Consider the following 113,449-nt stretch of genomic DNA (forward strand, 5'->3'; position numbering starts at 1 on the left):
CACTCCGCGAAGACCTCGGTAATCACCGAACCCCCGAAGCCGCCACCCTGCGAACCCCACGACTCCAGCACCCGAACCACTCCCCCACACATAGAAAAAGAATTCAGACGAACGAAAGACCTTCTGCGTACGAATATCGCGCACCGGAAAGGGGAATCAGCCGAGCAGGCCGATTCCCTCCCGAACCTGCAGTCGCCCACCGCTCAGATACATTCCGCCGACCTGTCCCGTACGGGAATCCCGCACGAAGCAGTACAGGTCCTTGGACTCGTCACTGCCGTGTCCGCCTTCGGCGGCGCCGCTCCTCAACCGGAATTCCAGGCCCTGATGGAGTTCCAGTCGGGCCGGCCGCAGCCCGACCCGGTCCATCAGCAATTCCCCGTCGGCGGACCGGCGGACGGTGAGGATGTCCGCGCCGGACCGGTATTCTCCGGACACCTCGGCGGCGGCAGCGTCCAGGGCCTCACCGGAAAGTGGCCGGCCAAGGTCGGGGGCGTGGTTGCGGCCGATGTCGAACCCCTTCGCGGCGAGCGCCTCGAAGAAGGCGTTTCCCATCTGACGGCCGGAGGTGGCGTTCGCCATCAGAGCCACCGCGATCCGCCGCTCGGGGTCGAAACGCAGCGAGCAGCTCGCCCCTCCGGTGTTGCCGTCGTGGCCCAGCCAGCGCCGGCCCGTGCCGTCGTTGTGGACGGCGAGTCCCAGGCCCCAGCCAGCGGCCAGCCCGAAGGCCGCCGAACGTGGCACCGGGTCACGGAGCTCCGCGAGCAGCTCGGGCTCCAGTACGGGGGTGCCGCCCGGGGTGAGGTGAGCCGCGGCGTAACACAGCAGTCCGGTGGCGCTGGACATCAGCGCCCCGGCGGGAACGAGCGCCTTGGACAGGCCGGGCTCGTCGACGACCTGCACCGAACCGGTCGGCAGGTGCACCGCGTGCTGGCCTGCCACCGGGCCGGGGGCAGTGCCGCCGAGGTGGCCGGGCTCGACTCCCAGCGGGGTCAGCACGAAATCACGGACCGCCTCCCACCAGGTCACCCCGGTCACGGATTCGACGATCCGGCCGGCCAGCACATAGCCGAGGTTCGCGTACGAGAAGTGGCGGCCGGGCTCGCACAGGGCGACCGCGTCGGCCGACGCGGCGACACAGTCGCGCAGTGACAGGTCGTTGTCCACCGGCGGCATGTCCGGCAGACCGGCCGTGTGGCTCAGCAGCCCGCGCGGTGTCGCGGAGTGCAGCGGACTGCCGGGGGCTCCGGCCAGTTCGGGCAGCAGCGGCCCGACCGGGGCGTCCAGTTCCAGCTCGCCGTCACTGACGAGCTGGGCCAGGAGCAGTGCGGTCGCGGACTTCGTCACCGAGCCCCATGGAAAGACCGTGTCGGCCGTCACCGGCCGGCCCGATCCGGAGGTCTCTTCTCCGTACGTGAAGGACGAGATCTCGCCGCGCTCGTAGACGGCGAATTGCACACCGGGTACGAGGTATTCGCGGGCGGTCGTCTCGAGCAGGCCGGCCACTTCTCCGTGCGCGGGCAGCCCCATGGGAAAGTCAGCGGATTTCGTCATCAAGTCCACCCAGGTCAAGGAATAAATGCCAGGCTAGCGAGGCCCCCGCACAGGAACCAAAGAGCTAAAGGCAGGAGTTAAACGGGCAGGCGTATAGGTTCCTGCCGCACAGTGGACCGAACGGAATCGGCCATGGTGTAGCTGGCTCCACCTTCATTACGGGATTCAGGGGGTTCGCCGCACATCATCTCGTCCCATAGTCTGATGCGGCTGACAACGGGAGGGCGAGAAAAATGACACCGGTTTGGCGCCGGTCCGCGACGACCACGGACCAGGTATCGGCAGCCGCGATGCGGCTGGAGTCGGTGAGCAAGACATACGGCGAGGGAGCGAACGCGGTCACCGCGCTGAACGACGTCTCGTTCGAGGTGCCGCACGGATCGTTCACCGCGGTCATGGGACCATCCGGCTCGGGGAAGAGCACGTTCCTCCACTGTCTGGCGGGGCTCGACCGGCCGACTGCAGGCCATGTCTACCTCGGGGAAACCGAGTTAGGCGGTCTCAAGGAGTCCGCGCTCACCGCGGTCCGCCGGGAGCGGATCGGCTACGTGTTTCAGGCCTACAACCTGATGTCGGCTCTGACGGTGCGGCAGAACGTGACGCTGGTGCCGCGGCTGTCCAACGCATCGGTGGATGAGGCGTGGCTGACGGAGATCCTGAACCGGGTGGGGATGAGCGAGTACGCCGACCGGCGCCCCAACCAGCTCTCCGGCGGCCAGCAGCAGCGCGTGGCCATCGCTCGCGCGCTGCTGACCCGGCCCGACGCGGTGCTCGCGGACGAGCCGACCGGCGCCCTGGACACCCGGAGCAGCGAGGAAGTCCTGCGGCTGTTCCGGCAGATCGTCGACGAGACAGGTCAGACCGTACTGATGGTCACGCACGATCCGGTGGCGGCGTCCTACGCCGACACGGCGGTTTTCCTGGCGGACGGCCGGCTGGCGGGTCAGCTGCTCCGGCCGACCCCGGACCAGGTGGCCGACCGTATGACGCACCTGGGCAAGCGGTAAGGCGGCCGGATATGTTCGACATCGCGTGGAGTACCGTCAAGAACCGCAAGGGTGGGTTCATCGCGGCGTTCATCGCCGTATTCTGCGGATCCGCCGTCGTGACCGCCTGCGGCGTCCTTCTCATGTCCGGCCTGCTGTCCGGGGTTTCACCGGAGCGCTACGCGGGCGCCTCGGTGATGGTCGGCGGCGATCAGACCAAGGAGATCACGCAGAACTTCGACCTGCATTACCCGGAGCGGGTAAGCCTGCCCGCCGCCCTGACCGCCAAGGTCGGCAAGGTGTCCGGCGTACGCGCGGTCGTCGGCGACCGCACGGTGGGGATGGGTATCGCCGACCCGCGGGGCCGCGCGCTGGACCTCGGCCATCCGCTGTACGGCCACGGCTGGGCCTCGGCGGCGCTCGGCCCCTTCTCCCTCGCCGAGGGACGCGAGCCGAGAAGCGGGAAGGAGGTGGTGCTGGACTCGGCGCTGGCGAGGAAGGCCGGGGCCAAGGTCGGCAGCACCGTACCGCTGTCCGTCGGCACCACTCCCTCGTCGTACCGGGTCGTCGGCTTGGCCGCGCCGCCCAAGGCCGGCCTGGAGCGCCAGTCGGCGGTGTTCCTCACCGACGCACGGGCGGCGGAACTGTCGCGGCGCCCGGACCGGCTCACGGCGATCGGCGTGCTCGCCGAACCGGGCACGGACGCCGACGCGCTGGCCGACCGGATCGAGAAGGCGCTCGCGGACTCGCCCGAAGACGTGGCCGTGTACACCGGCACACAGGTCGGCGACCTGGAGTTCCTGGACATGGGGCAGTCGCGCGGCTTCCTCATCGCGCTCTCCGCCTCCTTCGGTGGCACCGCACTCGCCGTGGTGATCTTCGTGGTCTCCTCCACCCTGGGCCTGGCCGTGCACCAGCGCCGCCGTGAACTGGCCATGCTCCGTGCCATCGCGGCCTCGCCCCGCGAGATCCACTCGCTGATCGGCAGCGAGATTCTGATGGTCGCCTCGGTCGGTGCGTTGCTCGGCGCGGCGCCCGGCTTCCTGATCGCGGGCGCCCTGCGCGACGCGTTCGCCGCAGTGGGGGTGCTGCCGGGCGACTTCGAGATCTCCTACAACCCGGCTCCGGCGGGCGCGTCCGTGGTGCTGTGTGTGCTGGGTGCCCGGCTGGCCGGTTTCATCGCGGCCTACCGGACCGCCAGGATTCAGCCGGTCGAGGCGCTGCGCGAGTCGCAGACCGAGCCGCCTCGGCTGGGCCGGGTGCGGCTGAACGTCGGCCGGGGGCTGATCGTGCTCGGCCTCGCCGCGGCGATCGTGCTGCCGCTCATGATCCCGGGGCAGATGGCCATCGCGGGCGCCGCCGGCTCACTGCTCATCCTGATGTTCGGCTGCGCGCTGATCGGCCCCCAGCTCGTGAGGATCACCACCGGGCTGATGGCACCGCTGCTGCGCCGGTTCCGGGTCAGCGGCTATCTGGCAGCCGCCAACACGGGGGCCAACGCGCATCGGCTCAGCAGTGCCGTCGTCCCGCTGGCGCTCGGTGCCGCCATGGCCCTGATGCAGCTTTCCACCCTCTCCACGGTCGAGGCGACCGCCAAGCAGCAGGCCGCAACGGGCGTGCTCGCGGACTACGTGCTGACGAGCGAAGCCACTGGGCTCTCGCCCGACCTGGCCGAAACCGTGCGCTCCGTGCCCGGCGTCGGCACCGCCACCCCCGTGGCCCGTTCCCAGGTGATGCTCAACTACCTGGAGGTGGACAAGATGACGGCCCGTCTCTTCAGCGCCCAGGGCCTGGACCCGCGGGGCCTCGACCGTACTCTCGACCTGGATGTGCAAGAGGGCAGTCTGAATGCGCTGTCGGGCGACACCGTGGCGCTCAGCTGGATGGCCGCGGACACCGCGGGACTCGGCGTGGGCGACGCCGCCGAGGTGAATCTCGGCGACGGTGTCGAGAAGAAGCTCAAGGTAGTGGCCGTCTACGGCAACGGGCTCGGCTTCGGCGACGTCACGCTCCCGCACGGCGCGCTGACGGCGCACACCACCGACCAGCTCTCGACTGCTCTGCTCGTGAAGGCGTCGTCCGCCGGCGACCGTGACCGGGTGGGGAAGGCCCTGACCGGGCTCGCCCAGCGCACTCCGGCACTGAAGGTGCAGCGGCCGGACGAATTCACGGCGGCTCAGCAGGGCCAGTTCGCCCAGCAATCGTGGACGAACCTGATCGCGAACTCGCTGCTCCTGCTCTATGTGCTGATCGCCGTGGTCAACACCCTGGTGATGGCGACCGCGGCGCGCAGCCGCGAGTTCGCGATGCTCCGCCTCATCGGCACCAGTCGGCGCCAGACCCTGCGGATGATGTTCCTGGAGTCCTGGGTCGTGGTGGTCACCGCGATCGCCGTCGGTGTCTTCATCGCCGTCCCGCCCACGGTCGGCAGCAGTCTGGCCATGACCCGACAGGCCGTTCCGCACGTGGACCCGCTGGTCTGGGCCGGGGTCGCCGGCTTCATCGCCCTGCTCGGCTGGGCCTCCATCGCCCTGTCCACGCGCTCGGCCCTGCGCACCCGGCCGATCGACGCGGTGTACACGGGTGAATAGCCGGCCGCGGTCGGCCGCGGCCGCAGTCGGCCGCGGTTACGGGTACCTGCTGGCGGGGGGTGTCACCGGAATCGCCGCCCTCCTCGCGGGGGCGGGCTGGTTACTGGTGTGGGTCACCTCGGTACCAGGCCCCGGGCGCCGGGCGTGGCGACCGCTGTGCCGGTGGACCGCCTCGCTCGGCAGGTACGAACGGCGGCGCGCCGGAATCCTCCTCAGCCGGTCCATTGCCGGGGCCTTCACGCCGGTCGTCCCGGTCCCCGGCGCGAAGCGGGAGGGCCGGCGCGGCTTGCTGAGGTGCAATGCCGCCGACCGCGGGTTCCGCCGCACCCTGGGGTGGCTGCCGGCGCACGGCCTGCTCGGCCCCGTTGCCCTGATGCTGGCCCTGGGGCAGCCGGTGAGTGCGGTGGTATCCGTCGTCCAGGCGGTGCGCTGGTGGGGCTCCGACTCCCCCGTCCCCTATCCCTCGTCGTTCTTCTTCACCGTCGACTCCACCCTGCTGGCCGCGACGGCGACGGCGCTGACGCTCGGCTTGACCGCGGTGGTGGTGGCCGCCGTACCGGCGCTGGCCAGGGCGCAGGCGCGGCTGGCCGGGCTGCTGCTGGCGCTGCCTGCCGTACGGCGGCTCGCCGAGCGGGTCCAGGAACTCACCGCGAGCCGAGCAGCGGCGCTCGAGGCGCACGGCACCGAATTGCGGCGCATCGAGCGGGACCTGCATGACGGCGCGCAGGCGCGGATGGCGGCGGTGGCGATGCAGCTCGGCATCGCCGAGCGGGCCGTGGGCAGCGATCCCGCGCGGGTCCTGGCGCTGATCCGGCAGGCGCGGGACACGGCGACCGACTCGCTCGCCGAGTTGCGGGAAACCGTACGCACCATCTATCCGCCGGTCCTGGACGACTGCGGCTTGGAGGGCGCCGTCTCCGCGTTGGCGGCGCGCTGCCCCATCCCCTGCACCGTGCGTGCCGAGGATGTCCGGCGGGCACCGGCGGCGGTGGAGGCGGCCGCCTACTTCATGATCGCCGAGTCCCTGGCCAACGCCGCCAAGCACAGCGCGGCCGAACGTGTACACGTGTCCCTGCGGACGACGGGCCGCACTTTGCTGATGGAGATCACCGACGACGGGCGGGGAGGTGCGGACATGAACGCCGGATCGGGCCTGACGGGCATGCGGCGACGCGCGGAGGCGTTCGACGGGCGGGTGCTGTTCTCCAGCCCGGTGGGCGGTCCGACCCGGATCAGGGCGGAGCTGCCGTGCGCGTGGTGATCGCGGAGGACGACGCGCTGCTGCGTCAGGGCCTCGTGCTCCTGCTGGAGACCGAGGGCTTCGACGTGGTGGCCGCGGTCGGCGACGCGGAGGAATTCCTGGCGGTCGTCGCCGAGGACCGCCCGGATGTCGCGGTGCTGGACGTCCGGATGCCGCCCGGCTTCCGGCACGAGGGGCTGCGCGCGGCGGTGGCGGCCCGGCGGCGCCATCCCGGCCTGCCGGTCCTGGTGCTGTCCTCGCATGTCGAGGACAGCTACGCCTCGGAGCTGCTGGCGGACAGAGGTGGCGCGGTGGGGTATCTCCTCAAGGACCGCGTCGGCAATGTCGCGGAGTTCCTGGAGGCACTTCGGCGAGTCGCGCGGGGCGGTACGGCGATGGACCCCGAGGTGGTCGCCCAGCTGATGGTGCGTCGCCGGACCGACGACCCGCTGAACGCCCTTACCGGCCGCGAGCGGGAGGTGCTGGCGCTGATGGCCGAGGGACACGACAATGCCGCCATCGCCCGGCTGTGCGCGATCACCGGACAGGCGGTCAGCAAGCACATCGGGAGCATCTTCACCAAACTCGACCTGACGCCGGCCGCCACCGGGCACCGGCGCGTCCTGGCGGTCCTGGCGCATCTGCGCGGCTGACCCGCTCCGCCCGCCCCGGCGCCTTGCGCACCTGTCCCCGGGGGGACGAAGACGGCAGGGTGGGTGCCCCGGGCGGGTCCGGGGCACCCACCCTGCCGCTGTGGGGGGTTGTGGGCCGAAGAGGTCAGGCGGCTGCCTCTTCCATGGCCCGGATGAGGCTGGCGGGCCGCATATCGGTCCAGTTCTTCTCCACGTAATCGAGGCAGGCCTGGCGGGTGTCCTCGCCGAACACGACGGTCCAGCCATCCGGAACCTCGGCGAAGACAGGCCACAGCGAATGCTGGTTCTCGTCGTTCACCAGAACGTAGAAGGTGCCGTTGTCGTCATCGAACGGATTGTCCATGAGTCTTCCCTTCGGTCGCGCCGATCGTGGTCCGTCCGATCCGGGCGCCGCAACAGTTTCAGTCAGGGCCTAAATCCATGGTCCGAGCGTGACCCGCCCCCTACGTTGCCGGACGGGAGCACCGTTCCGCGGCAGAGGAGACCATAAACGTGCCAGTCAGCACGATCAACGGAATCAGCCTCGGCTATGAGGTCACCGGCCACGGTGAGCCGGTGGTGATGGTCATGGGCACCGGCGCGAGCGGCCGTGCTTGGCATCTGCACCAGGTGCCGGCACTCGTGGCGGCCGGCTACCAGGTCATCACCTTCAACAACCGGGGGATCCCGCCCACCGACGCCTGCGCGGACGGTTTCACCATCGACGACCTGGTCGCGGACACGGTGGGCCTGGTCGAGCATCTGGGCCTGGGCCCCTGCCGGTTCGTCGGCACGTCGCTCGGCGCTCACATCACCCAGGAACTCTGCCTCGCCCGCCCCGACCTCGTGACGGCGGCGGCGCTGCTCGCCACCAGGGGCCGCAAGGACGTGCTGCGGCGGTTCCGTGACCGGGCCGAACGGGAGCTGCACGACAGCGGGATCAGCCTTCCGGCGCGATACGCCGCGACGATCAGGGCGATGGAGTTCCTCTCCCCGGCGACGCTCAACGAGGACAAGGAGATCCAGGACTGGCTGGACGTATTCGAGGTGTCCCCGGCCACCGCGGCGCCGGGTTATCGAGCTCAGCTCGGTGTAGAGATGGCACCGGACCGGCTGACCGCGTACCGGAGTATCCGGACGCGCTGTCTGGTCATCGGATTCGCGGACGACTTGATTCTCCCCCCGCATTTGAGCCGGGAAGTCGCGGAAGCCATCCCGAACGCTCGCTTTGTGGAGATCGAGAACGCCGGGCATTATGGCTACATGGAACGCCCGGACCACGTGAACGCCGAACTGCTGCGTTTCTTCGGGCAGAACTGAAGGCGAACACACATGATTGCCAGAACAGCTCCTGAGGCTCGCGAACTCGGCCTCCACCACCTGCGTGTATGGCGGCTGAGCGCCGACCGGCCTCTCCTGTCCGTGAAGGGGTTGACCTCATCGGAGGCGCTCTCCCTCTACGATCCGAATCGGCCAATTCCCGACGGATATCGAAAGCTTCTGGCCAAATTGGGATACCCCTCGGTAACGCCGGCCGGCGAGCGACTGCGTGAGCTTGTGGCCACACGCGGGTGGAATTCCCATGGCGCGATCGTGGACGCGGTGAGCGTCGCGACGCTGCGCCACGCGGCGGGAGTCGGCCTCCACCAGGCCCCTCCCGAGGGGGACGGCCAGGACCTGCTGCTCACCCGCGCCACGGGAGGGGAGCGGATCGTCCCTGCCTTCACCAGCAAGTCCCGGCCGATTCCCGCCGGGGACCTCATCTATGGCCTGACCAGGGAGGACCAGGCCGTCGAGCCTCTCGCCTGGCTGGGCAAACGGGACTGCGACGCAGCTTCCCACCAGCTCACGGCGGACAGTCGCGAGGCCCTGCTCGTGGTCCTGGGCTGTCCCGGCGAGGGCGCGGAACACAGTGAGGAGATCGGCGCCACGGTCGCCGAGGTTCTCACCGCGGCCCGATTCGAGCTGACTATGGCACCTGTTCCACTCGACGCCCTCTAAGCGGATTCATTGACCCCGCTTGACGCATGGGGGGTTCAGCCCTTCACGACCTCAACAGGTTGGGCCTGTAAGGTCTTGGCGCCGTCCGGCGCTGCTCGCACATCTCTCGAACAATAATTCAGGAGGAATAACCGCCGTGATCAACTCCATTTCCGCGTCCAGCCGATTCGGCGAGCAGACCGGCACCGCTCCGATGCGTTCCACCGGCCGCTCCCTGGTGATCGAGGACCTCGACGCCGCCGGCGACACGGGCTCCGCCCTGCTCTCCATCTGCGTCGTCGCCGCCCCGGTCGGCACCGCCGTAGTGGCCGCTCCCATACGGTTCGAGTAGCGAAACAGGACGGGACGGGGGACCCATGACGATGCGGGACACTGCGAATACGGCATCAGCCGACGAGGACGACGGGACCCGGCTCGGGTTCAAGGGCCATCTGCGCGCCACGCTCGTTCCCGGCGAAGCCGCCTACCTCGTCTCGCACCGCGGGGTTACGGCTCTGCACGGGCCGCCCGCGGACGTGCTGGTCCCGCTTCTGGACGGCAGCCGCGGCCCAGCCGCCGTCATACGTGAGGCGGCCCCGGCGCTGACCCCGGCGGAAGTCCGTGAATCACTGCGGGCCCTCGACGCCTCCGGGCTGCTCCGGCTGCGGTCTTCCGACCCGGCCGGAGAGCCCGGCGGCGCCCGCCCCGACCCGGCGGCCGAGGCCTACTGGGACCTGGCCGGGCTCGACGGGAGCAAGGTCCCGGGCGCGCTGGCGCACCGGACCATGCGCGTGGACGCCCCGGTCGGGGTCGACTTGGACGCGGCCCGCGCCGCCTGCCATGCCTCGGGGCTCGTCCTCGCGGCACCGGGCCAGGACCCCGACCTGACCCTCGTCCTGTGCGAGGACTACCTCTCCCCGCGGCTGGCGGAGATCGACGCCGAGCACCGCGCCGCCGGGCGGCCGTGGCTGCTGGCGGGGCTCGGCTCCACCGCCGCCTGGGTCGGCCCTGTCTTCCAGCCCGAGGACGGTCCGTGCTGGCACTGTCTGGCGACGCGCCTGCGGGGGCACCGGCACTCGGAAGAACCTCTGCGGCGGGCCCTCGGCCTGTCCGGCCCGCCATCCCGCCCGCAGGCCACCCTCCCGGCAGGGCGCTCGCTGACCTTGCAACTGGCCGTGCTCGAAGCCGCCAAGTGGCTGGCGGGCCTGCGCAACGACGCCCAGAACGCCGTGCATGTGCTGGACACCCTGCAACTGGGCGCCACCGCGCACCAGGTCGCGCGACTGCCACAGTGCCGGGCCTGTGGGGACCCCGGCCTGGTCGCGACGCGGGCCGGGCAGCCGTTCGTACCACGCTCGCGCCCCAAGGCCGCACTCGGTCTCAACGGCCACCGGGCACTCACCCCGGCCGAGATGCTGCGCCGGTACGCACCGCTGATCGACCCCGTCACCGGGATCGTCCGGGAGATACGGCGAGCGCCGGGCAGCCCCGACTTCGTCGACGCCTTCGTGGCGGGCGAGAACCTCGCCATGCGCAGCCCCACCCTGACGGGGCTGCGCGCCGGCCTGCGGTCACTCAGCGGCGGCAAGGGCCTGGGCGAGGAGGAGGCCCGGACCAGCGCGCTGGGCGAGGCGGTGGAGCGCTACAGCGGCACTCGCCAGGGCGACGAGCCCGTCGTACGCGACACCTACCGCGCTCTGGGCAAGGACGCGCTGCATCCGAACGCGATGCAGCTCTACGCCGAGCGTCAGTTCGCGGAGCGGGAGCGCATCAACCGGCGAGGCGACCGGTTGCAGCACGTCCCGCCGCCCTTCGACGAGAACACGCCCACCGACTGGACCCCGGTGTGGTCGCTCACCGAAGGCGTCCAGCGGCTGGTGCCCACGGCCCTGCTGTATTTCAGCGAAGAGCCCTCACCCGACGGCCTCTTCGCCGATTCGAACGGCAACGCGGCGGGCTCCAGCCCCGAGGACGCCCTGATCCAGGGCTTTCTGGAGCTGGTCGAGCGGGATGCGGTGGCCCTGTGGTGGTACAACCGGACCCGGCGGCCCGCCATCGACCTCGACGCGTTCGAGCAGCCGTACGTAGTCCGGTTACTCGAAGGCTACCGGTCGGTCCGCCGTCAGGTGTGGGCCCTGGATCTCACGTCCGACTTCGGCATCCCGGTGATAGCGGCGCTGTCCCGGCGTACCGACAAGCCGGCCGAGGACATCGTGTTCGGCTTCGGCGCGCACTTCGACCCGCGCCTCGCGCTGCGCCGCGCACTGACCGAAATGGGCCAGCTGTTGCCTCTGGTCGGCGCGGCGACCACGGAGGGGACCGGCTACCGGGTCGACGACCCCGAGCCGATGAACTGGTGGCTGCGCGCCACGACCGCCAACCAGCCCTACCTCCGGCCCGGCCGTGCACGGCCGCGCCGCCCCTCCGACTGGACGTACGCCCCGACCACTGATCTGCGGGACGACGTCGAGCTGATCATCGAAGCCGTCCGGGCACGCGGGATGGAGCTGCTGGTCCTCGATCAGACCCGGCCGGACCTCGAACTCCCGGTGGTGAAGGTGCTGGTACCGGGGATGAGGCACTTCTGGGCCCGGTTCGCGCCCGGTCGCCTCTTCGATGTACCGGTGACGCTGGGGCACCTGCGGGGTCCGACGCCGTACGAACGTCTGAATCCCATACCACTTTTCGTCTAGCCCTTATAATCTCCATTAAACGCACTCAAGACGTACAACGAGACCGAGAAGGCTACCTACACAGACGACCATGCCACGTGATGACGAGAACGACTCGCGCCACGCAACGGCCATACCGGACAGCCCAGTAGACGGGTCGTCCGATATACCGGACCTGCCGGCACCCCGGCTGGCCCGGATCATTCTCACGGTGGCTCTGATCAGCTACCTGGGTGTCACGGTCATCAACCTGATCGGCACCGACTTGCCCACCACGTCATTGCTGGCCTCGATCGGCTGTCTGCTCGTCATATTCACTCTGCAGCTGCGGCATTCGGGCACCGGCGCGCGCCGTGCCCCCACCTGGCAGCGAAGCATGACACTCGGGGCCCAGGCACTGCTGACGTATCTGCCGATCGTGGTATACCACTCGCAATGGGGCGCCATGGCGGGCTTTCTGGCCGGCTCACTGCTCCTGCTGCTGCCGAAGCGGTGGGCCTGGCCGGCCTTCGGCCTGGTCGGACTCAGCATGCTGATTCCGCCGACCGTGGAGGGGCTGTCCATCCAGGAGACCATCTACCTGGCGCAGTCGACCCTCCTGACCGGCCTGGTGGTCTACGGTCTCTCCCGTCTGGCAGCGCTCGTCCAGGCCCTGCACGACACCCGCAGCACGCTCGCCAGCCTGGCGGTGGCCAAGGAGCGGCTGCGCTTCGCGCGGGACCTCCACGACCTGCTGGGGTACAGCCTCTCGGCCATCACGCTGAAGGGCGAGCTGATTCACCGGCTGATACCCGCGAACCCGCGGCGTGCCATGGAGGAGGTCAGCGAGGTGCTGACCATATCTCGCCAGTCGCTGGCCGATGTGCGCCTGGTCTCCAGCGGCCTGCGCAGCATGTCCCTCGAACAGGAGATGCGCTCGGCCCAGTCCCTGCTGGAGGCCGCTGATGTCCGGGTACACGTGGAGATCCGGCTCGGCACACTCGACCAGCATGTCGACTCCGTGCTGGCCGCCGTACTGCGCGAGGCCGTGACCAATCTCCTGCGGCATTCGCGCGCCAGCACATGCACCATGACCGCAACCCAGTACGACGACCGGGTGCGGCTGTCGGTGTCCAACGACGGTGCGGACCCCTCGTACCGCGACCCGTCACCCCACAGCGGCAGCGGTCTGGGCAATCTGCGAGCACGACTGCTGTCCACCTCCGGCGTCCTCACGATCGCCTACCGGCCCGGTGACACTTTCGAACTGGTCGCGGATGCCCCGGCGCGGCCGCTACGCAGACTCGCCGACCCTGACGACGCCGGCTTCGGCGCCCAGGACCCTGCTGGGAGGACCCTTCATCATGACGATCCGCATCCTGCTGGCCGAAGACATGAACATGGTGCGCGGCGCCCTGGTCGCCCTGCTGAACCTGGAGGACGACCTGGAGGTCGTGTGCGAGGTCGAGCGCGGTGACCAGATCATCGACGCAGCCGTCCGTCATGTGCCGGATGTCGCCATCATCGACATCGACCTCCCCGGTCTCGACGGGCTGACCGCCGCCGAGCGGCTGCGCAAGCAGCTCCCGGAGTGCCACACACTGATCCTCACCAGCCTCGGACGGCCCGGTGCGTTGCGCAAGGCGCTCGCCGCACACGTTTCCGGCTTCCTGGTCAAGGACGCCCCGCCGGAGGAACTGGCCGCCGCTGTACGGAACGTGGCCGCGGGGCAGCGGGTGTTCGACTCCCAACTCGCCCTCTCCGCGTGGAACAGTGCCGACAATCCGCTGACCACCCGTGAGACCGAAGTACTGCGGCTGGCGGCAGACGGCCTGGAGCCCGTCGAAATAGCCAGACATCTCCAACTCTCCCTGGGCACCGTGCGCAATTACCTCACCACTACGGTAACCAAGCTCAACGCCCGGAACCGGGTGGACGCCATCAAGATCGCGCGCGCGGCCGACTGGTTACTGTAACGGGCACAAACTGCCTGTGGACTATGAGTATGGCTCCGGCCTTCGGGCGCCGGTACGGCCTGCTTCATGTCTTTCGCATGAAAGTTTCACGCACCGAACCTCTTGTTGAGGTAGGCGAGGACCGCCAGGACCCGACGGTGGCCGCTGTCGCTCGGCGGCAGGCCGAGCTTGAGGAACACATTGCCGATGTGCTTGCTCACCGCACGCTCCGTGATCACCAGTTGTCCGGCGATCGTGAGATTGTCCCGGCCCTCCGCCATCAGCTGCAGTACCTCGCGCTCACGTGGCGTCAGTGAGTCGATCGGATCGTCCTTGCGCCTCGCCAGGAGTTCCGCCACCACCTCCGGGTCCAGGGCCGTGCCGCCCGAGTGGACCCGGTCCAGGGCGTCGAGGAACTCGTCGACCCGCCCGACCCGGTCCTTGAGCAGATAGCCCACGCCACTCGCGCCGTCACCCAGCAGTTCGGTGGCGTAGGTCTCCTCGACATACTGCGACAGCACGAGCACGGGGAGCCCGGGAATCTCCGCCCGCGCCGCGAGCGCCGCCCGCAGCCCTTCGTCCCGGAAGCCGGGCGGCATCCGGACATCCAGCACCGCGACGTCCGGGCGGTGGGCCAGGAGGGCGGGCAGCACCTCGGGACCACTGGCCGCGACGGCCACCACCTCGTGCCCCGCCGAGGTGAGGAGCAGTACGAGCCCCTCTCGCAGCAGGGCGTTGTCCTCGGCGATCACCACACGCACGGCAGCTCCACTTCGATCGTCGTCGGGCCCCCGACAGGACTCGACACCCGCACGACGCCGTCGAGCGCCGCGATGCGCCGCCGCATGCCGAGCAGCCCGCTGCCGCCGGTCTCGTCGGCGCCACCACAGCCCTCGTCGCGCACCGAGATGCTCAACGACCCAGGGGCGCGGACGAGTTCCACCCGGGCGTGGGAGGATCCGGAGTGCTTGGCGGCGTTGGTCAGCGCCTCGGCGACCGAGAAGTACGCCGCGGCCTCGACCGCGGCAGGTGCGCGCGAGCCGTCGTGCACACCCTGGTCGGTCACCTCGACCTCCAGACCGCTGCCGGCGGCAAGCGCGCGTACCGCACCGACCAGCCCACGATCGGTCAGGATCGGCGGGTGAATGCCTCGCACCACATGCCGTAATTCGGTAAGGGCCCCCTCGACCTGGTCCTGTGCATCGTCGAGGAGCCTGCGGGCAGCATCGGGATTGTTGTCGTACGCCTTTCTGGCCAGCCCGACCCTCATGGACAGAGCCACCAGGCGGGCCTGCGTACCGTCGTGCAAGTCGCGCTCGATCCGCCGCAGTTCGGCACCGTGGGCCGCCACCGCGCCCGCCCGGGTGAGGGTCAGCTCCTCGACGCGCTCGGCGAGTTCGGCCGTGCGCGAGGCGTCCGAGGGCTCCAGCAGGGAGCGGGACCAGGCGGCGTCCAGGTCGGCGAGCCGGCCCACGAGCGGCAGCACCACGGCCCGGTGTCCCAGCACCCAGCACCACACGCCGTCCACGAGAAGGCTGAAGATCCAGAGGATGAGCGAGGCGTAGGCCAGCAGCCAGCCATAAAGGAAATGGGCGGCCAGCCACCGCAGATCACGATAGGTGGCGGGGTCCTTGACAGCCGTCCGGAGGCGTACGGAGAGCACGCCGGTGATCGGCACGTACGCCGCCGGCACCTCCTCCCCCGTCCAGTTCTCGACCTCGCGCCGCTTCGCTCCGGCCAGCCGGCGCAGCAGCAGGACGGTCTCGGGAAGGACACCCGCGCCGATCACCAGCACGGTGGCGACGGCGGTGAACATCAGCACGGGCAGAAACAGGAACGAGGCCAGGGCCAGACCGGCCGATCTCAGCAGATGCCTCGTCGCCCGCCATTCGAGCCACAGCCTCTTTCTCATGCCCATCAGGTTAGGCGACCGAATTGGCCCGCGAAGGTGTGCGCGCTACCGGGACCGTGGTGTAGCGGGCTACACCACGGTCCGGGTAGAGCGCCCCCTCGATCCGCGTCCCGTGAGCGGGCATCGTGGTGTTCACACGGGGCACCGGCCCCACCGCTCGATGGAAGGAACGGCCATGAAGGCCCTGCTCTGGATCCTGCTCGTGGCGGCTGTCGCCGCAAACGTCTCCACCAGCTTCGCCTTCGACGGCGGCAAGCAGGTCGCGATCAGCGTCAGCACCGGTACCGTCGCGATCGCCTCGGCCATCGTCCTCTTCCTGTTGCGCGACAAGCGTGCCAAGGGCGTTTGACCCGACCGGCCGGACGATCCGGAGCGCAGGGGCTCACGAGTCCCTGGCCACCGGCTCCAGCACCGCCACACACTCCACGTGGTGGGTGACCGGAAAGCTTTGGCGATGACGGTCATGCGGTTGGGGCTGACGCTGACGCGGGATCTGCGGAAGATCTGACAGGACTTCAGCCGTGCCATGACGCGCTTGACCGGGTCGCTTGCCTGGGCGAGTGCCCGGTTGGCCCGGCAGCGCCGGCGAGATCCGCAGCAGGTCTCCGTCCGGGTCGGTGACGGACCGGACGTCCACGCCCTGTCGGCGGTGCTTGGCCGAGTAGTCGGCGCGGGGTGTCCGGGCGCTCGGCGACTGGGCCCGACAGCCGCGGACGCTCAGTGGAAGCGGCGCGCCCTGCGGCTAGTCGGCAGCGCGGACGGCAGGGTGGGTGTCCTCGGTGGCCGCCCAGGCGGACAGCAGGCGCAATCCGTCGTGGGCCGCGGTGCCCGGCTCGGCGCTGTACGCGGTGAGGGTCAGCCCGGGTTGTGCGGGCAGGGCCATGGCATCGAAGTCGAGGACGATATCGCCGACCTCGGGGTGGTGGAACGCTTTGCGCCCGGTGTGGTGCAGACGCACGTTGTGCTTGGCCCAGGCGATGCGGAACTCGTCGCTGCGGGTGACCAGCTCCCCGATCAGCCGGGTGAGCTCCGCATCGTGCGGGGCGCGTCCTGCCTCGGTGCGCAGCAGCGAGACGGTGGTGTTGAGCGAGGCCTCCCAGTCGGGGAAGAACCCGCGGCCGGTGGGGGCGAGGAACTGGAAGCGGGCGATGTTGACCGGGCGCGGGGTGCCGGAGGTGAAGAGCGGCGCGTAGAGGGCGCGCCCGAGCCGGTTGATGGCCAGGATGTCCAGGCGCCCGTTGCGGACGAAGGCCGGGCTGTCGGTCATGGAGTCCAGGACGCGCTGGATGCTGGCGGGGAGGGGCCCGCGCGGCTTCTTGCTGCGGCGGGCAGGGCGCGTGCGCTGGGCTGCGGCCAGGTCGTAGAGGTGGGCGCGTTCGGCCTCGTCGAACTGAAGGGCGTTCGCGACGGCGTCGAGGACCTCCTCGGAGGCCCCGGCGAGGTGGCCGCGCTCCAGGCGTACGTAGTAGTCGATGCTGACACCGGCCAGTAGGGCGACCTCCTCGCGGCGCAGGCCCGGGACACGCCGGTTGCCGCCGAAGGCGGGCAGGCCCGCCTGCTGGGGAGTGATCTTCGCGCGGCGGGTGGCGAGGAACTCGCGGATGTCGTGGGCGGTGTCCATACAGCCAGGCTAAGCACGCTTCGCCCGGCCTGGGGGGCCCTCTCAGTACCTGTAACGACAGTGCCTTCCGCACGCGTGTGCCCTGCGGTTTCCTCGACATCGAAGGCAGCCGGTGGACGCCCCGGACCAGACCACGGAGCGCGCTGCGGCTGCCGGGCAGGCCCTCCCCCACAGAGTGGAACTGCCGATTACGTGTTCGCGTCATTGCAAGGAGTCACCGTATGGCGAAGCAGTCCGCCCCTCAGGAGCTGGCACAGATCGCGCCGAAGCTCGTCGAGATCACCGACAACGTGCTCTTCGGCGACGTGTGGGAGCGCCCCGGGCTCTCCCCCCGCGATCGCAGCCTGGTCACGGTGAGCGTGCTGGCCGCCCTGTACCGCAGCGAGCAGCTCCCCTACCACTTGGGCAAGGCCCTGGAGAACGGGCTGAGCGTCGAGGAGCTCTCCGAGGCCATCACCCACCTGGCGTTCTACGCCGGATGGCCCAACGCCATGACCGCGATCACGCTGCTGAAGAAGATCGCCGACGAGCAGTCCGCCTGACCGGCCCCTCCGCCTCACCCCCGCACCGTCCCCCTTCACATCCAGGAAGAGCTGCCATGGAACACATCACCTCCACCCCCACCGCCAAGGCCCCGTCCGAGCGCTTCACCGGCGCCGTCTATCTCAACCCGATCGAGGCGCCCTCCGATCCAGCCCGCCTGGTCGCCGCCCTGGTCCGCTTCACCCCCGGTGCCCGCACCAACTGGCACTCCCATGTCAAGGGCCAGACCCTCTACATCACCGACGGCGTCGGCCTGGTCGGTACCCGCGACGGCGATGTCGCGCTGGCCACAGCCGGTGAGACGGTCAAATGCCCGGCCGGTGAGGAGCACTGGCACGGCGCCACCGACACCACGCTCATGGCCCACATCGCCATGCTCGTCGGCGACGAGAGCGGCGACGGCACCACCTGGCTGGAGCCGGTGACCGACGAGCAGTACGCTGCGGCGCTGAAGTCCGCCGGCCGCTGACCATCCCTTCGAACGCTGTCGGCGGGGGCCGGGCAGCCCCCGTATCCAGCTTGTGAATGGTTTCCTGATGCGCGGAGCAATCCTTCACGCCCCCGGCGATGTGCGTTTCGAGGAGCGCGCCGAGCCGAAGATCATCGATGCGACCGATGCGGTCATCCGTACCGTCGCCACCTGTGTATGCGGCTCGGACTTGTGGGACTACCGCGGCATCAACCCGGTTGAGCAGCCCACGCCCTGTCGGGCCGGGTGAAGTCCCGGCCGCTTACGCGAAAAGGAAGTCTCAGCAGTGAATCCGCAATACCACTTCGAGGGCCAGGTCGCCCTGGTCACCGGGGCGGCCTCCGGTATGGGCCTGGCCACAGCCCATGCCTTCGCCCAGGCCGGCGCCGCCGTCGTCCTCGCCGACATCAACCTGAGCGCCGTCGAGAAGGCCGCCAAGGACTTGACCGAAGCCGGTCACCAGGCCCTCGGTGTCGCCTGCGACGTCACCGAAGAAGACCAGGCAGCGGCGATGGTCGAGCGTGCGGTGAGCGCCTTCGGCCGCCTGGACATGGCCTTCAACAACGCCGGCATCCAGGCCCCGCCGTGCGACGCCGCCGAGGAGAGCGCCGAGGAGTTCGACCGCGTCAACGCCGTCAACCTCCGCGGCGTGTGGGCCGCCCAGAAGCACGAGCTGCGTCAGATGCGCACCCAGGGCTCCGGAGCGATCGTCAACTGCTCCTCCCTGGGCGGACTGGTCGGTCTGCCCGAGCGTGCCGCGTACCACGCGTCCAAGCACGGTGTGATCGGCCTGACGAAGAGCGCCGCTGTCGAGTACGCCGCCCGGGGCGTCCGCATCAACGCCGTGTGCCCCGGCGTCATCGACACCCCGATGGTCGCCGACATGCTCGAAGGCCAGGCCGATGCCATGGCCGAGATCATGAAGCAGCAGCCCATCGGACGGCTCGGCACAGCTGAAGAAGTCGCCGCTGCCGCACTCTGGCTGTGCAGCGACGCCGCCAGCTTCGTCGTCGGCGTCGCGCTGCCCGTCGACGGCGGGTACACGAGCCACTGAACCAGCCGCTCGCGGCTCTCACCACCTACGTGGACCAGCGCTGAACAGGAGGAGATCGAGGATGCACACACGTACGTTGGGCCAGGGACTGCAGGTATCGGCCATCGGCCTGGGCTGCATGGGCATGTCCCAGGGCTACGGCCCCAACCCGGGCAGCCGCACGGACATGATCGGCGTGCTGCAAGCAGCCGTCGACCGCGGCGTCACGTTCTTCGACACCGCGGAGGTCTACGGCCCCTACGTCAACGAGGAGTTGGTGGGCGAAGCTCTCGCGCCGGTGCGGGACCAGGTCGTGCTGGCGACGAAGTTCGGCTGGCGCATCGAGAACGGGAAGTCGACCGGCCTCGACAGCCGCCCCGAGCAGATCCGGCGTGTCGCCGACGCCTCGCTGCGCCGGTTGCGCACGGAGACCATCGACCTCTTCTACCAGCACCGAGTGGATCCCGCCGTGCCGATCGAAGAAGTCGCCGGCGCCGTCGGTGAGCTGGTGCAGGCGGGCAAGGTGCGGCACTTCGGTCTGTCCGAGGCGGCGGCGTCCACGATCCGCCGGGCCCACGCGGTCCACCCGGTGACGGCCGTGCAGAGCGAATACTCACTGTGGACCCGCGACCCCGAGCCCGAGGTCCTGCCGACACTGACCGAACTCGGCATCGGCTTCGTGCCGTTCAGCCCGCTCGGCAAGGGATTCCTCACCGGCACCGTCGACGCCGCCACCCCCTTCTCCGACGGCGACATCCGCACCACGATCCCCCGCTTCAGCGAGACCAACCGCGCCGCCAACCAGGCACTGGTCGACCACGTCGCCGCCCTGGCACAGGCAAAGAACGCCAGCCCAGGACAGGTGGCCCTGGCCTGGCTGCTCGCCCAGCACCCCTCGATCGTGCCGATCCCCGGCACCCGCCGTATCGAGCGGGTCGAGGAGAACACCGCCGCCACACACGTTGCCCTCTCCGCCGACGAGCGGGCGGACCTGGACGCGACAGCAAGCCGCCTCGGTGTACACGGTGACCGCTACAACGAGACCCACATGGGCCTGGTCGGCAAGTGAACCGGCCACCGCCGCCGCCCCGAACTGCTACAGGCGCAGGCCGAGGCGGACGGCGGTAACCGGGCGCGCCCCCCATCTGATTCTGGAGTTTCCACCTCATGTCGTTGCCGGCTCCCTACGCACCGTCCGGCAGTGTTGCTGCCGGGCACCGGGGACATCCCGGTTCGGCCCTGGCGGCAGCACTGCTGGGCTTCTTCGTGATCACCCTGGACGCCCTGGTCGTCAACGTCGCCCTGCCCGCCATCCGGACCGACCTGGGCGGCGGGATAACCGGCCTGCAATGGGTCGTGGACGGCTACACCCTGATCTTCGCCGCCCTGTTGCTGTCGGCCGGGTCCCTGTCGGACCGTATCGGCGCGCGCCGCGCCTTCGGCCTGGGCCTGATCGTGTTCGTCGCCGCGTCCGCCGCGTGCGGGCTGGCCCCCAACCTGCCTTCGCTGATCGGAGCGCGCCTGGTGCAGGGGGCCGGGGCGGCGGCGATGATGCCCACCAGCCTGGCGCTGATCCGCGAGGCGTACACCGATCCGGTCAAACGGGGCCGGGCGGTGGCGCTGTGGGCCGTGGGCGGCGCGGTCGCCTCGGCCTCCGGGCCGGTCGCCGGCGGTGCGGCCAGCCTGATCACCTGGCGGATGATCTTCTTCATCAACCTGCCCGTCGGTGTCGTCGCACTGGTGCTGCTGGCCTTCGCCGCCCGCTCGCCAAGCCGTCGGGTGCCCTTCGACGTCACCGGGCAGACCAGCGCGGTCCTCGCGATGGGTGCGCTGACGTTCGCCGCGATCGAAGCGGGCTCCGCGGGCTTCACAGCACCCCGGGTCTGGGCCGCAGCCCTGCTCACCGTCGGGGCGGCCGTGCTGTTCGTCCGCGCCCAGGCCCGCGGCCGGCATCCGATGGTGCCGCTGGAGCTGCTGCGCCAACGGACCGTGGTGATCTCCTGCGGTGCCGGGTTCGCGTTCATGGCCGCCTTCTACGGCATGGTGTTCGTCTTCAGCATCTACCTCCAGCAGCAGCGCGGACTGTCCGCGCTCGCCACCGGGCTCGCATTCGTGCCGATGACTGTGCTGTCCGCGTTCATCAACCCGCTCTCCGCCCGCGCCGCCGAACGCTACGGGCCCCGGGTACCGATCACGTGCGGCATGTTCCTGATGACAGGCGGCCTGCTCCTGCTGGCCCTGGTCCCGGCCGGGACGCCGACGTGGGCCCTGGCGCTGCTGATGCTCCCGGTCGGTATGGGCGGCCCCCTGGCCATGCCCCCGACCACCGCCCTGCTCGTCGACAGCGTCCCCACACAGCAGACCGGCACCGCCGGCGGCGTCTTCAACACCAGCCGTCAGCTCGGCGGCGCCATGGCCGTCGCCGTGTTCGGCGCGCTCATCGCCGACCAGTCGCATTTCCTGCCCGGCCTGCGCATCAGCCTCGTCCTCGCCGCTTTGGCCACCCTTGCGGCCGGCGCCGCCAGCCTCCACCTCCGCCCCACAGCGGCGGATCCACGAGACGGGGCAGCAATGACCATCCCGCCGCCTGCCTCACCCCTCCCGGAAGCACGATGCGAGAAGGAGACACTGCGATGACGCACTGGACCAGTGACCAGCTCAACACCGTTGATCACACCGGCGAACTGCACATCCAACCGCAGCGCGCTGATGGCCGGCTGCGCACGCCGACCACCATCTGGGTGGTCCGCGACGGCGACGACCTCTACGTCCGCTCCTACAACGGCCCCGACGGCGCGTGGTTCCGCGCCGCGAAGGCCAGCGGCACCGGGCACATCCGCTGCGGCAGCATCGACCAGGACGTCACCTTCACCCCGGCCACCGACCCGGCGCTCAACGACCGTATCGACAGCGCCTACCGGGCCAAGTACGCCGCCGCCAGCGCCTACGTCCCCCCGATGACCGCCGACGGTGCCCGCGCCTCCACCCTCAAACTCACCCCCCGCTGACGCACCCCGCCCACTTCCCGGCAAACCGCTCCGTGCCCTCGGTGAAGACGTGCACATCGTGCGCGCCCCACAGGGTGCGGAACGCGTCGCTGTGGGTGGACAGTTCACCGATCAGGTTGGACAGCTCGCGGTCGTGGGGGTTCTTGGCGACCTCGACCCGCAACGCCCCCACCGCGTCGCGGGTCACACGTTCCCACTCGGGGTAGAGGCGGGTGACCCGCGGGTCGAGGAAGGCGAACCGGCAGGTGTTGGCCGGCTCCTGCTCCAACACCTCCCCGTACAGAGCACGGGCCAGAGGGTTGGCCGCCAGGAGGTCCATGCGGTTGTTGCGCACGTACGCCGACTGGTCGTGCAGGCCCTCGATGATGCGCAGCACACCGGGCCGGACAGCCGCCTTCTTCGGGAGGCGCCGCACCCAGGTCGGACCGCCGGCGCTCGCGCGGGCCAGGGCGTACAGGTGATCGCGCTCGGTGTCGTCCAGGCGCAGGGCCTTGGCCAGGGCGTCCAGGACGCTGTCGGAGACCCCGCCGAGGTTGCCGCGCTCCAGACGCGTGTAGTACTCGACGCTCGCCCCGGCCAGCATCGCGACCTCACCCCGGCGCAGCCCGAGCACCCGGCGCCGCCCGTACACCGGCAGCCCTGCCTGCTCAGGCGTGATCTTGTCGCGGCGGGACTTGAGGAATGCTCTGACGTCGGCCCGGTTGTCCATGAGGTCCAGCGTAGGAAGGCGAGGCGGTCGGCCGTACGAACGGAGCTTGTGGATCAGGCCGAGTGGGATCGAGTGACCGCGCTTCGGGAGCGGCGTGCCAGGAGCGCGGTCGCCGGTGGGCCGGTGTCAGCGTGCCTGGGCTTTGATTCGGTGGCTTCGTTGATCTCCAGGGACAGCGTTCGTTGAGGGTTTCGGAGGCGGTTCGCCACACCTGGTAGCGCGCATGGCCCCCTGTCTCCTGAGACAGGCCATGCGCCTGGCGAAGCGGAGCAACGATGGCCCAGGAAGCCACACCACCAACTCCCAGCAGCACTGCCCTGCCCGGAACAGATCCTGGGCCCGCCCCACGTCCCTCGGCGTACGGAGCTGCACCTCCAGATCACCCGTGCCGTGGTGACCCGGGTCCGACACGTTCCGGGTGAAGCCCGGAACGTTCTGCGCTCGAGGCGGTTCACACCGTCTCCGAGAGAACGAGCGTCATGACCAACAGTGAACGTTTTCAGCGTTGCCTCTCCAGGGTGAGGACGGCTTTGGCGATGACGGTCATGCGATTGAGGCTGATGCGGGATCTGCGGAAGATCTGCCAGCACTTCAGCCATGCCATGGTGCGCTCGACCGGATCGCTTGCCTGGGCGAGTGCCCGGCTGACGGTGCGCTGGGGCGGGGTGAGTTTCCCGCCGGGTGGCCGTTCGCGTCCGGTAGTGCCCCAGGGACCGGCGCCGTGGCGCCGTGTAGGCGCGGTCGGCGAGGACGGGGACCCTGGCGTTCTCAGATCCGATGATGCGGTGGGCGCGGGCTGCGGTCAGGTCGTGGGGCGGCCCCCGGCTACGCTGGCGAGATCCGCAGCCGTCACAGTCGCCGTCTCTGTGCCATTCGGAGTGAAACGTGCGTGGGCGGGATCGCCTCGATCAACGGGCGCCGCACAGGCGCCCGTTGCGGGCTCACGGTCCGGGCTGGGCTGCGCCCACCTCTTGGGCCAGCTCTCGGAACCGAAGCCCGGCCTGGCTCTCGTAGCGGGGGTTCCAGGCGACCGCGAGGCCAAGTGGGGGCTGGGGACCCGTGGTGATCAGGTCCCGGAACTCCACGCCGTCGCGGCCTTTGCGGGCGGCGCTGGAAGGGATGAGGGCGACGCCCATTCCGCTGCCGACCAGGAAGAGGACCGTCTCGACCTGCACGGCCTCCTGTGCCACTTTCGGCGTCACCCCGGCCTGCTGGAACAGCATCGTGGACAGGGCGTGCAGGCCGGGGATGGCGTGCTGGGTGTAGTCGATGAAGGGCTCGTCCGCGAGGTCCTGGAGAGTGATTCGCTTCTGGCGGGTGAAGCGGTGTCCGGTGGGCAGTGCGAGGACGAAGCGGTCGGCCTCGACGGTGACGTACTGCAGGTCGCTGCGCCGGGTGAGGGGGACGCGGACGATGCAGACGTCCAGCGTGTGGCGTTCCAGGGAGTCGATGAGGCCGGTGTTGGTGTCCTCGGTGAACTTCAGCGCCACGCCCGGGTACGTGCGGCGGAAGGCGGGGAGCAGCCGCGGCAGCAGCCGGTTCTTCGCGGAGCCGACGAAGCCCACGCGCAAGTTGCCGGTGGCCCCCGCGGCGGTGGACTCCGCGACCCGTGCCAGTTCCGCCGAGTGGAAGATGACAGCGCGGGCGTGCTCCAGGGCGGCCTCGCCGGCCGCGGTCAGCTCGACGCTGTGGGTGGAGCGCTGGAAGAGCTTGGCGCCGATCTCGTCCTCCAGTTTGCGGATGGAGACCGATAGCGGGGGCTGTGTCATGTGCAAACGCTCGGCCGCCGTACGGAAGTTGAGTGTTTCGGCCACCGCCAGGAAGTGTCTGAGCTGCCGCAGCTCCACGGTGATACCTCACATGTATCAAGTATTGGCGATTCACCCTCGGGGATTGTATGGCCGTGACGGGGTCGGCATGGTGACTCGCACCACACGCACTGACAGAGCACCAAGGGAGCCGCCCCATGTCAGCCGTGCCCTCCACGCCCGTACCAGCGGGCTTCGAGCAGGCATTCCGCCCACGTTCGGTCGCCGTGCTCGGCGCTTCGGACGACCCCAGCAGGATCTCCGGCCGGGCACTGCACTACCTGCTCCGCGCTGGTTACCAGGGCGCCGTCTACCCGGTCAACCACAAGCGGGCGACGGTGCAGGGACTGGACGCCTACCCGTCGCTGGACGCGGTGCCCGAGGTTCCGGACATGGTGCTGATCGGCCTCCCCTCGGGTCTGCTCAAGCAGGCGATGACGGACTGCGTGACGAAGGGCGTGGGTGCCGCGGTCATCTACGCGGCCGGCTTCGCGGAGACCGGCGAGGACGGCCAGGCGCTCCAGGAGGAGCTGGCCGATATCGCGCGGCGCGGGAATCTGCGGCTGTTCGGCCCCAACTGCCTGGGTCTGCTGCACGCGGCCAGCGGTTTCGTCGGCACCTTCAGCAGTGCCTTCGACGAGGAGATCCCCACCGGCGGCGGCGTCGCGGTGGTCAGCCAGAGCGGCGCCTACGGCGGTCACCTGGCTTATCTGTGCCGCCGCCGCAACGTCGACATCGGCTACTGGGTGTCCACCGGCAACGAGGCGGGCACCGACGTCGCCGAGTGCGTCCACTGGCTCGCCCTGCAGGACGACGTCTCGGTGATCCTCGCCTACGCCGAGGGTGTGCGGGACGCTGGGCGGCTGCGCACCGCGCTGGCGGTGGCGCACGAACGGCGCAAGCCGGTGGTCTTCATGAAGGTCGGCGCCTCCGACACCGGTGCCGCCGCCGCGCAGTCGCACACCGCCTCCCTGGTGGGCAGCGACACCGTCTACGACGCGCTCTTCCGCCAGTACGGTGTGCACCGTGCCCGGACCACCCAGGAGCAGGTCGACCTGGCCTACGCGTGCAGCCGGGGCGTATTGCCGGCCGGACGCCGGGTGGGCATCGTCACCGTCTCCGGCGGCTTCGGCGTGCAACTGTGCGACGCGGCCGAGCGCTACGGGCTCGATGTCGCCGGGCTGCCCGAGGAGGCCCGCGCCCGGCTGCGCGCGATCAACCCGATGGGCAGCGACGACAACCCGTGCGACACCACGGCCGGCTGGCTCAACGACATGAGTCTGATCACCGACACCTTCGGGGTCATGTACGCCCAGGGCGACTACGACAGTGTGATCGGCTCGTTCACGATGCTGCCGGACTCCCCCACCTACGGCGAGGGCATCAAGGAGGCCATCCGCAAGGGCACCTCCGACTTCATGGACCGGCCGACCGTCCTGTGCATGGAGGCGCGCCCCGAGGTGGTGCGGTCCTACGAGGATGCCGGCTTCCTCGTCTACGACGACTCCGAGCGGGCCGTCGCCGCGCTCGACGGGCTCGCCCGACTGCGGGAGGGGTTCGAGCGCCCGCTGCCCGCGCCCGGCGGCACGGACGCGCTGCGCCGCGAGCTGCCGGACGGACCGCTGTCCGAGGCCGCCGCGCAGGAGCTGCTGGGCTCGGTGGGCGTGCCGTTCCCCGCGTCCCGGGTGGTGACGTCGGCCGCGGAGGCCGCCGAGGCCGCGGCAGAGACTGGCTTTCCGGCTGTCATGAAGATCGTTTCCCCTGACATCCCGCACAAGACGGAAATCGGCGGCGTGGTGCTCGGCGTCACGGACGCGGAGACCGCCGCGGCGGAGTTCACCGCGCTCACCGCGCGCGCCGCCGCGGCCCGGCCCGACGCCAAAGTGGAGGGGGTGCTCGTCTCGCCGACCGCGCCTCGCGGGGCCGAGATCATCGTGGGCGCGCGGCGCGATCCGGTCTTCGGCCCGGTGGTGATGTTCGGTACCGGCGGGGTGCAGGCCGAGCTGTTCCGCGACGTCGCCACCCGGGTCGGCGCCGTCGACCGGGACGAGGCGCTGCGGATGATCGCCGAAACCCGCGGGCACGCCCTGCTGACCGGCTTCCGCGGTCTGCCCGAGGCCGATGTGGACGCCGTCGCCGACCTGCTGGTCACCGTCTCCGCCTTCGCCGTCGCCAACGCCGACCGGATCGAGACGCTGGAGCTGAACCCGGTGATCGTCCGCGAGGCTGGCCAGGGCGTGCTGGCGCTGGACGCCCTGGTGGTGCCGCGGGAGGGGACGTCATGACGATGGACCCGCACGCCCTGCTGCGGCGGGAGTTCACGCCGGTCCCGCAGCGGTACACCGCCCAGGACTCCCGCCTCTACGCCCTGAGCCTCGGGCTCGGTGCGGATCCGCTGGATGCCCGTCAGCTGGCATACGTCTACGAGGAGGGTCAGCGCGCGTTCCCCACCATGCCGAATGTCCTCGGTTACGCCGGCTTCTGGGCCCGCGAGCCGGACACCGGCATCGACTGGCGGCGGCTGCTGCACGTCGAGCAGTCGCTGACGCTGCACGCACCACTGGCGCCCGAGGGCGAGGTCGTGGGCCACACCCGGGTCACCGGCGTGGTGGACAAGGGCGTGGACAAGGGCGCGCTGCTCTACCAGGAGCGGCAGGTGCTGGACGCCGCCGGCGGGCGGCTCCTGGCCGAGGTGGGCCAGGTCAGCCTGTTGCGCGGGGACGGCGGCTGCGGCAGCACGATGGACACCGCTCCCCCGCCGCACCGGATGCCCGACCGGGCGCCGGACACGGTGCACGACCTGCCGACGCTGCCGCAGGCGGCGCTGCTCTACCGGCTGAACGGCGACACCAACCCGGTGCACGCCGACCCCGCGACCGCGCGGGCGGCCGGGTTCGAGCGGCCGATCCTGCACGGACTGTGCACCTTCGGCGTGGCCGTGCACACGCTGCTGGCCGGTGCCCTGGGCTGGGACGAGTCCAGGCTGCGCCGGCTGCGGGTCCGCTTCACCGCCCCCGTCTTCCCCGGGGAGACGCTGCGGACCGAGTCCTGGGCCGATGGCGACATCGTGTCCTTCCGCACCACCGCGATCGAGCGCGGCGCAGTCGTCCTGGACGCCGGCCGCGCCGACCTGATCTGACCTCACACGCAGGAGCCGCATCATGGATCTGGAACTCAAGGACAAGACCGCGATCGTCACCGGCTCGGCCCGGGGACTGGGCGCCGCGACCGCCCGCCGCCTGGCTCGGGAAGGCGCCCGCGTCGTCGTCACCGACATCGACGGACAGAGCGCGGAGGCGACCGCGAAGGAACTGGCCGGAGACGGCCACCGCGCGATCGCCGTGCGCGCGGACATCACCTCCGGCACGGACGTGGACGGCCTGGTGGCAGCCGCCACCGAGGAGTTCGGCGGGGTGCACATCCTCGTCAACAACGCCGGCTTCCCCCGCGACACGCTGCTCACGAAGATGACGGACACCGACTGGGACTCGGTGATCGAGGTGATCCTCAAGGGATCGTTCCTGGTCACCCGGGCCGTCATGCCACACCTGATCGAGCAGCGCTGGGGACGGGTGGTCAACATCTCCTCACGCAGCTACCTGGGCAACCCGGGCCAGGCGAACTACTCCAGCGCCAAGGCCGGCATCCTCGGCTTCACCCGCGCGCTCGCCGCGGAGCAGGGGCGCTACGGCATCACCGTCAACGCCGTCGCCCCGGGCTTCATGGAGACCGAGGCCGTCCGCTCCCTGGACCACTACGAGAAGATCCGGGAGAAGGCCGTCGCCGCCCAGCCGCTGCGCCGCACCGGGCAGCCCTCGGACATCGCGGACGCGGTGGCGTTCCTCGCCTCGGAGCGCGCCTCGTTCATCACCGGCGAGACGCTGCATGTGACCGGCGGCCGCTTCGGCTGACCGGTCCGGCTCGGCCCGCACCGGCCCGCCGCCCCCGCAGCGGCCCGAATCCGTACTCCGCTCCCCGCTGCACCCGCCGGCCCAACGGCAGACGATCCCGCCCGACGGCCCCCGCGCGGCCCCACCGCTCCGGCCGCCCCGGCGGCCCCGCATCCCCCGGGCCGCCCGCACAGCTCAAGTCCGCCCGCGCACATCCGCAGGTCTCACCGCTTCCACCTGCCCCCGATGCACGCGATGCACGCGATGTGCCGACTCCCCAGGCTTGCCCACAGATGTCAACGGAGATATCCCATGACCGCTTCCCGTGAAGCCGTCGCCGGGGCAGTACGTCCCGCCGGCTCCTCGCCGTCCCCCGGCCGCAGCAGAGTCCGCTTCCTGATCGTCGCCCTGCTGTTCGTGGTCTCCACGCTCAACAACGCCGACCGCGCCATCCTGTCGATCACCGGTACGGAGATCCAGGGCGACATCGGGATCAGCGACGTCACGCTCGGCTACCTGTTCTCCGCCTTCTCCTGGGCCTACATGCTGGCCCAGCTGCCCGGCGGCTGGATCGTGGACAAGTGGGGCGCCCGCAAGGTGTACGCGGGCAGTATCTTCCTGTGGTCGCTGGCCACACTGTTCCAGGGCGTGGTCCCGCTGTTCGGCATCGCCTCGGCGATGATCGCGCTGTTCGTCCTGCGGCTCGCGGTGGGTATGGCCGAGGGACCGGCGTACCCCACCAACGGCCGGGTCGTGGCAACCTGGTTCCCCGCTGCCGAACGCGGCACCGCCTCGGCGATCTTCAACTCCTCGCAGTACGCGGCGCCTGTCATCTTCACCCCCTTCATGGCGTGGCTCACCCACGGCTGGGGCTGGCCCTCGGCGTACTTCGTGATGGGTGGCATCGGCATCGTCCTCAGCGTCTGGTGGTGGATGGCCTACCGCCAGCCCCGTGCGCACCCGCGCGTCAACCAGGCCGAACTGGACCACCTCGTCGAGGGCGGCGCGCTCGTCGACATCGAGGAGGCCGCTTCGGTCGGCACCAAGACCGGGGTCAACACCTGGTCCGTGGTCCGGCAGCTCCTCAGCAGCCGGATGATGATCGGCCTCTACATGGGCCAGTTCTTCATCGCCACGTTGGTCTACTTCTTCCTCACGTGGTTCCCGATCTACCTGATCAAGGAACTCGGCATGCCGCTGCTCGAGGCGGGCTTCACCGCGTCCATCCCGGCGCTGTTCGGCTTCATCGGCGGCATCCTGGGGGGTCTGCTCTCCGACGCGCTGCTGCGCCGGGGCAGGTCGGTGACCGCGGCCCGCAAGATCCCGATCGTCGCCGGTCTGGCCCTGTCCACCTGCATCATCGCGTGCGCCTGGACCTCGAGTAAGACCGTGGTCATCGTCGTGATGGCGATCGCGTTCTTCGGCAAGGGGCTGGGCAGCCTCGGCTGGACCGTCGTCTCGGACACCTCCCCGAAGGAGGCCGCGGGGCTCTCCGGCGGCCTGTTCAACGCCCTGGCCAATCTGGCGGGCATCACCACCCCGATCGTCATCGGCTACGTCGTCGACATCACCGGATCCTTCGACGGCGCGCTGTACTTCGTCGGCGCCTCCGGCCTGGCCGCGGCGCTGTCCTTCCTACTGGTCGTCGGCCGCATCGAGCGCATCCAGCTGAAGGAGGCCACCCCGTGACGGACCTGAGCGATTACGCCTCCTGGACCGGCCGGCGCGAGGAGGCCGAGGACACGCTGAGCGCGGACACCGCCCTCGGGCTGAGCGCCGTCCTGGACCGTGTCCCGGACGGTCCGGACGCCGCGCCGCCCCTCGCCCACTGGCTCTGCTTCCTGCCCCGCACTCCGCACAGCGATCTCGGCCCCGACGGGCACCCCCGGCGCGGCGGCTTCCTGCCACCCGTCCGGCTGCCCCGCCGGATGTGGGCCGGCGGCGACCTGCGTTTCTCCGAGCCGCTGCGCACCGGCGTTCCGGTCCACCGCACCTCGGTGATCGCGGACGTACGGGAGCGCGAGGGGCGCAGCGGGCCACTGGTCTTCGTCACCGTCGACCACGAACTGCGGCAGGAGGGCGTCCTCGTCCTCACCGAGCGGCAGGACATCGTCTACCGCGCCGCCCCCGGCCAGGCCCCGGCGGCGTCCGGCGGCGCACACGAGCAACCCGAGGAGGAGCCGCCGGCGCCCGGTACGTGGCAGCGCGCCCTCGTCCCGGATCCGGTCATGCTGTTCCGCTACTCGGCGCTGACCTTCAACGCACACCGCATCCACTACGACCGCACCTACGCCCAGCAGGAGGAGGGCTACCCCGGACTGGTCGTCCACGGACCGCTGACGGCGACACTGCTGCTCGACCTCTGCGTACGGCAGCGGCCCGGCGCCCGCGTCACCGGTTTCCGGTTCCGCGGCCTGCGCCCGGCCTTCGACGGCCGGAAGCTGACCCTGCACGGCACCCCGACCACCTCCGGCGCGTCCCTGTACGCCACCGACGACCGGGGCCGGACCGTGATGAACGCGGAGGTGGACGTCACATGAGCCACCGTACGAACACCCCCCACGTCGCGGCCCTGCACTCGCTGCTGTTCGTGCCGGCCGATGACGAGCGGCTGCTGTCCAGAGCACATCTGCGCGGTGCCCACGGGCTGATCCTCGATCTGGAGGACGCCGTACCGGAGTCGGACAAGGAGTCGGCACGGTGGGGGCTGCCTGCCCACATCGACCGGCTGGCCGCCGAAGGCCAGTACCTGGTGGTGCGGGCCGGCTCGACGCGCGAGAACTGGGAGACGGATCTGAGGGCCGCGGTCCGTCCCGGCCTGCGGGCAGTGATGCTGCCCAAGACCGAGCGTCCAGGGCAGCTCACGGAGGTGGCCACGTACCTCGACGGCCTGGAGCGGGAACGCGGTCTACCGGCCGGCTCGGTCGGGCTGATCGCGCTGATCGAGTCCCCGGCGGCGCTGTTCGCGCTGACCAACCTGGCGGCGGCACCGCGGGTGTGCGCTCTGGCGCTCGGCAGCGAGGACTTCTCATCGGCACTGGGTGTGGCGCCGACACCGTTCCTGCTGACCGAACCGTGCCGCTGGATCGCGCTCGCCGCCTCGGCGGCCGGAATCGGCTCTTTCGCGCTCCCGATGTCCCTCGCCGTCCTGGACCGTCCCGAGGCACTGGCGGACGCCGCCCGGGAGGCGCGGGAGCTGGGCGTCACCGGCGCCCTGTGCGTCCACCCGGCGCAGGTCGCTGTGGTCAACGCCGTGTACGCGCCCGGTGACGCGGAGATCGCCTGGGCGCGCCGGGTGACCGATGCCTGGGACGCCGCCGACGGCGACGGGAGCGGCCCGGGTGTCATCCGCGTCGACGGCCTGATGGTCGACGCGCCCGTCCTGCGCCGCGCGCGCACCCTGCTGGCCTCGGCGAACGCCGCGGGTCACGCAGTGACCACCGACCATGGAGGTGACCGATGAGCGGCGCACACGTCCGCCTGGAGACAACGGGCCGGGTGGCGACCATCGTCTTCGACAACCCACCGCTGCACGTGTGGAACGCGGTCATGACCCGCGGCCTGACCGAGGCGCTGGACGCCGTGGAGGACGACCCGTCCGTCGGCGTGGTGGTACTCACCGGCGCCGGGGACCGGGCGTTCTGCGCGGGCTCGGACATCCCCGAGTTCGCCGCGATGCGCGCTCCGGGCGAGGCGGTGGCGAAGAAACTGCGCCCGCAGCAGGAGTTGTTCGCACGGCTGGCGTCCTTCCCGAAGCCGACGATCGCCGCGCTGAACGGGCACACGCTCGGCGGCGGCCTGGAGATCGCGGTCTGCTGCGACCTGATCGTCGCCGAGGAGCACATCGGCATCGGCTCCCCGGAGATCAAACTCGGCGTCTTCCCCGGCAGCGGCGGTACGTTCCGGGTCGCCCGCCGCATCGGGGCCGGGCGCGCCAAGGAGATGCAACTGCTGGGCGAGCCGGTGGACGCGGCGACGGCGCTCGCCTGGGGCCTGGTCAACCGGGTCGCGCCACGCGGCGATGCGCACGCCACCGCACTGGAGCTGGCGGACGTCCTGCTGCGCCGTCCGCCCCGGTCGATGGCGCTGTGCAAGTCCGTCATCGACGCCGCGCACGACCTTACCGAGGAGGAGTTGATCGAGGCTTCTCTGACCGCCAGCGACGAGGCGTTCACCTCCGCCGAAAGCGCCGAGGGCGTCCAGGCGTTCCTCGCCAAGCGCGCCCCCGACTTCCTGGCCGCGTCCCGGACGTCCGAGAACACCATCGAGAAGGAGACCCCCGCATGACTCGCGCGGCGATCGTGGCCCCCGTCCGTACCCCCATCGGCGCCTTCGGCGGCAGCCTGCGCCCGGTGCCCGTCGAGAAGCTGGGCGCGACCGTCGCGACGGCGGCCGTGGAGCGCGCCGGTATCGACCCGGCCCTGATCGAGGACGTGGTCTTTGCGCAGTCCTACGCCAGCAGCGAGACGCCGTGCGTCGGCCGCTGGATCGCGCTGGAGGCCGGTTTCCCGGTCGAGGTCGCCGGGATGCAGCTGGACCGGCGCTGCGGCAGCGGCCTCCAGGCCATCGCCACCGCGGCGATGATGGTGCAGTCCGGAGCGGCCGACGTCGTCATGGCAGGCGGCGTCGAGAGCATGAGCAACGTCGAGTACTACACCACCGACATGCGCTGGGGCGGACGCTTCGGCTCCACCACCTTCCACGACCGGCTCGACCGGGGACGGGAACGCGCCCAGCCGGTGGAGCGGTTCGGGGTGATCTCCGGCATGATCGAAACCGCCGAGAACCTGGCCCGCGACTACGGAATCAGCCGCGAGCGGGCCGACGCCTACGCCGTCCGCAGCCAGCGCCGGGCGGCGGCGGCCTGGGAGTCGGGCGCCTTCGCACATGAGGTCGTCCCGGTGACGGTGCCTCAGCGCAAGGGCGACCCGGTCGCCTTCGCCCGCGACGAGGGAATACGTACGGACACCTCGGCGGAGAAGCTGGCCCGGCTGCGCCCGGTCGAGCCCGGCGGGACCGTCACGGCGGGCAACGCCTGCCAGCAGAACGACGCCGCCGCGGCCTGCCTGATCGTTGCCGAGGAGCAGGCGGAGCGGCTGGGCCTGACCCCGATCGCCTACCTGAGCGGCTGGGCAGCGGCCGGATGCGAGCCCTCCCGCATGGGCATCGGCCCCGTACCCGCCACCGCCAGAGTACTGAAGCGCCTCGGACTGACTCTGGCGGACATGGATCTGATCGAGGTGAACGAGGCGTTCGCCTGCCAAGTCCTCGCGGTGCTCGAGGAGTGGGGCATCGACGACGCGGAGCGGGTCAACGTCAACGGTTCCGGGATCTCACTGGGCCACCCCGTCGGCGCGACGGGCGTACGCATCATGACCACGCTGCTGCACGAACTGGAGCGCCGTGACGCCCGGTTCGGACTGGAAACCATGTGCATCGGAGGAGGCCAGGGCATTGCAGCCGTCTTCGAACGCGCCTGAAGAGCGCCGCGGTCCGCTGGCCGGGCTGCGCGTCGTGGAGGTCTCGGCCTTCGTCGCCGCCCCCTTGGCCTCCATGACGCTGGCCCAGCTGGGCGCCGAGGTGATCCGCATCGATCCCGTCGGCGGGAACATCGACTACCACCGCTGGCCGGAAACCGAGCACGGGGAGAGCCTGTACTGGGCCAGCCTCAACAAGGGCAAACGGTCGGTTACCCTGCCGCTGGACACCCCCGAGGGGCAACGCGCGGCGACCGACATCATCTGCGCGGACGGCGACGGCGCCGGCATCCTGATCACCAACTTGCCCGCCCGTGGCTGGCTCGACTACGAACAGCTCTCCGCGCGACGACCCGACCTGATCATGATGCGCCTGCTGGGCAACCCCGACGGCTCCCCTGCCGTGGACTACTCCGTCAACTGCGCCAGCGGCTTCCCGCACGCGACTGGCACCGGCCCGGAACCGGTCAACCACGTACTGCCGGCCTGGGACGTGGCCGCGGGACTTTACCTGACGGTCGGTCTGCTGGCCGCCGAGCGCAGACGCCAGGCGACCGGACACGGCCAGGAAGTCACCCTCGCCCTGTCCGATGTCATGCTCGCCACCGTCGGCAACCTGGGCTACGTCGCCGACGTGCAGATCAACGGCGCGTCCCGGGAGCCGATCGGCAACAGCCTCTACGGCGCCTTTGGACGCGACTTCAGCACCGCCGACGCACGCTCGGTCATGGTCGTGGCCATCACCACCCGGCAGTTCCGCGCCCTGGGCCGGGCCACCGGGCTCACCGAGAAGCTGGAGATGACCGGTCCGCTGATGGACGTGGACCTGACGACGGAGGGCGGCCGGTACGCCGCCCGGCACGCCATCGCGGCGGTGCTCGAACCATGGTTCGCGGCAAGGACGCTGGCCGAGGTGCGCGCGGTGTTTCACGGCTCCGGGGTGCTGTGGGGCCCGTACCAGACATTCCGCCAGCTCGTCGAAGAGGACCCACGCTGCTCGACGCAGAACCCGCTGTTCTCATGGATCGACCAGCCGGGCATCGGCACGCTGCTGGCTCCCGGCTCACCGCTGGTGTTCTCCGGTGACCCGGCACCGGCGGCCGCTCCGGCACCCCGGCTCGGTGCGGACACCGATACCCTCCACAGCCCCGTTCCGCAGCCGGTCAGCGGCTGACGGGCGGGACAGCACCCGATAATGATGGGAGGGCCCACACCGCCCGGACTCCGCGGAGAAAGGGATCGCGGCCCGGCAGTGGCCGCAGCGGGCACAAGCGCATGTACTCGCGCTTCGTGGCCCGCGAATGCACGGAACGGCCACCGACCGCCTCACATGGCTGCCGACGCCGAAACGGGGCGTGCCCTCTTCGTCCGGACGCCACAGGACTGACGGGCAGCCAGAAGAGCGTCAACATGGCCTGCGGCCGTGCGGGCCTCGATCGGCGCCCACTCGCCAGGACAGCCCCCTGGCAGTTCGACTTCGGGCTGACGGAACGACAGCTACTTCTCAAAGTGCCACCGCTCCATCGGGTATGCAAGTTGAGGTCAACCGATCCCGTACAGGCCCGGCAGGTCGACCAGGAGTAGATCGTCGCGGCGGGCTGCGGACTCGATCAGGTCCGGGTAGAAGCCATGCAGGGAGAAGAGAGCCAGGGTGGTGCCCGTGGTGTCGTAGCCCTGGTCGGCGAGCAGGCCACGGATGTGCTCCAGGCGTTGCAGGTCGCCGGTGCCACGGCGGGCGGCGGTGGCCTTGGCCTCGCCGATGAGGGCGATCCTGGCTCGGGGAGCTTGCGGGCGCTCGCCCAGGGTCAGGGCGATGACGTCGACCTCGTGCCTGGTGCGGGCCGCCGGGTCGGCGACCTCAGTGGTACCCACCGGGCCGGGCAGACCGCCCGGGAGCAGGGTGTGGGCGTATCGGCGAGTGAAGGTGCGGGCGAGGTCCTCGAAGTGCGGGCCGAGGATCTTGGAGTTGAAGGTCGGTTCAGCGGCCTGCCATGCCTGTTCGGCGAAGCCCTGCTCGACGGTGGCCGCCTGTGGCAGTGTGATGAGCTGGTTGAAACGGATGACGGGGTCGGCCAGGGTGATGACGGGGTGGCGAGGGCGCAGGATGTCCTGCTCGCGCTGGATGTAGCCGGTGGATTCCAGGACCTCGATCGGGTGGGTAACGGCGTTGCGCTGGCGCTCCAGCGCCGCGCCGATTTTGGTGGGAGTGGAGGCGCCGTGGGCCATCGCGGTGAGGATGTCGTAGTACAGGGTGTGCTGGGTGATCCGCGGATCCTCGCGCAGCAGATACTCCGTCTCCGTGCGCGAGTAGACCGCCCGGCCGGGGTCCAGGAGCGTCCGGGCCAGCCAGGAGACGAAGCCGTCGTTCGGGTGCGGGCGAGCGGCCACCGGCCGGTACCCGGGAGCCCCACCAAGGACGGCGTGGACCTTCAATGCCGTCAGCGGGTCCTCGATCTGCCAGAAGTCACGCGCGGCTCGGTAGTCGAAGGCACCCAGCCGCAGATCGATCACGGCGCGGCCGCGCAACGGCTTCGTCCCCGACAACAGTTCGTGCATGACGCTCATCGCGGAGCCGCACAGGATTACCCGAGGCCCGGGACCTGAACCAGTGCCGCGCTGACGCTCGTCGTAGAGCTGCTGGAGCAGGCCCGGGATCTCGGGAGAGTGCTGGAGGAGATACGGCAACTCGTCGACCACCAGCAGCGGCGTGTTCGAACGAGCCGTCACATCGAGGGCATTGGACAGAACCTCCCGCCAATCGGCCAACTTCAGGGTCCCGGGCCGCAATCCGGCATGGGCCGCGATCGCGTCACTGAACCGCTGGATCGCCGGCAGCCGCCCCTCTTCCCGCACCGCCGTGACGTACAGACCACCGACACGCTCGGACAGCGCCTGCAGGAGATAGGACTTCCCGTGCCGCCTGCGCCCCGACACGATCCCGAGGCGCATCGCAGGATCCGGGTCGGTGACGAACTCGGTGAGCAGATCCCACTCACGATCACGGTCGACCACGTCGTCGGGCTTGGCAAGCATGCTCTCGGCCACGGGTGCCCTCCCTCGCCCTGATCCAATACGTGTTGTCTAACTCTACCTCGACAGGATTTGCCTAGCCCCACTTGCTCAACATCGGGACTACCGAGTTCAACAATTGCCCGGGGGGGATCGCAACAGCGCCGCGTCAGCGGGTTCCAGACAAGGCGATGACAGGCATCGCGAACTCCCCCTCAGCCGGCCTCACCGGAAGAGCGTGAGCGTCATACGAGCGTCAAAAGCGCCGAAAGCCAAGCACCCGTCCTGCCGCCCCACCCGTCACTCCACACAAAAACCGCAGGTGAGCCCGTAGCGAGGAGCTCGACCTGTTGGACACGGTGAAACAGGTCGAGAAACGCCCCTGAACAGGAAACCGCAGGTCAGGAGCCCTTCGCGGCCGGTTCGAGGATCGCCACGCACTCCACGTGGTGCGTCACCGGGAACAGGTCGAACGCGCGCAGGCGGCGCGGGACGTAGCCCGCTTCGCGGAAGTAGGCGAGGTCGCGGGCCAGGGCCGCCGGGTCGCAGGCCACGTAGGCGATGCGGCGGGCGCCCAGGGTCGCGAGGTGGGCGACCGTGTCCTTGCCCGCGCCGGAGCGGGGCGGGTCGAGGACGATCAGGTCGGCCTCGGTGATGCCGGTGCGGGGCAGCACCTGCTCGACCTTGCCGTGCTCGATGCGGACGCGGTCCAGGTCCTGGAGGTTGTGCCGGGCGTCGTCGGCCGCGCGCTTGCTCGACTCGATGCCCAGCACCGCGCCGCGCTCGCCGACCCGCTCGCCGAGGGCGCCCGCGAAGAGGCCGACGCCGCAGTAGAGGTCCAGCGCGGTGTCGCCCTTGCGCGGCATCAGGCCCTGCATGACGGCCTCGACCAGCAGGTCCGCGGCCTTGGGGTGGACCTGCCAGAAGCCGCCCTCGCCGACCCGCCAGGTGCGGTCCGCGGCGCGTTCGCGGACGAAAGGGCGGCCGTGGACGCGGTGGACGAGGCGGTGCCGCTCGCGGCCGCGGGACTCGCCGATGCGCAGGACGGAGACCGGGCGGTCGAGTTCGACGATGGGCAGCCGGCCGCCGGGGCGGGGAGTGAGGACGACCTGACGGTCGGAGGAGCCGGTGGCGGCGATGGCCTCGATGGTTTCGATCTGCGGCCATTCCCGCTTCTCGATGCCGAGTTCGGTGACCCCGGGCGCGGCGATCAGGCAGTGGTCGACGGGCTCGACCTCGTGCGAGCGGTGGCGGCGCAGCCCCGGGCGGCCCTGTGCGTCCACCGCGTACTGCAGCCGGGTGCGCCAGGCCGGGACCTCGCCGCGGGACACCTTGTCGCCGGGGGCGGGTTCGACGGTGCCGTCCCAGCGGGCGTCCTCGGGGGTGAGTCCGGCCAGCCGCTGGAGCTGCTCGGTGATCACCTCGGCCTTGAGCCTGCGCTGGGCGCCGGGGGCAACGTGCTGCCAGTCGCAGCCGCCGCACCGGCCGGGGCCGGAGAACGGGCAGGGCGCCTCGACCCGGTCCTTGGCGGCGTCGAGAATCCGGACCGCGTCGGCGCGCAGGAAGCGCGCGCCCTCCTCGCCCTCGGTGACCCTGGCGACGACCCGCTCGCCGGGCAGGGTGTGGCGTACGAACAGTACCTGGCCCTCGGCGGTCCGGGCGATGCAGTGGCCGCCGTGCGCCACCGGGCCGACCTCGACCTCGTACTCCTCGCCGACCAGCGACGCCTTGGGTTCACTTTGCATGGCGGGTTCGGCTCCGTAAGGGGGTGAGGGTGCGGATGGGACACAGCGGCCCGGGCGGGGCGACAGCAGCCCACCAGTCTACGTCCCCGCACCCCCGGCCCCCACAAAGGGGCGGCGGCTACCGCCCCGGCGTCCGGACGGCCGCCTTCTCGGCCTTGCGCTCGCCCTTCGGCCGCGGCGGCGCCACGGGGCCGCGCCGCACCGCGCCCGGAGCGTTCCACTCGGCGCGCTTGCGGGCGCGCTTGCGGGCCAGCTCCGAGGAGTCCAGCTGCCAGGGGACGGAGGTCACCATCACGCCGGGGGTGAACAGCAGCCGGCCCTTGAGCCGCAGCGCGCTCTGGTTGTGCAGCAGGTGCTCGTACCAGCGGCCGACCACGTACTCGGGGATGTAGACGGAGACCACATCGCGCGGACTCTCCCGGCGCAGACTCTTGACGTAGTCGATGACCGGCCGGGTGATCTCGCGGTACGGCGAGTCGAGGATCTTCAGCGGGACGTCTATGCCGCGCTCGCTCCACTCGGTCTGGAGCGCCTTGGTCTCGGCGGGGTCGACGTTGATGCTCAGCGCCTCCAGCCGGTGGGAGCGCATCAGCTTGGCGTAGGCCAGGGCGCGCAGCGTCGGCTTGTGGATCTTGGAGACGAGGACGATGGAGTGCACCCGGGAGGGGCGGACCTCCTCCTCGTCCTGCTGCTCGTCGGCCGCCGCCAGCTCCTCGGAGACGCCGTCGTAGTGGCGCCGGATCGCGCTCATGGTGATGTAGAAGACGGCCATGCCGAGCAGCGCCACCCAGGCGCCGTGGGTGAACTTGGTGAGCAGCACGACGACCAGGACCAGCCCGGTGAAGAAGGCGCCGAAGGTGTTGATCGCGCGGGCGCGGATCATGCGGCGGCGGGTGGCCGGGTCGCGCTCGGTGGCCAGGTGGCGGTTCCAGTGCCGCACCATGCCGGTCTGGCTGAGGGTGAAGGAAACGAAGACGCCGACGATGTAGAGCTGGATCAGCCGGGTCGAGTCCGCGCCGTAGAGGTAGACGAGGACGGCGGCCGCGGAGGCGAGCAGCACGATGCCGTTGGAGAAGGCGAGCCGGTCGCCGCGGGTGTGCAGCTGGCGCGGCAGGTAGCGGTCCTGGGCGAGGATCGAGCCGAGCAGCGGGAAGCCGTTGTACGCGGTGTTGGCGGCCAGGAACAGGACCAGCGCGGTGGCCGCGGCGAGCACCACGAACAGGAACGAGCCGTCGCCGAAGACGGCGGCCGCGACCTGCGAGATCACCGGGTTCTGGGTGTATCCGGAGCCGAGCGCGACGCCGTTCTTGAACAGGTCGTTGGCCGGGTCCTCGGCCATCTTGACGTTGGTGACCAGGGCGAGGGTGATGATGCCGACGAACATGGCGACGGCGAGCCCGCCCATCAGCGCCAGCGTCGTCGCCGCGTTCCGGCTCTTGGGCTTGCGGAAGGCGGGCACCCCGTTGCTGATGGCCTCGACGCCGGTGAGCGCGGCGCAGCCGTCGGAGAAGGCGCGCAGCAGCAGGAAGACCAGCGCGAAACCGGCCAGCCCGGTCTGCTCGGCGTGGACCTCGAAACCGGCGGTGGGGGCCTTCATGTCGTCGCCGAGGACGAGCGCGCGGTAGGCGCCCCAGAGGATCATCACGAAGACGCCGCCGACGAAGACGTACGTGGGGATCGCGAAGAGCTTGCCCGATTCGCGGACCCCGCGCAGGTTCATCAAGGTCAGCAGCAGGATGATCGCGACCGCGACGAGCGTCTTGTGCTCGACGATGAAGGGGACGGCGGAGCCGAGGTTCTCCACACCGGAGGAGATCGACACGGCCACCGTCAGCACGTAGTCGACCAGCAGGGCGCTGGCGACCGTGAGGCCCGCCTTGGGGCCGAGGTTGGTGGTGGCGACCTCGTAGTCACCGCCTCCGCTGGGATACGCGTGCACGTTCTGGCGGTACGAGGCGACCACCGTGAACATGAGCACGATGATCGCGATCGTGATCCACGGAGAGTAGTGGTAGGCCGACGCACCCGCCACGGAAAGGACGATCATCACCTGCCCGGGCGCGTACGCGACGGAGGACAGGGGGTCGGAGGCGAAGACGGGGAGCGCGATGCGCTTGGGGAGAAGGGTTTCTCCCAACTTGTCGCTGCGCAGCGCCCGCCCGATCAGGATCCGTTTCGGGAGGTCGGTCAGTTTGGACACGCAGAGGATCGTAAAGGGTGGGCGGGGCGCCCGCCCACCCGCCCGCCCCCACGGGGGCGGGCGGGCGGCGGGGCGGCCGCCACGGCGGTCAGGACAACCGGACCGGCAGGGTGCGGTGGCCGTTGGAAATGAACGATTCCACCGGCTCCAGCGCGTCCTGCCCGGACGCGAGTGAGAGTCGAGGGAAGCGCTCGAACAGTGCCGGGAGCGCGATCATGGCCTCCAGCCGGGCCAGCGGCGCGCCGACGCACAGATGGACGCCGTGGCCGAAAGCGAGGTGGTTCTTGAGGTTCCGCGTCACGTCGAAACGGTCCGCGTCCTCGCCGTGCACCTCCGGGTCACGCCCGGCGGCCGCGTAGGCGGCGACGATCGCGTCGCCCTTGCGCAGCACCACTCCGCTGTCCAGCTCGATGTCCTCGACGGCGTAGCGCAGCGGCAGGTTGGCGACCGGGGCGGAGTGCCGCAGCGTCTCCTCGATCACGTCCTCCCAGGTGGCCCGCCCCGCCCGGACGTGTTCGAGCTGCTCGGGCCGGGTGAGCAGCGCGTGGATGGCGTTGTCCAGCAGGTTGACCGTGGTCTCGTGACCGGCCGAGAGGAACAGGGCGAGGGTGTCGGTCAGCTCCTTCTCGCTGAGCTTGGCGTCGTTCCCCTCCCCCCGCACCGCGAGCAGCCCGCTGGTCAGGTCGTCGCCCGGGTTCTCGCGCTTGGTGGCCACCAGTTCGCCGAGGACGGAGTACAGCTCGGTGTAGGTGGCGGTGACCTCCTCCGGGGTGGCGGAGGTGTGGAAGATGCTGTCGACGACCCGGCGCATCCGCGCCACCAGGTGCTCGTCGTCCATCCCGAACAGCTCGGAGATCACCTGGATGGGCACCGGGTACGCGTACGCGTCGCGCAGGTCGACCACCTCGCCCGGCTCGGTGGCGGCCAGCGCGTCCAGGAGGTCGGTGCACATCTCCTCGATGCGCGGCCGCAGGGCGGCGGTGCGCCGCGCGGTGAACGCCTTGGAGATCAGGGTGCGCAGCCGCCGGTGGTCGGTGCCGTAGGAGGTGAACATGTTCTCCACGGCGACCCAGGTGATCAGCGGCCACTCCTGGGAGATCTCACCGTTGATCCACGCCGGCCAGTGCTGGCGGGGGTCCTTGGAGACGCGGGGGTCGGTCAGCAGCCGTTTGAGTGTGCTCTGGGTGCTTATTGCCCACGCCACCACGCCGTGAGGAAGCTCAACAAGCGTCGCTTCACCGCCTGCGGCGACTCGGGCTGCCTCTCCGGCGATGTCTCGGCCGGTGGGATCGAGGACGATGGGACGGGTTTCCATGGGGTGTCTCCAGGGTTCTCGTCGAATCGGGCTGACTCGGGTGCGGACGCTGCGAACGGTTCGGCTTGAGTCGCCAATTGGGCGGGGAAGCGCACCGGCAGGGACGCCAGGGCGCGGTGGAAGGGCCCGGTCCGCCACGTCAGCTGTTCGACGGGGACGGCCAGCTCCATGTCCGGGAGACGGTCGAGGAGTCGCTCGATGGCGACGGTGGCGATCACGCGGGCGGGCCGCTCCGCGGGGCAGCGATGGGCACCGGCGCTCCACGCCAGGTGGGCCCGGTTGCCGGATCGCCGGTCGGAGGCGATGGCCGCCTCGTGGTTGGCGGCGGCGTAGCTGACGAGCACCGGCTCGCCCTTGCGCAGCCGTACGCCCGCGACATCGCAGTCGTAGCGGGGGAATCGGGTGCCGTAGTTGGCCATCGGCGGGTCGTTCCACAGGACCTCGTCGATGGCGTCCTCCACGGGCATGCTGCCGCCGGACAGCTCACCGGCGAAGCGGTCGTCCGACAGCAGCAGGCGCAGCGCGTTGGCGATCAGGTTCTGCTGGGGGTCGGTGCCGGCCGCCATCATCAGGATGATCTGCTGCATCAGCTCGTCGTCGGCCAGCTGCGAGGGGTGCGCGATCAGCCAGGAGGTGACGTCGGCCGAGGGCTGCTGGCGCTTGCTCGCGACCAGGCCCGAGATCCAGCGGAGCAGGTCCTCGTTGGCCTGGGCGGCTTCCTCGCCGCTGTCGAAGAGCTTCATCATGGTCTCGACCAGCTTCGGGCCGTCCGCGGCGAGCGCGCCGAAGAGCTGGTTGAAGACGAGCAGCGGGAGCACCGACGCGTACTCGATGAGCAGATCGGCCTCGCCCCGGGACGCGAAGGCGTCGATCAGGGTCTCCGCGCTGCGCTCGACGTACTCGCTGAGCGCGTGCGGGTCCACCCGGTCCAGGCTGTCGGTGATCGCCCCGCGCAGCCGGGCGTGCGCCTCGCCGTCGCAGAACAGGGCGTTCGGCCGGTACATCATCATGGGGGCGACGGGGCTGTCCTGCTGGACGGTTCCGTCGTGCACCGCCCGCCAGCCGCGCGGGTCCTTGGCGAACCGCTCGGTGTCGCGCAGGACCTCGAGCCCGAGCTGATAGCTGGTGACGAGCGAGCCGTAGACCCCGGGCGACAGCTCCACCGGCGCGATCGGCCCGTGGACGGTGCGCATCCGCTCATAGGCGGCGTGCGGGTCGGCGGCGAAGTCGGGCCCGTACATCGGCACCGTGCCGCGGCTGCCCACGACTCCGGTGGCACCCGTGCGCACGGGGCAGACCGGTGGTGGAACGGGTCCGGCGGCGGCGATACGGTCGGTCACACATTCTCCTGAGCGCTACGGGTGTGGCGGGTCTGCAGATACTGGACGAGGGCGATCAGCGCGTGGGTGGAGGAGATCCGGTCCCTGGCGTCACAGGTGACCAGTGGGGTCTCCGGCAGCAGATCGAGCGCCTCCCGGACCTCCGTCTCGGCGAAGCGGGGCGCCCCCTCGAAGTGGTTGACGGCGACGGCGTACGGCAGCGCCTGCTCCTCCAGGACGGCCATCACCTGGAAGGACTGCTCCAGCCGCCGGGTGTCGGCGAGCACCAGCGCGCCCAGCGCGCCGCGCGTCATGTCCTTCCACATCCGGGTGAAGCGCTGCTGCCCGGGCGCGCCGAAGAGGTACAGGACCAGGGACTCGCTGAGGGTGAGCCGGCCGAAGTCCATGGCGACGGTGGTGGTCGTCTTCTCCTCGATGCCCGCGAGGTCGTCGATGAGCGCGCCGGCCTGAGTCATCGTCTCTTCGGTGCGCAGCGGGCGGATTTCGGACAGTGAGCCCACGAAGGTCGTCTTGCCGACCGCGAAGTGTCCGACGACCAGCAGCTTGGCCGCGGTCCTTACGGTCTGGGGCAGATAGACCGCACCCCGGTCAGAGGCGAGCGCGGAGTCCATCGAGCACCTCCTGGAGCAGCTGGGTCTCGGGGAGTTCGGCGGGCGGGATGGGGGCACGGGTGCTGATGTGGCCGCTGTCGACCAGATCGCCCAGCAGGACCTTGGTGACGCTCACCGGCAGCTCCAGATAGCCGGAGACCTCGGCGACCGACAGCGCGCCGCCGAGGCAGAGTTCCATGACCGCCCGCTTCTCCGGGCTGAGACCGGCGAGCGGCCGGTCGGGGTGGGCCATGACCAGGGTCACCAGGTCGAAGGTGTTGCGGCTCGGGTAGGCACGGCCGTCGGTCACGACATACGGCCGTACCAAACCTCGTTCGCGCCTGCCCGGGCTCATGCGGGGCTGCCGATCCCCTGCCAGGCCGCGCCCTGCCGCGGCGGGCTGGTCAGCTCCTTGCCCAGCCGGTCGACCAGCTTCTGCATCCGGTAGCTGACCGCCTCCATGTCCACGTCCTCGGTGGCCGAGACGGCCAGGTACGCGCCGGGGCCGGCGGCGATCAGGAAGACGTAGCCGCCGACGAACTCGACCAGCGTCTGCTGCCAGGGCGTCTCGTCACGGTCGCAGAACTCGGAGGTGCTGCGGCTGATCGACTGCAGTCCGGAGAGCGCGGCGGCCTGGCGCTCGGCCTCGTCGCGCGCGATGCCCTTGGAGTGCGCCCGCAGCATCCCGTCGGCGGAGAGCAGGATCGCGTGCCGTGCCTCCGGCATCTTGACCACCTCGTCGAGCATCCAGCCCAGCTCGTTGTTCATGTGGTCGTTCATGCCTGGCGATTCCCTTCTTCGGTGTGAGGGGCGGCATCCGGTGTGACGCCACGGCCGGAGCGCGTACCGCGCGCGAACGCGCCCATGCGCTTGGCGGTCTCTTCGGCCGAGCGGACACGGTGCGGACCCGTGTCGGTTTCGGGGGCGCCGGACCCCGGTCCGGGCGCGGTGGGCCAATCGTCCACCGGTGGGGCGGCGGTGGGCCTGCGGCGGCGGCGCTTGGGCAGGCCGCCCTCGGTCTCCCCGTACACGCGCGTCGCCTCGTCGTCCGCGGGCGGCTGTCCGGGCCCCGCGGAGGGCGCCGGGGCGGGAGCCGCTGCCGGGGCCGGGGCGGGCGCCTGGGCCTCGGCGGGGGCCTGGGCCGCGGCCCTGCGGCGGTTCGCGCGGGACGGGAGGGTACGCAGCGGGGCGGCGGCCTCGGCCTCGTACGCGTCCTGGGCCGCGGGTGCGGCGGCGGGCGCTTCCGCGTCGATGTGGGTGAGCAGCGCGCTGGGGAGGAACAGGACGGCGCGCACACCGCCGTACGGGGACCGGGTGTCCACCGAGACGCTGAAGCCGTACCGGGCGGCGAGCAGGCCCACCACGGCGAAGCCGAACTGCGGCGGGTCGCCCAGCCGCGAGACGTCCACGGCGCGCTGGCCGGACAGCAGCCCGGCGGCCCGCTGGACCTCCAGGCCGTCCATGCCGACCCCGGCATCGTCGATCACGATGCAGGCGCCGTTGTGCACCGGCTGCAGGCTGACCTCGACGTTGGTGTTGGGCTGGGAGTGCCGGGCGGCGTTGTCCAGCAGCTCGGCGACCGCGAGCACCACGGGCTCCACCGCGCGGCTCGCCACACCGATGTCGATCAGGGCGTGCACCTGAACCCGCCGGTAGTCGCGGATGCGCGACTTGGCGCCCCGGACCACATCGGTCATCGGGGAGGCGGTGCGCTGACGGCCGGGCCAGGAGCCGCACAGCACGGCGATGGCCTGGGCGCGGCGGCCGAACTGCGCGTTGGCGTGGTCGATCTCCAGCAGGTCGCGCAGCACGTCGGGGTTGTCGTGCCGGTCCTGCATCTCCGAGATCGCCACCTGCTGTTCATTGGCGAGGCCCTGGAGGGCGCGCATCGACGCCTTGAGCGCGGCCTTGGCGGAAGCGTCGGCCCGCGACTGCGCCTTGTCCACCGCGCGCGCGAAGTGCTCCATGACCGCGTGCAGGCTCTGCGCGTAGGCGGTCCCGGCCAGCTTCTCGTCCCGCAGCCCGGGCAGCGGGGCGGGCTGGCTCAGCACGTCCGCGATCGCCGGGAGCCGGACGTCGACCAGATGCCGCACTTCCTCGTCGCGGGAGCGCAGGTTGTCCTCGAGCGTGGCGTTACGCCTGCGCACTCCGGCGGTGATCCGCCGCTGGCGCATCAGAAGCACCAGAACGACAAGGAGGACGCCGACCAGGCACCAGGTCACCGCCTCCGGTATGTGATCTGTCATCAGGAACCTCGTGCAGAGAACGCGGGCGTGGAGGGAACGATTCAGTGCCCTGATGTCCCGTCCGGGAACGGAATACGGCGATCATCTTAGCCGCGCCGTGACCAAGTGTCCGACGGCCGTAACAAAGTTCGAACTCCCCGGACCCTATTGCCAATTCCCGTAAGAGTTCAGTGAAGGTCCTGGATATCGGGCAAAGATGAGGGAGCACTCCCCCTGCCGCGGCCATCGGCGCCCGCCCTCTCACGGTAGCCGCCGGACCGCCCGCGCGCCGCGTTTCCTCCCGGCCGGGTGCACTCGGGCAGGGAATCGCCCCATGGGTATGGATACGGTGGGAACAGACGCCGTGGCGGACGACCTCCGTCGCCGTGCGGCACCGGCATCGGGGCCTCTTGCCCCGCTGTCACCCCGTAGGTCCTGGAAGGAAGATGTGAGCAGGGTGTTTGTGCAGGTCAGCACGGTCATCAGGAGTGCGGGGTAAGACGCATGCATATCGTGATCATGGGCTGTGGCCGGGTGGGCGCGGCGCTCGCCCAGACCCTGGAGCAGCAGGGACACACGGTCGCGGTCGTCGACCAGGACCCCACCGCCTTCCGCCGCCTCGGCGCGGGCTTCGGCGGCCGCCGGGTGACGGGCGTCGGATTCGACCAGGACACGCTCCGTGAGGCGGGCATCGAGGAGGCCGGGGCCTTCGCGGCGGTCAGCAGCGGCGACAACTCCAACATCATCGCTGCCCGGGTGGCCCGCGAGATGTTCGGCGTGGAGAACGTCGCGGCCCGGATCTACGACCCGCGCCGCGCCGAGGTCTACCAGCGCCTGGGCATCCCGACCGTGGCCACCGTGCGGTGGACCGCGGACCAGATGCTGCGGCGGCTGCTGCCGTCCGGCGCCGAGCCGCTGTGGCGGGATCCGAGCGGCGGGGTGCAGCTCGCCGAGGTGCACACCTCCCCCGCGTGGGTGGGGCACAAGGTCAGCAAGCTTCAGGAGGAGACCGGGGTGCGGGTCGCGTTCCTGACCCGGCTCGGCGAGGCGATGCTGCCCACCTCGCAGACGGTGCTCCAGGAAGGCGACCTGGTGCATGTGATGATGCGCACCGATGAGGTCGAGAAGGTCGAGGCGGCCTTCGACGAGGGACCTGAGGAGGGTGCTCGGTGAGCGGCGCACGCACGGCCGCCGGGCCGCACCTTACGGCGAAAGCCGCACTTCTGCGCCGTGCGGGCGGAGAAGCGAACGAGGAGACACGATGAGGGTTGCCATTGCCGGAGCGGGCGCCGTGGGGCGCTCCATCGCGGGCGAGCTGCTGGAGAACGGGCACGAGGTCCTCCTCATCGACAAGGCGCCGACCGCCATCTCGGTGGAGCGGGTGCCGCAGGCCGAATGGCTGCTGGCCGATGCGTGCGAGATCACCTCGCTGGACGAGGCGGCGCTGCAGCGCTGCAACGTGGTCATCGCGGCCACCGGGGACGACAAGGTCAACCTGGTCGTGTCCCTGCTGGCGAAGACCGAGTACGCGGTGCCGCGGGTGGTCGCCCGGGTCAACAACCCGAAGAACGAGTGGCTGTTCAACGAGGCGTGGGGCGTTGATGTCGCCGTCTCCACGCCACGGCTGATGTCGGCGCTGGTCGAGGAGGCGGTGAGCGTCGGCGATCTGGTGCGGCTGCTGCGTTTCAGCCACGGCGACGCGAACCTGGTGGAGCTGACGCTGCCGCCGGACGCGGCTCTGGTCGGCACCCGGGTCGGCGACGTGGAGTGGCCGGAGGACACCACGCTGGTCACGATCATCCGGGGCACCCGGGTGCTGACCCCGAACAAGGACGACGTCCTGGAGGCGGGCGACGAGCTGCTGTTCGTCGCGGCCCAGGCGCGCGAGGAGCAGCTGGAGGCGCTGCTGTCGGTCCAGCGCCAGGACGCGGCGGGCTAGGCCTCGTAAAAAGACCGCAGGAAGGCCGCAGGAAGGCCCCGGGTTCCCGTGTGGGAGCCCGGGGCCTTCCGCATGGTCGGTTCCGCGGGGTCAGTGCCGGGGCGGCTGCCGGTCGGCCGACTCGGTGCGGGCCTCGTTCACGATCCCGTCGGTCCACTCCGTCAGCAGCGGGTCGACGATCCGGTCGGCCCGCTCGGCCTCCCGCTTCGCGCGCTCGCGCTCCCGCTCCGCCTTCTCCTCGGCCTCCATCTCGGCGATGACGTCGATCGGCGGCGGGGCCTTGGCGAGGAAGATCCACGTCAGATAGACGCACAGCAGGAACGGCGGAATGCCGAGCGCCACCTTCACCCAGCCGAGCTGGGTGACGTCCCCCCACCAGTAGAGCGGGAAGAGGATCGCCGACTTGGCGAGCAGGATCAGCCCCCACGCCCAGGTGGACCGGGTGTAGGCGCGGAACCGGCCGGGGTTGCGGGTGCGCCAGGAGAGGTTCTCCTTGAGCATCGGCCCGAGCAGCACCCCGATCAGCGGATAGCGGAAGATCGCCGAGAGGACGTACGCGATCGCCAGGCCGAGCGTGTAGAGCATGCCCGGCAGGTAGAAGTTCTTGGCGTCGCCGGACATCATCGCGAAGATCGCGCCGAACGCGACCCCGAAGACCCCGCTGAAGGCGTGCTTCAGCGTCTCCTTGCGCGCCAGCCGGGTCAGCGCCAGCAGCACGGTCAGTCCGAGCGCGGCGATCGCGGCCAGGTGGATGTCGCGCTTGATGGTGTACAGCAGGACGAACACCAGCCCGGGGACGGTGGTGTCCACCATGCCCCGCACCCCGCCGAACGCCTCCAGGAGCGCGGTGTCCGCCGCCGCCCTGCTCTGCGCGTCGGCGGCGTCCTGGTGATCGGTCGGGGTCGTCTTGTCGTCAGACGTCACCGGCTACTCCTGTCCGAGCGGTCGGAGTTCGTACTTCGGATTGAACAGCACCCGGCGCCCGTGGCTCATGGAGATCCGGCCGGTGGCGATCAGCTTGCGGCCCGGTTCTATGCCGATGATGGAGCGGCGGCCCAGCCACACGACGTCGAGGGCGGCAGTGCCGTCGAACAGCTCTGCCTCCAGCGCGGGCACTCCGGCCCGCGGCCGCAGCGTGACCGTGCGCAGTGTACCCGTCACCTTGACGATCTGGCGGTCGCCACAGTCGCCGATCTTCGTGCAGCCCGCGTTCTCTGCGTCCTGCTGCAGCTCGGCGGAGTGCAGCTCCTCCTGGGAGCTGGACAGCCGGTCGATCATCCGCCGGAAGCGGCCGACCGGCTTGTCACGCTTCCCGGGGGGCTGGGGTACGGAACTCATACCGTCAGCGTACCGGTGAGCCCCCGCCTCACCGCTCGAAGCGGTACCCCATCCCGGGCTCGGTGATGAAGTGCCGCGGATGCGCGGGGTCGTTCTCCAGCTTGCGGCGCAACTGCGCCATGTAGACACGCAGGTAGTTGGTCTCGGTGCCGTACGACGGCCCCCAGACCTCCTGGAGCAGCTGCTTCTGGCTGACCAGGCGGCCCTCGTTGCGCACCAGCACCTCCAGCAGATGCCATTCGGTGGGCGTCAGCCGCACGTCGCGGCCGTCCCGGTGCGCCTTCTTGGCGGCCAGGTCGACGCTGAACCCCTCGGTCTCGACGATCACGGCCGCGTCCGACGGCCCGGACGGCTCGGCGCGCCGCACGGCGGCGCGCAGCCGGGCCAGCAGCTCGTCCATGCCGAAGGGCTTGGTGACGTAGTCATCCGCCCCGGCGTCCAGGGCCTCGACCTTCTCGTCGGAGGTCTGGCGGGCCGAGAGGACCAGGATCGGGACGCGGGTCCAGCCCCGCAGCCCCTTGATCACTTCCACTCCGTCCATATCGGGCAGGCCCAGGTCGAGCACGACCACGTCGGGGTGGCGGGCGGCGGCGAGCTTCAGGGCGGTCGCGCCGTCCCCGGCGGAGTCGACCTCGTACTTGCGCGCCTTCAGGTTGATCACGAGGGCGCGTACGATCTGCGGCTCGTCGTCCACCACGAGCACCCGGTTCATCTGACGGCCTGCCTTTCCGTTGTGCCGTGTGGGTCGTGTCCCGGGCGGCCGGGGGCGGCCCGCAGAGTCAGCACCATGGTCATCCCGCCCCCCGGGGTGTCCTCTGCGGCCAGCTGACCGCCCATCGCCTCCACGAAGCCGCGGGCGACGGCGAGTCCGAGGCCGACCCCGGAGCCGCGCGGGGCGTCCCCGTAGCGCTGGAAGGGTTCGAAGATACGGTCCTTCGCGGCGTCCGGCACACCGGGGCCCCGGTCGGCGACGCGCAGCTCGACCCGCTCGCCGAGGGCGCTGGCGGAGACCAGCACGGGCCGGTCCCGCGGGCTGTACTTCACCGCGTTCTCGACGATGTTGGCGACGCTGCGCTCCAGCAGCCCCGGGTCGACCGCGACCATCGGCAGATCCTCGGGGATCTCCAGAGTGACGCCGCTCTCGGGCACGCCGACGAGCGCCATCGGCACCACCTCGTCCAGGTCGATCTCCCGGATGAGGGGGGCGACGGTGCCGGTCTGCAGCCGGGACATGTCGAGCAGGTTGCCGACCAGGTGGTCGAGGCGGTCGGCGCCGTCCTCGATGCCCGCCAGCAGCTCGGCCTCGTCCTGCGCCGACCAGGCCACGTCGTCCGCGCGCAGGGACGACACGGCCGCCTTGATGGCCGCGAGCGGGGTGCGCAGATCGTGGCTGACGGCGGCGAGCAGGGCCGTGCGGATGCGATTGCCCTCGGCCAGCTCGCGGGCCCGCTCCGCCTCCCCCACCAGCCGCTGCCGGTCCAGCACGACGGCGGCCTGGGCGGCGAAGGCGGCCAGCACCCGGCGGTCCTCGGCGGGCAGCACCCGGCCGGACAGCGCGAGCGCCATATGGTCGCCGACCGGCATGTCCACGTCCGCGTCCTCGGGCCGCTCCGGCGGCGGTACGCCCGCGGTGCCGCCGACGCTGCCCGCGCACGTCCAGGGCGCGACATCGCCCTCCCGCTCCAGCAGGGCCACCGTGTCCATGCCGAACGTCTCGCGGACCCGCTCCAGCAGCGCCTCCAGGCTGGTCTCCCCGCGCAGCACGCTGCCCGCGAGGAAGGACAGCACCTCGGACTCGGCGCGCAACCGCGCGGCCTGGTGGGTACGGCGCGCGGCCAGGTCGACGACGGAGGCGACGCTGACCGCCACCGCCACGAAGATCAATATGGCGACGATGTTCTCGGGGTCGGCGATGGTCCAGGTGTGGGTGGGCGGGGTGAAGTAGTAGTTGAGCAGCAGCGATCCGACGGCCGCCGAGGCGAGGGCGGGCAGCATTCCGCCCAGCAGGGCCGCCAGCACGTTGAGGAAGAGGAACAGCAGCACCTCGTTGGCGAAGCCGGGGCCGGCGTCCGCGGTGAGCGTGGCGCCCGTGCCGGTGAGCCCCAGGGTGAGCAGGGCCGGCCCTGCGATCCCCACCAGCCAGCCCGCGATCAACCGGGCGCGGCCGAGCCGGGCCCCGCGCGCGACGGGCAGTCCGCGCCCCTTGGCGACCTCTTCGTGGGTGACGATGTGCACGTCGAGGTCGGGCCCGGAGTCACGGGCGACGGTCGCGCCCACCCCCGGCCCGAAGACGTACTGCCACGCCTTGCGGCGGCTGGAGCCGAGCACGATCTGGGTGGCGTTGACGCCGCGCGCGAACTCCAGCAGCGCGCCCGGGATGTCCTCCCCGATGACGTGGTGGAAGGTGCCGCCCAGGTCCTCGACCAGGGTGCGCTGGACCGCCAGCTCCTTCGGGGAGGCCGAGGTGAGGCCGTCGCTGCGGGCGATGTAGACGGCCAGGATCTCGCTGCCGGAGCCCTTGGCCGCCATCCGGGAGGCGCGCCGGATGAGCGTGCGCCCCTCGGGGCCGCCGGTGAGCCCGACGACGATGCGCTCGCGCGCCTGCCAGGTGGAGCGGATGCTGTGCTCGTCGCGGTACTGCTGGAGGTATTCGTCGACCCGGTCGGCGGTCCACAGCAGGGCCAGCTCGCGCAGCGCGGTGAGGTTCCCGGGCCGGAAGTAGTTGGACAGCGCGGCGTCGACCTTGTCGGGCGCGTAGATGTTGCCGTGCGCCATGCGGCGGCGCAGCGCCTGGGGCGACATGTCGACCAGCTCGATCTGGTCGGCGCGGCGCACCACCTCGTCGGGCACGGTCTCCCGCTGCCGTACGCCCGTTATCGACTCGACGACGTCCCCCAGCGACTCCAGGTGCTGGATGTTGACGGTGGAGACGACGTCGATCCCGGCCTTCAGCAGCTCCTCGACGTCCTGCCAGCGCTTGGCGTTGCGGGAGCCGGGGACGTTGGTGTGGGCCAGTTCGTCGACGAGCGCGACCTCGGGGCGGCGGGCGAGCACCGCGTCCACGTCCATCTCGGTGAACGTGCCGCCCCGGTACTCCAGCTCCCGGCGCGGCACCTCCTCCAGGCCGGCCATCATCACCTCGGTGCGGCGGCGCCCGTGGTGCTCCACGAAGCCGACCACGAGGTCCGTGCCCCGCTCGGCCCGCCGGTGCCCCTCGGACAGCATCGCGTAGGTCTTGCCGACGCCCGGCGCCGCGCCGAGGTAGATCCGTAGCTTGCCGCGTCCCATGCCCCTATTTTCCCCGTTCGCTCATTTTTCCAGCTGGTGGAGCGCGATGTTCAGCTCCAGCACGTTCACCCGCGGCTCGCCGAGGAAGCCGAGGGCGCGGCCCTCGGTGTGGGCCTGGACCAGCCGTGCGACCTCGGCGCGGGGCAGGCCGCCCGCCCGGGCCACGCGCGTGACCTGGAGCGCGGCGTACGCGGGCGAGATGTCCGGGTCGACGCCGGAGGCGGAGGCGGTGACCGCGTCCGGGGGTACGGCGCCGGGCGGGACCCCGTTGAAGGCGGCGATCTGGGCGCGGCGCTCCTTGATCTGCTGGAGCAGCACCGTGCTGTCGGCGGCGAGATTGGACCCGCCCGAGACGGTGATCTTGTACTGGGTGTTGACGGTGTTGGGGCCCGCCGCCGAGGGGCGGGGCTGGAAGTACTTCGGGTCCGGCAGCGGGTTGCCGGCCTTGTCCTTCCGGTCCAGGGTGTACGTCTGGCCGATGAGCGCGGAGCCCGCGGTCCTGCCGTCCGCCCGGACCTCGGAGCCGTTCGCCCGGTGCGGGAAGGCGGCTTGCGCGATCCCGGTGACGGCGAGCGGATAGAGCACCCCGCAGAGCACCGTCAGGGCGAGCAGGGCGCGCAGTGCGGCGCCCGCCAGCCGGGCGGTGGAGCGTGCTGTTCCGTTCAGGAGTGTCATGGCGTGAGGTCACCCGATGCCCGGTATGAGGGAGATGAGCAGGTCGATGAGTTTGATGCCGAGGAACGGGGCGATGAGCCCGCCCAGGCCGTAGAGGGCGAGGTTGCGGCGGAGCATCCGGTCGGCGCTCATGGGGCGGTAGCGCACGCCCCTGAGGGCGAGCGGCACCAGCGCGACGATGATCAGCGCGTTGAAGATGACGGCCGACAGGATCGCGGACTGGGCCGAGGCCAGATGCATGATGTTGAGCGCGTCCAGCCCCGTGTAGCCCGCCACGCCCGCGAACATCGCCGGGATGATCGCGAAGTACTTCGCCACGTCGTTGGCGATCGAGAAGGTGGTCAGCGCGCCGCGGGTGATCAGCAGCTGTTTGCCGATCTCCACGATCTCGATGAGCTTGGTCGGGTTGGAGTCCAGGTCGACCATGTTCCCGGCCTCCTTGGCGGCCGAGGTGCCGGTGTTCATGGCCACGCCGACGTCGGCCTGGGCGAGCGCCGGGGCGTCGTTCGTGCCGTCGCCGGTCATCGCCACCAGCTTGCCGCCCGCCTGCTCGCGCTTGATCAGCGCCATCTTGTCCTCGGGCGTGGCCTCCGCCAGGAAGTCGTCCACCCCCGCCTCCTCGGCGATGGCCCGGGCGGTCAGCGGGTTGTCGCCCGTGATCATCACGGTCTTGATGCCCATCCGGCGCAGCTCCTCGAACCGCTCCCGCATGCCCTCCTTGACGACGTCCTTGAGGTGGATCACGCCGAGGACGCGCGCGCCCCGGGCGTCCTCGACGGCCACCAGCAGCGGGGTGCCGCCCGCCGCCGAGATCGCGTCGGCTTTCTCCTGGGCGTCGTCCGTGACCCGTCCGCCGCGCTCGGCGACCCAGCCGGTGACCGCGGCGGCCGCGCCCTTGCGGACCCTGGTGCCGTCCATGTCGACGCCGGACATCCGGGTCTGGGCGGTGAAGGGGACGAATGCGGCGTGGCCCAGTTCGCCCTCGTGGCGGGCCCGCAGGCCGTACGCCTCCTTGGCGAGGACGACGATCGAGCGGCCCTCGGGCGTCTCGTCGGCGAGCGAGGACAGCTGGGCAGCGTCCGCCAGCTCCTCCTCGGTGGCCCCGCCGAGGGGGACGAACTCGGCGGCCTGCCGGTTGCCGAGCGTGATCGTGCCGGTCTTGTCCAGTAGCAGCGTGGAGACGTCGCCCGCCGCCTCGACCGCGCGGCCGGACATGGCGAGGACGTTGCGCTGCACCAGCCGGTCCATGCCCGCGATGCCGATGGCGGAGAGCAGGGCGCCGATGGTGGTGGGGATGAGGCAGACCAGCAGCGCGGTGAGCACGACCATCGTCTGCTCGGCGCCCGCGTGGATCGCGAACGGCTGGAGGGTGACGACGGCGAGCAGGAAGACGATGGTGAGCGAGGCGAGCAGGATGTTGAGCGCGATCTCGTTGGGGGTCTTCTGCCGGGCCGCGCCCTCGACCAGCTTGATCATCCGGTCGATGAAGGTCTCGCCGGGCTTCGTCGTGATCTTGATGACGATGCGGTCGGAGAGCACCTTGGTGCCGCCGGTGACCGCGGACCGGTCGCCGCCGGACTCACGGATGACCGGCGCCGACTCCCCGGTGATGGCCGACTCGTCGACGGACGCCACGCCCTCGACGACATCGCCGTCGCCCGGGATCACCTCGCCCGCTTCGCAGACCACGAGGTCGCCGACGCACAGCGCGGTGCCGGGTACCCGCTCCTCGCCGGCGTCCGCGAGCCGCCGGGCCTCGGTGTCGGTCTTGGCCTTGCGCAGAGTGTCGGCCTGGGCCTTGCCCCGGCCCTCGGCGACGGCCTCGGCGAGATTGGCGAAGAGCACGGTCAGCCAGAGCCAGACCGTGATCGCCCAGCCGAACCAGTCGCCCGGGTTCAGCGCGGCCAGCACGGTGGTGAGCACCGAGCCGATCTCCACGACGAACATCACCGGGGACTTCGCCATCACGCGCGGGTCGAGCTTCCGGAGGGCGTCCGGCAGCGAGGTGAGGAGCCGGTGGGGGTCGAAGAGGCCACCGGAGACCCGGCCGCCGCCCGCGTCGTGCTGGTGCGGGCGCTCGCCGCCGGGGGCGGGGCGTACGGGTGTGGTCGTGCTCATGAGAGTCCCTCCGCCATCGGGCCAAGGGCCAGGGCCGGGAAGTAGGTGAGACCGGTGATGATCAGGACGGCGCCGACCAGCAGCCCCGCGAAGAGCGGCTTCTCGGTGCGCAGGGTGCCCGCCGTCTCGGGGACGGGCTTCTGCTCGGCGAGCGAACCGGCCAGGGCCAGGATGAAGACCATCGGCAGGAAGCGGCCGAGCAGCATCGTCAGGCCGAGCGTGGTGTTGTACCAGTCGGTGTTGGCGTTCAGACCCGCGAAGGCGGAGCCGTTGTTGTTGGCGCCGGAGGTGAAGGCGTACAGCACCTCGGAGAAGCCGTGCGCCCCGCTGTGGCCCGCCGCGTTCCCCGCGGTGTTGAGGATCGAGTGCGGCGGGGTGGACAGCACCACGGACAGGGCGGTGAAGGAGAGCGCCAGCGCCGGGGTGACCAGGATGTAGCAGGCGGCGAGCTTGATCTCGCGGGAGCCGATCTTCTTGCCCAGGTACTCGGGCGTACGGCCGACCATGAGCCCCGCGATGAAGACCGCGATCACGGCCATGACGAGCATGCCGTACAGGCCGGAGCCCACCCCTCCGGGGGCGATCTCGCCGAGCATCATGCCCAGCAGCGCGATGCCGCCGCCGAAGCCGGTCAGGGAGGAGTGCATCGCGTCCACCGCGCCGGTGGAGGTGAGCGTCGTACTCGTCGCGAAGATCGAGGACGCGCCGACGCCGAACCGCTGCTCCTTGCCCTCCATCGCGCCGCCCGCGGCCTGGAGCGCCGGGCCACCGTGGTGGACCTCGCTCCACATCATCAGCGCCGTGAAACCGAGCCAGATCAGCCCCATGGCGGCGAGGATCGCGTACCCCTGCCGGACGTTCCCGACGAGCACGCCGAAGGTGCGGGTCAGCGCGAACGGGATGACCAGGATCAGGAAGATCTCGAAGAGGTTGGTGAAGGCGTTCGGATTCTCGAAGGGGTAGGCGGAGTTGGCGTTGAAGAAGCCGCCGCCGTTGGTGCCGATCTCCTTGATGGCCTCCTGCGAGGCGACCGCCCCGCCGTTCATCTGCCGGGTGCCGCCGGTGAGCTGCCCGACCTCGTGGATGCCCGCGAAGTTCTGGATCGCGCCGCACGCCACCAGTACGACCGCGGCGATCACCGCCATCGGGATCAGGACGCGGACGATCGTACGCACCAGATCGGCCCAGAAGTTGCCCAGCTCACCGGTGCGGGAGCGGGCGAAGCCCCGGACGAGCGCGATGGCCACCGCGATGCCGACGGCGGAGGACAGGAAGTTCTGCACAGCGAGCCCGGCCGTCTGCACCACATGGCCCATGGACTGCTCGCCCGCGTAGGACTGCCAGTTGGTGTTGGAGACGAAGGACGCGGCGGTGTTGAACGCCTGCGCCGGGCTGATCGAGGAGAAGCCGAGAGACAGCGGCAGGGCGCCCTGGAGGCGCTGCAGCAGGTACAGGAAGAGGACGCTGACGCCGGAGAAGGCGAGCACTCCGCGCAGATACGCGGGCCAGCGCATCCGGGTGTCCGGATCGGCGCCGACGCAGCGGTAGATCCACCGCTCGGCGCGCAGATGCTTCCCGGAGCGGTAGACGGCCGCCATGTAGTCGCCGAGCGGCCGGTACACCAGGGCGAGCGCCCCGATGAGCGCGGCGAGCTGGAGCACCGCGGCGAGTTCGGAACTCATGACGCCCTCAGAACCTCTCGGGGAAGAGGAGGGCGAGGACCAGATAGCCCAGCAGCGCGACGGCCACGACCAGTCCGACGCCGTTCTCGGCGGTCACAGCTTCGTCACCCCTTTGGCGACGAGGGCCACCAGCGCGAACACCGCGAGCGTGGCGACGACGAAGGCCAGATCGGCCATCGTGGGCTCCTAGAGGATCGGTGGAGAGCTGACCTCTAGAGCAAAACCCGTGTTCGAGGGGCGGGAGCCGCCGTTGACGGCTCCCTTACGGCGGCGAGCACCCTCTTGACGCCTCCCTGACGCCCAGGGGTGCCCGCACGACGCGACATAGCCGGTGGGCCGTACTCCGCAGAGAAAAGTACGGCCCACCGGTAGAACGCTCACATCAGCCGAGCCTTACGCCGGGGACTCAGCCGGATGCGAGCGAGCAGCCCGCCAGAGCGTCAAGACCGGAGGGGGCGGTCGAGCCCTGACGGGAGAATGAGATCTTGATGCGGTCGATCGTGGACTTCCGCTTGTCCGCCAGCGGGCCCAGGATCGCGTTCTGCACGAAGTTCGGGCCGCCCTGGCCCGCGGAGGTCGCGAGTCGCTTGTTGGCCTCGCCGAGCTGCGTGTCCAGAAGCGCGAGGTTGCGGTCCACCTCCGCCTGGGCGGCGGCGGGTACGTTGCCGACCTGACCGGCGACGTCCGGGCAGCTGATCGTCTGACCGGAACCGGCGCCCGCGTCCGCGCCGGTGTCCGCACCGGCGCCCGTGTCGGCGCCGGACTCCGCCGCGGGGTCGGCCGAGGCCGCGCCGCTCGCGGCGGCCGTCGGGCTCGCCCCGGCCCCCGCATCGGCGCCCGCGCCACCGGCGCCGCCGGACAGCGTGCACTCGGCGAGCGCGTCGAGGCCGGTCGGCTTCTCGGCCCGGCGCCCGATGGAGATCGCGATGCGGTCGAGGGTGGACTTCCGCTTGTCCGCCAGCGGACCGAGGATCGCGTTCTGCACGAAGTTCGGGCCGCCCTCGCCCTGGCTGGTGCTCAGCCGCTTGTTCGCCTCGGCGAGCTGGGTGTCCAGAAGAGCGAGGTTGCGGTCCACCTCCGCCTTGGCCTCCGCGGGAATCTCCGGCAGGGATCCCTCCACGGCGGGGCAGCTGATGGAGGAGGCGGCCTTGACCGACGCCTTCCCCGTGTCGCTGCTGTCGTCCTGACCCGCCATGGCGGCTCCCACCGCGACGGACGCACAGGTAATACCGCCGATCACACCGGCGACAACAATCCGCCGACGGTGAAGTAACGGAAGGCCTCGGGACATTGATCACTCACCTCGTTGAGGTCGGACAGGGGGGTGTCCCCGTCGCGCCCGCTCTCCCACTGCCGCGGGCGCGCCGGGGGTCTCTTGCCCATCAGTACGCCCCGGGCGGCAGGCGTGTTCAACGTGGTGCGAAAAAAATCGAAGGGGCCCGGGAAGACTCCCCGGGCCCCTTCGGACCTGGCCTCATGCGCTCGGCGCGGCCTCCGGTCAGCGCACCTCGGTGATCTCCGGACCGCGCTGGAGCTGGTCGGCGCCGCCCGCGAACCGCGAGCCCTGCGCCTCGTCCTGCTGCACCCCGTCGGGCACCATCTGCGCGTCGTTCGGCAGCTTGAGCACGATCGGGTCGCGCGGGGCCATCGGGCCCTCGCCGCGCACGACGACCGTGTCCTGGAAGATCGCCTCCAGCAGGCTGCCGGTCTCGGGCTGCACGGCGCCCTGCCCGGAGATCACTCCGCGCAGGAACCAGCGCGGCCCGTCGACGCCGATGAAGCGCACCACCTGGACGCCGTTCTTGCCGTCCGGCAGCTGCACCGGGACCTGGGCCCGCAGCTCCCAGCCGAGCGGGCCCTCGACCTCGTCCACCACACCGCCCTGCTGGGTGATGCCGGTGGCGATCTCGTCGCGCACCTCGCCCCAGATGCCCTCCTTCTTGGGCGCGGCGAACGCCTGCAGCTGCACGGCGCTGTCCCGCAGCACCACGGTCGCGGCCACGATCGCGTCCCCCGCGACCTCCACCCGCAGCTCCATGCCCTCGACCCCGGGCACGAACATGCCGCCGAGGTCCACCCGGCCCTCGCCGGGCTCCCGCACCTCGGACACGTCCCACGGGCCGTCGGGGCGCGGCGCGGGGGGCAGGCTCACCCTGGGAGCCTCCGCGTCGCCCTCGTCGTCGACGAGGCCCGCCGCGTCCTCTGCGTCCTCGGCCAACTCCTCGGAGGTCACGTCGAGCGACTCGACGTCCTCCTCGCTGCGCTTGCGGCGACGTCCGAACACGTCATCGTCCTTCCCGGTCGGAACCGACCGAAGCGTATCCATTCCCACCCGTTGTGCCGTCCACGGCGGCATGACCGCCGGTGGACCCGAAGCCCCCTTCGGCCCGCGCCGACCCGGGAAGCTCCGCCACCTCCTGGAAGCGCACCTTCTCGACCTGCTGGACGACCATCTGGGCGATCCGGTCGTAGCGCTCGAACCGCACGCTCTCGCGCGGGTCCAGGTTGACCACGATCACCTTGATCTCTCCACGGTACCCGGCATCGATGGTCCCCGGGGCATTCACCATGGCGACGCCGCAGCGGGCGGCGAGTCCGGACCTCGGATGCACGAAGGCGGCATACCCCTCCGGGAGCGCGATAGACACTCCGGTGGGCAGAACCGCGCGCTCCCCCGGGGCCAGCTCCGCCGCCTCGGTCGTGACGAGATCGGCACCGGCGTCCCCCGGGTGGGCATACCCCGGGATCGGCACCTGGGGGTCCACCCTGCGGATCAACACGTCCACCGGTACGGGAGTCACGGATTCACCTCGAATGCGCGCGCGACCTTCACCTGATCCGGGTCGGAGAGCGCCGCGTTGATCTCCTCCGGCCGGCCGTTCTTGATGAAGTGGTCGACCCGCACCTCTATGAAGAGGGCCTCCGCGCGCACCGCCACGGGCCCCTCGGGCCCGCCGATGCGACCCGTGGCCGCACAGTAGATCTTGCGGCCGTGCACGGCGGTCACCCGTGCCTCCAGGTGCAGCACGGTGCCGACGGGCACCGGCCGGACGAAGTCCGTCTCCAGCCGCCCGGTCACCGCGATCACGCGCTGCAGCCAGTTCAGTGCCCCCAGCGCCTCGTCCAGCGCGGCGGTCAGCACCCCGCCGTGGGCCAGGCCGGGCGCGCCCTGGTGGGCGGCGTCCACGGTGAACTCGGCGGTGAGGCCGACGCCCTCGCCGGCCCGCGCCCGCAGGCGCAGACCGCCGCTCTGCTCGCCGCAGCCGAAGCACTGCTCGTAATGCGCGCCGAGGGGCTCCCCGGGCGCGGGTGCGTCGGGGTGGCGCACGGGTGCCGTGGCGCCGTCCGGCGGCTTCAGCACTGTCGTTCTTCCACTCACAACGGCTGACCTTACCCGCGAGAGATGCCCCGGCAGGCGGCCATGCCAAGCTGATACGCATGCAGCCTTACGACGAACGTCTCACCGCGCCCCGTTCATGGTGGTTCATCGCGATTCTGATCGGGGTCGGCACGGCGTTGGCCCTGCTGCCGCTCGGCACGCTGCCGATGCTCGGCGGCCTGATCGGCGGGGCGGCGCTGGCCTGTGTCGTGGTGAGTTCGTACGGCTCGGCCCGGGTGCGGGTGGTGGCGGGCTCGCTGGTGGCGGGAGAGGCCAGGATCCCGGTGTCGGCCCTCGGGACCGCCGAGGTGCTGGACGCCGCCGAGGCGGCCGCCTGGCGGACGTACAAGGCCGATCCGCGGGCCTACATGCTGCTGCGGAGCTACATCCCGACCGCGCTGCGGGTCGAGGTCACCGATCCGCAGGATCCGACGCCGTACGTGTACGTCTCGACCCGGGACCCCGAGGGCCTGGCCGCGGCCCTGACGGCCGTACGCGCCTGAGCAGGCGCCCTGCCTAGGGAGTGTCCTGCGGGCCGGGCTGCGGGGGCCGCGGGGGCGGCAGCTCGCCGGGGGTGCCGGGCGGTCCGCCCGGGGCCTCCGGGGACGGGGGAAGGGCGTCCCAGGGCACCTGGCGGTCGCGCAGGTCCTTGCGGATCTTGCGCGCGAGTCTCTTGGTGTCGCGCCGGTTCATCGAGGCGCCGACGGCCGCGCCGACCATGAAGGGCGCGAGGACCGGCAGGTTCCGGAAGCTCCGTCTCAGCACCCGCTGGCGCAGTTCGCGCTTCATCTGGACGTTCAGTGCGGCGTTGACGCTGGCCGGGATGGTGGGGTCGATACCCCGCTCCTCGGACCACGCGCCGAGGTAGATGGCGGCCCGCTGCCGCACGGACCCGGGCGCCCGCAGTCCGTAGACCTCGTGCAGCTCGGCGATGAGCTTGAACTCTATGGACGCCACGCCGACGATCTCGGCGGCCAGCTCGGTGGGCATGGCGGGCGGGGTCGGCAGCATCGCCGCGGCACCGACGCCCGCGCCCACGGTGGAGGTGGCGTTCGCCGCACCGGCCACCAGCTTGTCCGCGATCTCCTCCGGGCCGAGCCCGGGGAACTGCTTGCGGAGGGCCGCGAGGTCGCGGACCGGAATGCGCGGCGCGTTCGCCGCGATCCGGTCGGCGACCGCGTACACCCCCGCCCTGGCACGGCCACCGCTCTGCCGGACACCGCGGCCGAGGGCGGCCGCGAGCGAGGCCGCCCGGCCTCGCTCGACATGCGTCGCCTCGTCCCCGTCGCCGGACTCCGCGTCCACGCCTGGCCTGCGGCTCAGGCCGCGCAGTCGCGGCAGATCGGCTGGCCGTTCTTGGTCTCGGCGGCCAGCTGGCTGCGGTGGTGCACGAGGAAGCAGCTCATGCACGTGAACTCGTCGGCCTGGCGGGGCAGCACCCGCACGGACAGCTCCTCGTTGGAGAGGTCCGCGCCGGGCAGCTCCAAGCCCTCGGCCTGCTCGAACTCATCGACGTCGACAGTGGACGCCGACTTGTCGTTCCGGCGGGCCTTGAGTTCCTCGATGCTGTCCTCGTTGACGTCATCGTCGGTCTTGCGTGGGGTGTCGTAATCCGTTGCCATGTCGCTCTCCCCCTCTGGGTGTCTGCGGTGTCTCAGCGCTCGTAACGCGTGAGAGGCCGGACTTGTGCCCGACCTGAGGCGGAGATTTTGCCTCACATCAAGGTCTGTTACTCAATCGACACCCAACCGCACCCCTGAAGAGGTGATCGGGTTGGATGGCCATCGGGACCGTACACGGTCCGAATGTCGCACTCTCATGCGCCATGACGTGTACTTCCCGTGATCACGGTGCCTGAAAACCCGGATTTTTACGGCTTTCCGGCAACCGGCACGATCACGCAGAGTGTATGGCTTGAAAATCGCCCATGTGATCGATCACACACGATGCCAGCGGTGGGCGGATCACGAAAATTCCGCCCAAAGCGAACACCCCACGAGGGTACTCCCCCTTTCACCATTCCGCCGTTTCGCCGTTCCGCGCTCAGACCGGGAGCACCACCCGCATGACCAGGCCGCCGCCCTCCCGCGGCTCGGCCGCGATCCGGCCGCCGTGGGCGCGCGCCACCGAGCGGGCGATCGACAGCCCCAGGCCCACGCCCTTGTCGCTGCCCGTGCGCTCGGTACGCAGCCTGCGGAAGGGCTCGAAGATGTTGTCCATCTCGTACGCCGGGACCACCGGCCCGGTGTTCGCGACCACCAGCAGCGCCTGTCCCTGCCGCACCTCGGTGGTCACCTCCACCCAGCCGTGGTCCTGGACGTTGTAGCGCACCGCGTTCTGCACCAGGTTCAGCGCGATCCGCTCCAGCAGCACCCCGTTGCCCTGGACCACCGCGGCCGCCCGGTCGCCCCGGATCTCCACGCCCTTGGCCTGGGCCTCGGACCGGACCTGTTCCAGGGCCTGGGAGGCGACCTCGGCGAGATCCACCGGCTTGCGGTCCACGATCTCGTTGTCGCTGCGGGCCAGCAGCAGCAGACCCTCCACCAGCTGCTCGCTGCGCTCGTTGGTGGCCAGCAGCGTCTTGCCGAGCTGGACCAGCTCCGGGGACGCCTGTGGATCGGACAACTGCACCTCCAGCAGGGTGCGGTTGATCGCCAGCGGGGTGCGCAGCTCGTGCGAGGCGTTGGCGACGAACCGCTGCTGCGCGGTGAACGCCCGGTCCAGTCGCTCCAGCATCTCGTCGAAGGTGTCCGCCAGCTCCTTCAGCTCGTCGTCCGGGCCGTCCAGCTCGATCCGGCGGGACAGGTCCGACCCCGCCACCTGACGCGCCGTACGGGTGATGCGGCCCAGCGGCGAGAGCACCCGCCCGGCCATGGCGTAGCCGAACGCGAACGCGACCACGGCCAGCCCCAGCAGAGCCAGCAGCGAGCGGCGCAGCAGCCCGTCCAGGGCGAAGTCGCGCTGCTGGGACATGCACTGGGCCACCGCCCGGTTGAACGCGTCGTTGTTGCCCTGGCTGGGCAGATGGCACGTGTCGGAGGGCTTGTAGTCGATCCGGACGATCTGCAGCGGGAACTCGCTGCCCCGGCGGATGGCGTCCGCCGCCAGCAGATAGATGATCGTCAGCAGCACCACACCGGCGATCAGGAACATCCCGCCGTACAGCAGGGTGAGCCGTATCCGGATGGTGGGGCGCAGCCAGGGGTTGGGCGGCGAGGTGTGCTGCGGGTCCCAGCTGGGCTTGGGCGGGGCCGCCGGCGGGAGCGGAGTCGTGGCCATGCCCGGTCAGATCCGGTAACCCGAGCCGGGGACCGTGACGATCACCGCGGGCTCGCCGAGCTTGCGGCGCAGCGTCATGACGGTCACCCGGACGACGTTGGTGAACGGGTCGGTGTTCTCGTCCCAGGCCTTCTCCAGCAGCTGCTCGGCGGAGACCACGGCGCCCTCGCTGCGCATGAGGACCTCCAGCACCGCGAACTCCTTCGGCGCCAGCTGGATCTCCTTGCCGTCCCGGAACACCTCGCGGCGGTTCGGGTCCAGCTTGATCCCGGCCCGCTCCAGGACCGGCGGCAGGGCGACGGTGGTACGGCGGCCGAGCGCCCGCACCCGGGCGATCAGCTCGCTGAAGGCGAACGGCTTGGGGAGGTAGTCGTCGGCGCCGATCTCCAGCCCCTCGACGCGGTCGCTGACGTCGCCGGAGGCGGTGAGCATCAGGACGCGGGTGGGCATGCCGAGTTCGACGATCTTGCGGCACACGTCGTCACCGTGGACGAGCGGCAGGTCACGGTCGAGGACCACGACGTCGTAGTCGTTGACGGCGATGCGCTCCTGGGCGGCGGCACCGTCATACACGACGTCGACGGCCATGGCCTCCCGGCGCAGTCCGGTGGCCACCGCGTCGGCGAGCAGTTGCTCGTCCTCGACGACGAGTACACGCACGTCGTTCGTCCTTCCCTCGTGGCCGCGGCGGCTTCGTGGGCCGCCGCGGGCTCTCATGCGCCGCAACGGGCGTGATCTCGCCGAACTCGATGAGCGTTCGGCGCCTCCATCCTGCCTCGAAGTCTCATAAACCGGCGGTAAGAGGTCCCGGGGCCCCGGGGCCCACTTCACGATCGCTTCAACGTCATTTCAAGATCGTTGAGAAACTTTTGGTGCCGGAGGTTTCCGCTCCGAGTGGGGTGGGGAGGACGACTGCACACCCCGCGATCACGCCCTGTATGTGGCTATCCGTTGACGCCGCTGCCACCCTCAGGGATTCACATACGTGATCGCTCCCGCCGTCGGCACACCCCCGTGCCACCGACCCACGACGAGGGGGCGCACCATGGACGCTTTCACCGCAGGCATTCTGCAGCGTATAGAGACCACCAAGACCGACCTCACCCGCGCCCGTGAGACGGGCGACGACTTCCTCGCCGACGTGGAGCTGGCGGAGCTGGAAGATCTCCGCCGGCTCGCCGCCGAGCACGGCGTGGAAGTAAGCGCCGCTTGATCCGCTCGATCCAGGCTGTTTGATCCAGTGCGCCGCCCGATCCCGTTGGCGGCTTGATCACCCGGTGTGACGGAGACCGATCCAGCTCCGGTACGCCGATTCCTGAGCACGACCGGCACAATCCACGCCGAAGCGCCCCGGTGCCCTCCTGGCACCGGGGCGCTTCGCGTGCGCGGGGACCCGGCTCAGTCGTGCCAGGCGCCCAGCTCCTCCAGCAGGTCTCGCAGCGGCTCGAAGAGCCCCGGGGCGGCGGCGATGGTCAGCTCCGTCGAGGCGGGTACGCCCGGCCGTCCGCCGGTGAGCGCGCCGGCCTCGCGGGCTATGAGGGCGCCGGCCGCGTAGTCCCAGGGGTTGAGCCCGCGCTCGTAGTACGCGTTGAGCCGCCCGCAGGCCACGTCGCACAGGTCGATGGCGGCCGATCCGCCGCGCCGGATGTCCCGCACCTGGGGTACCAGCTCGTTGAGGACCCTGGCCTGCCCGATGCGGCGCTCGCGCACATAGCCGAAGCCGGTGCCGATCAGCGCCTGCTCGAAGGGGGGCGCGGGGCGCACCCGCACGCGCTCCCCGTTCGCGTACGCGCCCTGGCCGAGCACCGCGTGGTACGTCTCGCCGCGCATCGGCGCCGCCACCACGCCGACGACCGGCTCGCCGTCCCGCTCGACGGCGATGCTGACCGCCCAGGACGGGAGGCCGTAGAGGTAGTTCACCGTGCCGTCGATCGGGTCGATCACCCAGCGGACGCCGCTGCTGCCCTCGCTGCTCGCGCCCTCCTCGCCCAGCACCCCGTCCTCCGGGCGGTGCGTGGCGAGGAAGTCGGTGATCAGCTTCTCGGAGGCGACGTCCATCTCGGTGACGACGTCGATCGGGCTGGACTTGGTGGCGGCCACGCCGAGATCGGCCGGACGGCCGTCCCGCAGCAGGTCCCCGGCCCTGCGGGCGACCTCCAGGGCCAGCTCGAGCAGTTCGGCGTTGAGCGAGTCGGTCATCGTGCTCCTTAGCGGATTGCCCCGTGCGTACTGCGTCTGCGCGTGCGACGGCCCCGGAGGCCCGTCGGTTGGGTCCTAGTCGGCCCCGGCGGCGGCCGGCCGCGGCGAGCGGGCCGGGCAGCAGCCCACCGGGCACGAGTCGTGGCTGGGGCCCAGCGCGCCCAGCGCACAGCGCTCGGGGGCCACCGGGCCGTCCCCGGCGGCGAACCGCTCGGTGGCCGCACGCTCCAGCAGCAGATCGCGCACCGCCGCCGCGAACCGCGGATCGGCGCCCACGGTCGAGGCCCGGGCGACCGGCAGGCCCAGCTCGGCCGCCTTGGCGGCCGCCTCGGTGTCCAGGTCGTACTTCACCTCCATGTGGTCCGAGACGAAGCCGATCGGGACCATCACCGCGGCGGGCACCCCCTGGCCGTGCAGCTCCTCCAGGTGGTCGCAGATGTCCGGCTCCAGCCAGGGGATGTGCGGGGCGCCGCTGCGGGACTGGTAGACCAGCCGCCACGGATGCACGGCGCCGGTCTCCTCGCCCACCGCTTCGGCGATCAGCCGGGCGACGTCGAGGTGCTGGGCGACGTACGCACCGCCCTCGCCGTGCTCCGGGGCCGGGCCGGAGGTGTCCGCGGCGGCGGTCGGGATGGAGTGGGTGGTGAAGGCCAGGTGCGCGCCCGCCCGCACCCCCTCGGGCAGCTCGGCGAGCGCGGCGAGCGTCGCGTCCACCATGGGCCGGACGAAGCCGGGGTGGTTGAAGTAGTGCCGCAGCTTGTCCACGCGCGGCAGCGGCAGCCCCTCGCCCTCCAGGGCGGCGAGCGCGTCCGCGAGGTTCTCGCGGTACTGGCGGCAGCCCGAGTACGAGGCGTACGCGCTGGTGGCGAGCACCGCGATGCGGCGGTGGCCGTCGGCGGCCATCTCCCGCAGGGTGTCGGTCAGATACGGGGCCCAGTTGCGGTTGCCCCAGTAGACCGGCAGGTCCAGCCCGTGCTCGGCGAAGTCCTCGCGCAGCGCGTGCAGCAGCTCGCGGTTCTGCGCGTTGATCGGGCTGACGCCGCCGAACAGGAAGTAGTGCTGCCCGACTTCCTCGAGCCGCTCCCGGGGGATGCCCCGGCCCCGCGTGACGTTCTCCAGGAACGGCACGACGTCCTCCGGGCCCTCGGGCCCGCCGAAGGAGAGCAACAGCAGGGCGTCGTACGGGGCGGGGGATGTCTGCGCTGGCTGTTCCGGCATGGTCCCGATCCTGCCACCAGCCCCGGACCGGCGGGAAATGCCCCTGCGCGGGCCCCGGGGTGACCGTAAGCTGTATCAGCTTCGACGTTCCTTACTCCGGCTCCGCCGACCGCGTTCCCCCCTCTTTCGCCGTCCCGTTCCGCCGCCCTGCCCGCCCGCGGAGGCCCCCGCCATGCCCGGACCCAGTCCCTACCGTGTGATCTTCGCCGCCCCCGGCGCCAAGGCGTTCTCCGTGGCCGGGTTCATCGCGCGGATGACCGTGGCCATGACGAGCATCGGCGTGGTCACGATGGTCTCCCAGCTCACCGGCCGGTACGGGCTGGCCGGCGCGCTGGCGGCCACCCTCGCGCTCTCCGTCGCCGTCCTCGGCCCGCAGACCTCCCGGCTGGTCGACCGGTACGGCCAGCGCCGGGTGCTGCGTCCGGCGACCCTCGTCACGCTGGCCTCGCTGGCCGGGCTGCTGCTGGCGGCCCATCGGGGGTGGCCGGACTGGACGCTGTTCGTGTTCGCCGCCACGGCCGGCTGTGTGCCGAGCGTCGGGTCCATGGTGCGAGCCCGCTGGGCGGCGATCCACCAGGACGCGCCGCGTGAGCTGCACGCGGCGTACTCCTGGGAGGCCATCGTCGACGAGACCTGCTTCATCCTCGGGCCGATGATCTCGATCGGGCTGTCCACCGCGTGGTTCCCGGAGGCGGGCCCGCTGCTGGCCGCGTGCTTCCTGGCCGTCGGCGTCTTCTGGCTCACCGCGCAGCGGGCCACCGAGCCCGTGCCGCATCCGCGCGGGTCGCACGGCGGCGGCTCGGCGCTGCGCTCGCGCGGGCTCCGGGTGCTGGCCCTCACCTTCGTCGCGGTCGGCACGATCTTCGGGGCGGTCGACGTGGCGACGGTGGCGTTCGCCGAGAGCCAGGGTCACAAGGCTGCGGCGAGCCTGGTCCTGGCGGTGTACGCGCTGGGCTCATGCCTGGCGGGAGCGGTCTTCGGGCTGCTGCCGATCAAAAGATCGCTGTCTTTCCGCTGGTTGCTGGGTATTTGTGCGATGACCGTGAGTATGATCCCCCTCCAACTGGTCGGGAACCTTTCGTTTCTGGCCGTGGCGCTCTTTGTCGCGGGCCTGGCCGTCGCACCGACGATGGTCACGACCATGGCCCTCGTCGAACAGCACGTACCACGCGCGCATCTGACCGAGGGCATGACCTGGGTGAGCACCGGGCTCATGGTCGGGGTGGCGCTCGGCTCGTCGGCCGCCGGAGGGGTGGTGGACGCCGCCGGGGCCCGCGCGGGGTACGCGGTGCCGGCCGTGGCCGGGGCGCTCGCGGCGGCGGTGGCGTTCCTCGGGTATCGCCGGCTCCGGCCGGCGCCACAGCGGGAGGGGTCGGGTGCGGATGGCCGTCAAGACCGTAAGAACCGAGCGGAACAGCGTGTGGCGTAACTGGGCGGGGAACGTCATCGCCCGTCCGGTACGGAGCGTGGCCCCCTCCTCCACCCAGGAGCTGGCCGAGGCGGTGCGTCAGGCCGTGGCGGACGGGCTGCGGGTCAAGCCGGTGGGCACCGGCCACTCCTTCACCACCACGGCCGCCACCGACGGCGTGCTGATACGCCCCGACCGCCTGGTGGGCGTGCGGGAGGTGGACCGGGAGGCGGGCACGGTGACCGTCGCGGCGGGCACCTCGCTGCGCCAGCTCAACGAGACCTTGTCGGGCCACGGTCTGTCGCTGACCAACATGGGCGACATCATGGAGCAGACGGTGGCCGGGGCCACCTCCACCGGCACCCACGGGACCGGGCGCGACAGCGCCTCGATCGCCGCCCAGATCAAGGGGCTGGAGCTGGTCACGGCGGACGGCTCGGTGCTGCGCTGCTCGGCGGCCGAGCACCCGGAGATCTTCGCGGCCGCCCGGGTCGGCCTCGGCGCGCTCGGCGTGGTCACGGCGATCACCTTCGGCGTGGAGCCGGAGTTCCTGCTCACCGCGCGCGAGGAACCGATGTCCTTCGAGCGGGTGATGACGGACTTCGAACAACTCGTCGCCGAGAACGAGCACTTCGAGTTCTACTGGTTCCCGCACACCGGCAACTGCAACACCAAGCGCAACAACCGCAGCACCGGCCCCGCCTCCCCGGTCGGCCGGGTCAGTGGCTGGGTGGACGACGAACTGCTGTCCAACGGCATCTTCCAGGTGGCCTGCACGGTGGGCCGGGCGGTCCCCGCCACCATCCCCGGGATCGCCAAGATCTCCAGCCGCGCCCTGTCCGCCCGCACCTATACGGACATTCCTTACAAGGTCTTCACCAGCCCGCGCCGGGTCCGCTTCCTGGAGATGGAGTACGCGGTGCCGCGCGAGGCCGCCGTCCCGGCGCTGCGCGAACTGAAGGCGACCGTGGAGCGGTCGGGGCTGCGGGTCAGCTTCCCGGTGGAGGTGCGGACCGCGCCCGCCGACGACATCCCGCTGTCCACCGCCTCCGGACGGGACACCGCGTACATCGCCGTCCACCTCTACCGGGGCACCCCGCACCGGGCGTACTTCACGGCCGCCGAGCAGATCATGACCGCGCACGGCGGACGCCCGCACTGGGGCAAGCTGCACAGCCGCGACGCGGCGTATCTGTCCGGGGTCTATCCGCGGTTCGGCGAGTTCACCGCGCTGCGCGACCGGCTCGACCCGGACCGGGTGTTCGGCAACGACTACCTGCGGCGGGTGCTCGGCGGCTGACGGGCCCGGGGGCGGCCCGGCCGGACCGGGCGCACTGGCGCCGCCCTCCCCGGCGTGGACATTCGTTCCCGCCCACCGGGGGAAGTGGCCCATAAACGAAGCGGATCGTTCCGATTCTGACGTTTCTGTGAAACTTGGCATCCACATTGCGCCCTACTTCGAAGGATTCGGCGCCGGATCACCACGCCACGCCCGAACTCGGCTGGCGCGCCGCTCCACCCGAGCGGCCCGAATGGAGTACTGTGGCGAGCCCTGGCCCCGCTTTCCCGTCCGGCCGCCCGGACCCAACGGGAGGGGGCAGAGGGCGGCAACCAACCGGCCCGGGCAACTCGGCAAAGTTGTGGCAGGCTGCACCCGGGCAGGCCACACTCGTCTAGCGGGAGAGCAGCGACGCAACCGTGACGTCGGCAGGCACCACCCGGGAGGTCCCCATGCCCGAACTGCGTGTCGTGGCCGTCAGCAACGACGGCACACGGCTGGTGCTCAAGGCTGCGGACAGCACGGAGTACACACTTCCCATCGACGAGCGACTGCGCGCCGCGGTGCGCAACGACCGCGCTCGGCTCGGCCAGATCGAGATCGAGGTCGAGAGCCATCTGCGGCCCCGTGACATCCAGGCCCGTATACGCGCCGGCGCCACCGCCGAAGAGGTCGCGCAGATGGCCGGCATCCCCGTCGACCGGGTGCGCCGCTTCGAGGGACCGGTGCTCGCGGAGCGCGCGTTCATGGCCGAGCGCGCCCGTAAGACACCCGTGCGCCGCCCCGGCGAGAACGCCGGACCGCAGCTCGGCGAGGCCGTAGCGGAGCGGCTGCTGCTGCGCGGCGCCGAGAAGGACACCGCGCAGTGGGACTCGTGGCGGCGCGACGACGGCACCTGGGAGGTGCTGCTGGTCTACCGGGTCGCCGGTGAGCCGCACTCCGCGAGCTGGACGTACGACCCGCCCCGACGGCTGGTCCAGGCCGTGGACGACGAGGCGCGGACGCTCATCGGCGAGGCCGACGACACCCCGGAGCCCAGCTTCCCGTTCGTGCCGCGCATCGCCCGGCTGCCGCGGGACCGGGACAAGGACAGAGACAGAGACCGGGGTACGTCCTTCGAGTCGGGCGACGACGAGGACGAGTCCGCCCTGCCGATGTCGCCGTCCGCCTCGGTGGACGACGGCATCGGCGGCGAGCGCGACTCGCTGACCAGCCTGCTGGAGGCCGTGCCCAACTTCCGTGGCGACATGGTCGTGCCCGAGGCGCCGGTCGTGGCGCCGCCACCGCCGCCGGACGAGCCGGTGGAGGAGGCGGAGGCCGTCGAGCCGCCCGCCCCGGCGGCGAGCGCGGGTTCGGCGTACGCGGATGTGCTGATGCCCCGTTCGGTCGCGGGCCACCGCGACCGGCTGACCGGTACGACGGACCGCCAGGCGGAAGCGGACGGTGTCCGTCCGGGCCGCCGGGCGGCGGTGCCGAGCTGGGACGAGATCGTCTTCGGTACGCGCCGCAAGAAGCAGGAGTAGCCCCCGGGCCGCTCGTTCCCGACAAGGCGCCGGGCCCCGTCACCGACCTGCGGTGACGGGGCCCGGAGCGTTGTGCGCGGTTGGTTCAGCCGGGCTGGGGGCCGGTGGCCACCGGACGGCTGCCGTCGGCGGACCACTCGCTCCACGACCCCACGTACAGGGCCGCCGGAATGCCCGCCTCCGCCAGCGCCAGGACCTGGTGCGCGGCCGAGACGCCCGAACCGCAGTACACCCCGACCTCGGTGTCCCCGGTGACGCCGAGGTCCGCGAAGCGCTCGGCCAGCCGCCCGGCGGGCAGCAGATGGCCGTCGGCGGTGACGTTCTCGGTGGTGGGGGCGGAGATCGCGCCCGGGATATGACCGCCGACCCGGTCGATCGGCTCGACCTCGCCGCGGTAGCGCTCGCCCGCCCGCGCGTCCAGCAGTACGCCGCGCCGCGCGAGCGCGGCCGCGTCCTCCGCCGTGAGCAGCGGCAGGGCGCCGGGCTCCGGGACGAAGTCGCCCTCGGGCTCGCCCGGCAGTTCGGTGGTCAGCGCGCCGCCGGCCGCGGTCCAGGCGGGCAGCCCGCCGTCGAGCACGCGGACGTCGGGGTGGCCCGCCCAGCGGAGCAGCCACCAGGCGCGCGCCGCCGCCCACCCCTGTCCGCCGTCGTACGCCACCACGCGCCGGTCCCGGCCGACCCCGGCCCGGCGCATCGCGGCCGCGAACGCGGAAAGATCGGGCAGCGGATGGCGGCCCGCCGCCCCGGCCGGACTCGCCAGCTCGGTGTCGAGATCGACGTACACGGCGCCGGGCAGATGCCCGGCCTCGTACGCGGGGCGGCCGGGCGGGCCGCCGAGCTGCCAGCGCACATCCAGCAGCAGCGGGGGGCGCTCCCCCGCCAGCGCGTTCATGAGATCGGGTGCGGTGATGATGGCATTCATGGGAACCATCCTTGCGTAGATACCCCTGCGACGTTTGGACCCCCCGATCACCCAACGCACAGCTGATGGCCACGCGATGGCAAGCACAGCGAAACGGGCGCGCGGCGAGAATTCGGGCATTCTTCTTCCGGAGCGCGCATCGTGCGGCGCGGCCGGGGCGCTTGCCGCGGCAGGTGGTGCAAATATCGTTCGGGCCCCCCACATCAGCACCTCCGCATCACCGCCCCGCGCCGCCGACCGGCCCGGGGCCGCACGGCCACGACGATGGTCCGAGGAGAGAGTGACGTATGACCGAGGCAGCGACTCGGCGCACACCGGGCACGCCCTGCTGGACGAGTTTGATGGTGCACAGCCTTGCCGCGACACAGGACTTCTATCGCGCCCTGTTCGACTGGGAGTTCACACCGGGGCCACAGCAGCTCGGCGCGTACGTCCGCGCCGTACGGGACGGCCGACCGGTCGCGGGACTGGGTGAGCTGCCCGCAGAACGTCAGCTTCCGGTCTCCTGGCTGACCTATCTGGCCTCGAACGACGCCGACGAGACGGCGGAGATGATCCGCGCCTGCGGCGGCACCGTCGCCGTGGGCCCGCTGGACGCGGATGAGGCGGGCCGGATGCTGATCGCCGCCGATCCGGAGGGCGCCGTGTTCGGGGTGTGGCAGGAGGGCGAGCACACCGCGCTCCGGGAGGCCGGGCTGCCCGGCACCCCGGTCTGGCACGAGCTGACGGCCCGCGAGCCCGGGGCGGTCGCGAAGTTCTACCAGATGGTCTTCGGCTACGAACCGGACGGCATGGGGAGCACCCCGGCACCCGAGCCCGGCCGCCGGACGCTGCGTCTGGCCGGGCGCCCGGCGTGCGCGATCCGGAGCGCGGACCCGGCCCTCCCCCGCGACCGGGGCGCGCACTGGATGACCCATTTCGCGGTGGCGGACGTGGACGAAGCGGTGCGCCGGGTCGCCGAGTTGGGCGGCCGGGTGGTCGAACCGCCGTCGGACCGGGCGACCGGGCGCGCGGCCCTGGTCACGGACCGGGAGGGGGCGGCCTTCACGGTCGTGCGAGCTGCGGAGGTCTAGGGGGCCGGCGGACCGGCGGGCGTGTCGACCGGCAGCACATCGGGGGACAGGCTGGCGGCCCGCGCGCCGGCGGCCGTCATCCGGCGCCGGTGGTGGCGGCGGCACAGCACCTCGTAACCCACCTCGCTCTCCGGTCCGTTGACGTCACCCACGACGACCTGGGCGCCCTCGACGACCATCTCGCCGCCGACCGTACGGGCGTTGTGCGTCGCCCGGGCGCCGCACCAGCACAACGCCTCGACCTGCAGCACCTCCACGCGGTCCGCGAGTTCGACCAGGCGCTGGGAGCCGGGGAAGAGCTTGCTGCGGAAGTCGGTGGTGATGCCGAAGGCGAAGACGTCCAGGTCCAGGTCGTCGACGATCCGGGCGAGTTGGTCTATCTGCTGCGGGGTGAGGAACTGCGCCTCGTCCACGATGACGTAGTCGGCCCGGCCCCCGGCCGTCAGCACGCCGACCACATGGGCGTAGAAGTCCAGGTCCGCCACGGCCTCGACGGCCTCGGTGACCAGCCCGAGCCGCGAGGAGAGCTTGCCGTGGCCCGCCCGGTCGTCCCGGGCGTAGATCATCCCCTGAAGCCCGCGGGCCGAGCGGTTGTGCTCGATCTGCAGAGCCAGGGTGCTCTTTCCGCAGTCCATGGTTCCGGAGAAGAACACCAGCTCGGGCATGGGGGTGGTGGAGCCTTTCGTACGGGACGGGGTGGCGGTGCGGGCGGCGGCGCGCGGGAACGCGGTCGCTCAGGAGCGTACTTCGAGCAGCGGAACGAGCTGCTCCACCGGGGTCATCGAACCGTGCAGCCCGACCATCGCGGACTCCTTCGGCTCGGTCTCCGAGGCGACGATCGCGACATCGTCCCGGGCGGCGGCCACGATGTCGCCGATGCGCCGGTAGACCCGCTCGTCCACGCCGCCGGTGCCGCCGGGCCGCCCGAACCAGCCCGCCTCGATGGCCTCGTCACGGCTGGCCACCCACATCCGCTCCCCCACCACCTCGCGCCATACGGCGAGCACATCGCCGGCCGCGCCGGGGACCGCGTACAGATGGCGGGCGCGGCCCTCGCCGCCCAGCAGCGCGACGCCCGCCCGCAGCTCCCAGTCGGTGTCGAAGTCGAGCCGCGACTCCGGGTCGAAGGGGATGTCGATCATGCCGTGGTCGGCGGTGATGTAGAGCGCGGAGCGGGGCGGGAGTTGCTCGGCGAGCCGCTGGGCCAGCCCGTCGACGTAGCGAAGTTGGGCACGCCACTCATCGGAGTCGACGCCGAAACGATGACCCTTGCCATCCACTTCGCTGTAGTACGTGTAGACGAGCGAGCGGTCCGCGGCGCCCAGCTGCTCGGCCGCGAGGTCCATCCGCTCCTCGCCGGAGAGCCGGCCGTGGAAGGTGCCGCCGCTCAGCGCGATCTTGGTGAGCGGGGTCTCCGCGAAGGTCGGCGCGGAGACCTGGCAGGTGTGCACGCCCGCGGCGTCGGCCAGCTGGAAGACCGTGGGATACGGCTGCCAGGCGTGCGGATCCGTCCAGGGCTGCCAGCGCAGCTGGTTCATCAGCCGGCCGGTGGCGGGATCGGCCACCGTATAGCCCGGCAGCCCGTGGGCACCGGGCGGCAGGCCAGTGCCCACGGAGGCGAGCGAGGTCGCGGTGGTGGACGGGAATCCCGCGGTGAGCGGGGCGCCGGTGCCGCCGAGCGAGCTGGACAGCAGCGAGGTCAGAAAGGGCGCCTCGGCGGGGTGGGCGCGCAGCAGCTCCCAGCCCAGGCCGTCGACGAGGAAGACGCACACCCGGTCGGCCGGGGCGAGCGCGAGCCCGGACGTCTGCCCGGGGACCTCCTGGCCGGCGGCGATCGCGGGCAGCAGATCGGCGAGCGAACCGGTGCCGTAGCGCGGCACCGGGGCGGTGCGGGGGTCGAGCGGGACCGGCTCGGGCCAGGCGGAGTCGGCGGCGGTGGCCGGGCCGGTGACGGAGCCGGGCATCAGCGGCCGGCGTCCGGGGTGGCCGCGGTGGCCTCGGAGAGCGCCTGGGCGAAGGCGAGGGTCTGACGGACGGTGTCGGGGCCGTCGCCCGCCTCGCTGACCCGCAGGCTCAGGTCGTCGGCGGTGGACGAGCCGGTGTAGCCGTGGTCGGCCTCGCAGTTCGGGTCGCCGCAGGCGGCGGGCTCCAGGTCGAGGCGGTTGACGGCGCCCCAGCCGATGGTCAGCACGACCTCGCGGGGCAGCGTGCCCGGAGTGTACGACTCGGGGTTGGCGACGACCCGGCTGAGCACGACCGACGAGATCCGCTGGAGCTTCACGGACTCGGTGGAGGTGGTCGCGTACGGCGAGGGGGAGGTGCCGTCGGCGGCCTGCTCGTCGGTGTGGCTGACGATGAAGCGGTTGCCGGTGAGGACGAGGACCGTGACATGGCGGCGGACCTCGTTGGCGTCGAACGTGGTCTCCTGATGGACCAGGTACGACACGATCGGCTCGCCGCCCACGGCGGCCTCCACCGCCTCGGCCACGAGTGCCGGGTAATAGCCGCTGCGCTCGATCGCCGCGCGCAGCCCCTGGGTCGTCGTACCGGTCTTCGCCATGGGCACCATCCTACGGGGCGGCGCCGACACCGGCTCCCATGCCCGTCCCGGCCCCGGGCCGTCAGTAGGCGGGCAGATGGCGGGGGCCGAGGTCGGTGCGCACCGGCGGCGGCGCCAGCCGTGCGGACGCGCCGAGCACGGAGAGGCCGCGCTGGGCGACGACCACCGGCTCCAGGTCGACGGCGACCACCTCGGGGTGGTCGTCCACCAGGCGCGACACCCTCAGCAGCAGCTCTTCGAGGGCCGCGGTGTCCACCGGCTTGGAACCCCGCCAGCCGAAGAGGAGCGGCGCGGTCCGGACGGACCGGATCAGCTCGGCCGCGTCCCGGTCGGTGGCGGGGACGAGCCGGTGGGCGGTGTCGCCCAGCAGTTCGGACGGGGCGCCGGCGAGCCCGAAGGAGAGCACGGCCCCGGCGCCGGGGTCTATCGCGGCCCGTACGACGGTGTCGACACCGCGCGGCGCCATCCGCTGCACGACCAGGCCCAGCTCCTCGGCGGGGCCGAGATGGGCGGTCAGTTCGGCGTACGCGCGGCGCAGTTCCGTCTCGCCGCCGAGGGCGAGCCGCACCCCGCCCAGGTCGGTGCGGTGGCGCAGCTGCGGGGCGGTGGCCTTCAGCGCCACCGGGTAGCCGAGGCGCCCGGCGGCCCGTACGGCGCTGTCGGGGTCGGGCGCGGGCAGTGCGGGCAGCACGCTGACGCCGTAGCGGGCCAGCAGGCGCTGGGTGTCGGCGGCGGACAGTGCGACGCCGGAGACGCCGGGCCCGTCCGGCCCGGGGGCGTCGGGCGGCGGAATCTCCTGGTGCGGGGCTCCCCCGGGCGGGGCCAGCAGCACCTCGATGTCGGCGGCCGCCCCGGCCTCGTCGATGTCGTCGTACTCCGGCACCCGGCCGGGCTCCGCGGACTCCCGCCGCCAGCGCGCGTACCGTACGGCCTCGGCGAGCGCCCGCACCACGCGCTCGGCGGCCGGATAGGCCGGGATCCGGCGGGCCCCGGCCGGTGGTTCGGCGCCGGGCGCCGCGGCCGGGTCGCCGACGCCCGCGAGGGCCTCGGCGAGGCCGGGGATCTCCAGGTGGACCACCGCGACCGGCTTGGCCGCGCCGCGTCCGGGCGCCCCGGTCGCGGCCGTGCGGATGGCCGCGGCCAGGTCCGCGGCGTGGGCGTCGCCGACCCAGGGGATGGCGGTGACGACGACGGCGTCGCACGCGTCGTCGTCGAGCGCCCCGGTCAGGGCGCGGTGGAAGTCCTCGGGGGAGGCGGCCGTGGTGAGGTCGCGGGGCGGCAGCGGTCGCAGCCCTTCGGTGAGGCAGGCGTCGTAGGTGAGCAGGCCGAGGGATTCGGAGTTGCCGAGGATGGCGACGCGCGGCCCGTCCGGGAGCGGCTGGGAGGCGAGCAGGACCCCGGCGTCGGTGAGCTGGGTGACGGTGTCCACGCGCAGGACGCCCGCCTGCCGCAGCAGGTCGGAGACGGTGGCGTCGGGGATGCGGGTGGTGGGGACGGCGTGGCCGGTGGGGGCGCTGCCGCTGTGCCGGGCGCCCTTGACGACCACGACGGGCTTGACGGCGGCGGTGCGCCGGGCGAGCCGGGTGAACTTGCGGGGGTTGCCGATGGATTCGAGGTACATGAGGGCCACATCGGTCTGCGGGTCCTCGTACCAGTACTGGAGGAGGTCGTTGCCGGAGACGTCGGCGCGGTTCCCGGTGGAGACGAACGTGGACAGACCTGCCAGACCCGCGAGACCCTCGAGGCCGGGGAGATCCGCAAGCCCCGCCGTGCCCTCGGTGCCGATGGGCCGGGTGGGTCCGGCGCCGCGCCGGTGCAGTCCGGACAGCAGGGCGATGCCGATCGCGCCGGACTGGGTGAACAGCCCGATGCGTCCGGGGAGGGGCAGCCGGGGCGAGAGGGAGGCGTTGAGCCGCACGCCCTCGGCGGTGTTGATGATGCCGAAGGCGTTGGGGCCGATGACCCGCATGCCGTAGGTACGGGCCTGGCGGACCAGGTCGCGCTGGCGGACGCGGCCCTCGGGGCCGCTCTCGGCGTACCCGGCGGAGAGGACGACGAGCCCCTGGACGCCGTGTTCGCCGCAGTCGGCGACGACGGCGGGCACCTGCGCGGCGGGGACGGCGACGACGGCCAGGTCGACCGGTCCGTCGACCTCGCGCAGGGAGCGGTGGGCCGGGACGCCGTCGGGCTCCAGGCGCGTCCAGTCCTCGGGGAAGGCGTGGTTGACGGCGTGGACCCGGCCGGTGAAGCCGCCGTCGAGGAGGTTGCGCAGTACGGTGCGGCCGATGCCGCCGGGGGCCCGGCCGGTTCCGATGACGGCGACGGAGCCGGGGGTGAGCAGCCGCTGCACGGAACGGGCCTCGGCGCGCTGTTCACGGGCGCGCATGACGGCCAGGGAGGCCTCGGTGGGTTCGAGGTCGAATTCGAGGCGGACGACGCCGTCGTCGAAGCTGCGCTTCTGGGTGTAGCCCGCGTCCGTGAACACCTTGATCATCTTGGTGTTGGCGGGCAGCACCTCGGCGGCGAAGCGGCGGATGCCGCGCTCGCGGGCGACGGCGCCGATGTGTTCGAGGAGCGCGGAGGCCACACCGCGGCCCTGGTGGGCGTCCTGGACCAGGAAGGCGACCTCGGCCTCGTCTGCGGGGGCGCCCGCCGGGGACGCCGAGGAGAGGTGGGCGGGCAGGCCGTCCTCGTCGATGCGGTCGTAGCGGACGGTGGCGATGAACTCGCCCCCGACGGTCGCCGCGAGCCCGACCCGGTCGACGTAGTCGTGGTGCGTGAAGCGGTGGACGTCGCGGTCGGAGAGCCGGGGGTAGGGCGCGAAGAAGCGGTAGTACTTCGACTCGTCCGAGACGTGTTCGTAGAAGCTGACCAGGCGCTGCGCGTCATCGGGGGTGATGGGGCGGATCTGCGCGGTGCCGCCGTCCCTGAGCACCACGTCGGCCTCCCAGTGGGTGGGATACGCGTGATGATCCGACGGGCTCGGCATGGGGACAGGGTACGGGCTCGGGTACGGGACGGAGAGGTCCGCATGGCGGACACCCTTGCGTGAACGGGGGGTGTCGAGGGAAAGTCCGTATCGGACCTGTTCGGACATGACCGGACCCACTCGGGCCCGACCCGGGCGAGACCGGACACCGTATGATCTGGTCTAGACAACAGCACCCGCAGATCTGAAGGGCAACACCATGGCTGAGCGCCGCGTCAACATCGGCTGGGCCGAGGGCCTGCACGCCCGCCCGGCATCGATCTTCGTCCGTGCGGCGACCGCCGCCGGCGTCCCCATCACGATCGCCAAGGCGGGCGGCGCCCCGGTCAACGCCGCTTCCATGCTCGCCGTGCTCGGCCTGGGCGCTCAGGGTGGCGACGAGGTCGTGCTCGCCTCCGAGGCCGAGGACGCGGAGGCCGCGCTCGACCGTCTGGCGAAGCTGGTGGCCGAGGGTCTCGAGGAGCTTCCGGAGACCGTCTGATTCCGTCCGAATCGCATTTCGGCGCGGCCGGGCCGCGGTGAACCATTACGGATCACCGCGGCCCCGTTGTTTTTTCGCATCGGGAATTCCGCTCAGCTTTATACCGGGCGGCTGTTAATTTCGCCCGCTCGCCGTGTTTACGGAATGTTTCGGAGTTCTCACCGGAGATGCGTTTCGCACCCGGTATTCGGACAGCGAGCGCTCGGTGTGCGCGGCGGCCAGCGCCTGCGCCCGGTCGGCGTCACCGCGCGCGACCGCGTCCACGATCGCCCCGTGCTCGGCCCAGGACTCGACGGCGCGCACCGAGAGGTCCATGGACCCGGCCGCCCCCGGCGCGCCCGCCCCGGCCTGCGCACGGGCCGGATCCGCCGCGTACACCCACGCCGTCTTGCGCCGCAGCTGCACCAGCAGTCCCGACAGACTCGGGCTGCCGGACGCCTGGGCGAGCGTCTCGTGGAACCAGTCGCCCAGCGAGCGCAGCTCGCCCAGCCGGCCGTGCCGCGCCCGCTCCTGACCGAGCCGCACCAGACCGCGCAGCACCTTCACATGCCCCTCGGTGCGCCGCTGGGCGGCCCTGGCGGCGCCCATCGGCTCCAGCAGGGCCCGGATGTCCAGGAGGTCGGCCGCCTCCTTCTCGGACGGCTGCGCGACGCATGCGCCCGCATGCCGCCGGGTGGTGACGAAGCCCTCGGACTCCAGGGTGCGCAGCGCCTCGCGGACGGGCACCCGGGAGACCCCGTAGCGCCGGGCGAGCAGCTCCTCGGCCAGCCGGCTGCCGGGCGGATAGGTACCGGAGATGATGTCGTCACGGATCGCCGTGCATACCGCGTGTGCCGAAATCCGGCGGCCGCCCTGGACGGCGGCCGTATCCCCGTTCATTTCCGGTCCCGCATTGTCGAACCTCCGCCTCAACCGCCGCGAAACGCATCCCATTGACGCGCATTCAGCGACTCTATTCGAAGCCGCCGGGATTTCCGATGGGCGAAGTCAATTCGGGGATATTTTTTGGTCACGGTCGACGGTCGAGGGGACGGTCACGGCGGCGGGGCACGCCGAAGGCCCCGTCCGGGGCGGACGGGGCCTTTCGACTAGGGCAGGGGTGCGTCAGAGATTGACGCCGTGCGAGCGCAGGTACGACAGCGGGTCCATGTCCGAGCCGTACTCCGCGGTGGTGCGGGCCTCGAAGTGCAGGTGCGGGCCGGTGACGTTGCCGGTGGCGCCGGACAGGCCGATCTGCTGGCCGGGGGTGACCTTCTGGCCGACCGAGACGCCGATCGACGAGAGGTGGCCGTACTGGGTGTAGGTGCCGTCGTTCATCTTGATGACGACGTTGTTGCCGTACGAACCGCCCCAGCCCGCCTCGACGATCTCACCGGAGCCCACCGAGTGCACCGAGGTGCCGGTGGAGGCGTGGAAGTCGATCCCGGTGTGGCTGCCGGAGGACCACAGGCCGCTGGACGCCTCGTAGCCGGTGGAGACGTAGGAGCCGCTGATGGGCGACACGAACGTGTTGAGGCGCTTGCGCTCTTCCTCACGCGCGGCGCGCTCCTTGGCGTCGCGCTCCGCCTTGGCCTTCTTCGCGGCGGCCTCGGCCTTCCGCGCGGCCTGCTGGCGGGCCACGGCCTCGGCCTTCGCCTTGGCGGCGGCGGCCTCGGCGGCGTCCCTCTGGGACTGGGCCTGCGCGTCGATCTGGTCGGAGAGACCGTCGCCCATCACCATCGCCTGACGGAGACCGGTGTCCTGGGGAGACGGCGTCTCGCCGGTCGCGGCGAGGGCGGGGCCGGCGATGCCGGCGACGACGCCCGAGGCGACCGTGGTGATGCCCGCGATGTTGGCGCCGGTGCGGACGGCGGCTTGGCGGGGACGTCGGTGCTTCCCAGCGGCACGGGTGAACGCCATGTGGTGGCGCACTCCTTTCCTTCCCTCTCGCCTACCGGGTTAGCTGACGGGTTCGGAGCAGGAAGGTCTCCTACGGGCCCCTCCCCCGGGCGGGGAAGGCGTCCGATTCACCCCAGGGACGTTTGGGTCCCCGGCTCCCCTGGCACTCGCACCATGGGACTCGGCGATGGCTGTCCGTGCCGCGGGTGCGGCGGGTATCCGGCGAACAGCCGCACTGACGCTAAACGGGCCGCGTTTCGATCACCAAACGGTTACGGGTTTTTGTTGCTCTCGCCACAAACCAAACGCCCCGCAAATCAGGCAAATGGGAGGACCCCGGCGTCTTGTGCGACGCCAGGGTCCTTGTGCCGATGGTGCCTTGCGCCGGGCCCGGGGACATATCGGGCCGGCCGGGCCGGGGTTCAGCCGGTGATGACGCGCACCTCTCCGATGCCGAGCGCCTTGACCGGCTCCTCGATCTTCGAGGCGTCACCCACGAGCACCGTCACCAGCCGGTCGGCCGGGAAGGCGCTCACGACCGCCGCGGTCGCCTCCACGGTCCCCGCCTCGGCGAGCCGGGCGTACAGCTGCGCCTGGAAGTCGTCCGGCAGGTGCTGCTCGACCTGGTCGGCGAGCGTGCCCGCGACGGCGGCCGCCGTCTCGTACTTGAGCGGTGCGACGCCGACGAGGTTCTGCACGGCGACATCGCGCTCGGCGTCCGTCAGCCCCTCCTCCTTCAGCGTCCGCAGCACCGTCCACAGGTCCTCCAGCGCCGGGCCGGTGACCTCGGTGGCCACCGAACCGCTGATCGCCAGCAGCGAGGCGCCCGCCGAGCCGCCGCCGGCCGGCGAGGGCGGCGTCGAGCGCAGCACCTGGCCGAAGGCGCGCACCCCGTAGGTGTAGCCCTTCTCCTCGCGCAGCACCCGGTCCAGACGGGAGGTGAGGGTGCCGCCCAGGCAGTAGGTGCCCAGCACCTGCGCGGGCCAGACGCGGTCGTGCCGGTCGGCGCCGACGCGCCCGATGAGCAGCTGGGTCTGGACCGCGCCGGGCCGGTCGACGATCACCACACGGCCGGTGTCGTCGGCGATGACCGGAGGGACCGACCGCTGCGGGGCGGGGCCGCCGGTCCAGGCGCCCAGGGTGTCGGTGAGCGCCTGGTCGAGGTCGACCCCGGCCAGGTCGCCGACGATGACCGCGGTCGCGGTGGACGGCCGGACGTGCGCCTCGTAGAAGGCCCGCACCGCCGCGGCGTCGATGCCCTCGATGGTCTCCTCGGTGCCCTGGCGCGGCCGGGACATCCGCGACTCGGCCGGGAACAGCTCCTTGGCCAGGGCCATGGAGGCGCGGCGGGCCGGGTTGGCCAGCTCGTGCGGGATCTCGTCCAGCCGGTTGCGCACCAGCCGCTCGACCTCGCCGTCGGGGAAGGCGGGGGCGCGCAGGGCGTCGGCGAGCAGGCCGAGCGCCTTGGGCAGCCGGGAGACCGGCACCTCCAGGGAGACCCGGACGCCGGGGTGGTCCGCGTGGGCGTCCAGGGTGGCGCCGCAGCGCTCCAGCTCGGCGGCGAACTCCTCGGCGGTGTGCTTGTCGGTGCCCTCGGACAGGGCGCGCGCCATGATCGTGGCGACGCCCTCCAGACCGGCCGGCTCGGTGTCCAGCGGGGCGTCCAGGTTGATCTCCACCGCGACGACCTGCTGGCCGGGGCGGTGACAGCGCAGCACGGTGAGCCCGTTGGACAGCTCACCGCGCTGCGGCGCCGGGAAGGCCCACGGCCTGGGGGCGCCGCCCTGCGGCTGCGGGTGGAAGGTCATGGTGGCGGTGACGGCGTCGCTCACTGGGCCGCCTCCCCTTCTGCGTCGGTGTCGGCGGCTTCTGCGGCGTCTGCGTCCTCGGCGCCCTGGACGGGCTCGTAGACCAGCACGGCACGGTTGTCGGGGCGCAGCCGCGCCGCGGCCACGGCCCGCACCTCCTCGGCGGTGATGTCCAGCACCCGCTGCACGGCGGTCAGGGCCAGCTGCGGGTCGCCGAACAGCACGGCGAACCGGCACAGCTCGTCGGCGCGGCCGCCGACGGTGGCCAGCCGGTCCAGCCACTCGCGCTCGATCTGCGCCTGGGCGCGCTCCATCTCCTGCGGCGTCGGGCCCTCCTCGGCGAAGCGGGCCAGCTCCTCGTCGACGGCGGCCTCGATGGCGGGCACCTCGACCCCGCCGGAGGTCTTCACGTCCAGCCAGCCCAGCGACGGCGCGCCGGACAGCCGCAGCATGCCGAACCCGGCGGCGACGGCCGTACGGTCGCGGCGCACCAGGCGGTTGTGCAGCCGCGAGGACTCGCCGCCGCCGAGGACGGTCAGCGCCAGGTCGGCGGCGTCGGCCTCACGGGTGCCGTCGTGCGGCAGCCGGTAGGCGGCCATCAGGGCGCGCGCCGGGACATCCTCCTCCACGACCTCGCGCAGCTGCCCGCCGATGACCTCGGGAAGCGTGCCGTCGCGGGGCGGCCGCTTGCCCTCGTGGGAGGGGATGGTGCCGAAGTACTTCTCGATCCAGGCGAGCGTCTGCTCGGGGTCGATGTCGCCGACGACGGACAGCACCGCGTTGTTCGGCGCGTAGTACGTACGGAAGAACTCCCGGGCGTCCTCCAGCGAGGCGGCGTCCAGGTCGGCCATCGAGCCGATCGGGGTGTGGTGGTACGGGTGGCCCTCGGGGTAGGCCATGGCGACGAGCTTCTCGAAGGCCGTGCCGTACGGCACGTTGTCGTACCGCTGGCGGCGCTCGTTCTTGACGACGTCGCGCTGGTTCTCCAGGCTCTCGTCGTCCAGCGCGGTCAGGAGGGACCCCATCCGGTCCGCCTCCAGCCACAGCGCCAGCTCGATTTGGTGGGCGGGCATCGTCTCGAAGTAGTTGGTGCGCTCGAAGCTGGTCGTGCCGTTGAGCGAGCCGCCGGCCCCCTGGACCAGCTCGAAGTGGCCGTTCCCCGTCACCTGGGCCGAGCCCTGGAACATCAGGTGCTCGAAGAGGTGGGCGAGGCCGGTACGCCCCTTGACTTCATGGCGTGAGCCGACGTCGTACCAGAGGCAGAGCGCGGCGACCGGGGTCAGGTGATCCTCGGAGAGCACCACCCGCAGGCCGTTGGCCAGACGGTGCTCGGTCGCTTTCAGGCCGCCGGAGCCGGCCTGTTGCGTGGCCGTGTGACCCATGGGCATGTACGTCCCTTCGATCGCGTGATGGAGCGCGTGCGAACCGCGTGATGAGCGCTTCTGTCACTGTATGCAACCGCACGGACATCTGGCGAAGTTCCCGTCACGCAAAGGTCGGGCCAAGGGCGCGCCACACTGCTCGCGCGGCTGCGGAACGGGTCGCGGAGGGGCCGCGCGGGGCCGCTCACGGGGTCGCTTCGGGACGGCCCGTTCCACAGTTGTCGGTGGACGGGGCCACAATGGTCCGCGTCAGATCCCGCTCTGCCGTTGAAGGAGCCGCAAGCGCGATGGCCCGCCGCAGCACGAAGAGTCCGCCGCCGGACGACTTCGAGGAGCGCATCCTCGACATCGACGTCGTCGACGAGATGCAGGGCTCCTACCTCGAGTACGCCTACTCGGTCATCTATTCGCGCGCGCTGCCCGACGCCCGCGACGGGCTCAAGCCCGTGCACCGCCGCATCCTCTACCAGATGAACGAGATGGGGCTGCGCCCCGAGCGCGGCTTCGTGAAGTGCGCCCGCGTCGTCGGCGAGGTGATGGGTAAGCTCCACCCGCACGGTGACGCGTCGATCTACGACGCGCTGGTGCGCATGGCGCAGCCGTTCTCGATGCGCCTGCCGATGGTCGACGGCCACGGCAACTTCGGCTCGCTGGGCAATGACGACCCGCCCGCCGCGATGCGATACACCGAGTGCCGGATGGCCTCGGCGACCTCGCTGATGACCGAGTCCATCGACGAGGACACGGTCGACTTCTCGCCGAACTACGACGGCAGCGAGCAGGAGCCCGTCACGCTCCCCGCCGCCTATCCGAACCTCCTGGTCAACGGCACGTCCGGGATCGCGGTCGGCATGGCGACCAACATGCCGCCGCACAACCTGGGCGAAGTGGTCGCCGCCGCCCGCCACCTGATCAGGCACCCGGGTGCGGACCTCGACACGCTGATGCGGCATGTGCCGGGGCCCGACCTGCCGACCGGCGGCCAGATCGTCGGGCTCGGCGGCGTCCGGGACGCGTACGAGACGGGGCGCGGCACCTTCAAGATCCGCGCCACCGTGGCCGTGGAGGACGTGACGGCCCGCCGCAAGGGCCTGGTCGTCACCGAACTGCCCTTCACCGTCGGCCCCGAGAAGGTCATCTCCAAGATCAAGGATCTGGTCGGCGCGAAGAAGCTCCAGGGCATCGCGGACGTCAAGGACCTCACCGACCGTGCGCACGGTCTGCGCCTGGTGATCGAGATCAAGAACGGCTTCAACCCGGAGGCCGTGCTGGAGCAGCTCTACAAGCTCACGCCGATGGAGGAGTCCTTCGGCATCAACAACGTGGCGCTGGTGGACGGCCAGCCGCTCACGCTGGGGCTCAAGGAGCTGCTGGAGGTCTACCTCGACCACCGCTTCGACGTGGTGCGGCGGCGCAGCGAGTTCCGGCGCAAGAAGCGGCGCGACCGGCTGCACCTGGTCGAGGGGCTGCTGGTGGCCCTGCTCGACATCGACGAGGTCATCCGCCTCATCCGGTCCAGCGAGAACTCGGCGCAGGCCAAGGAAGCGCTGATGGCCCGCTTCGAGCTGTCCGAGGTCCAGACGCAGTACATCCTGGACACTCCGCTGCGCCGGCTGACCAAGTTCGACCGGATCGAGCTGGAGTCGGAGCGTGACAAGCTCAACGCGGAGATCGAGGAGCTGACCCGGATCCTCGACTCGGACGCCGAGCTGCGCAAGCTGGTCTCCGCCGAACTGGCCACGGTGGGCAAGAAGTTCGGCACCCCGCGGCGTACGGTGCTGCTGGAGTCCGCCGACTCGCCCGTGACCGCGGTGCCGCTGGAGGTCGCGGACGACCCGTGCCGGGTGCTGCTGTCCTCCACCGGGCTGCTGGCCCGTACGGCGAACGGGGAGCCGTTCGCGGGCGAGGGGCAGGCCAAGCGCAGCAAGCACGACGTGATCGTCTCGGCGGTCCCGGCGACGGCCCGCGCGGAAGTCGGGGCGGTGACCTCGACCGGGCGGCTGCTGCGGCTCCAGGTGATCGACCTGCCGCAGCTCCCGGAGTCCGCCGCGCCCCCCAGTCTGGCGGGCGGGGCGCCGATCGCCGAGTTCCTGTCACTGGAGGACGGCGAGGAGCTGATCTGCCTCACCACCCTGGACGAGTCCTCGCCGGGGCTCGCGATCGGCACGGAGCAGGGCGTCGTCAAGCGCGTGGTCCCGGACTATCCGGCCCACAAGGACGAGCTGGAGGTCATCGGCCTCAAGGAGGGTGACCGGATCGTCGGCGCGGTCGAGCTGCGCACCGGTGAGGAGGATTTGGTCTTCATCACCGACAACGCGCATCTTCTGCGCTATCCGGCGGGCCAGGTGCGGCCACAGGGGCGTGCCGCGGGCGGCATGACGGGCATCAAGCTCGCGCCCGACGCGAAGGTGATCTCGTTCACGGCGGTCGATCCGGCGGCCGACGCGGTGGTGTTCACCGTCTCCGGTGCGCACGGCACGCTCGACGACTCGGCACAGCAGACGGCCAAGCTCACCCCCTTCGACCAGTACCCCCGCAAGGGGCGGGCCACGGGCGGGGTGCGCTGTCAGCGGTTCCTCAAGGGCGAGGACTGTCTGGTGCTGGCCTGGGCGGGCGCGACCCCGGCCCGCGCGGCGTCGTCCAGTGGCTCCCCGGTGCCGCTGCCCGAGCCCGATCCGCGCCGGGACGGCTCCGGAGTGCCGCTCGCCAAGCCGGTGGCGGTGGTCGCCGGGCCGGTGTAGGCGCGGCGGGATGAGACGTCCAGGGGCGCGGCACCCATCCGGTGCTGCGCCCCCGCGCATGTATCCGGCGGGGACCGGCGCTCAGTGCCCGGCTCCGTTGCGCCGGGCCCGCAGCCGGCGGAGCGCGACCCGGGCGCCGGGGTGGCCGCGGTCGGCCGCCTTCCGGAAGTGCCGCTCCGCCTCGGCCGGATCGCCGAGATCCAGGTGCAGGGTGCCGAGCACCACCAGCGCGGTGAGATCCCCGGCACCGGCCGCCTTGCCGAGCCAGCGCAGGGCCTCCGGGTACGCGCCGCGGTTGCCCAGCCCGATCCCGTAGACCGTCATGCCCTCCCGGTCGCCGGCGAGCGCGGCCTGCCGGGCGAGCGCCTCGGGGATCGGCCGTCCCCCGGCGTACGCAGCCCGCACCCTCGCCCTCAGCGCCGGATCCAGCCGCCGCGCCCCGCGCTTCCCACAGCGCCCGCGCCATCGCGCCCACAGCCCGCGCATCAGAACCCCCTCCGCCCCCGGAGCGCCATTCTCCCGCCGTCCCCACCCCACGGAACAGGGTGCGTCCCGGGGGAACCGGACCGTCCCGCTCCCCCGGCCCCCTGATTCCCCCGCCCGTGCGCGAAGTTGATCGACAGAGGTTAGGCTTACCTTCGTGAGCACGTGCACAACCGCTTCCCGGGATCTGTCCGAACCGCTTGCCGGGACGGCGGCCACCGCCCCCACCTGGCTGCTTGTCGAACAGCCGGGTCCCTGGGGCGCCGACGCCCTCACGGCCAGTCGTCTGGACCCGGCCGTGGGGCGCGCTCTGGAGCGCGCCGCCCAGGGCACCGGCGTACGGATCGCGCTGATCCGGCGGCCCGGCCGCCACGCCGATCTGCACGCGGGCAGCCGCCACCGGGTGTTCGTGGCGCACACCCGGCCCGGCCGCTCCTGGATCCGCACCACCGCCCTCGCCGACCCGGGGCGGCTGCTCGGGCTGGACTTCGCCGCGCTGGGCGCGGGCGACCCGGGCGGGCTGGCCGGTGCCGCCGATGACGCCGCCGACGACCTCCCCGGGGAGTGGGAGGCGTACACCGGCGACCCCCTGGTGCTGGTGTGCACCAACGGCAAGCGCGACCGCTGCTGCGCGCTGCTCGGCCGCCCGCTGGCCGCCGAGCTGACCGCCGCCGGGGTGGAGGGCACCTGGGAGATCACCCACATCGGCGGTCACCGCTTCTCGCCGACGCTCGTCGTCCTGCCGCACGGCTACGCCTACGGCCGGGTCACCGCCCAGGATGTCAAGGACACCCTCGCGGCACTGGGTGAGAACCGGGTGGTCACCGAGGGCTGCCGAGGCCGCTCCGCCTGGGAGCGGCCCGGGCAGGCGGCCGAGCTGGCGGTCCGCGAGCTGACCGGTGAGGACGGGGCCGACGCGCTGACCGTCGTACGGACCGAGAGCGCCGCCCCCGCCTGGTCGGTGACCGTGGCGCACACCGACGGCCGGGTGTGGCGGGTGAGCGTGGCACAGGTGGCCGCCGCCCCGCCGCGGCCGCAGAGCTGCGGTTCGCCGCTGGGCTCCCCGGCCCGCATGGACGTGGTCGGCGTCCGGGCGGTGCGGCCCGCGCGTGAGGGACGGACGGTCACCGCCGGCAGGCGCTGAGCGACCGCCCGCCAGGAACCCCTGCCGCCGGGGGTCCTGGCGGCATCCCCGCGTCCTGGCCTTCGTTACCCTTCGTTGCCATGAGCGCCGCGATACCGCCGGGGCCGCCGTCCTCGGCCACCAGGTGGCGCATCGGCTGGCCCCGACGCGTCTTCTCCCAGGTGCTGCTGATGCAGCTGGCCATCGCCACGGGCGTCACCGTGCTCGCGACCGGCCTCTTCCTGCGTCCGCTCGGCTCCCAGCTCGACGACCAGGCCATGCGCCGGGCGCTGGCCATCGCACAGACCACGGCCTCCGAACCGCGGCTGGTCACGGCGCTGCAGCACACCCGCCCCTCCCAGGGCGGCCCGGTCCAGGCCGCCGCGGAGCGCATCCGCCGGTCGACCGGTGCCGAATACGTCGTGATCATGGACCGGCGCGGGGTCCGCTGGTCGCACACCTCCCCGGACGAGATCGGCAAACACGTCTCCACCAGCCCCGACGAAGCCCTCGCGGGCCATGAGGTCATGCAGATCGACGACGGCACGCTCGGCCGCTCGGCCCGTGGCAAGGTGCCGCTGCGCGACGAGAACGGCCGCATCGTGGGCGCGGTGTCGGTCGGCATCGCGTACGAGACCGTGCGCGGCCGGCTGCTCGGCGCGCTGCCCGGGATGCTCGCGTACGCGGGAGGCGCGCTCGCCGTCGGCGCCCTGGCGGCCTATCTGGTGTCCCGCAGGCTCCAGCGGCGCACCCACGACCTCGCCTTCTCCGACATCTCCGCGCTGCTCGCCGAGCGCGAGGCAATGCTGCACGGCATCCGCGAGGGTGTCGTCGCGCTCGACAGGCACGGCCGCATCCGGCTGATGAACGACGAGGCGCAGCGGCTGCTGGACCTGCGCGCCGAGGACACCGGACAGCCGCTGGAGGCGGTGCTGCCGCCCGGCCGTACGACCGATGTGCTCGCCGGGCGGGTCACCGGCGCCGATCTGCTGACCGTCAGCGGCGGCCGGGTGCTGGTCGCCAACCGGATGCCCACGGACGACGGCGGCGCGGTGGCCACCCTGCGCGACCGCACCGAGCTGGAGCGGCTCGGCCGCGAACTCGACGGCACCCGCGGGCTGATCGACGCGCTGCGCGCCCAGGACCATGAGCACGCCAACCGGATGCACACCCTCCTCGGCCTGCTCGAACTCGAACTCCACGAGGAGGCGGTGGAGTTCATCACCGAGGCGGTCGGCGTGCATCGCGCCACCGCCGAGCAGGTCACCGAGCGCGTGCACGATCCGCTGCTGGCCGCCCTGCTGGTCGGCAAGGCCACGGTCGCCACGGAGCGCGGGGTGTCCCTGCACATCGCCGAGGGCACTCTGCTGCCGGACCGGCTGGTGGATCCGCCGGGGCTGGTGACGATCGTCGGCAACCTGATCGACAACGCGCTGGACGCGGCGGTCGGTTCGGCCGGGCCGCGGGTCGAGGTGGAGCTGTGCGCGGACGACCGTACGGTGCTGCTGCGGGTCTCGGACACCGGGCCGGGCGTTCCCGCCGACCGGCGCGATCTGGTCTTCACCGAGGGCTGGTCCACCAAGAAGCCGCCCGCGCACGGACAGCGCGGCATCGGGCTGGCGCTGGTGCGCCGCCTCGCCGAGCGTCAGGGCGGCAGCGCGCGGGTGGCCGACCGCGACGGCGGCGGCGCCGAGTTCACCGTCGTCCTCCCCGAGGCGCTGGCCGAGGAACCGGCCGAGGCGCCGCTGACCGCGACAGGAGAGCCGCGATGACATCGGACACCGGCCCGGGCGGCCTCAGCGGCCTGATCGAGGTCCTGGTCGTGGACGACGACGCGCGGGTCGCCCGCGTCAACGCGGCGTACGTCGGGAAGGTGCCGGGCTTCCGCGTCGCCGGGCAGGCGCACACGGCCGCCGACGCGCTGGCCTTCCTGGAGCGCGGCCACGCCGATCTCGTCCTGCTCGATCACTACCTGCCGGACGAGACCGGGCTCGCGCTGGTGGGGCGGCTGCGGCAGCTCGGCCACCACACCGACATCATCATGGTGACCGCCGCCCGCGACATCGGCACCGTCCAGGCCGCCATGCGCCACGGCGCGCTGCAGTACCTGGTCAAGCCGTTCACCTTCGCCGGGCTGCGCGCCAAGCTGGAGGGCTACGCGGCGCTGCGCCGCGCCCTGGCGAGCGGCGGCGAGGCCGGGCAGGACCAGGTGGACCGGATCTTCGGCGCCGTGGGCGGCGCCTCGGCCGGGCCCGCCGAGCTGCCCAAGGGCCACTCGGCGCTCACCGCCGACCTCGTCCGGGAGGTGCTGCGCGGCTCCGACGGCCCGCTGTCGGCCCAGGAGGTCGCCGAGCGCGCGTCGCTCAGCAGACAGACAGCCCAGCGCTATCTGAAGCTCCTGGAACGCACGGGCCGGGTACGGCTCAGCCTCAAGTACGGCGAGACCGGCCGCCCGGAACACCGCTACGACTGGGTGTGACGACCGCGGTCAGGCCGCTCCCGCCCCCGTGAGGGCCCGCACCTCCGTCTCCGCGTGCCGGGCCGCGTGCCCCGGTGAGTCCGCGGCCTCACCGGAGAGGACCGTGCCGAGCCAGCCGGCGAGGAAGCCGAGGGGCACCGAGACCAGCCCGGGGTTCTGCAGCGGGAAGACATGGAAGTCCACCCCGGAGAAGATCGCCCCGGGCCCGCCGGAGACCACCGGGGACAGCACCACCAGCACCACCGCCGGGACCAGCCCGCCGTAGACCGACCACACCGCTCCGCGCGTGGTGAACCGCCGCCAGAACAGCGAGTACAGCAGCACCGGGAGGTTCGCGGACGCGGCGGCCGCGAAGGCGAGCCCCACCAGGAAGGCCACGTTGAGGTTGTCGGCGAGCAGCCCCAGGCCGATCGCCGCCGCCCCGATCCCGACCGCCGCGACCCGCGCGACCGCGACCTCGCTGCGCGGCGTGCGGTCCTTGTGGCGGCTCAGCGAGGCGTACAGATCGTGGGCCACGGAGGCCGAGGAGGCGAGGGTGATCCCGGCGACGACGGCGAGGATGGTGGCGAACGCGACGGCGGCGACGATCGCGAACAGCACCGTCCCGCCCGTCGAGCCGGCGCCCCCGCCGAGGTCGAGCGCGAGCAGCGGCACGGCCGTGTTGCCCGCCGCGTTGGAGCTGCGTACGGCATCGGTGCCCAGCACGGCCGCGGCGCCGAAGCCCAGCACGATCGTCATCAGGTAGAAGCCGCCGATCAGCCCGATCGACCAGATGACGGACCGGCGGGCGGCCGGGGCGGTCGGCACGGTGTAGAAGCGCGAGAGGATGTGCGGCAGCCCGGCGGTGCCCAGGACGAGGGCGACACCCAGGCTCACGAAGTCCAGCCGGGCGCTCCAGCCGTCGCCGTACGCGAGGCCCGGGGCGAGGAAGTCGCTGCCCTGCCCGCTGTGCCGGGCCGCGGTGCTCAGCAGGCTGTCGATGTCGCCGTGGAAGCGGACCAGGACGAGCACGGTGAGCGTCACCGCGCCGCCCATCAGCAGGACGGCCTTCACGATCTGGATCCAGGTCGTGGCCCGCATCCCGCCCAGCGCGACGAAGACCACCATCAGGGTGCCGACGCCGATGACCGTCCAGGCCCGGGCCCGGGACCCCGTCTCGTCCAGCAGCAGGGCGACCAGGCTGCCCGCGCCGACCATCTGGGCGACGAGGTAGAGCACGCAGACGGTGACCGAGGAGACGCCCGCGGCGATCCGCACCGGGCGCTCGCTCATCCGCGCGGCCAGCACATCGGCGAGGGTGAACCGGCCGCAGTTGCGGACGAGTTCGGCGACCAGCAGCAGCACCACCAGCCAGGCCACCAGGAAGCCGACGCAGTAGAGCACCCCGTCGTAGCCGAAGAGCGCGATGAGGCCGGAGATGCCGAGGAAGGAGGCGGCCGACATGTAGTCGCCCGCGATGGCGAAGCCGTTCTCCATGGGGGAGAACAGCCGCCCGCCCGCGTAGAACTCCTCCGGGGAGCCCTGCCGCCGGCGGCTCGCCCACGTGGTGATCGCGAGCGTGGCGGCCACGAAGACGCCGAAGAGCAGGAGCGCGAGGCTCTGCTGATTTCCGGTCACCGCCCATGCCCCCGCATCATCTCCTGCGTCACCCAGCGCAGCTCCAGCGCGACCCGGTCCCGGCGCAGCCGGGCATGGCGGGCGTACGCCCAGGTCAGCAGGAAGGTCGTGGCGAACTGGGCGAGGCCCGCGAGCATCGCGACATTGAGCGCTCCCACCACCGGGCGGGCCATCATGCCGGGCGCGGTGGTCGCCGCGACCACGTACGCGAGATACCAGAGCAGAAAGGCGGCGACCGCGGGGAAGACGAAGCGGCGGTAGCGCCTGCGCACCTCCTGGAAGGCGGCGCTGCCGTGCACCTCCGTGTACACCTCCTCGGCGGCGGGCGGGCGCGCGCGCCGGGGCGGGCCGGCCGTCTCGTCCGGCCCGTCCCAGCCGGAGGCGAGTGCGTCGTACCAGGGATCGTCCAGCCGGGCCGCCCCGGCATCGCGCGCGTCGTGCATGTCCACCCGAAAGCTCCTTGTTCACTGCCGCGTTGGCGTGCCCAAGGATGGACAGAGGGAGAAGATCCCGGATACTCCAATACCGGACGTTCACCCCATCAGGTGACTCAGGTGATGAACAACCCGGAATCGGTGTCGGGCGGAGCGGCGATGCCGTGGTGGTACGCGTAGCGCACGGCCTGGGCGCGGTCGCGGACCGCGGTCTTGGCGAACAGGTTGTTGATGTGTGTCTTCACCGTGGCGGGCGCGATCTGCAGCCGGCGCGCGATCTCCGGGTTGGACAGCCCCTCGGCGACCAGCGCCAGGACCTCCGCCTCACGCGGCGTGAGCCCGTCCGGCAGCGGCCCGGACGAATCCGCTCCCGTCGGCTCCCGTGGCTCCGCCAACCGCTCCAGCAGCCGCCGCTGCACCTTGGGCGACAGCCCGGCGTCCCCCGACATCACGCCTTCCACGGCCCGGACGATCTCGTCGGCGCCGGCGTCCTTGGTCAGATAACCGCGGGCACCGGCCCGCAGCGCCGGGAAGAGCGAGTCGTCGTCGGCGTAGGTGGTGAGCACCACGACCTGGGTACCCGGATGCTCCTCGCACACCCGGCGCGTCGCCTCCACCCCGTCGCAGCGGGGCATCCGCAGATCCATCAGCACGACGTCCGGGGCCAGCTCGGCGACCAGCCGCAGCGCCTCCTCGCCATCCCCCGCCGAACCGACGACCTCGATACCGGGCAGCAGCCCCAGCAGCATCACGATGCCCTCGCGCACCACCGTCTGATCGTCGGCCACCACGACCCGCGCCGTCACAGCGGCACCCGCAGTCGCACCACGAAACCCTCCCCGTCCGGTCCGGCCTCCAGCGTGCCGCCGAGGAGCTCGGCGCGCTCGCGCATTCCGAGCAGACCGTACCCGGCGCCGCTCGCCGTCAGACCGGCGGCGGCCGGTGCCTTACGGGCGCCGCTGTCGCGGACCTCCAGCGCGACCGCGCGCGCCTCGTAGCTCAGCCGCAGCTCCACCCGGGCCCCCGGCGCGTGCTTGCGTACGTTCGTCAGCGCCTCCTGCGCGACCCGGCGGAGCGTGAGCCCCGCCTCCGCGGTCAGCGTCCGCGGCTCGCCCACCCGCGCGAAGCGGGCGCCCTCGGCCGCGGCCGACTCCCGCAGGAAGTCCTCGACCGGGGCCATCTCGCCGCGCAGTGCGGACAGCGCCTGCCGGGTCTCGGCGAGCCCGTCGCGGGCCATCCCCCGAGCGGCGACCACCCGGTCCAGCACCTTCGCGGAGTCCTCGCCGCGCTCGATCAGCAGCCGCGCCGCCTCCAGGTGGACCAGTTGCGCGGACAGGCTGTGCGCCAGCACGTCGTGGATCTCCCGGGCGATCCGGGACCGCTCGGCCAGCGCCGCCGACTCGGCCTCCGCCCGCCGGGCCGCCCGCTCCTGTTCGAGCAGCAGGTAGGCGGTGCCGCGGGCCTCCTCGTCCAGCCGGAGCGCATAGCCACCGAGCAGCACACCCCCGGCCGTGACCGCCTCGGTGAGCGGGGAGTCGCCACTGGCGAGCACATACGCCCCCGAGGCCACGGCCGCGCATCCCAGCGCGATCACCAGCGGCAGCCGTTCCATGGCGAGGACGGCACTCACGACCCACACCGTGGCGGCCGGGGTCCGCGCCCCGGCGGCGTGCAGCGCGGCGCCCGCGCCGACCAGCACGGCGAGCAGCGCCAGGGCGGGGGCGAGCCGGTGGTCCACGGTGACGCGGCGCAGCGCGTACAGCAGGGCCGCGCATCCGGCGAGGGCACCGATCAGCGCGACCCGCCGCATCCCCGCGAAGGCGTCGTCCCGGACGACGCCCGCCAGCAGCCAGCCGGTCCCGCCCACCCATATGCCGCCGTTGATCAGCAGCCGGATCCGCGGCACGCCCTGGCGCGTGAGCGCCTGCCGCGAGGGCCACTGCCTCCATCTGGTCATCGGCCGAGTGTGCCCTGCGCACCGGCCCGGCCGGGCACCGGCTCCTGCCCGGCCCCCTCCTGCCCCCGCGCCCGCATCATGACGACGGCGCCGCGCAGCAGCAGGGACGCCGCGAGCGACAGCATGAGCGGACCGCTGCCCTGCGGTACGCCCGCCAGCGCGCCCACCCCCGCGAGCACCAACCGGCACACCATGGCGCCCGCCCACACCATCGCCGTGGTCTTCGCGCCCTGGGCCCACACCGCGCCGGAGGCGTCCGTCCACACCCGGCTGGTCCACCCCCATCCGACTCCGGTCGCCACCCCGACGAGGACCTCCACCACCAGCAGCGCCGCGGCGGCCACTCGGTGATCGTGGTCGATCAGCCCGGGCTCGCGCAGCGCCAGCGCGCCGAGCACCACCGGCACCACCCACCAGCGCCGCGCGTCCTCGGTCACCCTCTGCGGACGGAACTGCCGTACGAGCACGATGACGACGACCGCGGCGATGAGCACGGCCTGGGCGGGTCCCGACATGACAAGAGCCTCCGTGGAGCGGGAACGACAACGCTCCCGACGCTACGGACGGGCCCGGCCACGGGGATCGGAGCCAGGGCGGATCCCGGGTGGAAACCGTCTCTCCACCCGGGGGTGGAGAGACGGACACCTCAGACGTCGATGCGCGACCGGTCCAGGGTCGCCGCCGAGTTGGTGATGAACTCCTTGCGCGGCGCGACCTCGTTGCCCATCAGCAGGTGGAAGGCCTGCTCGGCGGCCTCCAGGTCGCTGATGTTGATGCGCCGCAGCGTGCGGTGGCGCGGGTCCATCGTGGTCTCCGCGAGCTGGTCGGCGTCCATCTCACCGAGACCCTTGTAGCGCTGGATGCCGTCCTTGTAGCGGACGCCGCGGCGCTCCAGGTCCAGCAGCGTCTCCCGCAGCTCGTTGTCGGAGTAGGTGTAGATGTACTTCTCCTGGCCCCGCTTGGGGTTGACCAGCTCCACCCGGTGCAGCGGCGGTACGGCCGAGAAGACCCGCCCCTGCTCCACCATCGGCCGCATGTAGCGCTGGAAGAGGGTGAGCAGCAGACAGCGGATGTGGGCGCCGTCGACATCGGCGTCGGCAAGGAAGATCACCTTGCCGTAGCGGGCCTGGTCGATGTCGAACGTACGGCCCGAACCGGCTCCTATGACCTGGATGATCGACCCGCACTCGGCGTTCTTCAGCATGTCCGAGACGGACGACTTCTGAACGTTGAGGATCTTGCCGCGGATCGGCAGCAGCGCCTGGAACTCGGAGTTCCGGGCGAGCTTGGCCGTACCGAGCGCCGAGTCGCCCTCGACGATGAACAGTTCGCTGCGGTCCACGTCGTCGCTGCGGCAGTCGGCCAGCTTCGCGGGCAGCGAGGAGGACTCCAGCGCGGTCTTGCGGCGCTGCGCCTCCTTGTGCTGGCGGGCCGCGATCCGCGTACGGGCCGCGGCGACGATCTTCTCCAGGACCGCGCGGGCCTGCTGCTTGGCGTCGCGCTTGGCGGACGTCAGGAACGCCTTCAGCTCCTTGGCGACCACGTTGGCCACGATCCGGGAGGCGGCCGAGGTGCCCAGCACCTCCTTGGTCTGGCCCTCGAACTGCGGCTCCGCGAGCCGCACGGTCACGACGGCGGTCAGGCCCTCCATGACGTCGTCCTTGACGACGTCGTCCTCGGCGACGCGCAGCAGCTTGGCGGAGCGCAGCACCTCGTTGACGGTCTTGGTGACCGAACGCTCGAAGCCCGAGACATGCGTGCCGCCCTTGGGGGTGGCGATGATGTTCACGAAGGACTTGGTGGTGGCGTCGTAGCCGGTGCCCCAGCGCAGCGCGATGTCGACGCCCAGCTCCCGGGTGACCTCGGTCGGCGTCATGTGGCCGCGCTCGTCGAGGACCGGCACGGTCTCCTTGAAGGTGCCCTGGCCGGACAGGCGCAGCACATCGCAGACGGCCTTGTCCTGGGCGAGGTACTCGCAGAACTCGCTGATGCCGCCGTCGTAGCGGAAGGTCTCCTCGACGGGCCCCTCCCGGCCCTCCAGGGACCGCTCGTCCCGGACGACCAGCGTCAGGCCGGGTACCAGGAAGGCGGTCTGGCGGGCGCGGGCGTGCAGGGTCTCCAGGGAGAGCTTGGCGTCCTTGAGGAAGATCTGCCGGTCCGACCAGTAGCGGACGCGGGTGCCGGTGCGGGTCTTGGGAACCCGCTTCCCCTTGAGGAGACCGCCGGAGGGGTCGAAGGGGGCGTCCGGTCCGGACTCGGTGAAGATGCCGGGAACGCCGCGCCGGAAGCTGATCGAATGGGTCTTGCCGTCCCGGTCCACCTCGACATCGAGACGGCTGGACAGCGCGTTCACCACGGAGGCGCCGACGCCGTGCAGACCGCCGGAGGCCGCGTACGAGCCACCGCCGAACTTGCCGCCGGCGTGCAGCTTGGTCATCACGACCTCGATGCCGGACAGCCCGGTCTTGGGCTCGACGTCGACCGGGATCCCCCGGCCGTTGTCCCGGACCTCCACGGAACCGTCGTCGTGCAGATGCACCTCGATGCGGTCACAATAGCCACCCAGGGCCTCGTCCACCGAGTTGTCGATGATCTCCCACAGGCAGTGCATGAGACCGCGGCTGTCGGTCGATCCGATGTACATACCGGGCCGCTTGCGCACTGCCTCGAGCCCCTCGAGGACGAGAAGGTGCCGCGCGGTGTAGTTGGAGCCGCCCCGGTCTGCTCCGGTCAGCAGCGCAGTGGACGGCACGGACGTGTCGGCGGTCACGCGGTTCGCTCCTCGCTGAATTTCTGTTGGCCCAACTCTGGGCACGATGGTGGCACGGGTCGCCCAACAGAGCGTACCGAGGCCTGATAGAGCCTTCGTGCCGCCACCCGTGAAACGTCCATCCTAGTCCAGACACCCCCGATTTCGCTCGTACGTTCGATAGCCCGTTTGGCGTGAAGCACACATCACGTTCCCTTGGAGGCATGAACCATTTAGGCTCCGGGCACGTCCTCATGAACAACCGGCAACCCGGCCGGGAGGGCAAAATCCGACAAGCGACGTGAATCCGTAAACCTACGCAATACGGCTCATTCGCCGCCAACCGTCATCATCCGGCCCACTCAGAAGCAATTTTTGAGAAAAAGCCACGAGCGGGAACGATATCGGGCTGGTTGGATGTTGACCCTGGTACGACAGCTCGTCGAGCTAGAGAAGAGGCGACGTGACTACTGTTCTGACCCCCGCGAGCCCGCTGACGGCCGCTGACCGCTGCGACCGCTGCGGCGCCCAGGCATACCTGCGCGTCGTCCTGATGAGCGGCGGTGAACTGCTCTTCTGTGCCCACCACGGGCGCAAGTTCGAGCCGGAACTCAAGAAGATCGCCGCGGAAATACAGGACGAGACCGAGCGGCTGACCGCCGCTCCGGCGTCTGCGTCGGAAGACTAACGCTGACGCCTCGCGCCACGACGACGAGCGAAGCCGGCCGAGGGCCGGATGTCGGGCGGCCCGCCCCAGCCAGGGGAGGGCCGCCCGCGCTCGTGTCGTGGCCCCTGCCACCTTCCCGCCCACAGGACTCCGGGACCCTCTCCCGGGACTCCCGGCGGGCCCGAGGCGTCCGCCCGGCCGTCTCAGCCATACGCGGCCACCAATGACACCACCGCCGAGACCCGCGTGTAGACGCCCGGCCGCCCGGCCACCGCACAGCCACTCCCCCAGGACACCAGGCCCACCAGCCGCCCTCCGGCGACCAGCGGTCCTCCGCTGTCCCCCTGGCAGGCATCCCGGCCGCCGCCGGTGACTCCGGCGCAGACCATCGAAGCCGGCTGATAATCGCCCTCCGCGTTACCGGGGTAGGCGCTCCGGCATGTCGCGTCGGTCAGGAGGCGTACGGCCGTGGCCCGCAGCGTCAGCGCGTAGCTGCCGTCACCGTCGGTGTCGCCCCAGCCGTACACCACCGCCCGGCTTCCGGGCCGATAGGCCGGATCCCCGGCGCGTGCCATGTGGATGACATAGGCGGGCGGCAGCGGGCGCCCCAGGGTGAGCACCGCGATATCGCCGGCCCGGTCGTCGGTCTGGTAAGCCGGATTGACCCACACCTTCGCCGGTGCCATCTCCACCCCACGGGTCCCCCGCAGATCATTGCGGCCGACGATCACCCGCAGGTCCCGCACCTCCTGCCACTTCTTGCCCAGGACCGCCCGGCTCAGGCAGTGGGCCGCCGTGATGACCCGTGTGGGGGCGACCGCCACGCCACCGCAGAACTGGCCCGAGCGCTTCGCGCCGAACAGCTCACGGCTGGCCAGCGCGACCACCCAGGGCGCCTCGGCCGTACGGACCCGGTGCCCGCCCACCACGGCACGGTCGGCCGTCGCCGGGGCGGGCGCGATGAGCAGCAGCGCGAGGGCGGCGGCGAGCGCGGCCGCGAGCAGCACGGCGAGGCGGGCGGGGAGCGGGGGCAGCGACCTACGCATGCAGCCTCCTGACCGTACGGAGCGAGTCGCCCACCCAGCGTCACCCCGCTCGGCGCGTTCCGCATCCTGGAGTGGTCCAACCGGGGCGGGCCGCCCTCGGCCGATCGGGTGGGACGCCGCCGGGACAGCACGAAGGCCGGGCCCCGAGGAGGCCCGGCCTTCGTCTGGCGCTGTCGCCGCGCGCGCCCAGTCCGTCTCAGTCCAGGTAGTCCCGGAGGACCTGGGAGCGGGACGGGTGGCGCAGCTTCGACATGGTCTTGGACTCGATCTGGCGGATGCGCTCACGCGTCACGCCATAGACCTTGCCGATCTCGTCGAGGGTCTTCGGCTGCCCGTCGGTGAGGCCGAAGCGCATGGACACCACACCCGCCTCGCGCTCGCTGAGCGTGTCGAGCACCGAGTGCAGCTGCTCCTGGAGCAGGGTGAAGCTCACCGCGTCGGCCGGGACGACAGCCTCGGAGTCCTCGATGAGGTCACCGAACTCGCTGTCGCCGTCCTCGCCCAGCGGGGTGTGCAGGGAGATGGGCTCACGGCCGTACTTCTGGACCTCGATGACCTTCTCGGGGGTCATGTCCAGTTCCTTGGCCAGCTCCTCCGGGGTGGGCTCACGGCCCAGGTCCTGGAGCATCTGACGCTGCACCCGCGCGAGCTTGTTGATGACCTCGACCATGTGCACCGGGATACGGATGGTGCGGGCCTGGTCGGCCATGGCGCGCGTGATCGCCTGGCGGATCCACCAGGTGGCGTACGTCGAGAACTTGTAGCCCTTGGTGTAGTCGAACTTCTCGACCGCGCGGATCAGACCGAGGTTGCCCTCCTGGATCAGATCCAGGAAGAGCATGCCGCGGCCGGTGTACCGCTTGGCCAGCGAGACCACCAGACGGAGGTTGGCCTCCAGGAGGTGGTTCTTGGCGCGGCGTCCGTCCTCGGCGATGATCTCCAGCTCGCGCTTGAGCTTGGGGGCGAGCTTGTCGGAGTTGGCGAGCTTGTCCTCCGCGAACAGACCGGCCTCGATCCGCTTCGCGAGCTCGACCTCCTGCTCGGCGTTGAGCAGCGGGACCTTACCGATCTGCTTCAGGTAGTCCTTGACCGGGTCGGCCGTGGCGCCGGCCGCGGCGACCTGCTGCGCCGGGGCGTCGTCCTCGTCCTCGTCGGAGAGCACGAAGCCCGCGTTCTCCGGCTCGGGCTCGGCACCCTCGGGGGCCGGCTTGCCCGCCGGCACCTCCTCGATGACGTCCTCGGCCTCGAGGATCTCGTCGGTGACGTCCTTCTTGGCGGCCGTCTTCTTCGCGACCGTCTTCTTCGCCGCGGTGGCGGTCTTCTTCGCCGCCGCCTTCTTGGCCGTGGCCTTCTTGGCGGCGGCCTTCTTCGCGGGCGCCGCCGACGCCTCCTCGCCGGGGCCGCCCGCGGCGGTCGCGGGAGCGGCCGGAGCGGCGGGGGCCTTCTTGGCGGTGACCGTCTTGGCCGCGACGGTCTTGGTGGCGGTGCGCTTTGCCGGGCTCTTCGCTGCGACGCTCTTGCGGGTGCGCTTGGGCGCTTCTGCGGCACTGACCATCAGCGTCACACCCTCCTCGTCGAGGATCTGGTTGAGGCTGCGCAGAACGTTCTTCCACTGGGTTGGCGGAATCTGGTCAGCCTCGAAGGCCCGACGCACGTCATCGCCGGCGATCTGCCCCTCAGCCTTTCCCCGCTCGATGAGCGCCATGACAGACTCGGATTCGGCGATCTCCGGCGGGAGCGTACGGGATGTGCTGGCCGACACGAACAACCTCTCGGAACGTTGGAAACGGCTTCCGGCCCCGTCCGATGTGGACCGGAGCCGACGACCGCCGGCAGGGATGAACCGACGGCGCGCGGGCGGAGTGCGGACGAGTACAGCGTCGCGAGCGACATCTGTATTCCCTCCGCGGCTGCCACCTCTTTAATCATCGCGCTGCCCCAAAGAGCGTTACGCCCAATCGTCGTGGCCCGAGTCACACCGCATACCGGCCTTAATACCCACCCAACGGGACAGATAACTCCGAGTCGATCACGCGCCGGCTCCCGGGCGGCCCTCCCGGTCCGCCCGTACCGCGTCTCATGTCACGTTCCGCGCCGCGCCGCCGAACCCGCGGGCGGGATCCGGCGACGCCGCTCCGTACGCCGTACACCGCTCACCGCCGGCGACCCGCCGCCCGCGGTTTGCCATACGCCGTACACCCCGGGCGCCGTGCGCGCCGGGTCAGTGCTCGCGCGGCGCGGGCACCCCGACCTCGGCGTGGTCGAGGTCCGGGTGGACGGTCAGGAGTTGGCACATCGCCCCCTCGGCCGCCGCGGCGTCCCCCGACCCGACCGCCTCGACGATCCGTCGGTGGTGGCCGACGCTCGCCTCGGTGAGCCGGTCACAGCCGCTGGCCGGCGCCCCGGAGACATGGAGGGCGGCCGCGACGATGCCCGCCAGGTGCTCCAGCATCCGGTTGCCCGCGACCTGGAGCAGCAGGGCGTGGAACTCGGCGTCGGCGCGGGAGAAGGTGAGGGTGTCGCCCTGGGTCAGCGAGTGCCCCATGATCTCGGCCATGTCGGCCAGCCGCTGCTGCACGTCCTCGCGGCCGTGCCCCGCGGCGAGGCGCGCCGCGAGCGGCTCGATCGTCCAGCGCAGCTCGCACAGCTCGCGGCGCTGGACGTCACGCTGTGGCCCGAAGGCGCGCCACTCGATGATGTCCGGATCCAGCAGGTTCCAGTCGCTGACGGGGCGGACCCGGGTGCCGACGTTGGGGCGGGCGCTGACCAGGCCCTTGGCCTCGAGGACGCGCAGCGATTCCCGGACGACGGTGCGGGAGACCTCGAAGCGCTGGCCGATCTCCTCCGGGACCAGCGGGCGGTCCGCGCCCAGGTCGCCGGAGACGATCATCTGGCCGAGCTGCTGAACGAGCTGGCCGTGCAGTCCGCGGCCCCGGTTGCCGGCCCCGCGGCGGCCCACCCGGCCGATCTCCGCGTCCGCGCCGTCCCAGGAGGGGGCGCTGCCGCGGTCGGCGCCGGGGGCGTCGGCGTAGGAGTAGCGGTCAAGCTCGCCCGAGCCGGCGAGGCCGGAGTCGGCGGGGCGAGCCGCGGTCATGGTGGTGTGCGCAAGGGTACTCACGCATCCTTTGTCGGCGACGCTCCGGAGGCCCTTGAGGTCTTTGGTGAAAAGCACACGAAAGGGTGATCGCCCATTACCTCACAATTGACGCTGATTCGGACAGAAAGCAACACCCTTTACCGAAGTTGCGGCCGCTACATGAGCTGCCTTTCGCGCCGCCGCTTCCGAGCCGCCCCGGGGCGGCTCCGCGAACACCTGACGCCGACCCCTGCAGTGAAGACCCGCCGTGGACCGGCCCTTGCGTCCCGGTCCACGGCGGGGCCCTATGGGCGGGCTCTTCTGCCGCGCAGCCCGGTCAGGGCGTAGGCGAACAACAGCACCGCCACCGACAGCATCAGGGCCTGCCCCACGGGTTGACCCGCGAGCCGCAGCACGGCCGCGACTCCCCGGTTGAGCGTGGAGGGCGGACGGTCCAGCGCCACGGCGCGCAGCCGGTGCGGCAGCCCGACGAGCGAGTGCAGCGACGGCTCGTCCATCGCGCGCCGGACCACGGGAACCGCCAGGAGCGGCACCGCGAGGAGCGTGGCCACCCCGAGCGCGGTGGACCGGAAGACGCCCGCGGCGAGCAGTCCGGCCCATGAGCAGCCGATGGTGAGGCCGAAAACGCTCGCCATCAGCACCGGCCAGTCGCTCGGGAGCGGCACCGCGTTCCCGCCGACGAGCAGCAGGAGCGCCGCGCTGTCGAGGACGATGGCACCGAGCGACAGCAGCGTGGCACCGACCGCGCAGATGGCGAACTTGGCGGCGAGCAGACCGAGCTGGTGCGGTACGGCGTCCCGGGCGGGGGCCAGCGCCGGATAGCGGAACTCGTCGCCGAAGGCGAGGGCGCCCAGCAGCCCGGCGGCGATCGCGATGGGCGGCAGCGGGAGGTCGGCAGGCCAGCCGGTGAGCCGGTGCAGCTCCCCGCCACCGCCCTCGCGCGCCAGCAGCACGGAGGCGAGGAGCGAGAGGACGAGCGCCACGGCACCGATCAGCCAGCCGGTGCGCACTCCGGTGGCGCGGCGCAGTTCGTACCGCATCGGCCAGGCGGGACCGGGGAGCCGGAGCCGGTGGAGCACCCGGGACGGGGAGGCCTCGGGGTCGCGGGCGCGGATTCCCGCCGGGGTCGCGGGACCCAGGTCGGCGGTCTCCTCGACCAGCCGGTGCACCACGATGCCGTGGCGGTAGGCGGTCTCACCGACGGAAGCGCTGGGGAGGCCGTAGACGGAGATGCGGGTCTCGTCGTCGCGCACCACCGAGAACGGGTCGGCGACCGCCTCCTCCTCGGCCTCGGGCTCCATGTCGGCCGCCGCACCGCTGCCGGGGGCAGCGGTGCTCGCGTGGGCCGCCGCTCCGGGCGCCGGAACAGGGACCGGGACGGTAGCGGGCTCGGTGTCCGCCCCCGGAGCGCTCACTCCCCCGGGCGCCGCGGCGTCGCCCTCGGCCTTCACCTCGTCCTTGGCGCGGCCCAGGTCCTTGGCGCGCCCCAGGCCACCGAGCCTGGTCTTGACCTTGATGCCGGCCTTGGCCTCGCCCTCGGCCGCGGCCTCTTCAGCCTGGGCCCGAGCCGCCGCCTCGGCCGCCGCCGCGCGCTCCGCCCGCCGCTCGGCCTCCGCCGCCTCCCGGGCGGAGTGGGCCTCCTCCTCCAGGACGGCGGCCAGCCGGCCGGCGAGCGGTGAGCGGACGACGACGCGGGGGCGCAGCCGAGTACGGGCGAACTCGTCGACCGCTTGATCGGCCACCAGCCGGCCCGCTTCCAGGGTGAGGACACGGTCCGCGACGCGGGTCACCCCTTCGGCGTCCTCGGTGGTGATCAGCACGGCACCGCCCTGGTCGGCGAATCCGCGCAGCAGTCCGTTGAGCCAGTCGGTCTCACGGGCCGACAGGCCCCGGGCCGGTTCGTCCAGCACGAGGGTGTGCGGATCCCCGAGCAGCGCGGTGGCGATGCCCAGGCGGCACTCCATCCCGAAGGCCAGATCGCCGAGGCGCTCGTCCGCCAGGTCGGTGAGGCCGACGACATCGAGGACGACATCGGCGCGCGCGGCGGGCACCCCGGCGGCGGCGCCGAGCATTCTCAGATGCCCGCGCACGGTGCGCCCCGGGTGCCCCGGGACATCGTCGAGGAGGACACCGATCTCGCGGGCCGGGCGGCGGATGCGGTGCAGGGGGCGGCCCCGGAAGAACGCGGAGCCATGGCCCCGGTCGAGCTGCAGCAGCAGCCGCAACGCGCTGGTCTTCCCGGCGCCGGGGTCGCCGAGCAGGGCGGTGACACGGCCCGGCGGGGCCTCGAAGGTGAGATCGTCGATGGCGGGCGCGTGGTTGCGGCGGCGGGCGCTGGTCAGTCCGGTGGCCTGGATCATGGCTTCTCCCGCGGGGCATGGAACCGCTCGGTGGCACGTGGGGACTGGTGACGTACCGGAGCACGGTAACCCGCTATGTCCTATTTCGTCGGCACATACATCCCTTGATGGGTCGTCGTGTCACAGGCCGTCATACCTCGGGACGCAGCATGGGCGGATTGAGCAGCGTGGCGCCCCCCGCCCGGAACAGCTGAGCGGGCCGTCCGCCCTGACGGGTCGTCGTGCCGCCGGTCGGCACGAGGAATCCCGGGGTCCCGGTGACCTTGCGGTGGAAGTTGCGCGGGTCCAGGGCCACGCCCCACACCGCCTCGTACACCCGGCGCAGCTCGCCGACCGTGAACTCCTGGGGGCAGAACGCGGTGGCCAGCGAGGAGTACTCGATCTTGGAGCGGGCGCGCTCGACGCCGTCCGCGAGGATGCGGGCGTGATCGAAGGCGAGCGGGGCGGCCAGGTCGGCGTCCCGGCCGAAGGCACCCTCCTGGTCGAGCAGCGACTCGACCGGAGCCCAGCGGACGCTGTGCGCGTCGCCCCCGGGCCGGGGCGCGGGGAGGTCGGGCGCCAGCGCCAGATGCGCGACGCTGACCACCCGCATCCTGGGGTCCCGCTTCGGGTCGCCGTAGGTGGCGAGCTGTTCCAGATGCGCGGCGTTCGGCGGGACCGGGAGCGTCGGGTCATGGGCGAGCAGCCCGGTCTCCTCGGCCAGCTCCCTGGCCGCGGCGGCCGACAGGTCCTCGTCGGCGCGCACGAATCCGCCGGGCAGTGCCCATCGCCCCTTGAAGGGCGGCTCGCCTCGGCGGACGGCCAACGCACACAGCGCGTGCCGCCGCACGGTGAGCACGACCAGATCCACGGTGACGGCGAAAGCCGGGAAGGCCGATGGGTCGTAGGGCATGACACGATCATAGTCGTCTGCCTGACGATAATCAGGCTCTTGAGCATGATCCGCGATGTTCCCGAAGCCGCTCTCCCAGGCGCTTTCCCGTTCGGCGCTCGCACCTCCTTCCGCATGAGGCGATCCCTCTCGCGTCGTTCCTGACGGTCCGTCCGGCGCCGCCCGTGGTCAGCGGCGGCTGCGGGTGCCGCGCCCGCCCGTCCTGCGCCGGGTCCGTGCCCTGCCCTCCGGCCGGCGCCTGCCGCCCGACGCGCCCGGTCCGGAGGGGCCGCCCGGTCCTGAGGTGCGAACCGGCCATCGCCGCCCGGTCCGCTCCGGGTGCCCTCCGCCGTCCGCCGCCGGGGGTTCCGCCCCCGCGGGCTCGGGAGCGGTCGCGGTGGCCGTGCCGTCGAGACGCCGCAACTCCTCGTGGACCGCGGCGTGCACCGCGTGGTCCGCGCTGTCCCGGCGCAGACACTGGCGCAACAGCTCCGGATCGAGCCCCTCGTTGCACGCCTGATGGAGCAGCTTGGCGAAAAGGTAGTGCGGATCGACCCGCAGCGCCCGGCCGAGCGCGACCCGGGCCGAGGGCTCGTCACCGGAGGACCAGGCGACCCAGCCGGCGAGGGTGAGCGGCGCCGCGGCGTGCTCCCCGTACGAGCCGACGCAGCGGCGGGCCAGCGCGCGCCACAGCCGCAGCGCCGACTCGGCGTCCGGCTCCTCCATCCACTGGGCGGCCCTATCCCGCGCCACCCGGTCCTGCAACCCGATGATCACCGAGGCTGCTTCCGCGTCGTCCAGCAGGCCGTCGTCTCGGGTATCGGCCGCGCGGGGGTCGGCGATCGGCGGCGCGCCACGCAGGCGGTCCATCATCCGGCGCGCGAGGCCCAGGGTCTCCTCCCGCACGGCGGCACAGTCCATACCTCCCAGGATCTTCGGTACGAGCCGGCTCCCGGCCAGGTCCAGCGCCCGCTCCTGCCCCTCGACGCGGGCCCCGGTGAGCGGCGCGAGCCTGGCCTCCATCTCGCGCAGCGAACCGCGCACATGCACCCCCGCGAAGGTCGCCGCCGCGGCCATCACCGAGGTGCCCGGCATGGCGAGCGGCACCCCTTCCGGCGGACAGCAGCGCCGGTCGGGGCAGACGTACGACCAGAACCGGCCGTCGGAAATGCACAGCGCCTCGAAGACCGGCACCTCGAAGCCGCCGCACGCGGTGCGCAGACGCTGCGCGAGGGGCCGCAGCCGCTCCATCACATCCCGCCCGGACTCGTCCCCGGCCGGTTCCTGGCACAGGAACAGCACGATCCCATCCGGCCGGTCACCACGCCGCTCGCTGCCCCCGATCAGGCACTCGGCGAGCTGATCGCACACCTCGGGCCACTCCTCGCGGACGCGGGGGATGCCGAGCCTGAGCCTGCCGCCGAACCGGCCGCGCGGGCCGTGCAGCGCGATCATCACGACGCTGTCATCGGGGTGGAAGCCCAGGACATAGGGCAGGGCGTCGGCGAGCTCGGCGGGGCTGCGGAGGGTGACCTGCTCCTCGCCGGACAGGCCGGCCGTGTCGTTGTCTCGAGTCATGGCCCGACAGTCCCTCAGCCCGGTCGGCTCCGCCAGCCCTGTGGATAACGTTATCCACAGGCTGCGGGGCCCGTTCGCGCGTTGTCGGGGGAATCGGGTTGCATGGGGGCATGAGCGACGAAGATCTGCGCATCTCGGCCGACCGCGTCCTGGCCCGCCTCGTCGGGGACCCCACCGGCTCCGCGCGCCTGCGGGAAGATCAATGGCGGGCCATCGAGGCGCTGGTCGCCGATCGCCGCCGGGCCCTGGTCGTGCAGCGCACCGGCTGGGGAAAGTCCGCGGTGTATTTCGTCGCCACCGCGCTGCTGCGCGAGCGCGGCAGCGGCCCGACCGTGATCGTCTCCCCGCTGCTGGCGCTGATGCGCAACCAGGTGGAGGCCGCGGCGCGAGCCGGTATCCACGCCCGCACCATCAACTCCGCGAACGCCGAGGAGTGGGACACCATCCAGGCGGAGGTGGCCGCGGGTGAGGTGGATGTGCTGCTGGTGAGCCCCGAGCGGCTGAACAACCCCGATTTCCGCGATCAGGTGCTGCCTCGGCTCGCCGCCTCCACCGGGCTGCTGGTCGTGGACGAGGCGCACTGCATCTCGGACTGGGGCCATGATTTCCGGCCCGATTACCGCAGGCTGCGCACCATGCTGGCCGATCTGCCCCAGGGCGTGCCCGTGCTGGCCACCACGGCCACGGCCAACGCCCGGGTGACGGCGGACGTGGCCGAGCAGCTGGGCACGGGCGGGCGCGAGAAGCCGGGCGACGACGAGGGGAGCGCGCGGGCACTGGTGCTGCGCGGGCCGCTGGACCGGGAGAGCCTGAGCCTGGGTGTGCTGCCGCTGCCGGACGCCGCGCACCGGCTCGCCTGGCTCGCCGACCACCTCCATGAGCTGCCGGGCTCCGGAATCGTCTACACCCTCACCGTCGCCGCGGCCGAGGAAGTGACCGCGTTTCTGCGGCAGCGCGGCCACACCGTCGCGTCCTACACCGGCAAGACCGAGAACGCGGACCGCCAGCAGGCCGAGGAGGACCTCCTGGCCAACCGGGTCAAGGCGCTGGTCGCCACCTCGGCACTGGGCATGGGCTTCGACAAGCCCGACCTCGGCTTCGTGGTGCACCTCGGTTCGCCCTCCTCCCCCATCGCCTACTACCAGCAGGTCGGCCGCGCCGGGCGCGGTGTGGAGCACGCCGAGGTGCTGCTGCTGCCAGGCCGCGAGGACGAGGCGATCTGGCGCTATTTCGCCTCGCTCGCCTTCCCGCCCGAGGAGCAGGTGCGCCGCACCCTGGACGTCCTGGCGGCGGCGGACCGGCCGGTGTCCCTGCCCGCGCTCGAGCCGCAGGTCGAGCTGCGGCGGTCGCGGCTGGAGACGATGCTCAAGGTGCTCGACGTGGACGGGGCGGTGCGGCGGGTGCGCGGCGGCTGGACCGCCACCGGCCGGCCCTGGACCTACGACGCCGAGCGGTATGCGTGGGTGGCGCGGCAGCGCGAGGCGGAGCAGCAGGCGATGCGTGACTATGCCTCGACGGGCGAATGTCGGATGGAGTTTCTGCGGCGGCAGCTGGACGACGAAAAAGCGGCGCCCTGCGGCCGCTGTGACAACTGCGCGGGGGCCCGGTTCACCACCGAGGTGTCCGACGCCTCCCTCGACGCCGCCCGCGGCGAGCTGGGGCGGCCCGGTGTGGAGGTGGAGCCGCGCCGCATGTGGCCGACCGGGCTGCCCGCGGTCGGCGTCGACCTCAAGGGACGTATCCCGGCGGGCGAACAGGCCGCGGCCGGCCGGGCACTCGGCCGTCTCTCCGACATCGGCTGGGGAAACCGGCTGCGTCCGCTGCTCGCCCCCCAGGCTCCGGACACCCCGGTTCCCGACGATGTGGCGAGCGCGGTGGTGACCGTGCTCGCGGACTGGGCCAAGGGCCCCGGCGGATGGTCGTCGGGTGCCCCGGACGCACCGGCCCGGCCGGTGGGTGTGGTCACGATCGCCTCGCACACCCGGCCCCAGCTCATCCAGAGCCTCGCCGAGCGGATCGCCGCCATCGGCCGGATGCCCCTGCTGGGCACCGTCTCCTACCACGGCACCGGGGTGGACACCCGCGTGCCGCGCACCAACAGCGCGCAGCGGCTGCGGGCGCTGCACGGGGCGCTGACCGTGCCGCCCGCCCTGGAGGCGGCCCTCGCCGAGGCCGGTGGCCCGGTGCTGGTCGTCGATGACCTGGCAGACACCGGCTGGACGTTGGCCGTCGCGGCCCGGCTGCTCCGCCGGGCCGGTGCGGCCGCGGTGTTTCCCCTGGTCCTCGCCGTGCAGGGCTGAGGGGCGGCGCTGGCCCTGAGGGGGTGAGGAATATAGGAGGCACATAACCGCAAACCGGCCAGGTGTGGCAACTGCTCATTGCCGCATCCGAGCGCTACCGGCGAGAATTGTCAGAAGCTCCCCGTGCCGGTCCCCTCGTGGTCCTGACGGGGCCGTGTCGTGGCGTGCGCCCGCGCCCGACCCTCGCACGGACCATGGGCGCGCAGACGAAGGGAGGACCGTGACCTTCGGCTTCGCTCCGCCACCGTCCGCCGATCCCGCTGTCCGGCTGGGCCGGATGCTCGAACCCGCCGAATGGGCCGCCGCCGGCATTCCGCTGCTGCGCAATCCGCGCGAGGTCGTCCACGGGCTGCACAGCCGCCATCTGCCGACTCCCTCGACGGCCGTCGTCGCGGTCCTCGATCCGGAGGAACGCCTCACGGCCAGCGCCTCGTTCAGGCAGCACGACTCCACCGCACCCGACGGGTGGGAGTTCCGCAACGCGCTCCTGGCCCAGCTGCGCCGGGTGATCCCGCACGATCTGCGGCGCCGCTCGCCGGTCCGCACCGCCGTGCTGCTCTACTGCCGCGAGGGTGGGAGCCGGTGGACGGAAGAGGACGGCGCCTGGATGTGGGGGCTGCGGGACGCCTGCACCCTGCACGGGCTGCGCTGTGGCGCGTACATCACCCTGACCCGGGAGGGCTGGCAGGTCCTCGGCGAAGGGCGGGGCGGCCGTCGGCCGCACTCCGCTTCGCTCCGGACCACACTGGGGATCGCCCCCGCACCCGAACCCGATGGCGACGCGGCGCCCCTGCCTCGGCCCCTGGGCGGGGCTCGCGGGGTGCTGCACCGCTCAGCGGCCGTGTGACCGCCGATCGTCCGGACGCCGGACAGCTCCTCGACGCGCGTCAGGGGCTGCCGGGCACCGGGCGTACGGGAAGTGCGGAATCAGACGCCCGCGGCCATGAGGCTGTTGATGCGCTGCGGGTCACCGCAGACGATCAGCAGCGCCGAGGCACGGCTCATCGCCTGGGGCAGTGCTCCGGCCACGGCATCGTCCGCTCCGCCGTTGACGGCGACGACCACGACCGGGCGACCGCCCGCGCGGTCGGTGTCCGCCGCGGCGTAGAAGACATCGTCACCGGCGTCGTGCTGCGCCCAGTAGGACGCCTCGCCGAAGGACAACTCGTGTGCCGCCCACGGATGCTGGTCCCCGGTGGTCAGCACCAGGATGTCGCCTGGCGCCCGGCCGGAGTCCAGCAGCAGGTCGACCGCCTCGTCCGCCGCGTCCAGGGCGCCGTCCACCGAGGCGGGGATCAGCTGGATCTGGGGCGCGGCCGTCGAGGCGGGGGCCGTCTTGGTGGCCGAGGCCGCCGGGGCGGTCGGCGCGGGCTTCGCCGCATCGCTCGTGGTGCGCTGCGACGGAGCCGACGAGGTCCCGGCGGAACCACGGTTCGGACCGGGGCTTCCCGGGCGCCGCGGGGCGGGCCGGGGGCCGGGACCAGGGACAGGACGAGGGGTCGGCGCGGTGCGGCCTGCGGCCGGTGTCGCGCGAGGACCCGGGACACTCTCGTGAATCTGAGGCTCCTCGGGGATGAGAGGCATGGGCTGATGTCTATCAAACGTCGGTGCGACTCGCACCGGCGGGTGGTGGTTCGAACCGGTCGGTCTGCTCAGAAGTCGAAGCCGAGTTGGCCGCCGACCTCCAGCTCGACCGATTCAGGTGTATTGCGCACACGCTTGAGGTGCCGCCAGCGGGGCAGCCCGTCCAGGTAGGCCCAGGACAGCCGGTGGTGGGGCGTGGGCCCCTGTTCCCGCAGGGCGGCGCGGTGCACGGGGGACGGGTATCCGGCGTTGTCCCCGAACCGGAAGTCCGCGTGTGCGTCCCCCAGTTCGGCCATCAACGCGTCCCGCCGCACCTTGGCGATCACGGAGGCGGCAGCGACGGCCACACAGGACTGATCGCCCTTGATGACCGTGCGGACCCTCCAGGGAGCGCCGAGGTAGTCGTGCTTGCCATCGAGGATCACCGCGTCCGGACGGACGGGCAGCCCGTCGAGAGCCCGGGTCGCGGCGAGCCGGAGGGCGGCCGTCATCCCCAGGTCGTCGATCTCCTCGGGCGAGGAGTGACCCAGGGCGTGCGCGGTGACCCACGACTCCAACTCGTGCGCCAGCTCCGTGCGCCTCTTGGGGCTCAGCAGCTTGGAGTCGGTGAGCCCGGTCGGCGGGCGCCGCAGACCGGTGACCGCCGCGCAGACCGTCACCGGACCTGCCCAGGCCCCTCGCCCGACCTCGTCGACACCGACGACGATCTTGGCTCCTGTCGTGGCGCGGAGCGAGCGCTCGACACTGTGGGTGGGCGGTTGGTAGGCCATGGCGAGGACAACATTACGCCGCTCACCCGGGCGCCGTGTACCCGGATCAGGCGGTACGCCCCCGGGCCGCCGGAACGGGCCCGGTCGCGGACGGCCGCGGTGGCCCTCCGTACCCAACCCGACGCGGCGCAGGGGCGGTTGTCCGGCGATGCGGGGCGGTTGTTCGGCGGTGCGGCGCACCCCGCCCTGAGCTGGGACGACGCCCGCTGCCGTTCGTCAGTCCGCCGCCGGGATCCAGGACGGGAGCGGCTCGGTGCGCTCCAGCCACCCGCGAGGCGGTGCGCCGCGGGCCCCGGACGCGACCACTCCGCCGGCGATCGCGCAGGTGGTGTCCACGTCCCCGCCGGCCTGCGCGGTCGTCCAGAACGCGTCCTCGAAGGAGTCCAGGTGCCGGGCCGCGGCCCACAGCGCGAAGGGCACGGTGTCATGGGCGCTGGTACGGCGGCCGCACCCCAGCACCGCGGCGACGGTGACGGCGTCCCCGTAGTCCAGCATGTCGCGGGCGCGCCGCAGCCCCGCCTGGACGGCGCTGCGCGGGACGGCCCCGACCACCCGGTCCAGCAGGGCTTCCGGCCCGCCGTGGCCCGCCGGGTCGGCCACCACCGCCGCCGCGGCGGCCACCGCCATCGCCCCCGCGACGGCCTCCCGGTGCTGGTGCGTGGTATACGCGGAGATCTCCGCCTGATGCGTCG

General features: G+C 71.7%; 101 protein-coding genes, 4 pseudogenes and 1 riboswitch (1 of these 106 cut by a window edge). Of the genes and pseudogenes, 43 read left to right on the plus strand and 62 right to left on the minus strand.

All coding sequences use genetic code 11. The features are described from left to right. Positions 1-156: 156 nt before the first annotated feature. Entirely contained in the window at positions 157-1,554 is a 1,398-nt protein-coding gene (locus ACFZCY_RS35495) for a serine hydrolase (RefSeq protein ID WP_391182889.1), read from the minus strand. A gap of 233 nt (positions 1,555-1,787) precedes the next feature. On the opposite strand from ACFZCY_RS35495, the gene ACFZCY_RS35500 reads away from it, so the two are divergent. Genes ACFZCY_RS35500 through ACFZCY_RS35515 form a run of 4 tightly spaced genes read left to right on the plus strand, consistent with a single transcriptional unit; the run spans position 1,788 to position 7,024 of the window. Then, entirely contained in the window at positions 1,788-2,561 is a 774-nt protein-coding gene (locus tag ACFZCY_RS35500) for an ATP-binding cassette domain-containing protein (RefSeq protein ID WP_391182892.1), read from the plus strand. Positions 2,562-2,572: 11 nt separating this feature from the next. Then, a complete protein-coding gene (locus tag ACFZCY_RS35505) occupies positions 2,573-5,131 on the plus strand; it encodes an ABC transporter permease (RefSeq protein WP_391182895.1) in 2,559 nt (852 codons plus the stop codon). Then, complete coding sequence (locus ACFZCY_RS35510) at positions 5,124-6,392, plus strand: histidine kinase (protein WP_391182898.1); 1,269 nt, start codon at positions 5,124-5,126, stop codon at positions 6,390-6,392. Before ACFZCY_RS35505 ends, ACFZCY_RS35510 begins: the two co-directional genes overlap by 8 nt. After that, complete coding sequence (locus ACFZCY_RS35515; protein ID WP_391182900.1) at positions 6,380-7,024, plus strand: response regulator; 645 nt, start codon at positions 6,380-6,382, stop codon at positions 7,022-7,024. The genes ACFZCY_RS35510 and ACFZCY_RS35515 overlap by 13 nt, the downstream gene beginning before the upstream one ends. A gap of 124 nt (positions 7,025-7,148) precedes the next feature. Here ACFZCY_RS35515 and ACFZCY_RS35520 read toward each other — a convergent pair whose 3' ends face one another. Continuing rightward, complete coding sequence (locus ACFZCY_RS35520) at positions 7,149-7,367, minus strand: MbtH family NRPS accessory protein (RefSeq protein WP_391182903.1); 219 nt, start codon at positions 7,365-7,367, stop codon at positions 7,149-7,151. Between the two features lie 149 nt (positions 7,368-7,516). Here ACFZCY_RS35520 and ACFZCY_RS35525 point away from each other — a divergent pair, with 149 nt between their 5' ends. The 6 genes from ACFZCY_RS35525 to ACFZCY_RS35550 all read left to right on the plus strand — a co-directional run bounded on the left by ACFZCY_RS35525 (position 7,517) and on the right by ACFZCY_RS35550 (position 13,610). Further along, complete coding sequence (locus ACFZCY_RS35525; RefSeq protein ID WP_391182906.1) at positions 7,517-8,323, plus strand: alpha/beta fold hydrolase; 807 nt, start codon at positions 7,517-7,519, stop codon at positions 8,321-8,323. Positions 8,324-8,605: 282 nt separating this feature from the next. Then, positions 8,606-9,004 carry a hypothetical protein gene (locus tag ACFZCY_RS35530; RefSeq protein WP_391182909.1) on the plus strand — a complete coding sequence of 133 codons (399 nt, stop codon included), beginning with the start codon at positions 8,606-8,608 and terminating at the stop codon, positions 9,002-9,004. A 136-nt stretch (positions 9,005-9,140) separates the two neighbouring features. Then, a complete protein-coding gene (locus tag ACFZCY_RS35535) occupies positions 9,141-9,335 on the plus strand; it encodes a hypothetical protein (protein ID WP_391182912.1) in 195 nt (64 codons plus the stop codon). Positions 9,336-9,360: 25 nt separating this feature from the next. Beyond that, positions 9,361-11,676 (plus strand): TOMM precursor leader peptide-binding protein, encoded by a 2,316-nt coding sequence (locus ACFZCY_RS35540; RefSeq protein ID WP_391182917.1) that lies wholly within the window; start codon positions 9,361-9,363, stop codon positions 11,674-11,676. 190 nt (positions 11,677-11,866) lie between these two features. Then, on the plus strand, positions 11,867-13,111 hold the full coding sequence (locus tag ACFZCY_RS35545; RefSeq protein ID WP_391182921.1) for a histidine kinase: 1,245 nt from the start codon (positions 11,867-11,869) through the stop codon (positions 13,109-13,111). Continuing rightward, positions 12,999-13,610, plus strand: coding sequence for a response regulator (locus ACFZCY_RS35550; RefSeq protein WP_391182924.1), 612 nt, complete (start codon positions 12,999-13,001; stop codon positions 13,608-13,610). The genes ACFZCY_RS35545 and ACFZCY_RS35550 overlap by 113 nt, the downstream gene beginning before the upstream one ends. A gap of 86 nt (positions 13,611-13,696) precedes the next feature. Here the strand turns inward: ACFZCY_RS35550 and ACFZCY_RS35555 are convergent, their stop codons facing one another. After that, the gene (locus tag ACFZCY_RS35555) at positions 13,697-14,350 is read right to left on the minus strand and encodes a response regulator (protein WP_391182927.1); all 654 of its coding nucleotides are present in this window, start codon (positions 14,348-14,350) and stop codon (positions 13,697-13,699) included. Continuing rightward, the gene (locus ACFZCY_RS35560; protein ID WP_391182930.1) at positions 14,338-15,501 is read right to left on the minus strand and encodes a sensor domain-containing protein; all 1,164 of its coding nucleotides are present in this window, start codon (positions 15,499-15,501) and stop codon (positions 14,338-14,340) included. The genes ACFZCY_RS35555 and ACFZCY_RS35560 overlap by 13 nt, the downstream gene beginning before the upstream one ends. 175 nt (positions 15,502-15,676) lie before the next feature. Between ACFZCY_RS35560 and ACFZCY_RS35565 the strand changes: the two genes are divergently transcribed. Continuing rightward, positions 15,677-15,850: a hypothetical protein gene (locus ACFZCY_RS35565; protein ID WP_391182933.1), complete on the plus strand. Its 174-nt coding sequence runs from the start codon at positions 15,677-15,679 to the stop codon at positions 15,848-15,850. Positions 15,851-15,945: 95 nt separating this feature from the next. Here ACFZCY_RS35565 and ACFZCY_RS35570 read toward each other — a convergent pair. Together ACFZCY_RS35570 and ACFZCY_RS35575 are read right to left on the minus strand one after the other, a co-directional pair. Then, a pseudogene (locus tag ACFZCY_RS35570) lies at positions 15,946-16,210 on the minus strand (hypothetical protein); the annotation flags it as partial. Positions 16,211-16,243: 33 nt separating this feature from the next. Further along, entirely contained in the window at positions 16,244-17,122 is an 879-nt protein-coding gene (locus tag ACFZCY_RS35575; protein WP_391182936.1) for a helix-turn-helix domain-containing protein, read from the minus strand. Positions 17,123-17,343: 221 nt separating this feature from the next. Between ACFZCY_RS35575 and ACFZCY_RS35580 the strand changes: the two genes are divergently transcribed. The 7 genes and pseudogenes from ACFZCY_RS35580 to ACFZCY_RS35610 all read left to right on the plus strand — a co-directional run bounded on the left by ACFZCY_RS35580 (position 17,344) and on the right by ACFZCY_RS35610 (position 22,175). Further along, positions 17,344-17,664: a carboxymuconolactone decarboxylase family protein gene (locus ACFZCY_RS35580; protein ID WP_391182939.1), complete on the plus strand. Its 321-nt coding sequence runs from the start codon at positions 17,344-17,346 to the stop codon at positions 17,662-17,664. 56 nt (positions 17,665-17,720) lie between these two features. After that, entirely contained in the window at positions 17,721-18,134 is a 414-nt protein-coding gene (locus ACFZCY_RS35585; protein ID WP_391182942.1) for a cupin domain-containing protein, read from the plus strand. A 67-nt stretch (positions 18,135-18,201) separates the two neighbouring features. After that, positions 18,202-18,369: pseudogene (locus ACFZCY_RS35590) on the plus strand (IMP dehydrogenase); the annotation flags it as partial. A 51-nt stretch (positions 18,370-18,420) separates the two neighbouring features. Further along, positions 18,421-19,188 (plus strand): glucose 1-dehydrogenase, encoded by a 768-nt coding sequence (locus ACFZCY_RS35595; RefSeq protein WP_391182945.1) that lies wholly within the window; start codon positions 18,421-18,423, stop codon positions 19,186-19,188. Positions 19,189-19,249: 61 nt separating this feature from the next. After that, positions 19,250-20,236 (plus strand): aldo/keto reductase, encoded by a 987-nt coding sequence (locus ACFZCY_RS35600; RefSeq protein ID WP_391182947.1) that lies wholly within the window; start codon positions 19,250-19,252, stop codon positions 20,234-20,236. Positions 20,237-20,334: 98 nt separating this feature from the next. Further along, positions 20,335-21,804, plus strand: a complete 1,470-nt coding sequence (locus ACFZCY_RS35605) for an MFS transporter (RefSeq protein ID WP_391182950.1) — start codon at positions 20,335-20,337, stop codon at positions 21,802-21,804. Beyond that, positions 21,801-22,175 (plus strand): DUF2255 family protein, encoded by a 375-nt coding sequence (locus ACFZCY_RS35610; RefSeq protein WP_391182953.1) that lies wholly within the window; start codon positions 21,801-21,803, stop codon positions 22,173-22,175. Before ACFZCY_RS35605 ends, ACFZCY_RS35610 begins: the two co-directional genes overlap by 4 nt. Here the strand turns inward: ACFZCY_RS35610 and ACFZCY_RS35615 are convergent. The 4 genes and pseudogenes from ACFZCY_RS35615 to ACFZCY_RS35630 all read right to left on the minus strand — a co-directional run bounded on the left by ACFZCY_RS35615 (position 22,162) and on the right by ACFZCY_RS35630 (position 24,731). Continuing rightward, positions 22,162-22,884 carry a helix-turn-helix domain-containing protein gene (locus ACFZCY_RS35615; protein ID WP_391182956.1) on the minus strand — a complete coding sequence of 241 codons (723 nt, stop codon included), beginning with the start codon at positions 22,882-22,884 and terminating at the stop codon, positions 22,162-22,164. The two genes, ACFZCY_RS35610 and ACFZCY_RS35615, sit on opposite strands and share 14 nt — an antisense overlap. Before the next feature lie 318 nt (positions 22,885-23,202). Continuing rightward, positions 23,203-23,319, minus strand: a pseudogene (locus tag ACFZCY_RS35620) (transporter); the annotation flags it as partial. 64 nt (positions 23,320-23,383) lie between these two features. Beyond that, positions 23,384-23,705 (minus strand): annotated as a pseudogene (locus tag ACFZCY_RS35625) (transposase family protein); the annotation flags it as partial. A 120-nt stretch (positions 23,706-23,825) separates the two neighbouring features. Then, entirely contained in the window at positions 23,826-24,731 is a 906-nt protein-coding gene (locus ACFZCY_RS35630; RefSeq protein ID WP_391182960.1) for a LysR substrate-binding domain-containing protein, read from the minus strand. 119 nt (positions 24,732-24,850) lie between these two features. Between ACFZCY_RS35630 and ACFZCY_RS35635 the strand changes: the two genes are divergently transcribed. The 9 genes from ACFZCY_RS35635 (at position 24,851) to ACFZCY_RS35675 (ending at position 35,233) form a co-directional block, all read left to right on the plus strand. Then, entirely contained in the window at positions 24,851-26,977 is a 2,127-nt protein-coding gene (locus tag ACFZCY_RS35635) for an acetate--CoA ligase family protein (protein WP_391182962.1), read from the plus strand. Next, positions 26,974-27,831, plus strand: coding sequence for a MaoC/PaaZ C-terminal domain-containing protein (locus ACFZCY_RS35640; protein WP_391182965.1), 858 nt, complete (start codon positions 26,974-26,976; stop codon positions 27,829-27,831). The genes ACFZCY_RS35635 and ACFZCY_RS35640 overlap by 4 nt, the downstream gene beginning before the upstream one ends. Positions 27,832-27,853: 22 nt before the next feature. After that, complete coding sequence (fabG, locus tag ACFZCY_RS35645) at positions 27,854-28,603, plus strand: 3-oxoacyl-ACP reductase FabG (RefSeq protein WP_391182968.1); 750 nt, start codon at positions 27,854-27,856, stop codon at positions 28,601-28,603. Between the two features lie 291 nt (positions 28,604-28,894). Then, positions 28,895-30,271, plus strand: coding sequence for a D-galactonate transporter (locus ACFZCY_RS35650; RefSeq protein ID WP_391182970.1), 1,377 nt, complete (start codon positions 28,895-28,897; stop codon positions 30,269-30,271). Next, positions 30,268-31,122: a MaoC family dehydratase N-terminal domain-containing protein gene (locus ACFZCY_RS35655; RefSeq protein WP_391182973.1), complete on the plus strand. Its 855-nt coding sequence runs from the start codon at positions 30,268-30,270 to the stop codon at positions 31,120-31,122. Before ACFZCY_RS35650 ends, ACFZCY_RS35655 begins: the two co-directional genes overlap by 4 nt. Beyond that, positions 31,119-32,045: an aldolase/citrate lyase family protein gene (locus tag ACFZCY_RS35660; RefSeq protein WP_391182976.1), complete on the plus strand. Its 927-nt coding sequence runs from the start codon at positions 31,119-31,121 to the stop codon at positions 32,043-32,045. The genes ACFZCY_RS35655 and ACFZCY_RS35660 overlap by 4 nt, the downstream gene beginning before the upstream one ends. After that, entirely contained in the window at positions 32,042-32,869 is an 828-nt protein-coding gene (locus tag ACFZCY_RS35665) for an enoyl-CoA hydratase-related protein (protein ID WP_391182978.1), read from the plus strand. Before ACFZCY_RS35660 ends, ACFZCY_RS35665 begins: the two co-directional genes overlap by 4 nt. Next, entirely contained in the window at positions 32,866-34,062 is a 1,197-nt protein-coding gene (locus ACFZCY_RS35670; RefSeq protein WP_391182981.1) for an acetyl-CoA C-acetyltransferase, read from the plus strand. Before ACFZCY_RS35665 ends, ACFZCY_RS35670 begins: the two co-directional genes overlap by 4 nt. Continuing rightward, complete coding sequence (locus tag ACFZCY_RS35675) at positions 34,037-35,233, plus strand: CoA transferase (protein ID WP_391182984.1); 1,197 nt, start codon at positions 34,037-34,039, stop codon at positions 35,231-35,233. The genes ACFZCY_RS35670 and ACFZCY_RS35675 overlap by 26 nt, the downstream gene beginning before the upstream one ends. A 368-nt stretch (positions 35,234-35,601) precedes the next feature. Here ACFZCY_RS35675 and ACFZCY_RS35680 read toward each other — a convergent pair whose 3' ends face one another. The 9 genes from ACFZCY_RS35680 to ACFZCY_RS35720 form a co-directional block, all read right to left on the minus strand. Then, positions 35,602-37,092 carry an ATP-binding protein gene (locus ACFZCY_RS35680; RefSeq protein WP_391183241.1) on the minus strand — a complete coding sequence of 497 codons (1,491 nt, stop codon included), beginning with the start codon at positions 37,090-37,092 and terminating at the stop codon, positions 35,602-35,604. 377 nt (positions 37,093-37,469) lie between these two features. Continuing rightward, complete coding sequence (locus ACFZCY_RS35685) at positions 37,470-38,813, minus strand: TRAM domain-containing protein (protein WP_391182987.1); 1,344 nt, start codon at positions 38,811-38,813, stop codon at positions 37,470-37,472. 118 nt (positions 38,814-38,931) lie between these two features. Beyond that, positions 38,932-41,013, minus strand: a complete 2,082-nt coding sequence (locus ACFZCY_RS35690) for an amino acid permease (protein WP_391182990.1) — start codon at positions 41,011-41,013, stop codon at positions 38,932-38,934. Between the two features lie 88 nt (positions 41,014-41,101). Then, positions 41,102-42,220, minus strand: coding sequence for a cytochrome P450 (locus tag ACFZCY_RS35695; protein ID WP_391182992.1), 1,119 nt, complete (start codon positions 42,218-42,220; stop codon positions 41,102-41,104). Continuing rightward, the gene (locus ACFZCY_RS35700) at positions 42,202-43,668 is read right to left on the minus strand and encodes a cytochrome P450 (protein WP_391182995.1); all 1,467 of its coding nucleotides are present in this window, start codon (positions 43,666-43,668) and stop codon (positions 42,202-42,204) included. The genes ACFZCY_RS35695 and ACFZCY_RS35700 overlap by 19 nt, the downstream gene beginning before the upstream one ends. Further along, the gene (locus ACFZCY_RS35705) at positions 43,665-44,279 is read right to left on the minus strand and encodes an ATP/GTP-binding protein (RefSeq protein WP_391182999.1); all 615 of its coding nucleotides are present in this window, start codon (positions 44,277-44,279) and stop codon (positions 43,665-43,667) included. The genes ACFZCY_RS35700 and ACFZCY_RS35705 overlap by 4 nt, the downstream gene beginning before the upstream one ends. Next, positions 44,257-44,613, minus strand: a complete 357-nt coding sequence (locus tag ACFZCY_RS35710) for a DUF742 domain-containing protein (protein WP_055549730.1) — start codon at positions 44,611-44,613, stop codon at positions 44,257-44,259. Before ACFZCY_RS35710 ends, ACFZCY_RS35705 begins: the two co-directional genes overlap by 23 nt. Further along, on the minus strand, positions 44,610-45,038 hold the full coding sequence (locus ACFZCY_RS35715; protein ID WP_361484745.1) for a roadblock/LC7 domain-containing protein: 429 nt from the start codon (positions 45,036-45,038) through the stop codon (positions 44,610-44,612). The genes ACFZCY_RS35710 and ACFZCY_RS35715 overlap by 4 nt, the downstream gene beginning before the upstream one ends. Beyond that, positions 45,035-46,504, minus strand: a complete 1,470-nt coding sequence (locus ACFZCY_RS35720; protein ID WP_391183003.1) for an ATP-binding protein — start codon at positions 46,502-46,504, stop codon at positions 45,035-45,037. The genes ACFZCY_RS35715 and ACFZCY_RS35720 overlap by 4 nt, the downstream gene beginning before the upstream one ends. A gap of 483 nt (positions 46,505-46,987) precedes the next feature. Between ACFZCY_RS35720 and ACFZCY_RS35725 the strand changes: the two genes are divergently transcribed. Together ACFZCY_RS35725 and ACFZCY_RS35730 are read left to right on the plus strand one after the other, a co-directional pair. Then, positions 46,988-47,656: a TrkA family potassium uptake protein gene (locus ACFZCY_RS35725; protein WP_055549736.1), complete on the plus strand. Its 669-nt coding sequence runs from the start codon at positions 46,988-46,990 to the stop codon at positions 47,654-47,656. A gap of 88 nt (positions 47,657-47,744) precedes the next feature. Continuing rightward, positions 47,745-48,422, plus strand: a complete 678-nt coding sequence (locus tag ACFZCY_RS35730; protein WP_391183006.1) for an NAD-binding protein — start codon at positions 47,745-47,747, stop codon at positions 48,420-48,422. Between the two features lie 90 nt (positions 48,423-48,512). Here the strand turns inward: ACFZCY_RS35730 and ACFZCY_RS35735 are convergent, their stop codons facing one another. From ACFZCY_RS35735 to ACFZCY_RS35790, 12 genes are all read right to left on the minus strand, one after another. Beyond that, positions 48,513-49,346 carry a DUF3159 domain-containing protein gene (locus ACFZCY_RS35735; protein ID WP_391183009.1) on the minus strand — a complete coding sequence of 278 codons (834 nt, stop codon included), beginning with the start codon at positions 49,344-49,346 and terminating at the stop codon, positions 48,513-48,515. A 3-nt stretch (positions 49,347-49,349) separates the two neighbouring features. After that, positions 49,350-49,760 (minus strand): OB-fold nucleic acid binding domain-containing protein, encoded by a 411-nt coding sequence (locus tag ACFZCY_RS35740; protein ID WP_361484755.1) that lies wholly within the window; start codon positions 49,758-49,760, stop codon positions 49,350-49,352. A 28-nt stretch (positions 49,761-49,788) separates the two neighbouring features. Further along, on the minus strand, positions 49,789-50,472 hold the full coding sequence (locus ACFZCY_RS35745) for a response regulator (protein WP_391183013.1): 684 nt from the start codon (positions 50,470-50,472) through the stop codon (positions 49,789-49,791). Beyond that, positions 50,469-53,048, minus strand: a complete 2,580-nt coding sequence (locus tag ACFZCY_RS35750; protein WP_391183016.1) for an ATP-binding protein — start codon at positions 53,046-53,048, stop codon at positions 50,469-50,471. Before ACFZCY_RS35750 ends, ACFZCY_RS35745 begins: the two co-directional genes overlap by 4 nt. A 21-nt stretch (positions 53,049-53,069) precedes the next feature. Continuing rightward, a complete protein-coding gene (kdpC, locus tag ACFZCY_RS35755) occupies positions 53,070-53,723 on the minus strand; it encodes a potassium-transporting ATPase subunit KdpC (protein ID WP_391183020.1) in 654 nt (217 codons plus the stop codon). 9 nt (positions 53,724-53,732) lie between these two features. Then, on the minus strand, positions 53,733-55,841 hold the full coding sequence (kdpB, locus tag ACFZCY_RS35760; RefSeq protein WP_391183022.1) for a potassium-transporting ATPase subunit KdpB: 2,109 nt from the start codon (positions 55,839-55,841) through the stop codon (positions 53,733-53,735). Next, positions 55,838-57,523: a potassium-transporting ATPase subunit KdpA gene (kdpA, locus tag ACFZCY_RS35765; protein ID WP_391183025.1), complete on the minus strand. Its 1,686-nt coding sequence runs from the start codon at positions 57,521-57,523 to the stop codon at positions 55,838-55,840. The genes kdpB and kdpA overlap by 4 nt, the downstream gene beginning before the upstream one ends. Positions 57,524-57,530: 7 nt before the next feature. Next, positions 57,531-57,620 carry a K(+)-transporting ATPase subunit F gene (gene kdpF / locus ACFZCY_RS35770; protein WP_391183028.1) on the minus strand — a complete coding sequence of 30 codons (90 nt, stop codon included), beginning with the start codon at positions 57,618-57,620 and terminating at the stop codon, positions 57,531-57,533. Positions 57,621-57,929: 309 nt separating this feature from the next. Further along, positions 57,930-58,814, minus strand: coding sequence for a hypothetical protein (locus ACFZCY_RS35775; protein ID WP_391183030.1), 885 nt, complete (start codon positions 58,812-58,814; stop codon positions 57,930-57,932). Positions 58,815-59,021: 207 nt separating this feature from the next. Further along, entirely contained in the window at positions 59,022-59,807 is a 786-nt protein-coding gene (locus tag ACFZCY_RS35780) for a DUF3710 domain-containing protein (protein ID WP_391183033.1), read from the minus strand. 1 nt (position 59,808) lies between these two features. Next, the gene (gene dut, locus ACFZCY_RS35785) at positions 59,809-60,324 is read right to left on the minus strand and encodes a dUTP diphosphatase (protein ID WP_079038332.1); all 516 of its coding nucleotides are present in this window, start codon (positions 60,322-60,324) and stop codon (positions 59,809-59,811) included. Then, entirely contained in the window at positions 60,321-60,902 is a 582-nt protein-coding gene (locus tag ACFZCY_RS35790; RefSeq protein ID WP_361484772.1) for a PaaI family thioesterase, read from the minus strand. Before ACFZCY_RS35790 ends, dut begins: the two co-directional genes overlap by 4 nt. A 59-nt stretch (positions 60,903-60,961) precedes the next feature. Here ACFZCY_RS35790 and ACFZCY_RS35795 point away from each other — a divergent pair, with 59 nt between their 5' ends. Then, positions 60,962-61,405, plus strand: coding sequence for a DUF3093 family protein (locus tag ACFZCY_RS35795; protein ID WP_391183038.1), 444 nt, complete (start codon positions 60,962-60,964; stop codon positions 61,403-61,405). 13 nt (positions 61,406-61,418) lie between these two features. Here the strand turns inward: ACFZCY_RS35795 and ACFZCY_RS35800 are convergent, their stop codons facing one another. The 4 genes from ACFZCY_RS35800 to ACFZCY_RS35815 form a co-directional block, all read right to left on the minus strand. After that, a complete protein-coding gene (locus ACFZCY_RS35800; RefSeq protein WP_391183041.1) occupies positions 61,419-62,207 on the minus strand; it encodes a hypothetical protein in 789 nt (262 codons plus the stop codon). Between the two features lie 14 nt (positions 62,208-62,221). After that, entirely contained in the window at positions 62,222-62,524 is a 303-nt protein-coding gene (locus ACFZCY_RS35805; RefSeq protein ID WP_009714537.1) for a DUF4193 domain-containing protein, read from the minus strand. A gap of 421 nt (positions 62,525-62,945) precedes the next feature. Beyond that, positions 62,946-64,181: an ATP-binding protein gene (locus tag ACFZCY_RS35810; RefSeq protein ID WP_391183043.1), complete on the minus strand. Its 1,236-nt coding sequence runs from the start codon at positions 64,179-64,181 to the stop codon at positions 62,946-62,948. 6 nt (positions 64,182-64,187) lie between these two features. After that, positions 64,188-64,841, minus strand: a complete 654-nt coding sequence (locus ACFZCY_RS35815; protein ID WP_055549765.1) for a response regulator transcription factor — start codon at positions 64,839-64,841, stop codon at positions 64,188-64,190. A 385-nt stretch (positions 64,842-65,226) separates the two neighbouring features. On the opposite strand from ACFZCY_RS35815, the gene ACFZCY_RS35820 reads away from it, so the two are divergent. Continuing rightward, positions 65,227-65,394, plus strand: a complete 168-nt coding sequence (locus ACFZCY_RS35820) for a hypothetical protein (protein ID WP_361484780.1) — start codon at positions 65,227-65,229, stop codon at positions 65,392-65,394. Between the two features lie 185 nt (positions 65,395-65,579). Here the strand turns inward: ACFZCY_RS35820 and ACFZCY_RS35825 are convergent, their stop codons facing one another. Together ACFZCY_RS35825 and ACFZCY_RS35830 are read right to left on the minus strand one after the other, a co-directional pair. After that, the gene (locus ACFZCY_RS35825; RefSeq protein ID WP_391183046.1) at positions 65,580-66,380 is read right to left on the minus strand and encodes an inositol monophosphatase family protein; all 801 of its coding nucleotides are present in this window, start codon (positions 66,378-66,380) and stop codon (positions 65,580-65,582) included. 75 nt (positions 66,381-66,455) lie between these two features. Then, the gene (locus ACFZCY_RS35830; protein WP_391183048.1) at positions 66,456-67,598 is read right to left on the minus strand and encodes a ferrochelatase; all 1,143 of its coding nucleotides are present in this window, start codon (positions 67,596-67,598) and stop codon (positions 66,456-66,458) included. A 172-nt stretch (positions 67,599-67,770) separates the two neighbouring features. Between ACFZCY_RS35830 and ACFZCY_RS35835 the strand changes: the two genes are divergently transcribed. The 3 genes from ACFZCY_RS35835 (at position 67,771) to sepH (ending at position 71,808) form a co-directional block, all read left to right on the plus strand. Next, positions 67,771-69,027 (plus strand): MFS transporter, encoded by a 1,257-nt coding sequence (locus tag ACFZCY_RS35835; protein WP_391183050.1) that lies wholly within the window; start codon positions 67,771-67,773, stop codon positions 69,025-69,027. Then, complete coding sequence (locus ACFZCY_RS35840) at positions 68,981-70,306, plus strand: D-arabinono-1,4-lactone oxidase (protein ID WP_391183053.1); 1,326 nt, start codon at positions 68,981-68,983, stop codon at positions 70,304-70,306. The genes ACFZCY_RS35835 and ACFZCY_RS35840 overlap by 47 nt, the downstream gene beginning before the upstream one ends. 398 nt (positions 70,307-70,704) lie before the next feature. Beyond that, a complete protein-coding gene (gene sepH / locus ACFZCY_RS35845) occupies positions 70,705-71,808 on the plus strand; it encodes a septation protein SepH (protein ID WP_391183056.1) in 1,104 nt (367 codons plus the stop codon). Between the two features lie 85 nt (positions 71,809-71,893). On the opposite strand, the gene ACFZCY_RS35850 is transcribed toward sepH, so the two are convergent. Then, positions 71,894-72,730 carry a rhodanese-like domain-containing protein gene (locus ACFZCY_RS35850; RefSeq protein ID WP_391183059.1) on the minus strand — a complete coding sequence of 279 codons (837 nt, stop codon included), beginning with the start codon at positions 72,728-72,730 and terminating at the stop codon, positions 71,894-71,896. Positions 72,731-73,017: 287 nt separating this feature from the next. Between ACFZCY_RS35850 and ACFZCY_RS35855 the strand changes: the two genes are divergently transcribed. After that, a complete protein-coding gene (locus ACFZCY_RS35855) occupies positions 73,018-73,803 on the plus strand; it encodes a VOC family protein (protein WP_391183062.1) in 786 nt (261 codons plus the stop codon). On the opposite strand, the gene ACFZCY_RS35860 is transcribed toward ACFZCY_RS35855, so the two are convergent. The 4 genes from ACFZCY_RS35860 to ACFZCY_RS35875 all read right to left on the minus strand — a co-directional run bounded on the left by ACFZCY_RS35860 (position 73,800) and on the right by ACFZCY_RS35875 (position 79,352). Then, a complete protein-coding gene (locus ACFZCY_RS35860; protein ID WP_391183065.1) occupies positions 73,800-74,468 on the minus strand; it encodes a thymidine kinase in 669 nt (222 codons plus the stop codon). The two genes, ACFZCY_RS35855 and ACFZCY_RS35860, sit on opposite strands and share 4 nt — an antisense overlap. A 69-nt stretch (positions 74,469-74,537) precedes the next feature. After that, positions 74,538-75,767, minus strand: a complete 1,230-nt coding sequence (locus ACFZCY_RS35865; protein ID WP_391183068.1) for an alkaline phosphatase family protein — start codon at positions 75,765-75,767, stop codon at positions 74,538-74,540. Beyond that, positions 75,767-76,363 (minus strand): DUF5998 family protein, encoded by a 597-nt coding sequence (locus ACFZCY_RS35870; protein ID WP_055549785.1) that lies wholly within the window; start codon positions 76,361-76,363, stop codon positions 75,767-75,769. The genes ACFZCY_RS35865 and ACFZCY_RS35870 overlap by 1 nt, the downstream gene beginning before the upstream one ends. 61 nt (positions 76,364-76,424) lie before the next feature. Continuing rightward, positions 76,425-79,352: a GNAT family N-acetyltransferase gene (locus ACFZCY_RS35875; protein WP_391183072.1), complete on the minus strand. Its 2,928-nt coding sequence runs from the start codon at positions 79,350-79,352 to the stop codon at positions 76,425-76,427. A gap of 199 nt (positions 79,353-79,551) precedes the next feature. Between ACFZCY_RS35875 and ACFZCY_RS35880 the strand changes: the two genes are divergently transcribed. Further along, positions 79,552-79,833 (plus strand): HPr family phosphocarrier protein, encoded by a 282-nt coding sequence (locus ACFZCY_RS35880; protein ID WP_361485805.1) that lies wholly within the window; start codon positions 79,552-79,554, stop codon positions 79,831-79,833. A 114-nt stretch (positions 79,834-79,947) separates the two neighbouring features. Here the strand turns inward: ACFZCY_RS35880 and ACFZCY_RS35885 are convergent, their stop codons facing one another. From ACFZCY_RS35885 to ACFZCY_RS35900, 4 genes are all read right to left on the minus strand, one after another. Next, positions 79,948-80,712: an FCD domain-containing protein gene (locus ACFZCY_RS35885; protein ID WP_391183076.1), complete on the minus strand. Its 765-nt coding sequence runs from the start codon at positions 80,710-80,712 to the stop codon at positions 79,948-79,950. Positions 80,713-80,937: 225 nt separating this feature from the next. Then, positions 80,938-81,732: a peptidoglycan DD-metalloendopeptidase family protein gene (locus ACFZCY_RS35890; protein ID WP_391183079.1), complete on the minus strand. Its 795-nt coding sequence runs from the start codon at positions 81,730-81,732 to the stop codon at positions 80,938-80,940. A gap of 13 nt (positions 81,733-81,745) precedes the next feature. Continuing rightward, positions 81,746-81,908: riboswitch (cyclic di-AMP (ydaO/yuaA leader) on the minus strand. 225 nt (positions 81,909-82,133) lie between these two features. Continuing rightward, positions 82,134-83,519: an insulinase family protein gene (locus ACFZCY_RS35895; RefSeq protein ID WP_391183244.1), complete on the minus strand. Its 1,386-nt coding sequence runs from the start codon at positions 83,517-83,519 to the stop codon at positions 82,134-82,136. 20 nt (positions 83,520-83,539) lie between these two features. Beyond that, a complete protein-coding gene (locus ACFZCY_RS35900) occupies positions 83,540-84,901 on the minus strand; it encodes an insulinase family protein (protein ID WP_391183248.1) in 1,362 nt (453 codons plus the stop codon). A gap of 287 nt (positions 84,902-85,188) precedes the next feature. On the opposite strand from ACFZCY_RS35900, the gene ACFZCY_RS35905 reads away from it, so the two are divergent. Next, entirely contained in the window at positions 85,189-87,642 is a 2,454-nt protein-coding gene (locus tag ACFZCY_RS35905) for a DNA topoisomerase (ATP-hydrolyzing) (protein WP_391183081.1), read from the plus strand. Between the two features lie 81 nt (positions 87,643-87,723). Here ACFZCY_RS35905 and ACFZCY_RS35910 read toward each other — a convergent pair whose 3' ends face one another. After that, positions 87,724-88,128, minus strand: a complete 405-nt coding sequence (locus ACFZCY_RS35910) for a tetratricopeptide repeat protein (RefSeq protein ID WP_391183083.1) — start codon at positions 88,126-88,128, stop codon at positions 87,724-87,726. 154 nt (positions 88,129-88,282) lie between these two features. Here ACFZCY_RS35910 and ACFZCY_RS35915 point away from each other — a divergent pair, with 154 nt between their 5' ends. The 3 genes from ACFZCY_RS35915 to ACFZCY_RS35925 all read left to right on the plus strand — a co-directional run bounded on the left by ACFZCY_RS35915 (position 88,283) and on the right by ACFZCY_RS35925 (position 91,727). Continuing rightward, complete coding sequence (locus ACFZCY_RS35915) at positions 88,283-89,269, plus strand: sucrase ferredoxin (protein ID WP_391183085.1); 987 nt, start codon at positions 88,283-88,285, stop codon at positions 89,267-89,269. Between the two features lie 80 nt (positions 89,270-89,349). Then, on the plus strand, positions 89,350-91,020 hold the full coding sequence (locus ACFZCY_RS35920) for an ATP-binding protein (protein ID WP_391183087.1): 1,671 nt from the start codon (positions 89,350-89,352) through the stop codon (positions 91,018-91,020). After that, a complete protein-coding gene (locus ACFZCY_RS35925; RefSeq protein ID WP_391183089.1) occupies positions 91,017-91,727 on the plus strand; it encodes a response regulator in 711 nt (236 codons plus the stop codon). Before ACFZCY_RS35920 ends, ACFZCY_RS35925 begins: the two co-directional genes overlap by 4 nt. A 9-nt stretch (positions 91,728-91,736) precedes the next feature. Here the strand turns inward: ACFZCY_RS35925 and ACFZCY_RS35930 are convergent, their stop codons facing one another. The 6 genes from ACFZCY_RS35930 to ACFZCY_RS35955 form a co-directional block, all read right to left on the minus strand. Next, positions 91,737-93,344, minus strand: a complete 1,608-nt coding sequence (locus tag ACFZCY_RS35930) for a cation acetate symporter (protein WP_391183092.1) — start codon at positions 93,342-93,344, stop codon at positions 91,737-91,739. Further along, positions 93,341-93,793, minus strand: a complete 453-nt coding sequence (locus ACFZCY_RS35935; RefSeq protein ID WP_391183095.1) for a DUF485 domain-containing protein — start codon at positions 93,791-93,793, stop codon at positions 93,341-93,343. The genes ACFZCY_RS35930 and ACFZCY_RS35935 overlap by 4 nt, the downstream gene beginning before the upstream one ends. A gap of 101 nt (positions 93,794-93,894) precedes the next feature. Continuing rightward, positions 93,895-94,584 (minus strand): response regulator, encoded by a 690-nt coding sequence (locus ACFZCY_RS35940; protein WP_391183098.1) that lies wholly within the window; start codon positions 94,582-94,584, stop codon positions 93,895-93,897. Continuing rightward, a complete protein-coding gene (locus tag ACFZCY_RS35945) occupies positions 94,581-95,735 on the minus strand; it encodes a histidine kinase (RefSeq protein WP_391183102.1) in 1,155 nt (384 codons plus the stop codon). The genes ACFZCY_RS35940 and ACFZCY_RS35945 overlap by 4 nt, the downstream gene beginning before the upstream one ends. Further along, positions 95,732-96,250: a DUF1453 domain-containing protein gene (locus ACFZCY_RS35950; RefSeq protein ID WP_391183105.1), complete on the minus strand. Its 519-nt coding sequence runs from the start codon at positions 96,248-96,250 to the stop codon at positions 95,732-95,734. The genes ACFZCY_RS35945 and ACFZCY_RS35950 overlap by 4 nt, the downstream gene beginning before the upstream one ends. Positions 96,251-96,381: 131 nt before the next feature. Beyond that, the gene (locus ACFZCY_RS35955; protein ID WP_361485775.1) at positions 96,382-98,505 is read right to left on the minus strand and encodes a DNA topoisomerase IV subunit B; all 2,124 of its coding nucleotides are present in this window, start codon (positions 98,503-98,505) and stop codon (positions 96,382-96,384) included. Positions 98,506-98,947: 442 nt separating this feature from the next. On the opposite strand from ACFZCY_RS35955, the gene ACFZCY_RS35960 reads away from it, so the two are divergent. Beyond that, positions 98,948-99,172, plus strand: coding sequence for a hypothetical protein (locus ACFZCY_RS35960; RefSeq protein ID WP_055549819.1), 225 nt, complete (start codon positions 98,948-98,950; stop codon positions 99,170-99,172). A gap of 182 nt (positions 99,173-99,354) precedes the next feature. Here the strand turns inward: ACFZCY_RS35960 and ACFZCY_RS35965 are convergent, their stop codons facing one another. From ACFZCY_RS35965 to ACFZCY_RS35990, 6 genes are all read right to left on the minus strand, one after another. Beyond that, on the minus strand, positions 99,355-100,197 hold the full coding sequence (locus ACFZCY_RS35965) for a trypsin-like serine protease (RefSeq protein ID WP_391183108.1): 843 nt from the start codon (positions 100,195-100,197) through the stop codon (positions 99,355-99,357). A 196-nt stretch (positions 100,198-100,393) separates the two neighbouring features. Continuing rightward, entirely contained in the window at positions 100,394-101,965 is a 1,572-nt protein-coding gene (locus ACFZCY_RS35970) for an RNA polymerase sigma factor (protein ID WP_391183111.1), read from the minus strand. A 453-nt stretch (positions 101,966-102,418) separates the two neighbouring features. Further along, positions 102,419-103,369 carry an FCD domain-containing protein gene (locus ACFZCY_RS35975; protein WP_391183114.1) on the minus strand — a complete coding sequence of 317 codons (951 nt, stop codon included), beginning with the start codon at positions 103,367-103,369 and terminating at the stop codon, positions 102,419-102,421. A 209-nt stretch (positions 103,370-103,578) separates the two neighbouring features. Then, the gene (locus ACFZCY_RS35980; protein WP_391183117.1) at positions 103,579-105,654 is read right to left on the minus strand and encodes an ATP-binding cassette domain-containing protein; all 2,076 of its coding nucleotides are present in this window, start codon (positions 105,652-105,654) and stop codon (positions 103,579-103,581) included. Between the two features lie 130 nt (positions 105,655-105,784). Beyond that, the gene (locus ACFZCY_RS35985; RefSeq protein WP_055549830.1) at positions 105,785-106,546 is read right to left on the minus strand and encodes an NUDIX domain-containing protein; all 762 of its coding nucleotides are present in this window, start codon (positions 106,544-106,546) and stop codon (positions 105,785-105,787) included. Between the two features lie 168 nt (positions 106,547-106,714). Beyond that, complete coding sequence (locus tag ACFZCY_RS35990; RefSeq protein WP_391183121.1) at positions 106,715-108,103, minus strand: DUF4192 family protein; 1,389 nt, start codon at positions 108,101-108,103, stop codon at positions 106,715-106,717. 110 nt (positions 108,104-108,213) lie between these two features. On the opposite strand from ACFZCY_RS35990, the gene ACFZCY_RS35995 reads away from it, so the two are divergent. Further along, entirely contained in the window at positions 108,214-110,403 is a 2,190-nt protein-coding gene (locus tag ACFZCY_RS35995; RefSeq protein ID WP_391183124.1) for a DEAD/DEAH box helicase, read from the plus strand. A 220-nt stretch (positions 110,404-110,623) separates the two neighbouring features. Then, positions 110,624-111,250 carry a hypothetical protein gene (locus tag ACFZCY_RS36000; RefSeq protein ID WP_391183127.1) on the plus strand — a complete coding sequence of 209 codons (627 nt, stop codon included), beginning with the start codon at positions 110,624-110,626 and terminating at the stop codon, positions 111,248-111,250. Positions 111,251-111,330: 80 nt separating this feature from the next. On the opposite strand, the gene ACFZCY_RS36005 is transcribed toward ACFZCY_RS36000, so the two are convergent. The 3 genes from ACFZCY_RS36005 to ACFZCY_RS36015 form a co-directional block, all read right to left on the minus strand. Continuing rightward, positions 111,331-111,987 (minus strand): hypothetical protein, encoded by a 657-nt coding sequence (locus ACFZCY_RS36005; RefSeq protein ID WP_391183130.1) that lies wholly within the window; start codon positions 111,985-111,987, stop codon positions 111,331-111,333. A 68-nt stretch (positions 111,988-112,055) separates the two neighbouring features. Beyond that, a complete protein-coding gene (locus ACFZCY_RS36010; RefSeq protein ID WP_055549863.1) occupies positions 112,056-112,757 on the minus strand; it encodes a ribonuclease HII in 702 nt (233 codons plus the stop codon). Between the two features lie 216 nt (positions 112,758-112,973). Beyond that, positions 112,974-113,449, minus strand: the 3' portion of a protein-coding gene (locus tag ACFZCY_RS36015) for an ADP-ribosylglycohydrolase family protein (protein WP_391183132.1). Its footprint extends 415 nt past the window's final position; 476 of the gene's 891 nt are visible here — the last part of the coding sequence; its start codon lies off the right edge, out of view; it ends in the stop codon at positions 112,974-112,976.

The organism is Streptomyces sp. NPDC007983, assembly GCF_042958345.1.
Taxonomy (GTDB): domain Bacteria; phylum Actinomycetota; class Actinomycetes; order Streptomycetales; family Streptomycetaceae; genus Streptomyces.

Excerpts from the sequence above, each read along its gene's own strand:
- ACFZCY_RS35575 (WP_391182936.1), bottom strand. The coding sequence starts at position 17,122 with ATGGACACCGCCCACGACATCCGCGAGTTCCTCGCCACCCGCCGCGCG.
- ACFZCY_RS35615 (WP_391182956.1), bottom strand. The coding sequence starts at position 22,884 with ATGGACAACCGGGCCGACGTCAGAGCATTCCTCAAGTCCCGCCGCGAC.
- ACFZCY_RS36005 (WP_391183130.1), bottom strand. The coding sequence starts at position 111,987 with ATGCCTCTCATCCCCGAGGAGCCTCAGATTCACGAGAGTGTCCCGGGT.
- ACFZCY_RS35640 (WP_391182965.1), top strand. The coding sequence starts at position 26,974 with ATGACGATGGACCCGCACGCCCTGCTGCGGCGGGAGTTCACGCCGGTC.
- ACFZCY_RS35680 (WP_391183241.1), bottom strand. The coding sequence starts at position 37,092 with ATGCTTGCCAAGCCCGACGACGTGGTCGACCGTGATCGTGAGTGGGAT.
- ACFZCY_RS35600 (WP_391182947.1), top strand. The coding sequence starts at position 19,250 with ATGCACACACGTACGTTGGGCCAGGGACTGCAGGTATCGGCCATCGGC.
- ACFZCY_RS35550 (WP_391182924.1), top strand. The coding sequence starts at position 12,999 with ATGACGATCCGCATCCTGCTGGCCGAAGACATGAACATGGTGCGCGGC.
- ACFZCY_RS35810 (WP_391183043.1), bottom strand. The coding sequence starts at position 64,181 with ATGGCCACGACTCCGCTCCCGCCGGCGGCCCCGCCCAAGCCCAGCTGG.
- ACFZCY_RS35585 (WP_391182942.1), top strand. The coding sequence starts at position 17,721 with ATGGAACACATCACCTCCACCCCCACCGCCAAGGCCCCGTCCGAGCGC.
- ACFZCY_RS35910 (WP_391183083.1), bottom strand. The coding sequence starts at position 88,128 with ATGCGCGGGCTGTGGGCGCGATGGCGCGGGCGCTGTGGGAAGCGCGGG.
- ACFZCY_RS35995 (WP_391183124.1), top strand. The coding sequence starts at position 108,214 with ATGAGCGACGAAGATCTGCGCATCTCGGCCGACCGCGTCCTGGCCCGC.
- ACFZCY_RS35820 (WP_361484780.1), top strand. The coding sequence starts at position 65,227 with ATGGACGCTTTCACCGCAGGCATTCTGCAGCGTATAGAGACCACCAAG.
- ACFZCY_RS35720 (WP_391183003.1), bottom strand. The coding sequence starts at position 46,504 with ATGACAGATCACATACCGGAGGCGGTGACCTGGTGCCTGGTCGGCGTC.
- ACFZCY_RS35860 (WP_391183065.1), bottom strand. The coding sequence starts at position 74,468 with ATGCCCGAGCTGGTGTTCTTCTCCGGAACCATGGACTGCGGAAAGAGC.
- ACFZCY_RS35925 (WP_391183089.1), top strand. The coding sequence starts at position 91,017 with ATGACATCGGACACCGGCCCGGGCGGCCTCAGCGGCCTGATCGAGGTC.
- ACFZCY_RS35885 (WP_391183076.1), bottom strand. The coding sequence starts at position 80,712 with ATGAACGGGGATACGGCCGCCGTCCAGGGCGGCCGCCGGATTTCGGCA.
- ACFZCY_RS35870 (WP_055549785.1), bottom strand. The coding sequence starts at position 76,363 with ATGGCGAAGACCGGTACGACGACCCAGGGGCTGCGCGCGGCGATCGAG.
- ACFZCY_RS35505 (WP_391182895.1), top strand. The coding sequence starts at position 2,573 with ATGTTCGACATCGCGTGGAGTACCGTCAAGAACCGCAAGGGTGGGTTC.
- ACFZCY_RS35500 (WP_391182892.1), top strand. The coding sequence starts at position 1,788 with ATGACACCGGTTTGGCGCCGGTCCGCGACGACCACGGACCAGGTATCG.
- ACFZCY_RS35635 (WP_391182962.1), top strand. The coding sequence starts at position 24,851 with ATGTCAGCCGTGCCCTCCACGCCCGTACCAGCGGGCTTCGAGCAGGCA.
- ACFZCY_RS35875 (WP_391183072.1), bottom strand. The coding sequence starts at position 79,352 with ATGCCGAGCCCGTCGGATCATCACGCGTATCCCACCCACTGGGAGGCC.
- ACFZCY_RS35855 (WP_391183062.1), top strand. The coding sequence starts at position 73,018 with ATGACCGAGGCAGCGACTCGGCGCACACCGGGCACGCCCTGCTGGACG.
- ACFZCY_RS35965 (WP_391183108.1), bottom strand. The coding sequence starts at position 100,197 with ATGCGTAGGTCGCTGCCCCCGCTCCCCGCCCGCCTCGCCGTGCTGCTC.
- ACFZCY_RS35865 (WP_391183068.1), bottom strand. The coding sequence starts at position 75,767 with ATGCCCGGCTCCGTCACCGGCCCGGCCACCGCCGCCGACTCCGCCTGG.
- ACFZCY_RS35905 (WP_391183081.1), top strand. The coding sequence starts at position 85,189 with ATGGCCCGCCGCAGCACGAAGAGTCCGCCGCCGGACGACTTCGAGGAG.
- ACFZCY_RS35850 (WP_391183059.1), bottom strand. The coding sequence starts at position 72,730 with ATGAATGCCATCATCACCGCACCCGATCTCATGAACGCGCTGGCGGGG.
- ACFZCY_RS35775 (WP_391183030.1), bottom strand. The coding sequence starts at position 58,814 with ATGTCCCGAGGCCTTCCGTTACTTCACCGTCGGCGGATTGTTGTCGCC.
- ACFZCY_RS35540 (WP_391182917.1), top strand. The coding sequence starts at position 9,361 with ATGACGATGCGGGACACTGCGAATACGGCATCAGCCGACGAGGACGAC.
- ACFZCY_RS35835 (WP_391183050.1), top strand. The coding sequence starts at position 67,771 with ATGCCCGGACCCAGTCCCTACCGTGTGATCTTCGCCGCCCCCGGCGCC.
- ACFZCY_RS35715 (WP_361484745.1), bottom strand. The coding sequence starts at position 45,038 with ATGAACGACCACATGAACAACGAGCTGGGCTGGATGCTCGACGAGGTG.
- ACFZCY_RS35880 (WP_361485805.1), top strand. The coding sequence starts at position 79,552 with ATGGCTGAGCGCCGCGTCAACATCGGCTGGGCCGAGGGCCTGCACGCC.
- ACFZCY_RS35985 (WP_055549830.1), bottom strand. The coding sequence starts at position 106,546 with ATGCCCTACGACCCATCGGCCTTCCCGGCTTTCGCCGTCACCGTGGAT.
- ACFZCY_RS35730 (WP_391183006.1), top strand. The coding sequence starts at position 47,745 with ATGAGGGTTGCCATTGCCGGAGCGGGCGCCGTGGGGCGCTCCATCGCG.
- ACFZCY_RS35740 (WP_361484755.1), bottom strand. The coding sequence starts at position 49,760 with ATGAGTTCCGTACCCCAGCCCCCCGGGAAGCGTGACAAGCCGGTCGGC.
- ACFZCY_RS35580 (WP_391182939.1), top strand. The coding sequence starts at position 17,344 with ATGGCGAAGCAGTCCGCCCCTCAGGAGCTGGCACAGATCGCGCCGAAG.
- ACFZCY_RS35605 (WP_391182950.1), top strand. The coding sequence starts at position 20,335 with ATGTCGTTGCCGGCTCCCTACGCACCGTCCGGCAGTGTTGCTGCCGGG.
- ACFZCY_RS36010 (WP_055549863.1), bottom strand. The coding sequence starts at position 112,757 with ATGGCCTACCAACCGCCCACCCACAGTGTCGAGCGCTCGCTCCGCGCC.
- ACFZCY_RS35840 (WP_391183053.1), top strand. The coding sequence starts at position 68,981 with ATGGCCGTCAAGACCGTAAGAACCGAGCGGAACAGCGTGTGGCGTAAC.
- ACFZCY_RS35705 (WP_391182999.1), bottom strand. The coding sequence starts at position 44,279 with ATGGACTCCGCGCTCGCCTCTGACCGGGGTGCGGTCTATCTGCCCCAG.
- ACFZCY_RS35750 (WP_391183016.1), bottom strand. The coding sequence starts at position 53,048 with ATGGGACGCGGCAAGCTACGGATCTACCTCGGCGCGGCGCCGGGCGTC.
- kdpC (WP_391183020.1), bottom strand. The coding sequence starts at position 53,723 with ATGACACTCCTGAACGGAACAGCACGCTCCACCGCCCGGCTGGCGGGC.
- ACFZCY_RS35890 (WP_391183079.1), bottom strand. The coding sequence starts at position 81,732 with ATGGCGTTCACCCGTGCCGCTGGGAAGCACCGACGTCCCCGCCAAGCC.
- ACFZCY_RS35745 (WP_391183013.1), bottom strand. The coding sequence starts at position 50,472 with ATGAACCGGGTGCTCGTGGTGGACGACGAGCCGCAGATCGTACGCGCC.
- kdpB (WP_391183022.1), bottom strand. The coding sequence starts at position 55,841 with ATGAGCACGACCACACCCGTACGCCCCGCCCCCGGCGGCGAGCGCCCG.
- kdpA (WP_391183025.1), bottom strand. The coding sequence starts at position 57,523 with ATGAGTTCCGAACTCGCCGCGGTGCTCCAGCTCGCCGCGCTCATCGGG.
- ACFZCY_RS35685 (WP_391182987.1), bottom strand. The coding sequence starts at position 38,813 with ATGCAAAGTGAACCCAAGGCGTCGCTGGTCGGCGAGGAGTACGAGGTC.
- ACFZCY_RS35795 (WP_391183038.1), top strand. The coding sequence starts at position 60,962 with ATGCAGCCTTACGACGAACGTCTCACCGCGCCCCGTTCATGGTGGTTC.
- ACFZCY_RS35725 (WP_055549736.1), top strand. The coding sequence starts at position 46,988 with ATGCATATCGTGATCATGGGCTGTGGCCGGGTGGGCGCGGCGCTCGCC.
- ACFZCY_RS35710 (WP_055549730.1), bottom strand. The coding sequence starts at position 44,613 with ATGAGCCCGGGCAGGCGCGAACGAGGTTTGGTACGGCCGTATGTCGTG.
- ACFZCY_RS35945 (WP_391183102.1), bottom strand. The coding sequence starts at position 95,735 with ATGACCAGATGGAGGCAGTGGCCCTCGCGGCAGGCGCTCACGCGCCAG.
- ACFZCY_RS35895 (WP_391183244.1), bottom strand. The coding sequence starts at position 83,519 with ATGACCTTCCACCCGCAGCCGCAGGGCGGCGCCCCCAGGCCGTGGGCC.
- ACFZCY_RS35990 (WP_391183121.1), bottom strand. The coding sequence starts at position 108,103 with ATGACTCGAGACAACGACACGGCCGGCCTGTCCGGCGAGGAGCAGGTC.
- ACFZCY_RS35660 (WP_391182976.1), top strand. The coding sequence starts at position 31,119 with ATGAGCCACCGTACGAACACCCCCCACGTCGCGGCCCTGCACTCGCTG.
- ACFZCY_RS35560 (WP_391182930.1), bottom strand. The coding sequence starts at position 15,501 with ATGAGAAAGAGGCTGTGGCTCGAATGGCGGGCGACGAGGCATCTGCTG.
- fabG (WP_391182968.1), top strand. The coding sequence starts at position 27,854 with ATGGATCTGGAACTCAAGGACAAGACCGCGATCGTCACCGGCTCGGCC.
- ACFZCY_RS35920 (WP_391183087.1), top strand. The coding sequence starts at position 89,350 with ATGAGCGCCGCGATACCGCCGGGGCCGCCGTCCTCGGCCACCAGGTGG.
- ACFZCY_RS35805 (WP_009714537.1), bottom strand. The coding sequence starts at position 62,524 with ATGGCAACGGATTACGACACCCCACGCAAGACCGACGATGACGTCAAC.
- ACFZCY_RS35980 (WP_391183117.1), bottom strand. The coding sequence starts at position 105,654 with ATGATCCAGGCCACCGGACTGACCAGCGCCCGCCGCCGCAACCACGCG.
- ACFZCY_RS35495 (WP_391182889.1), bottom strand. The coding sequence starts at position 1,554 with ATGACGAAATCCGCTGACTTTCCCATGGGGCTGCCCGCGCACGGAGAA.
- ACFZCY_RS35610 (WP_391182953.1), top strand. The coding sequence starts at position 21,801 with ATGACGCACTGGACCAGTGACCAGCTCAACACCGTTGATCACACCGGC.
- ACFZCY_RS35565 (WP_391182933.1), top strand. The coding sequence starts at position 15,677 with ATGAAGGCCCTGCTCTGGATCCTGCTCGTGGCGGCTGTCGCCGCAAAC.
- ACFZCY_RS35665 (WP_391182978.1), top strand. The coding sequence starts at position 32,042 with ATGAGCGGCGCACACGTCCGCCTGGAGACAACGGGCCGGGTGGCGACC.
- ACFZCY_RS35825 (WP_391183046.1), bottom strand. The coding sequence starts at position 66,380 with ATGACCGACTCGCTCAACGCCGAACTGCTCGAGCTGGCCCTGGAGGTC.
- ACFZCY_RS35900 (WP_391183248.1), bottom strand. The coding sequence starts at position 84,901 with ATGGGTCACACGGCCACGCAACAGGCCGGCTCCGGCGGCCTGAAAGCG.
- ACFZCY_RS35670 (WP_391182981.1), top strand. The coding sequence starts at position 32,866 with ATGACTCGCGCGGCGATCGTGGCCCCCGTCCGTACCCCCATCGGCGCC.
- ACFZCY_RS35830 (WP_391183048.1), bottom strand. The coding sequence starts at position 67,598 with ATGCCGGAACAGCCAGCGCAGACATCCCCCGCCCCGTACGACGCCCTG.
- ACFZCY_RS35520 (WP_391182903.1), bottom strand. The coding sequence starts at position 7,367 with ATGGACAATCCGTTCGATGACGACAACGGCACCTTCTACGTTCTGGTG.
- ACFZCY_RS35950 (WP_391183105.1), bottom strand. The coding sequence starts at position 96,250 with ATGTCGGGACCCGCCCAGGCCGTGCTCATCGCCGCGGTCGTCGTCATC.
- ACFZCY_RS35650 (WP_391182970.1), top strand. The coding sequence starts at position 28,895 with ATGACCGCTTCCCGTGAAGCCGTCGCCGGGGCAGTACGTCCCGCCGGC.